Source organism: Streptococcus oralis, from assembly GCF_019929345.1.
Taxonomy (GTDB): Bacteria; Bacillota; Bacilli; order Lactobacillales; family Streptococcaceae; genus Streptococcus.
Genome location: NZ_JAHZPJ010000005.1, coordinates 1 through 113,277, shown reverse-complemented (window position 1 = coordinate 113,277; position 113,277 = coordinate 1). Strand labels below are relative to the sequence as shown.

The window sequence follows — 113,277 nt, the reverse complement described above, 5'->3', positions numbered from 1 at the left end:
TCAACAAGTGCTTCAGTTTCAGCAAGTACATCGGCAAGTGCATCCGCTTCAACGAGTGCTTCAGTAAGTGCAAGTACATCGGCAAGTGCATCCGCTTCAACAAGTGCCTCAGTAAGTGCAAGTACATCGGCAAGTGAGTCCGCTTCAACAAGTGCCTCAGTAAGTGCAAGTACATCGGCAAGTGAGTCTGCTTCAACGAGTGCTTCAGTTTCAGCAAGTACATCGGCAAGTGAGTCCGCTTCAACAAGTGCTTCAGTAAGCGCAAGTACATCGGCAAGTGAGTCTGCTTCAACGAGTGCTTCAGTTTCAGCAAGTACATCGGCGAGCGTATCTGCCTCAACGAGCGCTTCAGTAAGTGCAAGTACATCGGCAAGTGCATCCGCTTCAACAAGTGCCTCAGTAAGTGCAAGTACATCGGCAGGTGAGTCTGCTTCAACGAGTGCTTCAGTTTCAGCAAGTACATCGGCAAGTGAGTCCGCTTCAACAAGTGCTTCAGTAAGCGCAAGTACGTCAGCGAGCGTATCCGCTTCAACAAGTGCCTCAGTAAGTGCAAGTACATCGGCAAGTGAGTCCGCTTCAACAAGTGCTTCAGTAAGCGCAAGTACATCGGCGAGCGTATCTGCCTCAACGAGCGCTTCAGTAAGTGCAAGTACATCGGCAAGTGAGTCCGCTTCAACAAGTGCATCAGAGTCAGCAGGTAAGACTAGACAGCAATTGCCGAATACAGGTACAGAAGCTTCCAAATCATCCGTGCTTTTAGGAGCTTTAGCAGCAGTTACAGGTATTGGATTGGTTGCGAAACGCCGTAAACGTGATGAAGAAGAGTAAGATGACCTATAAATTTAGGCTAAACTAACTCGTGCACGTAAATCATAGAAACCCCTTGAAAAATTAGAATTTTCAAGGGGTTTTTACTATTATATAGCTGAAATTTTGACTAAAAAATTGTATAATAAATATAAGGAGAAAATCGCTAGTGGATGATAAAATAACGGTCATTGTACCGGTTTACAATGTGGAAAGCTATCTAAGAAAATGCCTAGATAGTATTATTGCTCAAACATATAAAAATATTGAGATTGTTGTCGTTAATGATGGTTCTACGGATGCTTCAGGTGAGATTTGTAAAGAATTTTCAGAAATGGATCACCGAATTATCTATATAGAACAAGAAAATGCTGGTATTTCTGCCGCACGAAACACCGGTCTGAATAATATGTCCGGAAATTACGTAACTTTTGTTGACTCGGATGATTGGATTGAGTCAGATTATGTAGAAACCCTATACAAAAAAATAACAGAGTATCAGGCTGATATTGCAGTTGGGAATTACTATTCTTTCAACGAAAGTGAAGGAATGTTCTACTTTCATATATCAGGAGACTCCTATTACGAGAGGGTATATGATAATGTTTCCATATTTGAGAACTTATATGAATCCCAAGAAATGAAGAGTTTTGCTTTGATATCTGCTTGGGGTAAACTCTATAAGGCAGGATTATTCGAGCGGTTGCGCTTCGACATAGGTAAATTTCGAGAGGATGGTTACCTCAATCAAAAGATTTATCTGTTGGCAGAAAAGATTGTTTATATCCATAATGGAATCTATTCTTATCGCATCAGAAATAATAGTTTATCCAGATCTTGGACAGAAAAGTGGATGCATGCCTTGGTTGATGCTATGTCTGAACGTATCACTTTATTAGCTAGTCTAGGATATCCTTTAGAAAAACATTTAGCTATTTATCGTCAGATGTTAGAAGGGAGTCTTTCTAATGGGAAGGTCAGTGGCTTAGCAGAAACTCCCACCTATAAAGAGTTTGAGGCAAAAAAATATCTACTAGACAAGCTTGAAAAAACTAAGAAAATACAAAAGAAAGCCATTGTCCTAGCAGCAAACTATTCCTATGTAGACCAAGTAATGACTACTATCAAGTCTATCTGTTACCACAATCGCTCGATTCGTTTTTATCTGATTAATAGCGATTTTCCTAATGAATGGATTAAGCAATTAAATAAGCGCATAGAGAAGTTTGATTCAGAAATTATCAATTGTAGGGTGACATCCGAGCAGATTTCAAGGTATAAGACAGATATTAGTTACACTGTTTTTTTACGCTATTTTATAGCTGATTTCGTGCAAGAAGACAAGGCCCTCTACTTGGACTGTGATTTAGTTGTAACGAGAAATCTTGATGAATTGTTTGCAACAGACTTACAAGATTATCCTTTGGCTGCTGTTAGAGATTTTGGAGGTAGAGCCTATTTCGGTCGGGAAATCTTTAACGCAGGTGTTCTCTTAATTAATAATGATTTGTGGAAGCAAGAAAGTATGACTCAAAGGTTGATTGATTTGACCAATGAATGGCATGATAAGGTTGATCAGGCGGATCAGAGTATCTTAAATATGCTTTTTGAACATAAATGGTTGGAATTGGATTTTGATTATAATCATATTGTCATTCATAAGCAGTTCACTGATTATCAGTTGCCTGTAGGTCAGGATTATCCTGCTATTATTCATTATCTTTCCCATAGGAAACCGTGGAAAGATTTGGCGGCACAAACCTATCGAGATGTTTGGTGGTACTACCATGGGCTTGAATGGACAGAATTGGGACAAAATCATCATTTACATCTATTACAAAAATCTCACCTTTATCCGATAAAGGAACCGTTCACTTGTCTCACCTATACAGCCTCAGACCATATTGAACAAATTGAAACATTGGTTCAATCCTTACCAGAGATTCAATTTAAAATTGCAGCACGAGTATTGGTCAGTGACTCCCTAGCACAAATAGTTCGGTATCCGAATGTCACCCTCTATTCAGGAATCCACTATTTAGTTGATTTGGATAGAGAGCTAAAAGAGGACTGTCAAGTTCTTTTGGATATCAATCACGGGGAAAAGACGGAAGAATTTTTAGAATATTTTACAGAAAATGGAAAACCAGTCTTCGCTTTTGAAAATACTAAAACGATAGACATGGGGCAGCTAACGTATCAGACAGATCAAGTCGGAGATATGATTGAAAAACTGAGAGAATGTGCAAGGGGATGGAGCTGAAGATGATTGGTGATGCTTTAATTTTAACTGTTAGTGACCAGATTGAACACTTGCTGTATCTCTTGGACCAGCTCCCACAAGTTTGCTTTCATATTGCAGCTCCCGTTGTGTTTTCAGATAGAATATTAGAATTACAATCAAAGGGAAATGTACGCTTACATACAGTAACTGATGAAGCTAGTATTTCTTTTTTGATGAGAGTTTGTGATGTGTTACTGGATATCAACCATTATGAAGAAGTAGATCAGGTGGTAGCACGATTTTCTCAGGCTGGCAAGAGAGTTCTTGCTTTTGATAATACTATGCATGGTCAACAAGGACAAGAATGCTATTCTTCCTCTACTCCTCAAGCAATGGTTGAGGCGATTTTAGATTGTTTGAATCAGCCTCATATCACCGTAAATGACTTGGACCGTATTTATCAGGAAGGCGTATGGAATTCCTTTGAGATAGGCTCCTCTGCTAGTCTATGTGTCGCTCAGAAGGTTACTTGCCGTAATTTTGAGAGCTTTCAACTACCTGCTGGAAAGCTTATTCTTTATGAAGGAGTCTTTTTGAATAACTACTGTAGTATAAACTGCATTGACCGCATCGAAATCGGATCTGGAACCATGATTGGAGAAGGTGTCCGTTTTTATGACCATGATCACACTTATACAGCAGAGAGGATTGAAAAGTGGGAGTGGAAGATGGCTCCTATAATGGTGGGGAAGGATTGCTGGATTGGTAGCAATGTAACCATTTTGAAAGGTGTTCGAATTGGTGATAACACTGTAATTGGAGCCGGTTGTCTGATACGCCAAGACATTCCTGCAAACAGTATTGTCTACAATAACGGAGATATTCTAATCAAGCCAAGAAAATAGTTAAAGACTAGAAAGGTCAATATGAAACTACATCTAACGAATCTATATGGGATGGCGGGAGACAGCACAGTCATTTTAGCCCAGAATGCGGTCCAAAATATTGCCTCAACTTTAGGTTTTCGTGAATTAGGAGTTTATTTTTATCCTATCACATCAGATAGCAAGTCTGAAATGAACAAACGCATAGATGGCATTATGTCGAGTGTTTCTATCGGGGATATTGTTGTTTTTCAGTCACCTACGTGGAATGGTGTTGAGTTTGATCGCCTATTTATTGATAAACTCAAAGACATGCAAGTTAAGCTGGTTCTTTTTATTCATGATGTTGTTCCCCTAATGTTTGATAGTAACTACTACCTTATGAAGGATTATCTTTATTTGTATCAGCAGGCAGATGTATTGATAGTGCCTTCGGAAAAAATGAAGAAACGATTGCTTGAGGAAGGACTAGAAAATCCCAAAATACTGATTCAAGGGATGTGGGACCACCCTCATTCTTTAGCCCTCTATAAGCCAATCTTCAAAAGAGAAATTTTCTTTGCAGGTAGTTTGGAACGCTTTCCAGGATTGCTAAATTGGTCTCATCCAATCCCCTTGAGAGTCTTTTCAAATCAACCAATCGGAAAAAATCAAGCACCAACTTTTATAATAGAAGGCTGGAAGCGAGATGAGGAACTCCTTTTAGAACTTTCAAAGGGAGGATTTGGTTTGGTATGGGGGACTACTGAAAATCCAGGAGAAAATAGAGACTATTATGGAATGAATCTTTCTCATAAAGTTAGTACTTATTTAGCTGCTGGAATTCCTGTTATTGTTCCCAAAAATCTTTCAACGATGCAGTTTATTGTTGAACAGGGCTTGGGCTTTGCGGTTGAAACTCTAGAAGAAGCGAGCCAGCTTGTCTCATCTATAACTGAAGAAAAATACTGTGATATGACAAGGCGTATCGAAATGTTTAGTTATCTATTAAAAGAGGGATATTTTACGAAAAAAATCTTGGTTGAGGCTATTTTTCAACTGGGAGTAAGGTAGGAAAAACAGATGAAGAAAACAATCGTAATGGCAGGAGACTGTCACTATCTATCTCAATTAGAGACGACATTAAAATCAATTTTCTATCATAATAAAAATATAAATGTCTATGTTCTAAATCAAGATATCATGCCAGACTGGTTTCGAAAACCAAGAAAAATAGCGCGTCTTTTAGGGGGCGATGTGATTGATGTAAAGTTACCTCAGGGCAATATTTTCCAAAATTGGGGGACTCAAAATCATATTAGTCAGATAGCCTATGCTCGTTATTTTATCCCTAGCCTCATTAGAGAAGACAAGGTGTTATACTTGGATAGTGACTTAATTGTCAATGCTCCTTTGGATGACTTGTGGGAAATAAATCTAGGAGATCAGTTATTGGCAGCTGTCATGGATACAGATGGTGTCACCTTTAATACGGGTGTTATGCTGATCAATAATGCCAAGTGGAGAGAGGAAAATCTAGAGGACAAACTGGTTCACCAAAGTCAGTTTATGCAAAAAGAGATAGAAGAGGGACGCTTTTTAGATTTTAATGGGGATCAAACGATTATTAACCAGGTGTGTAAAGAAAAATGGCTAGAGTTGGATCGTTCCTTTAATCTTCAAGTGGGACATGATATTGTTGCCTTCTATAACAACTGGAAGGGGCATTTAGAGGAAGTTCAGTCTCCGGTGATTATCCATTATACGACCTATCGAAAACCATGGACAACTTTAATTGCAAATCGATATAGAGAGTTGTGGTGGCAGGTGCATGACATGGAATGGACTCAAATGTTGCAACACCACTGGGGAGAATTTCAACTATCATCCAAGAGAGAGACTTTTAGTTGTTTGATTGTGACAAATTCACAAGAATTAGAAGCCATTCACCAATTAGTTGTCAGTCTTCCAGAAATCACTTTTAATATTGCGGCTTGGACGGACATGGGAGAAAAATTACTAGCCTTATCCGTTCATGAAAACGTCCGCCTATATCCTCAAGTAGTTCCGCCTGTTTTACATCAATTAGAAGAAAAAGCTAATCTATATTTAGATATTAATCATGGGCAAGAGGTTCAGTCAGTTTTAGAAAAAATGCAAAAAAATGATGTGCCTATTCTTTCTTTTTTGTCAACCAAACATGGAGAATACGGCCAAAGAGTAGTGGATTCTCTAGCTGGGATGATAGAATCGATTCAAGATTATCAGCAAAATGGTAGATTTACGAAAAATCTAGAACCTCAATTTCACGCTTTGACCTTTACAGCCTCTCAAGAACTGGAAGGTCTAGGAAATTTGGCAACCGACTGTCCTGAAATCGCTTTTCACATTGCGGCTTGGACGGATATGGGCTCAAAACTATATGCATTATCTCAGAAACATGAGAATATTTATCTGTATCCTGCCATCTCTAGAGATGAGTTTGAGAGACTTAAAAACCAGATGGATGTCTACCTCGATATTAACTTGGAGAATTCGACAAGTGATATTGTGGCAGAAATTGTAAGTCTTTCCAAACCAATGTTAGCTTTTTATAAATCTCAAAACGGCTGTCATGGCCAACGATTGTATTCTGGCGAACATCCAGAACAGATGCTGACAGATCTTCGATCGATGCTGGCAGGAAATGCTTTAAAAGAACAGAGTAAGTTTCCCGAAGTTAAAGGAATTGATGAAACCCTTGACTATGTTATTAAAAATAATTCTTCTTTGATTCGTTTTGGGGATGGGGAGATCAATCTCCTTGCGGGGGATTCAATCCCTTATCAGGATTATGATGAAGAGTTGGTAAGTACAATGAGAGAGATTATTTCTCTTCCCTCAAACGAGCACACAGTGATATGTCTGCCAGATATTTTCCAGAATCGCTTTATTTTCACTTGGTGGGCTATTGATTTTTGGAAAGCTCATTTGGATCACTATGCGGATTTTTATCAATCTTTGTTTAGCGATTCATGGTATGGATCGACTTTTGTTTCACGCCCATATATTGATTTTGAAGATAAAACGCAAGCAAATGAGCAATTTGCTAAGCTGAAGTCTATATGGAAGGGACGTGATCTTCTCTTGATAGAAGGAGCAACTTCACGTTCGGGTGTGGGAAATGACCTCTTTGATGATGCTAAGTCAATTCAGCGAATCATTTGTCCATCACACAGTGCTTATTCACGTGTTGATGAAATCGAAAAGGAGATTTATAAACACGCAAATGGACGCTTGATTCTCTGCATGCTAGGTCCTACTGCTAAAGTACTGACCTATCGCCTAACGAAAAAAGGCTATCAGGTACTTGATATTGGTCATATAGATTCTGAGTATGAATGGATGAAGATGGGAGCAAAAACTAAAATCAAGTTCAACCATAAGCATACTGCAGAGTACAATTTTGACCAAGATATTGAATTTATCGAAGATGAAACCTATACAAGCCAAATCGTGGCTGATTTATCAAAATAATGTTACATAAAGGAGTAAGAATGAAAAATCATTCTGTTGTTCTTGCGGGAGATTATGCCTATATTCGCCAGATTGAAACAGCACTCAAGTCTCTCTGCTACCATAACAGTCATGTCAAGGTCTATATCTTCAACCAAGATATTCCCCAGGAGTGGTTCCGTGCTCTTAGACCTAAATTACAGCAAATAGGTGGTGATTTGATAGATGTCAAGATGATTGGCCCCCAGTTTCAGATGAACTGGAACAACAAGTTGCCCCATATCAATCACATGACCTATGCTCGTTATTTTATTCCTGATTTTGTCGAGGAGGAAAAGGTTCTTTACTTGGACAGTGATTTGGTAGTGACGGCTGATTTGACATCTCTCTTTGAAATGGACTTGGGAGAAAACTATCTGGCTGCAGCACCGTCTTGTTTTGGAGCTGGTATCGGCTTTAATGCAGGTGTTCTCTTAATAAACAACAAGAAATGGCAAGCAGAAGCCGTGCGACAACAGCTGGTTGAGTTGACGGAGCGTGAGCACCAACACGTGGGTGAGGGAGACCAGTCCATTCTTAATATGCTCTTTCATGATAGCTATACTCCTCTAGACCATCGTTATAATTTCCAGATTGGTTTTGACAGTGGGGCTGCTTTACATGGGCATGAATTTATCTTTGATATTCCCCTAGAGCCTCTGCCAGCAATCTTGCATTACCTATCTCCAGATAAGCCTTGGAACACTTATTCGGTTGGGCGCTTGCGTGAGATTTGGTGGCACTATCATCTGATGGAGTGGTCTACTATCACTGAAAAATGGCGTCAAGCTGGTCTTGTCTGTCCAGTCGCAATCTACCAGCCAGCTATGACTTGTGTCACTCTAACTAATTCTTGGTGTCTAGAGAAAATCGATTATCTCGTTCAAGCCCTACCGAAAGTGCATTTCTATATTGCAGCTTATACGACGATGGCATCTGAGCTCAAACTCTTGTCACGTTTTGAAAATGTTACCCTCTATCCCAACACCTTCCCCCTTTTAGTTGAAAGGCTGATCCAGCAGACAGATGTCTATCTCGATATTAACCATGATAATAAACTGAGTGTCGTTTATGACTATGTCTCACGCTTTGATAAACCAATCTTGACATTTGGCAATACCAAGGCTCAAGAACTGCCTGAAAGTGCCTATGCAGGTATTTTCCCAGCAGACAGACCAGAGGAAATGGTGGCTGCCTTGAAGGCTTATCTGGACGATAAACTTCACGAAAATTGAGACAAAGCTTTAAAAAGGATAAGAGGGGAGTGCTGGATTGATCCTATATAACATGACGATAGATAGAAAGATGAAAAAATAAAAAGGAGGAGCTAGTGAGAGAGTTTATTTCATCAATTGCAGTAAAAAAAGGGATGCGTACCCTGTTTTTGCTCTTTATTTATGTGCTCGGAAGTCGCATCGCTCTTCCCTTTGTTGACCTCAATAGTCGGAATTTTCTCGGAGGAAGTACAGCCTATCTGGACTTTTCAGTAGCCCTGACTGGCGGAAATCTTCGGAGCCTCTCCATTTTTTCCATTGGGCTTTCACCTTGGATGTCAGCTATGATCTTGTGGCAGATGTTTTCTTTTTCAAAGAAATTAGGCCTAAACTCTGTTCCTTCAGAGGTTCAAGATAGACGGAAAATGTATGTAACGCTAGGGATTGCTTTGATTCAGGCTTTGGCCTTGACTACAAACCTTCCTGTTCAACCCCCTTACAACCCCTTCCTGGTCTTTCTTCTCAATACCAGCCTCTTGGTAGCGGGGACCTTCTTCTTAGTTTGGCTATCGGACATCAATGCGATTATGGGAGTTGGAGGCCCTGTCGTTATTCTCCTTGCGAGTATGGTGGCTTCTCTCCCACAGGACATCATCCAGTCGATCCAAGTTTATAAAGTCTCCCCTTGGATACTTTTCCTTTTAGTAGTGCTTGGGCTGATTTTTACTTACCTAGTCGTTTTGTTTTATCGTGCAAGATACCGTGTCCCTATTAACAAAATTGGGCTCCATTCTCGCTTTAAACGCTATTCATATCTAGAAATCATGCTCAATCCTGCGGGGGGCATGCCTTATATGTATGTGATGAGTCTCATGGGCTTGCCTTCTTATCTCTTGATTTTGCTTCAATATCTGGATAAGGACAATCCCCTCTATCCTGCTATTTTAGAGCAATATTCTATGGGGAAACCCTTATGGATCTATGCCTATATTCTTATTCTTTTTGTATTTAGCATTGCCTTTGCCTTTGTTAATGTGAGTGGCGAACAAATCGCAGATCGGATGAAACAATCAGGTGATTATATCTACGGAGTCTATCCCGGTGAGGATACGAGTCGCTTTATTAATCGTTTGGTTTTGCGATTTGCTCTGATAGGTGGAGTTTTTAACGTCACCTTGGCTGGACTTCCGATGCTATTTGTCTTAAAAGATGAAGGATTGTTAAAAGTCAGCATGATTCCCGGACTCTTTTTAATTTTAAGTGGCATGCTGTTTACGATTCATGACGAATTGCAGGCACTCAGACTAAATGAAACGTATAGACCACTATTCTAGGAGGTTTTGATGTATTACTTTATCCCAGCTTGGTATGGCAAGGAGCGTCCTTGGCATGTCGATCTGACACCATGGTATTTTTCTCATTTTAAGCTAGAATTTGATGACACCTTCAATCAGATTCGCTTGATGCAGCGTCAAGGGATTCCTGCTCAAGTTCTTCTCTTGTCTTATCAGCCTCATTTGCGCTATTTTCTCCATCGCCATGGCATTTTAGAAGCGCAGGTCTATTCCCTTTTTGATGACCTACAGGATTTTCACGAGATTCGACCACAGGTTTTGCAAATCAGAGATATTGAGTGGGAAGAGGGCTGTGAGTTTGTTTACAGTCCCTTTACCATTTTGATTTTGAGGAATGGAAAGCGCTATGCTCAGGTGGAGCATGGGATAGAAGGTTTTATCAGTACGATTCAGTATTTCGAAGAAAATGGACTCCTGTCTGCCAACTACCTAATGGATGATCGGGGGCTGGTTTCCAGTGTGATTTACTACGAAGACGGTCAGGCTATCTATCAGGACTATCTCAATCCCAAGGGACTGTGGCAGTTCAGAGAACACTTGCAGGACGGGGGCCGTATCGAGGTCAATCCTATCTTTGCTTTTCGCTTCCAAAAAGAAGCTTATCGAGATATGGGAGAATTGATTGCTGAGTTTTTTGAGAAGAAAATAGCTCAACTCCCTGAGAAGGAAGCAACCTATTTTCTGCCTGCTTGTGACCAGCACAATGCTTTTCTTTTAGAACGATTGCCTCACCAAACCACCAAGGTTCTCAGTCTTTTTATCGGACGAAATCCTCAAGAACAATTACTGCAACTGGCGGATTTGTTGCCTAAAGTGGATCTTGTTCTGGTCGACAGAGAGGACACCTTGCGCTTGGCTCAGTCTGCCTTTTCAGAACAAGCAACGAAGTTTCGCCATTTATCGCCTTTTGATACCCGCTTGGAGCTGGGAAAGAGCCAGACTCGGAAAGAGTCGCTCCTCTACTATCAACTTGATTTTGAACAAGGGATAGAGGATCAAGCTCTCTACCAGGTCCTGCATTTCCTTTCTGAAAATAAGGATACGGAGCTAGTTTTTGGAGCTTTTTCTGCCGATCAAGAAGAAGTGAAGCAGTTGGAAATACGTGTTGCAGAGATGATTGCAGAGCGATTTCCAGACCAGAAACTGGAGAAGGAAGTTGATTACCAAGGAGCCGAAAATCCGCTTGAGGACAATCGCCATCAGGCCATGCGCTATTCGTTTGTCAATATGAAGGATGAGTCGGAATTAATCAAGCAGTTGGAATTTGTTCGTTTGATTGTCGATCTGAACAGTCAGCCTCTCCTTTATACCCAGATAGCGGGGATTAGTGCTGGTATCCCTCAGATCAACAAGGTCGAAACTGAGTATGTTAGTCATAAAAAAAATGGCTATCTGTTGGAAAACATGGCTGATTTTGCCCGAGCGGCCCATTACTATCTCGATAGCCTGCAGGTGTGGAATGATGCTCTGATTCATTCGATTGAAAAGATAAAGGAACACACTGGGGAGCAATTCCTAATCAAACTAGAAAAGTGGCTGGAGGAGGTGACTCATGGAAAAGAAGTATAAGATCTTGCAAATTGGTTCAGAGGATTGGCGAGATACACTTGCCCTACCAGCCCAACTAGACTGGTACCATGTCCTTCCCAATACACCGTCTGCCATTCAGGAAATCATGGATGAGAATGACTTAGAACACTTTCATGCTGTCATCCTTACGGATGGAATCTACCTAGTAGATTTGTTGCCTTTTACATCTAGCTTAGAACCCTATACGGTTTTCTATCCAGAACAGTTTGCAAGTCAGGATGAAGGTATTCAAAATCTTATCAAACAGCACTGTATGCAAGCGATGGACCTGTCAGACCGACAGGGCTTTGTTCGAGACCTTTCCACCTCCCTCTTTGAAGGTGGCTACGGGGATAAGCTGAGTCCAGCTACGATACGGATTCACCCGAGTTTTCAAGGATCTGTCTCCTATCAAGGATTTGAGCATCTGGAGTTAGAAGGTGATTTTGGTAAGAACTATACTCAGCTAGCCTATTGGGCCTATAATCAGTCTGCCCAAGCCCACTCGCCAATCGAACTTTGGCTCGAATATGAAAAGACTGGGACGGTAGACTTGCGCCTGCGTTTGCGAAAGTTCCCAGCAGGATCTATCTCAGAGATTAGTCAGGAAATTCTCCTTGAGGAGGAAGACTTTGCCCCAGCAATCGTCGTGGAACAAGACTACGATGCTTATCTGAGCATTTCTCTTGAAGCGTGTGGCCAGGGAAAAGTCAAAATTGGCAATCTCCACCAACGTTGGAGCCGGAAACAGTTTGGAAAGTTTGTTCTCGGAGGCAATATCCTACATGACAAAAAACGTGAAGAAATCAACTACTTCTTTCACCCGGGAGATTTCAAACCACCACTTGCTGTTTATTTCTCAGGTTACCGTCCTGCAGAAGGCTTTGAGGGTTACTGGATGATGAAGAATCTCAGATGCCCCTTTCTCCTCTTTTCGGACCCCCGATTAGAGGGTGGGGCCTTTTACCTAGGAACTGAAGAATTGGAAGAAAAAATACAAACAACAATCCAACACTACCTAGACTATCTAGGTCTGGATAGAAGTGACTTGATTTTATCTGGGCTGTCAATGGGAACCTTCCCGGCCCTCTACTATGGGGCCCACTTTGAACCCAAAGGAATCGTAGTCGGAAAACCCTTGACCAATCTAGGAACCATCGCACAGCGGGGCCGACTAGAGGCTCCAGGAGTCTTTCCGACCAGCTTTGATGTTTTGCACCTTCAGACAGGAGGAGTGAGCCAAAAGAACATGAAGGAGTTGGACCAACGTTTTTGGACCCAATTTAAAAAAGCTGATTTTTCACAGACAACCTTCGGCCTTTCTTACATGAAGGACGAGGATATGGATAGTGGAGCCTATGACCAGCTAGTAGAGACACTTTGCCAGACAGGCGCTAAGATCTTGTCAAAAGGGACAGCAGGTCGACACAATGATGATACAGGAACAAACGTTGCCTGGTTTATTCATTTTTACAAGATGATACTAGAAGAATACGGAAGAGGTGAAACATGATTATCATAAAGAGAGAGGATATTAGGTGGGGCGAGATGGGAGCTACTTATCTTTATGGTAGCCAGATCACCTATCATGCAGATGGGCGTGTCACCCTGAAAAACCCTTTGCTGGCTTCAGGTGAAACCCTTAAAACTTGGTTTTCCAGTGTCAATTACCAGGCTACCAGAAGTCAAACAAGCCTCCCTCTTCTCAAGAAAAAGCATACCTACCGTCTATCTATGAAGATGCGGGTTCAACCGGTCAATGGCCTCTATCTCAAACTGGTCTTTTTAAACCGTTATGAGGAAATCATAGAGGATAAGATTGAAAGGCAATTTTCCTTTACCTTCACCTACCCTGAAACGGCCTACACTTATCGACTTTCCTTGATTAGTGCAGGCTTTGAGGCTCTTGATTTTGCTTCATTTACTATTGAGGAGGATGATGGTGTTTAATCGTTTGTATCAGAAAAGACAACTGAGAAAGGTCAAGAGACTTTTAAGCCAAATCAATGCCCTCAAAGAAGAGATGGCTACCCTCAGTGATGGGGAAATGGCTGCAAAAACAGAAGAGTTTCGCCAGCGCCTTGCCCAGGGAGAAACCTTGGATAATCTATTGGTAGAAGCCTATGCCCTTGTCCGTGAGGCAGATAAACGTGTTCTGGGTCTCTTTCCTTATGATGTGCAGGTCATGGGTGCCATTGTGATCCACCAAGGAAATGTGGCTGAGATGAATACGGGTGAAGGCAAGACCTTGACTGCAACCATGCCCCTCTACCTCAATGCCCTAACGGGTAAAGGCAGTATGCTCATCACGACCAATGACTATCTAGCTAAACGAGACGCAGAAGAAATGGGACCGGTCTACCAATTTTTAGGTCTAACTGTCGGTCTACCTTTTTCAGAGGATCCAAAAGAGGACTTGACTGCCGAAGAGAAAAGAAGAATCTACACCTCGGACATCATCTACACGACCAATAGTGTCCTGGGCTTTGACTATCTTAATGACAATCTTGCTTCTACTAGTGAGGAGAAGTTTCTGCGTCCCTTTAACTATGTCATCATCGATGAGATTGATGACATTTTACTCGACAGTGCTCAAACTCCCTTGATCATCGCAGGTTCTCCTCGCGTTCAGTCTAACTATTATGGGATGATTGATACTCTGGTGACGACCTTGGTTGAGGGAGAGGACTACATCTACAAGGAAGAAAAAGACCAAGTTTGGTTGACCCGTAAGGGTGCTCATACGGTCGAAGCTTTCTTAGGAATCGATCATCTCTATAAGGAAGAGTACGCCAGTTATGTTCGACATCTAGTCTATGCTCTTAGAGCTCATACGCTCTTTACTAAGGACAAAGACTATCTGATTCGAGGTCAGGAGATGATCTTGTTAGACAAGGGAACAGGGCGCTTGATGGAAATGACCAAGCTTCAAGGTGGTCTCCATCAAGCTATCGAAGCCAAGGAACATGTGAAGCTCTCTCCTGAAACCAGAGCCATGGCTTCAATCACCTACCAGAGTCTCTTTAAGATGTTTCGTAAAATATCAGGCATGACAGGAACGGGTAAGGTGGCAGAAAAAGAGTTTTTCGAAACCTACAACATGTCTGTCATTCGCATTCCGACCAACCGCCCGATAAGGCGGATTGATTATCCAGATAATCTCTATGTGACCCTACCTGAGAAGGTGTATGCTTCTCTCGAAGCTATCAAGACCTATCACTCCAAAGGCAATCCACTCCTGATCTTTGTCGGATCTGTAGAAATGTCTCAGCTATACTCGTCCTTGCTCTTGCGAGAAGGGATTTCCCACAATGTTCTCAATGCTAATCATGCGGCGCGTGAAGCTCAAATCATCGCAGAGTCCGGACAGATGGGTGCAGTGACTGTTGCGACTTCTATGGCAGGTCGAGGCACAGATATCAAACTCGGTCCAGGAGTTGCAGACTTGGGTGGTTTGATTGTGATTGGAACCGAGCGGATGGAGAGTCAACGGATTGATCTGCAAATCAGAGGACGATCTGGTCGCCAAGGGGATCAAGGTATGTCTAAATTTTTTGTGTCGCTTGAAGATGATGTGATCAAAAAGTTCGGGCCATCTTGGGTTCATGACCTGTATCAAGACTACCAAGTGGAAGACATTAGTCAACCCAACCTACTCAGAGGTAGCAAGTACCGCAATCTAGTCAGAAAAGCCCAAGAGGCTAGTGATAGTGCCAGTCGCTCAGCACGCAGACAAACCTTAGAGTACGCAGAAAGCGTCAATATCCAGCGTCAGATGGTCTACAAAGAAAGAGATCGCTTGTTGGATGGGAGCCGTGATCTAGAGCATATCCTTGAGAGCATGCTGGCAGAATATACTCAGCAAATTTCAGAAAAAATCTATAGTAGTCCCCAAGAGCTTTTTCATTTTATCGTGACCAATATTAGTTTTAAAATGAGAGAATTACCAGCGGATTTGGATTTAGCTGATTCAGATCAGATTCGGGAGTTGCTGGAGGAAATAATAGCCAAGGAAATCGCAGCTAAAAAGGAACTCCTCCAACCTCACAAACTCTATGATTCTTTTCTGAGGATATCCATGCTAAAGGCTATTGATGACAACTGGGTTGAGCAAGTCGACTACCTGCAACAGCTCAGTCTAGCAATTGGGAGTCAGTCAGCTTCTCAAAAGAACCCTATCGTGGAGTACTATCAGGAGGCCTATGCAGGCTTTGAAACCATGAAGCAACAAATCCGTGCAGATATGGTGCGCAATCTTCTCATGGGAATTGTGGAAGTAACGCCCAAAGGGAAGATTCTCACCCATTTTCCATAAAAAGAGAACCATATGATAATTACAATATAAATCTAGGGCTGGATTAGACTGCTTATGTGAAAACCGACAATAGTTATGAAATCCTCTCTGGTTTCAGCACTTGTCGAGCTGTTTGGTTGAAGCTGAGGGAAAGTACTTGATTCAGGTTTTTCCTTTCTTGATTTAGATATATTGAGTAGTAAGTTTGTTATTAGGAGGAAGTATGACTAAAAAGGATTTATTTTACAAGGATGTCGAAGGACGGATGGAGGAGTTGAAGCAAGGTGCTCTCAAGAAGGAAAAGTCTACCCGAGGAGAAAAAATCAATAAAGCCTTTTCCATTCTACTTGGTTTTTTGATTATCCTTGGATTACTCTTTACCTTGTTAGGAATCTTGAGGTGAGACATGATGGAAGTTTTGATGATTGTAGGAATTGTCCTTGCTATCGCCTTGATTGTCTTGGTCTTCATCCAACCTCGCCAAAGCCAACTCTTTTCCATGGATGCGACTAGCAATATCGGAAAACCAGGATACTGGCAGAGCAATCGCTTGGTAAAAATTTTAACTCTCTTGATTAGCATAACCTTGTTTGTATTGCTCCTCATTTTTATGATAGTAACCTATCAGTAAGGACGTGATTCCATTCACAGATAAGGAATACTAGATGCTGAAAAAAGATACATCCAAACCGGAGGATAAAATGGAAGAACAAATGAATGAGAAAATACTTGAAATTGTGCATCAAGCCAATGATATGATTCCAGTTGAGTGGGATGATTTGTATATTGTAATCGAGATGGACAAGACCTATAGCGGGGAAGTTTATTTTTATTTCAAATATAAGAATGCGTATCACTACTATTTATATATTCCTCGAGATTTTGGTGTAGATAAATTCGAACTTTATAGCCAATCAGTTCGATTATTTGAGAAGTCACAAGAATTGAAAAAAGTCTTTGTTGAAAATGACTTGGCAGATTGGTATATTTGTATCATCCATTTGGATGAAAATAACAAGCTTTCAGTAGAATATGACTATGCTCCATGGTTGAAAAGCGGTTATGGTCCAAGTGCTCGAATGGACTTATTTGAATACAAATACCTCGGCAAACAACCAGCTAATGAAAAAGAACTAGAACAGTTCAAAGCTATGGAAGCCTTCCAACAGGAACATAATGTAAAATAGTTTGCTTGGATAAGAGTAATTAGACCAGATTAGTGAGGAAATTCAATGGTTAAATTTTCAAAAATAGATAAACAACTAAATAAAGAATTGAAAAAAGTTCAGCGCAATGCAGCAAAAAAAGTACAATTAAAGTCTCGAGATTGGGCCTATTTCAACAAAGTAGGAGACTATCTGGTCTCGTATAGGATTAATATTAATTTCCCAGATAATAAGTTTCGTGTTATCGTTAGTCCTTACATCAAACCCTATATCATTGATGATATTTTTTGGGAAGTTTTTGATATGGCGAGTAATTCGCAGGAACCAATGAGTCTTCGGGCAGTTGGAGCTTTTACAGTCGATAAATTTTCTCTACCGGATAAGATAGCTACTGAAGGCTGGACAATCGAGGATCTCAACTTAGAAAAGGTTGAAACCAAGGTTTTCGAAGTGCTCTCAGAGACCCATGAAGAAGTCTTAAAGCTTATAGATGGTTTCCTAACTTTTGAAGATTTTTACGCTTATGCAGTCGAAAATTCGCCAAATCCAGCCGGTTATGACTTGATGGGAATGCTGTTAATGATCCACCGTGAGCAGTATGCAGAGGCGCTCCAAATGGCAGAAGATTTGATCACAAAGCGTCAACTTGGAAAATTCCAAAATAAGAGTAAATGGATAAATGAATACATTGTGGATTATTGTAAAGAAAAACTCAAGGCAGATTAGGAAGTCTAGATCCCATGCTTGTCCTGAAATGTATAAACCAAACCGGAGGAACATATGGAAAAACAGATTAATGAGAAGATGACAGAGATTGTATATAAAGTGAATGATATGATTCCAGTTGAGTGGGATGATCTTTATATTAATTTTGAAGTGGATAAGACGCTTAGTGGTGGCGTGATATTTTTCTTTAAATATAATGGGGAATATCATTATTACATGGATATTCCATCTTTATTTAACATTTCTGAAGACGAATTTGATAATGACTTTATGGAATTGTTTGATTTAGGTGGTGAGATGAAGAAGATTTTTATCGAGCAGGGTCTGGCTGAGTGGTCTGCCTTTACAATCAAAGTGGATAAACAGAATAAAACCTCTCTGGACTTTGACTATGCGCCATGGAATGAAAGTGAATTTGGACCAACGGATAGAATAGAATTTTTTGAATACAAGTACCTCGGCAAGCAACCGGCTAATGAAAAAGAACTTGAGCTATTCAAGGCCATGGAAGCCTTTCAGAAGGAATATAACGAGAACTAGTTTCATGGATAAAAGACCGCCTCAATGGTGGTCTTTTATGATTTTCCAAACGCTGAACTATAGGGGTTGTGGTATACTGGGATTGTAGAGTTGCTAAGACAGAAGATCCATTTGAACCTAAATTGGAGGATGGCTTGGAAAGACAGATTAATGAGAAAGTGATGGAAATCATATTTTTAAAGATAATAAATCTTACCATAAAGTTATTGCCAGTTATCAAAAGAGCATTTGTAGAACAATGAAAATAAAGGATAGTAAGGAAGTTTTGTGGCAATTGTAGGAAAGGACATATATAATTAGCGAGGTAAATAAATGTGGTTTGAACTTTTAGAAAAAATAGAAAAAATTGAATCTGGTTATGGGGAGAAGCTAAATTCTCCAATTGATTTAGAGAAAATTAAATCTCTTAGCCAAAATGAAACAAACGAAGTTAAGACATTCATTGCGCAAGAATATTCACGATTTTTAACGAAAGTAAATGGTCTTGATTTTAATGGGTGTGTTCTTTATGGTTTAAAAGCAGATGATAGTTGTTCTTCTGAAGTTTATGATTTCTTTGAGTATAATAAAATTTGGCATGAAGTCGAAGAAAATAAACAGTTTGTTTTTATTGGAGAGAACAATATTAGTTGTTTTGTATATAATCCTAGTAACTGTGAATATTTAGAATTAGATATGCCATCTGCGGATGTAGTAGAGAAATTTAATTCTTTAGATGATTTGCTTGAAAGTTTTCTTTCAGATGCTATTGAATATGCCTCTTAAAAAGATAGGTAAAATATGATAAATAATTTTCCAACAGTAGATGTGGAAGCCTTCCAGAAGGAACATAATGGAAAATAGTTTGAATGGATAAATGAACCATAGGGTTTGTGGTATACTGGGATTGTAGAGCCAGTAAATTTGGTGATAACTTAGCATCGGTCAGAAAGCAAGTAACGAATTTCCAAAAAAGTATTGAAATAAAAGGAGAATGGGGATGGGAAACAAACTGTTAATGTCAGGAATGTCGTTCGGTCAAGTTAGTTCAGTAACGCTTGAAGACTTAAAAAATAACTTACTTTCAGTGAGTGATGAGAGAGATTGTATTTTACTGATTGCTGAAATCTTTAAAAAAGGGGATTTTACTGTAAAAAATTTGCTGATTGACTTGATGAACCAGACAAAAGATGAAGCCGTGCTCAATCTTTGTATTCGATTGTTTTGTTCAGTTTGTACACATGATGATTTAAAAAAGGTTGAAAATTTTCATTTTTTAAGTTCCGCTTCAGAATTTGCGGTATTTACTTTTGTTGCTGGCGCTGTGGAAACAATGTCTTATGAAGTCGTTCCTTATCTTCTTACTCTGTGGGAGGAGTGGGAAGATACAGAAACCGAAGTGGAGTACGCTATTCAAGATGCATTGGATAGCTTTCTCAACTATCGTTCAATTATAGAGGAAAATGCAAGAGTAGAAGAAGTTGGAAGTTTATATTTTGATGTAATAAAGAACAAGAACTTAGATTGCTATTATTACAAAACTCTTCAGGTTTTTCCTGGTTTATTTGCTCAGGAAATTATGACAGACTTATATATTGCTGCTCAAAAGGAACAGAAATACCATCTTTATCTTCAGGCTTCCATTCTGTCTATTTATACAGGCAAGCAAGTCCCGGTGGACACCAATACTCTTATTTCAAAAAATGAAATTGATTTGATGGTTGGTTATATTGATGACTTATCAGACAAAGACTGGACGGAAGGTATGAAATATTTTTACGGCCATCCAGTTGAAGGACTTGCAAAATAATAAAATGGACTATTGATAATAAAGGACCACCTTTATGGTGGTCTTTTATTGTTTTTCAAACGCTAGTCCATAGGGTTTATGGTATACTAGTATTGTAGAGCTAGTAAATTTGGTGATAATCTGGCAGAGGTATCACCAAGCTATAACGCCTTTTGTGAGAATTTCTAGAAGAGTGTAGTGAATCTGAAAGATAACATAGCTCGTGCTGGACCAAACTTTAAGAGGAGAATCAAATGAAATACGATAAAATTAAAATTGCACAGGAAATAGCCAGAGCTGTAGGGGGAGTTCCTCAAGCCTATACATTTAGAAATCACGATAACAAATTAGATTTATTTATTGGAGAGAATCGTCCGGACGATTATTTAACAACTGCAGCAACAATCGGTTTATCAGAATATACCATTTATCGTCGAATAAATGATAAGCCTTTAAGAGTTGAAATTATTGGGGCAGCTGATGCAGAGCTGGAATATTTTCCAAATATTATAGCAGACTGTGGCTTTAATATTGTGAGGGGAGAGTACAGCATCTCTCCAGGTGCAGTCTATCCAAATATAATTAGAAATTACTATCCTAATGCGAAAGTAAATCATATTTTTTTCACTCAGCCTTTCTTGTGGGAACTGGAGTCTTTTGATTTTGATGAAGAGTATGTTACGTGGCTACAAGCTATCCCTATTACAGAAGCTGAGCTCCAATTTATAGAAAAGCATGGAGCTGAAGTAGGAGCGCAGAAGTTAGAAGCATTGTTTGAAGAGCATCAGATAGATGTTTATGATTTTATGAGGCCTTCTGTAGTGTAATAAATTTTTTATCTTTTTTCAGGAGCAGGAGTAGAGACCTGCATTTTTTAAAACTTATCAATATCCGTTGTAAGTTCGACCTTGCTCCCGTTTAACGTGCGAATTCTGTAATTGATGGAATCCGCTACATATCTGATGGGAAATGAGGCACGAAATTTGATAGAGTAGCTCTCAGTGAGATACGTGGTATATACTATGAACGATTCAAGGTTTAAAAAAATTTTTTGCTCTAACCACCCTTGAGGTGGTTTTCTTGTGGTTTGATAAAAGCCTGTACATATGGTTTATGGTATACTAGGTTTATATTGAAAACAATGTGAGAAAACCAAACCGGAGGATAATATGGAAAAACAAATTAATGAAAAAATTATCGAAATCGTGCATCAAGCCAACGATATGATCCCAGTTGAGTGGGATGATTTGTATATTGTAATCGAGATGGACAAGACCTATAGTGGAAGTGCATATTTTTATTTTAAGTATGAAGGTGAATATCATTATAATTTATACCTTCCCAGAGATTTTGGGTTATCACAGGATGAAGTATTTAATCAAAGTGATATATTATTTGATAAATCAGAAGATCTGAAAAGAGTGTTTATTGAAAATGACTTGGCAGATTGGTATATTTGTATTATTCATTTGGATGAAAATAATAAGCTATCAGTAGCCTATGACTATGCGCCATGGCTGAAAAGTAATTTTGGACCAACTGCTCGTATGAACTTTTTCAGATATAAGTTTCTTGGTTTTGAGCCAAGAAACGAGAAAGAACTAGAACAGTTTAAGGCCATGGAAGCCTTCCAGCAGGAACATAATGGAAAATAGTTTGCTTGGATAAGAGGAATAAGACCAGATTAGTGAGGAAATTCAATGGTTAAATTTTCAAAAATAGATAAACAACTAAATAAAGAATTGAAAAAAGTTCAGCGCAATGCAGCAAAAAAATTACAATTAAAGTCTCGAGATTGGGCCTATTTCAACAAAGTTGGAGACTATTTGGTTTCGTATATGATTGATATTGATTTTCCAGATAATGAGTTTCGTTTGACAATTGACCCTTATATCAAACCATATATTTTTGATGATATCTTTTGGGAAGTTTTTGATATGGCGAGTAATTCGCAGGAGCCCATGAGTCTTCGAGCAGTTGGAGCTTTTACAGTTGATAGTTTATCATTACCATATAGGATGGTCAAAGAAGACTGGACAATGGAGGGTCTTGATTTAGAAAAAGTCGAATCCAAGGTTTTTGAGGTGCTCTCAGAAGTGCATGAAGAAGTTGTAAAACTTATAAATAGCTTCTCAACTTTTGAAGACTTCTATGCCTATACGGTCAAGAACGGACCTAGTCTTGTAGGTTATGATTTAATAGGAATGCTATTAATGATCCACCGGGAGCAGTATGCAGAGGCACTCCAAATGGCAGAAGATTTGATCGCAAAGCATAAATTCGGAGGATTTAATAATAAGAGTAAATGGATCAATGAATACATTGTGGATTATTGTAAAGAAAAACTCAAAGCAGATTAGGAAGTCTAGGCCTCATGCTTGTCCTTAAATGTATAAACTAAACCGGAGGATAAAATGGAAAAACAGATTAATGAGAAAATGACAGAGATTGTATATAAAGTAAATGATATGATCCCAGTTGAGTGGAATGATCTTTATATTAATTTTGAAGTGGATAAGACGCTTAGTGGTGGCGTGATATTTTTCTTTAAATATAATGGGGAATATCATTATTACATGGATATTCCGTCTTTATTTGGTATTCCTAAGACAGAATTCAGAATAGACTACGTAAATCTTTTTGCTTTAGGTGAAGATATGAAGAAGATATTCATTGAGCAGGGTCTGGCGGAGTGGTCTGCTTTTACAATTAAGGTGGATGAAAATAATAAGGCCTCTTTGGACTTTGACTATGCGCCATGGAATGAAAGTGAATTTGGACCAAGTTCTCGAGTAGATTTCTTTGAATACAAATATCTCGGCAAGCAACCAGCTAACGAAAAAGAACTTGAGCAGTTCAAGGCTATGGAAGCCTTTCAGCAGGAATATAATCAAAAGTAGTATAAGCTTGATCACATTTTGAAGAATGTGATTTTTGGAGCCTTGCTGTTATCGCGAACCGGAGGATAATATGGAACAACAAATTAATGAGAAAATTATCGAAATCGTGCATCAAGCCAACGATATGATTCCAGTTGAGTGGGATGATTTGTATATTGTAATCGAGATGGACAAGACCTACAGTGGAGGGGCTTATTTCTTTTTCAAATATAAAAATCAATATCATTACCATCTTGAAATGCCAGAGGATTTTGGTCAATCTATGATGGAAGTTTTAAATGAAAATAAGGTTTTATTTAAAAAATCAGAAGATCTGAAAAGAGTGTTTATTGAAAATGACTTGGCAGATTGGTATATTTGTATCATCCATTTGGATGAAAATAACAAGCTTTCGGTCGACTATGATTACACTCCATGGTTAGAAAGCGGTTATGGTCCAAGTGCTCGAATGGACTTATTTGAATACAAATATCTCGGCAAGCAACCAGCTAACGAAAAAGAACTAGAACAGTTCAAGGCCATGGAAGCCTTTCAGAAGGAACATAACGAGAACTAGTTTCATGGATAAAAGACCGCCTTGAGTTAGTTTTCTTACAGTTTGGTAAGGAGTGGGAGATAGGGTTTATGGTATCCTAGTAGGACAGTTTATCTATGGGATGAGAGACTGATTTCATGCAAGTCAAAAGGGGGAAATCAGAAATGTGCGCCTTTTCCTGAAAGAAACTAGAAAGAGAAAGAGATGTTTTTAGGAAGACGTCGGATATTTTTTAACCAATACTATGATAAAGCGATTTATTATGATCGCAAAACCCACGAACTTTTGGAGGCACCAAAGAGCAAGCTCTTGGATACAGAAAAGTCTAGCCGGATGAATCGCCATATACCCCTATTGGTAGTCCTTTTGTTATCAAGTGGTAGTGGGTTGATTTCCTTCTTTCGCTTGTTTTTACATAGCACCTATACCATGTCTACCTTCTGAAGTGTTCTTCTCATTTGGCTAGGGCAGTTTGCTTTCATCACTATCCTTGTTGAACGCGCCTTGTATCGAAATGTCAACAGCGCTCAGGTGACTACTCAAACTATCTGTCTGGCGCTTATGGAAAAGTCAGAGGAAACAAAGGAAGCTGAGGCGGAGATGAGTGAAAAAGATAGTCGCAATGCTACTCGCTGGATAAGAGCATTGCTTTCTCTGGTTCCCTTGGTTGGATTTTTCTACGCCTATAATTTTATTTGGAATTACCAAGAGAGGTTGGGCACTCCCATTGGAGGAGAGATTGTCAAGATTGTCCTAACAGGACTTTTACTAGGCTTGACATTTGTTCTTTATAACCAAAACAATTTACCCAGAATATTTGATATGCTGGATCGCTTTTATGCTAGAGAACTGAGCCTCATCTGTCGAGCAGACGACAATCCAGATGTCTATCTAGAAGTAAGTATGGGGACGGATGAAGAATTTGTCATTAAGGAAGTACAGAAGGACTAAGAGCCGTTTTTGAAAGAGTAAGATAGAAAGAGGTAGAGTATGTTTTTTCTTAGACGTCGTCGAGTGTTTATTGGCGAGTGCGATGGTCAGGCGGTCTACTATGACCAGCAGACTGGGGAGGCTTTAGCAGCTCCCAAAAGTTTTCTGCTCAATACGGAAGGTGCTTATAAGACCAATGCTTACATTCCTGAAATGGTTATTTTTCTGATGGCAGGTGGGCCAGGGGTTTTTGGATTCTTTTCAGCTATGTCCATTGGTGTCTATAACTGGACCAGTTTGACCTATATCCTACTATTTTGGTTGGCTGAATTTTTGCTTTTGGTTGCTATTTGTGAGCGAGGATTTTATAAAAATGTTCGCAAGGCTGTTCCGACAACAGAGAAGGTGTTTTATTATGCAGTGTCACATAATTTGATGGTAAGGGATGAACATTTTGACCCAGCTAAGGCATCTGCCACAGTCTACCGAATTGTTCGATGGATTCTTGTGCTTTTTAATTTTCATTCTATATATGTTATTTATAGTTGTATTAAATCATTTGGTCAGCCCATTGAGACTAATTATGAGTTCTGGGGGATAGGGATAATCTGGTATACAATGATATTGCTTTATAACCAAAACAACCCGGTTCGTTTTGTGAAGATTATGAAGCTATACAGTCAAGGGAAAGTACGTTTTAAGGAAGAAACAGATAGCGAAACGTGTAACTAGGTGTTAGGGAACAGTAAAATCCCAGAAAGTGAGTGCTGTATCTTTAACAAAGTGAGGTGTAGCTGCTACGATAGTTGCTATGTGATGATCTCCTCAAATGGAAGATTATCAAGGATATACGGCGTTCTGCCAGATGAAATTTGGAGATAAAAAATAAAAGACATCCGTATTTTCGGTGTCGACTTTGTAAAGAAGTAAGAAAATTGTAATCCAAGAGAATTTTACCTTAACTGGTGATTTACACTATATTTCTTATGATTCAACTGTTTTAGTTCGATCCATGGGAGCATTTTTGAAACCTATTAGTCTCCTATTATACGTAACCTATCTTCTTGCTTCTATTCTTGTTTTTTGGTCGAAAAAGCACTTGAGTAGTCAGGTCTTTACCTATTTTTCATGGGGGTCAACTTTATTTATATCAGGTCTCTATTTTGCTAGTGCTGTAACCTATGATGCATACACTATGGTGGGAGTCTAGCTTCGGATTGTAGTAGGAATAGTTCTATTTATATGGATAATTGTCAATAAAATTCAGAATTTGAAACGATACTTGAATGATGAGGATAAAAAACCACTTCTTATGTACTGCATCCCAAAGATTAGATTTTGTAGTCTAACTTTTGGGGTGCAGATTATTTATATCTACCACCTTTTTCTTTCGAGTTGAGATGTGCTAATAAGGAATTCTAAGAGTCCTGAAACTACTTTCAGGATAGTCTGTTATATAAAATAGTTTTGAAACTGAAATCTATTCCATTACAAACTATTGAAAGCGCTTAACAAATGATATATAATAAGCCCATAAGAACAAGAAAGGGAGGAAAGAGGATGCCACAGATTAGCAAAGAAGCCCTGATTGAACAAATCAAAGATGGAATCATTGTCTCTTGTCAGGCACTTCCTCACGAACCGCTTTATACAGAAGCGGGAGGAGTCATTCCCTTGCTAGTCAAAGCGGCTGAGCAAGGAGGAGCAGTTGGTATCCGAGCAAACAGTGTTCGCGATATCAAGGAGATCAAGGAGGTTACGAAACTCCCGATTATCGGGATTATCAAACGTGACTATCCGCCACAGGAGCCATTCATTACAGCTACTATGAAAGAAGTGGATGAACTGGCTGAACTAGACATTGAGGTTATTGCTCTGGATTGTACCAAACGTGAACGTTACGATGGTTTGGAAATCCAAGACTTTATCCGACAAGTCAAAGAAAAATATCCGCATCAACTCTTGATGGCTGATACCAGTACCTTTGAAGAGGGAATAGCAGCAGTTGAAGCAGGTGTTGATTTTGTTGGAACAACCCTATCAGGCTATACCTCTTATAGTCCGAAAGTAGATGGTCCAGACTTTGAACTGATCAAAAAACTTTGTGAAGCAGGTGTGGATGTCATTGCTGAAGGAAAAATTCATACACCAGAACAAGCCAAGCAGATCCTTGAATATGGGGTGCGAGGCATTGTTGTTGGTGGTGCTATCACTAGACCAAAAGAGATTACGGAACGCTTTGTTGCCGGTCTTAAATAATACAATCTCAAAACAGAGGAGAGTGATCGATGCGTCGGATGGAATGAAAACGTATACAAACAGAAGCTTACTCACTATCCAATATGGACACGCTTATCAATTAGGAGAATACAAATGAAATTTAGAAAACTAGCTTGTACAGTACTTGCAAGTGCTGCGATTCTTGGCCTTGCTGCTTGTGGTAACTCTGGTGGAAGTAAAGATGCTGGAAAATCAGGAAGCGATAGCGGAAAAACAGAAATCACATGGTGGGCATTCCCAGTCTTCACACAAGAAAAAACTGGTGATGGTGTTGGAACATATGAAAAGTCAATCATCGAAGCTTTTGAAAAAGCAAATCCAGATGTAAAAGTGAAATTGGAAACCATCGACTTCAAGTCAGGTCCTGAAAAGATCACAACAGCCATCGAAGCAGGAACAGCGCCAGACGTACTCTTTGACGCACCAGGGCGTATCATCCAATACGGTAAAAATGGTAAATTGGCTGAGTTGAACGACCTCTTCACAGACGAATTCGTCAAGGATGTCAACAATGAAAACATCGTACAAGCAAGTAAGGCTGGAGATAAAGCTTACATGTATCCAATCAGTTCAGCTCCATTCTACATGGCTATGAACAAGAAAATGTTGGAAGATGCTGGAGTTGCAAACCTTGTAAAAGAAGGTTGGACAACTGATGACTTTGAAAAAGTTTTGAAAGCGCTTAAAGATAAAGGGTATACACCAGGTTCATTGTTCAGTTCTGGTCAAGGGGGAGACCAAGGAACACGTGCCTTCATTGCAAACCTTTATGGCGGTTCTGTAACAGACAAAGATGTAACAAAATATACAACCGACGATCCTAAATTCGTCAAAGGTCTTGAAAAAGCTGCTAGTTGGATCAAGGACGGTCTATTGAACAATGGTTCACAGTTTGACGGTGGAGCAGATATCCAAAACTTTGCGAACGGTCAAACTTCATACACAATCCTTTGGGCACCAGCTCAAAACGGTATCCAAGCGAAACTCTTGGAAGCAAGTAAGGTAGACGTGGTAGAAGTACCATTCCCATCAGACTCTGGTAAACCATCTCTTGAATACCTTGTAAACGGATTTGCAGTATTTAATAACAAAGACGACAAAAAAGTCGCAGCTGCTAAGAAATTCGTAAAATTCATCGCAGATGACAAAGAATGGGGTCCTAAAGACGTAGTTCGTACAGGTGCCTTCCCAGTTCGTACTTCATTTGGCAAACTTTATGATGACAAACGTATGGAAACAATCAGTAGCTGGACTAAATACTACTCACCATACTACAACACTATCGATGGATTTGCTGAAATGAGAACACTTTGGTTCCCAATGTTGCAATCTGTATCAAATGGTGACGAAAAACCAGCGGATGCTTTGAAAGCCTTCACTGAAAAAGCTAACGAAACTATCAAAAAAGCTACAAAACAATAAGCACTAAGTCAGATTGATTCCCCCTTTTCCCTGAGCACTACGGTGTAAGAAAAGGGGGACTTTTGTTTGAAATGGTAGGAACTGTCACGAAATTAAAATGAAGTTCTTACATAAGCGAATCTTAAAAAATTTCATTTTGGTTTTAAAACAGTTTAAGAAAATCAAAAACTATTCTATTTGAAAGAGAGGTGCCGACTGTGAAAGTCAATAAAATTCGCATGCGGGAAACAGTGATTTCCTACGCTTTCCTAGCACCAGTATTATTCTTCTTTGTGATCTTTGTCTTGGCTCCTATGATTATGGGATTCATTACAAGTTTCTTTAACTACTCCATGACTAAATTTGAGTTTGTGGGCTTGGACAACTACATTCGCATGTTTAAAGACCCTGTCTTTATGAAGTCTTTAATCAATACCGTTATCCTGGTTATTGGATCTGTTCCGATTGTGGTTCTCTTCTCTCTCTTTGTAGCATCTCAAACCTATCATCAAAACGCGATTGCCCGTTCTTTCTATCGTTTCGTCTTCTTCCTTCCTGTAGTTACAGGTAGTGTTGCCGTAACGGTTGTATGGAAATGGATCTATGACCCCCTATCAGGGATTCTAAACTTTGTCCTTAAGTCAAGCCACATCATCAGCCAAAATATTTCTTGGTTGGGTGACAAAAACTGGGCCTTGCTAGCGATTATGATTATCCTTTTGACAACATCTGTTGGTCAACCGATTATCCTTTATATCGCTGCCATGGGAAATATTGACAACTCACTTGTTGAAGCAGCGCGTGTTGACGGTGCGACTGAATTTCAAGTCTTCTGGAAGATCAAATGGCCTAGCCTTCTTCCAACAACTCTTTACATCGCGATCATCACAACCATCAACTCATTCCAGTGTTTCGCCTTGATTCAGCTCTTGACATCTGGTGGTCCAAACTACTCAACAAGTACCTTGATGTACTACCTTTATGAAAAAGCCTTCCAATTGACAGAATACGGCTATGCAAATACCATCGGTGTCTTCTTGGCAGTGATGATTGCCATTGTCAGCTTTGCTCAATTCAAGATCCTCGGAAACGACGTAGAATACTAAAGAAAGGAGACAGTTATGCAACCTACACAAAAGAAACCTTTAACAGCTTTTACTGTTATTTCAACGATTATCTTGCTCTTGTTGACCGTACTGTTCATCTTTCCATTCTACTGGATTTTGACAGGGGCCTTCAAATCACAGCCTGATACCATTATGATTCCGCCACAATGGTTCCCTAAAATGCCAACTATGGAAAACTTCCAACAACTCATGGTGCAAAACCCTGCTATGCAGTGGATGTGGAACTCTGTATTTATCTCACTGGTAACCATGTTCTTAGTCTGTGCAACCTCTTCTCTAGCAGGTTATGTCTTGGCTAAAAAACGTTTCTATGGTCAACGCATCCTCTTTGCAGTCTTTATCGCTGCCATGGCACTTCCAAAACAAGTTGTCCTTGTACCACTCGTACGTATCGTCAACTTCATGGGAATTCACGATACTCTCTGGGCAGTTATCTTGCCTTTGATCGGATGGCCATTCGGGGTCTTCCTCATGAAACAGTTCAGCGAAAACATCCCGACAGAATTGCTTGAATCAGCTAAAATCGACGGTTGTGGTGAGATTCGTACCTTCTGGAGCGTAGCCTTCCCTATCGTGAAACCAGGATTTGCAGCCCTTGCGATCTTTACCTTCATCAATACTTGGAACGACTACTTCATGCAGTTGGTTATGTTGACTTCACGTCAAAACTTGACCATCTCACTCGGGGTTGCGACCATGCAGGCCGAAATGGCAACCAACTATGGTTTGATCATGGCGGGTGCAGCTCTTGCAGCCGTGCCAATCGTAACCGTCTTCCTTGTCTTCCAAAAATCCTTCACTCAAGGGATTACTATGGGAGCTGTTAAAGGATAATACTCTGCGAAAATCGAATTCAAACTACGTCAGCATCGCCTTGCCATACTTAAGTATTGCCTGCGGTTAGCTTCCTAGTTTGTTCTTCGATTTTCATTGAGTATGGGAAAAACTGTCTATCAAAATTCAGAAGAATATGCTATAGACTAAGAGAAATATAGTTTCATAAGTGTCTACAAAATGGAGAGTATGCAGTTACTTCGTGAAGTTTTGTCAGACACTTATCAACTTAATTTATGATTTTAGTTAACTATCAGAAACGAAGGAAACAGTATGATTTTTGATGATTTGAAAAACATCGCCTTTTACAAGGGAATCCATCCCAATCTAGACAAGGCTATCGACTATCTCTATCAGCACCGTAAGGATTCTTTCGAACTCGGTAAGTATGAGATTGACGGGGACAAGGTCTTTCTAGTTGTTCAGGAAAATGTCCTCAATCAAGCTGAAAATGATCAATTTGAACATCATAAGAACTATGCAGACTTGCATTTGCTGGTAGAAGGGCACGAATATTCGAGCTACGGTTCACGTATCAAAGACGAAGCGGTAGCATTTGACGAAGCGAGCGACATTGGTTTTGTCCATTGTCATGAAAAACACCCACTCTTGTTGGGTTATCACAATTTTGCAATTTTCTTCCCAGGAGAACCACACCAGCCAAATGGCTACGCAGGTATGGAAGAAAAGGTTCGCAAATATCTCTTTAAAATTTTGATTGATTAAAAGAATCAGGAGGAGCAAACATGGCACAAAAAGGAGTAAGCCTTATCAAGGCAGCATTTGATACAGATAATTTTCTCATGCGTTTCAGTGAGAAGGTCTTGGATATCGTGACAGTCAATCTTCTTTTTGTCGTCTCTTGTTTGCCCATCGTGACGATTGGAGTGGCGAAAATCAGCCTCTATGAGACTATGTTTGAGATTAAGAGAAGCAGACGGGTACCAGTCTTTAGAACTTATCTAAGAGCTTTCAAGCAAAATCTGAAACTGGGGCTTCAGTTAGGTCTGTTAGAGTTGGGCATTGTGTCATTAAGCCTTCTAGACCTCTATCTCTTCTGGGGACAGACTGCTTTGCCTTTCCAGATTGTGAAAGCTATATGTTTGGGGATTCTCATCTTCCTCACTCTGGTGATGTTGGCTAGTTATCCCATCGCTGCACGCTATGATTTGTCTTGGAAAGAAGTGCTGCAAAAAGGGCTTATCTTGGCAAGTTTTAACTTTCCTTGGTTCTTCCTCATGTTAGCCATTCTCTTTCTCATAGTGATGGTTCTTTATCTATCCGCCTTCACTCTCCTTTTGGGTGGGTCAGCTTTTATCCTCTTTGGTTTTGGTTTGCTAGTCTTTCTCCAAACAGGATTGATGGAGAAAATCTTCGCCAAATACCAGTAGGATGAGGTGTTTCTGAAACTACTTTCAATCGTTACAGTTTCTAAAATACAGGTAGAAACTAAAATCTAAGTGTATACAAGATATTGAAAGCGATTTTCACAAGGTGTATACTAAACTTGTAAAAAAATAGAACTGCTCTCAGCAGAAAAAAGAAATCTTAGGAGAAAATCTATGTCAGATTTGAAAAAATACGAAGGTGTCATTCCAGCCTTCTACGCATGTTATGATGATCAAGGAGAAGTCAGTCCAGAGCGTACGCGTGCCTTGGTCCAATACTTCATTGATAAAGGTGTTCAAGGTCTCTATGTCAATGGTTCTTCTGGTGAGTGTATCTACCAAAGTGTGGCAGACCGCAAGTTGATTTTGGAAGAAGTTATGGCCGTTGCCAAAGGAAAATTGACTATCATTGCTCACGTTGCTTGCAATAATACAAAGGATAGTATGGAACTTGCTCGCCACGCAGAAAGCTTGGGTGTAGATGCCATTGCAACCATTCCACCGATTTACTTCCGTTTGCCAGAATACTCAGTTGCCAAATACTGGAATGACATTAGTGCTGCAGCTCCAAACACGGACTACGTGATTTACAACATTCCTCAATTGGCAGGTGTTGCTTTGACTCCAAGTCTCTACACTGAAATGTTGAAGAATCCTCGTGTTATCGGTGTTAAGAACTCTTCTATGCCAGTTCAAGATATTCAAACTTTTGTGAGCCTCGGTGGAGAAGACCATATCGTCTTTAACGGTCCAGATGAACAATTCCTAGGTGGCCGTCTCATGGGGGCCAAGGCTGGTATCGGTGGTACTTATGGTGCTATGCCAGAACTCTTCTTGAAACTCAATGAGTTGATTGCTGAGAAAGACTTGGAAACAGCGCGTGAATTGCAATATGCTATCAACGCAATTATTGGCAAACTCACTTCTGCACATGGAAATATGTACGGTGTCATCAAAGAAGTCTTGAAAATCAATGAAGGCGTGAACATTGGATCAGTTCGTTCACCATTGACACCAGTGACTGAAGAAGATCGACCAGTTGTAGAAGCAGCAGCGCAATTGATTCGTGAAACCAAGGAGCGCTTCCTCTAATCCATAAGGAGGTATTTATGACACATTACGTTGCAATTGATATCGGTGGAACCAACATCAAATATGGCTTGATTGACCAAGAAGGCCAGCTTGTTGAATCGTATGAAATGCCAACAGAGGCGCATAAGGGCGGCCCTCATATCTTACAGAAGACCAAAGATATCGTAGCCAGCTATTTAGAAAAAGGCCCAGTAGCAGGTGTTGCCATTTCTTCGGCAGGGATGGTGGATCCAGATAAGGGTGAGATTTTCTATGCTGGTCCTCAGATTCCCAACTATGCAGGAACCCAGTTCAAGAAGGAAATCGAGACGAGTTTTACTATTCCTTGTGAGATTGAAAATGATGTCAACTGTGCAGGTCTGGCTGAGGCAGTATCTGGTTCAGGTATGGGAGCGAGTGTCACTCTTTGCTTGACCATTGGAACCGGTATCGGTGGTTGCTTGATTATAGATGGCAAGGTTTTCCATGGATTTAGCAATTCGGCCTGCGAAGTCGGTTATATGCATATGCAGGATGGAGCTTTCCAAGACTTGGCTTCTACGACAGCTTTGGTAGAATATGTGGCAGCAGCTCATGGTGATCCAGTTGATCAGTGGAATGGCCGACGCATTTTCAAGGAAGCTACTGAAGGAAACAAGATTTGTATGGCTGGTATTGACCGCATGGTAGACTACCTTGGGAAAGGTCTGGCAAATATTTGCTACGTTGCCAATCCAGAAGTGGTCATTCTCGGTGGCGGGATCATGGGGCAAGAGGCTATCCTCAAACCGAAGATCCGCACAGCCTTGAAGGCGGCCTTGGTGCCAAGCCTAGCTGAAAAAACACGATTAGAATTTGCCCATCACCAAAACACAGCAGGGATGCTCGGTGCATATTACCATTTCAAGACAAAACAATCCTAGTTTGGAACTATAAAATTAAGCAGAACACTTAATCACTACTCGAGTGAAAACTGTTTTGCTTAATTCTTTTTTTATTGAAAAATTTGAGCCAAAGGATGTAATCGTGAGAAACTAGGAGAAAATAACCGCCTTGTATGAAAGGTTAAGGCGAGATGATGAACTACAAGGCGAGAGCAATTCTATCATCCATTTAATTGATATTTAGCTTGAGTAAATGGGAAAATGTGGAAAAATGATATAATGAGATGGACGAAAAATTGACAAATTAGAATTTGTAGAGGTGAGAAAATGTATTGGCAACCTATTCACCTGAAATCGAAATCATATAAAATTACGAGGAGATTGTAAGATGAATAATTATATAAAATTAAATGAAGATAGATGGAATAATGTAAAAAATGACTACACTGAGCCATTGACACATGAAGAACTAGAAGAAACTAGAAAACATCCAATTTCTGTTGCCTTAACTGTTGGGAAAAAAGTTCCGATAGAATGGTTTGAAAAAGCAAACGGGAAAAAGATATTAGGGTTAGCTTGTGGTGGTGGTCAGCAGGGTCCCGTTTTTGCTGCAAAAGGTTATGATGTCACCATCATGGATTTTTCTAAATCACAATTAGAAAGAGATGAGATGGTCGCTAAAAGAGAAGGCTTAAAAATCGATACCGTTCAAGGTGATATGACAAAACCATTTCCATTTGAAGATGAAACTTTTGATATTGTTTTTAATCCGGTTTCAAATGTATACATAGAGGATTTAGAAAACATGTATAAAGAAGCTTCTCGAGTATTGAAAAAGGGTGGACTCTTAATGGTCGGATTTATGAATCCCTGGATCTACATGTATGATGCGGACGTTGTATGGGACCAACCCGATGAGGAATTACTTTTAAAGTTTTCACTACCTTTTAATTCAAGAGAGCTTGAAGAGGAAGGCAAAATCACCATCAATCCAGAATATGGATATGAATTTAGCCATACCTTAGAAAGTCAGATTAGAGGACAACTTAAAAATGGTCTCGCTATGATTGATTTTTATGAATCGTGTGACAAAAGACATCGATTATCACGTTATGGAAATGACTACATCGCTACACTCTGCATTAAACTATGATATTATAGAACGTGCTTCTGAAGAATAGCTCATTTTATTTTCTGTAAGGGTTAAAATCTAAATCTCACTTTGTCGAAGTAAAACTATTAAATAAAAATAAAAAAAGGAAGTAAAAGCAGCAAATAGTCGATACTTCCTTTTTTCTTGTCAAAAATTCAAAAATGGAAAGGAGAATTTAAGGAAGAATTGAAAAGCCCAGATAAAAAAGGCATTAGCGCAAAGAGAAAGATTGGCGAGCCCACCTATGAGTCTATTACCATTTCAAAACAAAATAATCCTAGTTTGGTTCAACCAAACTAGGATTTTCTAACGCGTTTTTGTCTACGATAGCCATTGAGCTTTTTATTTTCCCAATAGCTGTTAAAGATTTTTTCCTTGCTCTCACGATTGATTTCCAAAAAGTAGGCATAAATCAAATCTGTTAAAATGAGCATAGGAAGTTGAGCGGAAATACGCTGGATATAGGATGTTTGACTATGGCTTGCCACAAGGACTGTTTCGGTATAGGCCTGACCATTTTTGTTTGGAGCGCTGGTAAAGAGGATGGTCTTGGCACCCATTTCCTTGGCATCCAACAAACTATCTAGGACGGATTCGGTGGTGCCAGACAGGGAAAAACCAAGCACCAAGCAATCTTCATCCATGATACTGGTTGTCCATGCAAAGCCATCCCGATCGGTCAAAGCTTCACAGACAACACCCAGACGCATAAAACGTAGCTTCATCTCACGGGCAATCAGACCAGAACTTCCTGTTCCAAAGAAGTAAACTCGTTCAGCGTCATCGATTAATTGGGCGACTCGTTCCAGTTGTTCTTCGTCGATCAAATCCTGAGTTTGTTCTCGCATGATACTGTAGCTTCGTAAAACACGTTTGGTCAAAGGACTGTGTTTGTGCGAATGCGTGTCTTGTTTATCGGCCTGGTGCTGGTATTGAAAGACGAACTCTCGGTAGCCTGTAAAACCACACTTTTTGGCAAAGCGGGTCAAGGCTGCTTGGGAGATATGTAATTTCTGGGTAACTTGCTGAGAAGAAAGATCATCTTGGATCGTTTCAGCTTGTAAAAAATAGCGAGCGATTTCTTGCTCCAGCTCGGTTAATTCTTCAAAATGGAGATCGATTATGGTTGCGATGTCTGGCTTATTCATGAGGCTCCTTTTTATGAGTCAAAATCTTAAAAGTTAACGCTTCCCTAACTATTAGTAACATTATATCATAGAAGTTAGGATAACCAAATAAAAAGGCATTTTCAGTTGAAAGTCAAAAAATGCTTCGACTTTTCCAAGAGTTTCTCCGCAAAATATGGTAAAATGAAATGTACTGCTCTTCACCTGTTTGCTTTATTATTTTAGGGGAAATAGAGGTGAAAATCGGGAATTTTTCTAGAAAAGAGTCTTAGTTGTATGAGAAAATTCAATAGCCATTCGATTCCGATTCGGCTTAATTTATTATTTGCGATTGTTATCCTGCTCTTTATGGCCATTATTGGTCGTTTGTTATACATGCAGGTGCTCAATAAAGATTTCTATGAAACAAAATTGGCCTCAGCCAGCCAAACAAGGGTAACAACCAGTTCAGCTCGTGGACAGATCTATGATGCGGCAGGGAAACCCTTGGTAGAAAACACTGTCAAGCAGGTTGTTTCTTTCACACGAAACAATAAAATGACGGCAGCTGAATTGAAGGAGACAGCCAAGAAACTTCTCACATATGTAAATGTAACCTCTCCTGATCTGATAGATCGACAGATTGCAGACTACTACTTGGCGGACCAGGACGTTTACAAAAAAATAGTCGAATCCTTGCCAAGCGATAAACGCCTGGATTCTGATGGGAACCGCTTATCGGAAGCGACACTTTACAATAATGCGGTTGAAAGCATTGACGTGAGTCAACTTAATTATACAGATGATCAGAAAAAGGAAATATATCTCTTTAGTCAGCTCAATGCCGTTGAAAATTTTGCAACGGGCACTATTTCTACGGATGCCTTAGACGATACCCAAGTTGCTCTCGTTGCATCAGCGTCCAAGGAATTACCAGGTATCAGCATTTCAACCTCATGGGACCGTAAAGTCTTGGACACTTCTTTATCAACAATCGTTGGTAGCGTTTCAAGTGAAAAGTCAGGTCTTCCGGCTGAGGAAGTTGATGCTTATCTCAAAAAAGGCTATTCTCTCAATGACCGAGTGGGAACTTCTTATCTTGAAAAGCAATATGAAGATGTCCTCCAAGGCAAACGCTCTGTCAAAGAAGTACATCTCGACAAACACGGAAATATGGAGAGTGTGGAAAATGTCGAGGAAGGAAGCAAAGGAAACAATATCAAACTAACGATTGACCTAACTTTCCAGAATGGTGTGGATGACCTACTCAAGAGCTACTTCAACTCAGAGTTGGGTAACGGTGGAGCCAAATACTCTGAAGGAGTCTACGCTGTAGCCCTCAATCCTAAAACCGGTGCAGTTTTGGCCATGTCAGGTGTCAAGCATGATGTCGAATCCGGAAAATTAAGTTCAGATTCGCTTGGAACGATAACCAATGTCTTTGTGCCAGGATCTGTCGTTAAGGCAGCGACCATCAGCTCTGGTTGGGAAAATGGAGTCTTGTCAGGCAATCAAACCTTGACAGACCAGCCGATTGTTTTCCAAGGTTCGGCCCCAATCAATTCATGGTACACCTTGTCATACGGTTCTTTCCCTATCACAGCAGTTGAGGCTCTAGAGTACTCTTCTAATACCTACATGGTTCAAACCGCGCTAGGAATCATGGGACAGACCTACACACCAAACATGGTGGCCGCAACGGGACAGTTAGAGACTGCAATGGGCAAATTGCGATCAACCTTTGGGGAATATGGACTCGGAGCTTCAACGGGGATTGATCTTCCAGATGAATCAACAGGATTTATACCAAAAGAATTTGATTTGGCCAACTATCTAAATAATGCTTTTGGTCAGTTTGATAACTATACTCCGATGCAGTTAGCCCAGTATGTCGCAACCATTGCAAACAATGGCGTACGATTGGCTCCTCACATCGTTGAAGGCGTTTATGGAAACAATGATCAAGGTGGACTAGGAAGTCTGGTTCAAGAAACAGCTACCAAGGAACTGAACAAGGTCAATATTTCAGAAGCAGATATGGCTATCTTGCAGCAAGGTTTCTATCAAGTTTCTCATGGAACGAGCGCTCTGACAACTGGTCGTGCCTTCTCAAATGGCGCAGCCGTATCCATCAGTGGAAAGACAGGTACTGCCGAAAGTTACGTTAATGGCGGTCAAAAAGCCAATAATACCAACGCAGTCGCCTATGCACCGACCGAAAATCCTCAAATTGCGGTCGCAGTCGTCTTTCCTCATAACACCAACCTTACAAACGGTGTCGGACCTTCGATTGCACGAGATATTATCAACCTCTATAACCAACACCATCCAATGAATTAGAAAGGAACTTATGCTGTATCCAACACCTATTGCCAAGCTGATTGATAGCTATTCAAAGCTTCCGGGTATCGGGATTAAAACGGCTACCCGCCTAGCCTTCTATACAATTGGAATGTCTGATGACGATGTCAATGAATTTGCCAAAAATCTCTTATCTGCTAAACGGGAATTGACCTATTGTTCCATCTGTGGTCGCTTGACCGATGATGATCCATGCTCTATCTGTACAGATCCGACTCGTGACCAGACAACGATCTTGGTGCTAGAAGATAGTCGCGATGTGGCTGCTATGGAAAACATCCAAGAATACCACGGACTCTATCATGTCTTGCATGGCCTCATTTCTCCGATGAATGGTATCAGCCCAGACGATATCAATCTCAAGAGTCTCATGACCCGTCTCATGGATAGTGAGGTTTCAGAGGTGATCGTGGCAACCAATGCGACGGCTGATGGGGAAGCAACATCTATGTATCTCTCTCGTTTGCTCAAGCCAGCTGGTATCAAGGTCACTCGCCTAGCACGAGGCCTAGCCGTGGGAGCAGATATCGAGTATGCGGATGAGGTCACACTCTTACGAGCCATTGAAAATCGGACAGAGTTGTAGGAGTCAGTAACATTAAAACTTGTTCTTATGTGTAAGGCAAAGTCCTAGAAGTGTTCTCTTACTTTTTATCAGCCATAGTAGGTTGATGGTCGTTAGTATCTGTAGAGGACAATCTGTTTCTTAAAGTTGTCAAAGTTCCGAAAGCCAAAGACATTGAGGATGAAACTGCCAGATATTATCTTCAATGAATCCGAAAAATTTTTTAGAATTCTTGTTCTAAAAGTGAAAATAGTCATGTTAGTCGTTTCAGGGTAGGGAATTTTAGACGGTTTTTTTAGAATTATATTTCTTAATTGACATGGATTATTGATAACTTTTCTCTATAATTCAGGGTGAATACAATGTGATAAACTATGAAACTTTTGTGCATGGTCTTCTCCTTTCGATTAGCAATTGATCTGAATACCTTGATTGTAGCGAGCGGTCCGGAGGTTTTTTGACATAACTCCGCATAGCGGATGGTTGATTTGTCTCGTCTTTCACGGAGCAAAAAGGACTAATAGTCACATGATAAAAAATTATCCCTTGGCAAAAGCCAAGGGATAATTGTATTTTTTAACCAAGAGCTTCTCTCTTCTTATCTGGATTCCAGATGAAGCTTGCAATAAAGGTAAAGATAATTGTTAGGATACCAACAATCACAGCAAGAATGAGGGCAGGGATGCGGACAAACCACCAGAGTGGGTTTGGTTTTTTATCATTGTGCCATTGCTTGGTTTCCTCGTCCAAACGTTGGAATTCTGCTTGGATACGATCTGCAACCATTTCAATCCCTTCATCATTCATTTTCTTGATGTCTGAGATATCGATAGGGTTTCCAAAGTTCATATCCACACGTTCACGGCTTATCAAGCCTTTCAAGGTCATGGGACCGGTGTAGGTAACAGGCATGATACGAACCTTAGCCATTTTAGCAATCAAGGCAACTCCACCCTTGACATCGTTTGAGTGACGGCTCCCACTTGGAAACATGATGAGAGAGCGGTCGCTTTTTTTGAGGACGTTGATAGGGTACTTGATGGCAGAGGCACTAGGTTTTTCCCGGTCGATAGGAAAGGCGCCACACATACGGATCCACCAGCCAAAGATACGGTTGTTAAACAGCTCTTTTTTGGCCATAAAGATGAACTGTTTTGGCTTGGTCGCAAAGGCCATGTAAACAGGATCCCACCAGGTACGGTGAGGTGCGACGAGGATATAGTTTTCGTCTCGGCTAGGGATTTTATTAGTATTGTGATAGTGGGCATTGCCATTGATGGACCACAAGATCAGCATGACTAGTCCACGTAAATAAGTATAAAACATGAGATCTCCTTCGATTGTATTGCTTTTATTATTATACCTTATCAAAAGACTGCTGGCAAACTTTTTCAGTTATCAGCCAACAGTTTTAGATGGGATTAGAATTCTTTTAAAAAAAATGATATGATAGAATTTATGGATAAAAATAAGATTATGGGATTAACCCAAAGAGAAGTCAAGGAAAGACAGGCTCAAGGTTTGGTCAATGACTTTACCGCTTCAGCCAGTACCAGTACTTGGCAAATCATCAAACGAAATGTTTTTACACTTTTTAACGCATTAAACTTTGTTATCGCTCTAGCGCTGGCCTTTGTGCAGGCTTGGAGCAATCTGGTCTTCTTTGCTGTTATCTGCTTTAACGCTTTTTCTGGGATTGTGACCGAGCTACGGGCCAAACACATGGTGGACAAGCTCAATCTCATGACCAAGGAAAAGGTCAAAACCATCCGTGATGGTCAAGAAGTCGCTCTCAATCCAGAAGAATTGGTCCTAGGAGATGTCATTCGTTTGTCTGCGGGAGAGCAAATCCCTAGTGATGCTCTGGTTCTGGAAGGTTTCGCAGAAGTCAATGAAGCCATGTTGACTGGTGAGAGTGATTTGGTGCAAAAAGAAGTGGATGCCTTGCTTTTATCAGGGAGTTTCCTAGCCAGTGGCGCAGTTTTGGCTCAAGTTCACCATGTCGGGGCAGACAACTATGCTTCCGAACTCATGCTGGAAGCTAAGACAGTGAAACCCATCAACTCCCGTATCATGAAATCGCTAGACAAGCTAGCTGGTTTTACTGGGAAGATTATCATTCCCTTTGGTCTAGCTCTCTTGTTAGAAGCCTTGATGTTAAAAGGTTTGCCCCTCAAGTCATCCGTTGTAAATTCGTCAACAGCCCTTTTGGGTATGTTGCCCAAGGGAATTGCCCTTTTGACCATTACTTCGCTCTTGACTGCGGTGATTAAGCTGGGCTTGAAAAAGGTTTTAGTGCAGGAGATGTACTCTGTCGAGACCTTGGCGCGCGTGGATATGCTCTGTCTGGACAAGACGGGCACTATCACCCAAGGAAAGATGCAGGTGGAGGCTGTTCTTCCTCTGACGGAAACTTATGGTGATGAGGCTATTGCCAGCATTTTGACTAGCTATATCGCTCATAGTGAGGATAAAAATCCAACAGCTCAAGCCATTCGTCAGCGTTTCCAAGGTCAGGTAGCCTATCCTATGCTTTCGAATCTTCCTTTCTCTAGCGACCGCAAGTGGGGAGCTATGGAGTTAGAAGGGCTAGGAACGGTTTTCTTAGGTGCGCCTGAGATGTTGTTGGACTCTGAAGTACCAGAAGCCAGAGAGGCCTTGGAGAGAGGGTCTCGTGTCTTGGTCTTAGCCCTCAGTCAGGAAAAACTAGATTATCACAAACCACAGAAACCATCTGATATTCAGGCTCTAGCCTTGCTGGAAATCTTGGACCCTATTCGAGAAGGAGCAGCTGAGACGCTGGACTATCTCCGTTCTCAGGAAGTGGGCCTCAAGATTATCTCTGGTGACAATCCAGTCACGGTTTCCAGCATTGCCCAGAAGGCTGGTTTTGCAGACTATCACAGCTATGTAGATTGCTCAAAAATCACGGATGAGGAATTGATTGCCATGGCTGAAGAGACAGCTATTTTCGGACGTGTTTCCCCTCATCAAAAGAAACTCATCATCCAAACGCTGAAAAAAGCAGGACATACAACGGCTATGACAGGTGACGGAGTCAATGACATCCTAGCTCTTCGTGAGGCGGATTGTTCTATTGTAATGGCTGAGGGAGATCCTGCGACTCGTCAGATTGCCAATCTAGTTCTCTTGAACTCAGACTTTAATGATGTTCCTGAGATTCTCTTTGAAGGTCGTCGCGTGGTTAATAACATCGCCCATATCGCACCGATTTTCTTGATTAAGACCATCTATTCATTCCTGTTAGCAGTTATCTGTATCGCCAGTGTTCTTTTGGGACGGTCTGAGTGGATCTTGATTTTCCCTTTCATTCCGATTCAAATTACCATGATCGACCAATTCGTGGAAGGTTTTCCACCATTCGTTCTGACTTTTGAGCGAAATATCAAACCTGTTGAACCAAACTTCCTCAGAAGATCCATGCTTCGTGCTCTACCAAGTGCACTCATGGTCGTGTTCAGCGTTCTCTTTGTGAAACTATTTGGAGCGAGTCAAGGTTGGTCTGAGATAGAAATCTCAACCCTCCTCTATTATCTCCTTGGGTCTATCGGTTTCTTATCCGTATTTAGAGCCTGCATGCCATTTACCCTCTGGCGTGTCCTCTTGATTGTCTGGTCAGTAGGAGGCTTCCTAGCCACAGCTCTTTTCCCAACGATTCAAAAACTGCTTGAAATTTCGACCTTAACAGGACAAACATTACCTGTTTATGGGGCCATGATGCTGGTCTTCACCGTAATTTTCATTCTGACCAGTCGTTACCAAGCCAGAAAATAAAGAAAGGCTGCAATCTGTGGATTGCGGTCTTTTTAGGTGCAAGATTGCTAGCTGAAGTATGGTATAATAAAAGGTAATAGAGTTTTGGAAAGTGAGAGAAGATGATTTCAAAGAGATTAGAAATGGTAGCTTCCTTTGTGCCACAAGGTGCTATTTTACTAGATGTGGGGAGTGACCATGCTTATCTGCCAATTGAGTTAGTCGAGAGAGGACAAATCAAAAGTGCTATTGCAGGTGAGGTGGTGGAAGGCCCCTACCAATCAGCGGTGAAAAATGTTGAGAATCACGGTCTAAAGGAGAAAATCCAAGTTCGTTTAGCCAATGGCTTAGGGGCATTTGAAGAGGTAGACCAAGTCTCTGTTATCACCATTGCTGGTATGGGAGGCCGTTTGATTGCGACCATATTGCAAGAAGGCTTGGACAAGCTGGCTAATGTAGAGCGTTTAATCCTCCAACCCAATAATCGTGAAGACGACTTACGTATCTGGCTACAAGATCACGGTTTTCAGATTGTGGCAGAAAGCATCATAGAAGAAGCTGGCAAGTTCTACGAGATTTTGGTGGTGGAAGCGGGACAAATGAAGTTATCAGCCAGTGATGTCCGCTTTGGACCTTTCTTGTCCAAAGAAGTTAGTCCAGTATTTGTTCAAAAGTGGCAAAAAGAAGCAGCTAAGTTAAAGTTTGCTCTTGACCAAATCCCAGAGAAAAATCGAGAAGAACGTCAAGTTCTTGTAGATAAAATTCAAGCCATCAAGGAGGTGCTCCATGCTAGCAAGTGAAGTAATTAGAGCTTATGAAGCCTTTTGCCCTCAGGAATTCTCAATGGAGGGTGACAGTCGTGGCCTGCAAATCGGTACTTTAGACAAGGATATCCAAAGAGTTATGGTCGCCCTCGATATTCGTGAAGAGACGGTAGCAGAGGCCATTGAAAAGGGTGTGGACTTGATTATCGTCAAGCACGCGCCGATCTTTCGTCCGATTAAGGATCTGGTAGCTAGCCGTCCGCAAAATCAGATTTATATCGACCTGATCAAGCATGACATTGCCGTTTATGTCAGTCATACTAATATCGACATTGTAGAGAATGGTCTCAATGACTGGTTCTGCCAGATGCTAGGCATTGAGGAGACGACTTATCTACAGGAGACAGGCCCAGAACGTGGGATTGGTCGTATTGGGAATATTCAGCCTCAGACATTTGGGGAATTTGCCCAGCATGTCAAGCAAGTCTTTGGTCTTGATAGTCTTCGAATGGTGCATTATCAAGAGAGTGATTTGCAGAAGCTCATTTCAAGAGTGGCTATCTGTGGCGGTAGTGGCCAATCTTTCTATAAGGATGCTTTGGCAAAGGGAGCAGATGTCTACATCACTGGTGATATCTATTACCACACAGCTCAGGATATGTTGTCTGATGGCTTGCTAGCATTGGATCCAGGACATTATATCGAAGTGTTTTTTGTGGAAAAAATCGCTGCACTCCTCACTCAATGGAAGGCAGAGAAGGGCTGGTCTATTGATATTTTACCTAGTCAAGCATCGACCAATCCTTTCCACCATATCTAGTTAGAAGGTGAAGACAATGAAAAAAGTTGCCATTATTGGAGCAGGGATTGTGGGGGCGACAGCTGCCTACTACCTCTCTAAAGAAAGTGATCTAGAGGTAACCGTTTTTGACCATGGACAAGGTCAGGCTACCAAGGCAGCAGCGGGAATTATCAGTCCTTGGTTTTCAAAACGCCGTAATAAAGCTTGGTACAAGATGGCACGCTTGGGGGCTGACTTTTATGTGGATTTGTTGGCTGATATAGAAAAGTCTGGTCAGGAAATTGATTTTTATCAGCGTTCGGGAGTTTTTCTCTTGAAAAAGGACGAATCCAAGCTAGAAGAACTCTATGAACTAGCCCTCCAGCGCAGAGAAGATTCTCCCTTGATAGGCCAGTTAGCCATTCTAGATCAAGCCTCAGCTGATGAATTATTCCCTGGCTTGCAGGGATTTGATCGCCTGCTCTATGCTTCTGGTGGAGCGAGAGTAGATGGTCAACTCTTAGTGACTCGTTTGCTGGAAGCTAGTCAGGTCAAGCTGGTCAAAGAAAAAGTGAGTCTGACACCTTTATCATCAGGCTACCAGATTGGCGAAGAGGTGTTTGAGCAGGTTATTTTGGCAACAGGAGCTTGGTTGAGGGACATTTTGGAGCCTTTAGGATATGAGGTAGATGTTCGTCCCCAAAAGGGGCAACTACGAGATTATCAACTTGCCCAAGATATGGAATCTTACCCTGTTGTCATGCCAGAAGGGGAGTGGGATTTGATCCCTTTTGCAGGTGGGAAATTGTCCTTAGGAGCTACTCATGAAAATGATATGGGATTTGATTTGACGGTAGATGAAACCTTGCTTCAACAAATGGAGGAGGCAGCCTTACCTCACTATCCAGCCTTGGCAGAAGCGAAATCATCAGGTGAGCGTGTGGGAATTCGTGCCTACACCAGTGATTTTTCACCTTTCTTTGGGCAAGTACCTGGCTTAGCAGGTGTCTATGCGGCTAGTGGTCTAGGTTCATCAGGCCTCACAACGGGTCCTATCATTGGTTACCATTTAGCTCAACTGATCCAAGACAAGGAATTGACCTTGGATCCAGTAAACTATCCAATTGCAAACTATGTCAAACGAGTAAAAAGTGAATAAGATTTTACTGAAATTTTAGCAGGTAGTTTAGGATGTCAAATGACATTCCCTATCAAAAATGATAAAATAAGAAAAAATAATCCGAGAATCGAGGAAAAAAGATGCAAGAAAAGATTTTGGTAACTGGTGGTGCCGGTTTTATCGGAACCCACACTGTTATTGAGTTGATCCAAGCAGGTCATCAAGTTGTTGTGGTGGATAATCTTGTCAACAGCAATCGTAAAAGTATAGAAGTTGTTGAAAGAATCACAGGAGTTGAGGTGCCTTTCTATGAGGCAGATATCCGTGATACAGATACCCTCAGAGATATTTTCAAGCAGGAAGAACCGACTGGTGTGATTCACTTTGCTGGTCTGAAGGCTGTTGGCGAATCAACCCGTATCCCTCTTGCCTACTATGACAACAATATCGCAGGAACTGTCAGCCTTCTAAAAGCCATGGAAGAAAATAACTGTAAGAACATCATCTTCAGTTCTTCTGCGACGGTTTACGGAGACCCTCATACAGTTCCAATCTTAGAAGATTTCCCACTTTCAGTGACCAACCCGTATGGCCGTACTAAGCTCATGCTAGAGGAAATTTTGACGGATATCTACAAGGCAGACTCAGAATGGAACGTGGTATTACTTCGTTACTTTAACCCAATCGGAGCGCATGAAAGTGGAGACCTAGGAGAAAATCCAAATGGAATTCCAAACAATCTCTTACCTTATGTTTCACAAGTAGCAGTGGGCAAACTAGAGCAAGTGCAAGTTTTTGGAGATGATTACGATACGGAAGATGGAACTGGTGTTCGTGACTATATCCATGTCGTAGACCTAGCTAAAGGTCACGTTGCAGCTTTGAAAAAACTCCAAAAAGGTTCAGGTCTAAACATTTATAACCTTGGAACTGGTAAAGGCTACTCCGTTCTTGAAATTATCCAAAACATGGAAAAAGCGGTGGGACGTCCCATTCCTTACCGCATCGTAGAACGCCGACCAGGTGATATCGCTGCCTGCTACTCAGACCCTGCAAAAGCCAAAGCTGAACTGGGTTGGGAAGCAGAACTTAGCATCACCCAAATGTGTGAAGACGCATGGCGTTGGCAAAGCAAGCATCCAAATGGATTTGAAGACTAAGATGATGATCTCAATCATTGTCCCATGTTTAAACGAAGAGGAAGTACTTCCTCTTTTTTATCAGTCTGTTGAAGTACTGCTTCCAGAATTGGGAGCAGAGATCGAGTATGTCTTTGTGGATGATGGTTCAAGCGATGGCACTTTGGAGCTTTTGAAGGCCTATCGGGAGCAAAATCCTGCGGTACGTTATGTCTCATTCTCACGAAATTTTGGGAAAGAGGCAGCCTTATACGCAGGCTTACAGCATGCAACTGGAGACTTGGTGGTCGTGATGGATGCAGACCTTCAGGATCCTCCCAGTATGCTACTTGAGATGAAAGCCTTACTAGACCAGAATGCAGATTTAGACTGTATTGGGACACGGAGAACTAGTCGGGAGGGAGAACCCTTCTTTCGCAGTTTCTGCGCTGACCTCTTTTATCGCCTCATGCAAAAAATCAGCCCAGTAGCTCTGCCCTCAGGTGTCCGCGATTTTCGCATGATGAGGAGGTCTGTGGTAGATGCTATTTTATCCTTGACCGAGTCCAATCGTTTTTCTAAGGGACTCTTTGCTTGGGTTGGCTTTAAAACGCACTATCTTGATTATCCAAACGTTGAACGGCAGGCTGGCAAGACCAGTTGGAGTTTTAGACAGCTCTTTTTCTACTCGATTGAAGGGATTCTTAACTTTTCAGATTTCCCCTTGAGTATAGCCTTTGTAGCTGGACTCCTATCTTGTTTTATTTCTTTTATGATGACTGTTTTTGTAGTGTTTCGGACTCTTATTTTGGGAAATCCGACATCTGGCTGGACATCTCTGATGGCTGTCATTCTTTTTCTTGGAGGGATTCAACTCCTGACCATTGGGATTTTGGGAAAATATATCAGTAAGATCTATATGGAAACCAAAAAAAGACCACTCTATCTCGTCAAAGAAAAAAGTGACCTTTCTATTATTGAAGGAAAAAATAACCAAAAAAGACTATAATTTTACCTAGAAATATGCTAAACTAGTAGGTGTGGGAATAAAGAGAAAAATCATCAACATTCATTCCCTGTACACTACGATGGATCTTTTAGAAGTGCTCGCGTAGGACAGTGTTTGATGGCCTCCAGGACATCGCTGGTCTCAGCGATTTCTCTTTGCAATTCAACTGGATCATCGTAAAATCGAACGATTCCGTTATCATGGTAATCAAAGAGTTCAGAATAGGTTTGGCAAAGCCCGCAGGCGATGCACCGTTCGGGTATAAGTGTGACTTTCATATTTATATTGTAATAAGAAAATGTAAAAAAAACAAGGAGTAAGGTATGGAAAAAGAACCGTGGCAAGAAGATATTTATGAAAACAATGAGGAAGAATCAAGAACAGATCGTCGTCGTAAACAAAAAGGGAAAGGCGTTGTTGCGAATCGTGTCTTGACGGTTCTAGCTAGCCTCTTCTTTGTAATCGTTGTAGCGATGGTAGTTGTATTGATTTACCTATCAACTGGAGGAAGCAATCGTACTTCATCTTTGAAGGACTTCTATGATGCATCGTCTCCTTCTACAAGTTCAAGTTCTAAAGTGGAAGAATCATCATCTTCAAGTAGCAAGGTAGAGGAAACATCTTCTTCTGAATCAACACCTTCAGAGAGCAGTTCGGAAGAGCATACAGAGGGTGAAGGAACACTTACAGTACATCCTGGAGAGGGAGAAGCAGCTCTTGCTCAACGTGCAGGGATTTCCATTGCCCAGCTAGAAGCCCTAAATCCTTCTCATATGTCATCTGGATCTTGGTTTGCCAACCCAGGTGATGTGATTAAGACAAGATAGGAGTCGGTCATGAAGACAATTCAAATTGCTATCGATGGTCCAGCTTCGAGTGGCAAGAGTACGGTCGCAAAGATTGTCGCTAAGGATTTTGGTTACACTTATCTCGATACGGGTGCTATGTACCGTGCTGCGACTTATATAGCGCTCAAGCACCAGTTGAATGCAGGAAATGTAGACCAACTTCTCGAGCTTCTTAACCAACACCCCATTAGTTTTGGACGTTCAGAAACTGGAGAACAGCTTGTTTTTGTAGGTGATGTTGATATTACTCATCCGATTCGTGAAAATGAAGTGACCAACAAGGTTTCAAGTATCGCTGCCATTCCTGAAGTGCGTGAAAAACTGGTTTCGCTCCAGCAAGAGATTGCTCAGCAAGGTGGTATCGTCATGGATGGGCGTGATATCGGGACAGTTGTTTTACCAAAAGCTGAACTCAAGATTTTCCTAGTGGCTTCTGTTGAAGAAAGAGCAGAGCGTCGTTACAAGGAAAATATTGCCAAAGGGATTGAAACAGACCTTGAAACGTTGAAAGAAGAAATTGCTGCGCGTGACTACAAGGATAGTCACCGTGAAACCTCACCTCTCAAACAGGCTGAGGATGCAGTTTACCTTGACACAACTGGACTAAGTATTCAAGAAGTGGTTGAAAAAATCGAATCAGAAGCAAAAAAATATATGTCCTAGGGACGAGAGGAGCAGGCTAAATGAAGCCTGCTCCTTTTCTCTCTTTTGCGCGCGTTTCAAAACAGCCTTTTTGGGAGAATTTTGATAAAATAGTAGTATCAATAAAAAGGACGGAAGCATGACAAAGAAAATCATAGCCATTTGGGCCCAAGATGAAAAAGGGGTGATTGGAAAGGAAAATCGTCTCCCATGGCATTTGCCAGCAGAGTTGCAACATTTTAAGGAAACAACTTTAAATCATGCTATATTGATGGGACGAGTGACCTTTGATGGCATGGGACGTCGTCTGCTTCCGAAACGACAAACCCTGATTTTAACGCACAATAGCGAAGAAGTCATAGATGGGGCGCTCGTATTTCAAGATGTGGAATCTGTTTTAGCGTGGTATCAGAGTCAGGAAAAAAATCTCTATATCATTGGCGGGAAACAGATTTTTCAGGCTTTTGAGCCTTATTTAGATGAAATCATCGTGACGCAGATTCATGCTCAGGTAGAGGGAGATACCTATTTCCCTGAGGAGTTTGACTTGTCTCGTTTTGAGACAGTCGCAAGCAAATCTTACACCCGAGATGAGAAAAACGACTATGATTTTACCACCGAATACCGAGATAGAAAGGAAGTCTAATGGAGCGCAGTATATTTGGATTTTTTACAGCTTTTTTGTGTGTGATCTGTATTTTGACTGGGGCACAGGCTTTTCGTAAGAAGCGCTATGGACTGTCTGCCTTACTCTGGTTGAATGCTTTTACCAATCTGGTCAACAGTGTCCACGCTTTTTATATGACCTTATTTTAGATAGAATGATAAATTAGAATGGAAGGAAATCATGCCTACAAATAGGAAAAATGATATGATGGTTTATTGCTCATTTTGTGGCAAAAGCCAAGAAGAAGTAAAGAAAATAATCGCTGGCAACAACGCCTTTATCTGTAATGAATGTGTGGAATTAGCCCAGGAAATCATTCGTGAGGAGTTGGCCGAGGAAGTTTTGGCAGATTTGTCTGAAGTACCAAAACCAATCGAACTCCTCAATATTTTAAATCACTATGTGATTGGTCAGGACCGTGCCAAACGTGCCTTGGCAGTGGCTGTATACAATCACTACAAACGCATCAATTTCCACGATACGCGGGAAGAGTCAGAAGATGTGGATTTGCAGAAGTCAAATATCCTGATGATTGGCCCAACTGGTTCTGGGAAAACTTTCTTGGCTCAGACTTTGGCTAAGAGCTTGAATGTGCCTTTTGCTATTGCAGATGCGACAGCTCTGACTGAGGCTGGGTATGTGGGTGAGGACGTTGAAAACATCCTCCTCAAACTCTTGCAGGCTGCTGACTTTAACATTGAGCGTGCAGAACGTGGGATTATCTACGTAGATGAAATTGACAAAATTGCCAAGAAGAGCGAGAATGTGTCTATCACACGTGACGTTTCGGGTGAAGGTGTGCAACAAGCCCTTCTCAAGATTATCGAGGGAACTGTCGCTAGCGTACCGCCTCAAGGTGGACGCAAACATCCACAACAAGAGATGATTCAGGTGGATACCAAGAACATTCTCTTTATCGTGGGTGGTGCTTTTGATGGCATCGAAGAAATCGTTAAACAACGTTTGGGAGAAAAAGTCATCGGTTTTGGCCAAAATAACAAGGCGATTGACGAAAACAGCTCCTACATGCAAGAAATCATCGCAGAAGACATTCAAAAATTCGGTATTATCCCTGAGTTGATTGGACGCTTGCCTGTCTTTGCTGCTCTTGAGCAATTGACGGTTGATGACTTGGTTCGCATCTTGAAAGAACCAAGAAATGCCTTGGTCAAACAATACCAAACCTTGCTTTCTTATGATGACGTTGAGTTGGAATTTGACGATGAAGCCCTTCAGGAAATCGCCAATAAGGCTATCGAACGCAAAACTGGTGCGCGTGGTCTTCGGTCAATCATCGAAGAAACCATGTTAGATGTTATGTTTGAAGTGCCAAGTCAAGAAAATGTGAAATTGGTCCGCATCACGAAAGAAGCTGTCGATGGAACGGAAAAACCAATCCTAGAAACAGCCTAGAGGTGACTATGGAAATCAATACACACAATGCTGAAATCCTGCTCAGTGCTGCCAATAAATCCCACTATCCGCAGGATGAACTGCCAGAGATTGCCCTTGCAGGGCGTTCAAATGTTGGCAAATCTAGCTTTATCAACACCATGTTGAACCGCAAAAATCTGGCTCGTACATCGGGGAAACCTGGTAAAACTCAGTTGCTCAACTTTTTCAACATTGATGACAAGATGCGCTTTGTGGATGTACCAGGTTATGGCTATGCCCGCGTTTCCAAAAAGGAGCGTGAAAAGTGGGGGCGCATGATTGAGGAGTACCTAACGACTCGGGAAAATCTCCGTGCGGTTGTCAGTTTGGTGGATCTCCGCCACGACCCGTCAGCAGATGATGTGCAGATGTACGAATTTCTCAAGTATTATGAGATTCCGGTTATCATCGTTGCGACCAAGGCGGACAAGATTCCTCGTGGTAAGTGGAACAAGCACGAATCAGCAATCAAAAAGAAATTAAACTTTGACCCAAGTGACGACTTCATCCTCTTTTCATCTGTCAGCAAGGCAGGGATGGATCAGGCTTGGGATGCAATATTAGAAAAATTGTGAGGGAAAGAAATGGCAAAAACAATTCATACAGATAAAGCTCCAAAGGCTATCGGACCTTATGTTCAAGGAAAAATCGTTGGCAATCTTTTATTTGCAAGCGGTCAAGTTCCTCTATCTCCTGAAACTGGTGAAATTGTAGGAGAGACTATCCAAGAACAGACAGAACAAGTCTTGAAAAATATCGGTGCTATTTTGGCTGAAGCAGGAACAGACTTTGACCATGTTGTCAAAACAACTTGCTTCTTGAGCGATATGAATGACTTTGTTCCTTTTAATGAGGTTTACCAAACGGCCTTTAAAGAGGAATTTCCAGCTCGTTCAGCTGTAGAGGTTGCACGTCTTCCTCGTGATGTAAAAGTCGAAATTGAAGTGATCGCAGAGATTGGATAAGCTAGTTGAAGTTTGGCTCTGCCAAACTTTTTTTGATATAAGGAGAGATAGATGACAAAGAAACAACTTCACCTGGTAATTGTGACAGGGATGAGTGGCGCAGGGAAAACGGTAGCCATTCAGTCCTTCGAGGATTTGGGATATTTCACTATTGACAATATGCCACCAGCCCTCTTGCCAAAGTTCTTGCAGTTGGTAGAGACCAAGGATGATGACCATAAGTTAGCCCTGGTGGTGGATATGCGGAGCCGTTCCTTCTTTTCGGAGATTCAGGCCGTTTTGGATGAATTGGAAAACCAAGATGATTTGGACTTCAAAATCCTCTTTTTAGACGCAGCAGATAAGGAATTGGTGGCACGCTATAAGGAAACTAGACGAAGTCACCCTCTAGCAGCGGATGGTCGGATTTTAGACGGCATCAAGCTGGAGCGTGAACTTTTGGCTCCTTTGAAAAACATGAGCCAAAATGTGGTGGATACGACAGAACTCACCCCGCGTGAACTTCGTAAAACCATTGCTGAGCAATTTTCGGACCAAGAACAAGCCCAGTCTTTCCGTATCGAAGTCATGTCTTTTGGATTCAAGTATGGTATTCCTATCGATGCAGACTTGGTCTTTGATGTCCGTTTCTTACCAAACCCATACTACCTCCCTGAACTCCGTAATCAGACAGGTGAGGATCAAGCAGTTTATGACTATGTGATGAATCATGAAGAGTCTGAAAGTTTCTATCAGCACTTACTCGCCTTGATTGAACCCATTTTGCCAAGTTACAAAAAAGAAGGCAAGTCTGTTTTAACCATTGCAGTAGGATGTACAGGTGGACAACACCGTAGTGTTGCCTTTGCAAAACGAATTGCTGAGGACCTTGCTAAAAACTGGCCTGTCAATGAAAGCCATCGTGACAAAGACCGAAGAAAGGAGACGGTAAACCGTTCATGAGAAAACCCAAAATAACGGTGATTGGTGGGGGAACTGGTATCCCCGTCATTTTGAAAAGCTTGCGAGAAAAGGATGTTGATATCGCAGCCATCGTAACGGTAGCTGATGATGGTGGATCTTCTGGTGAGCTAAGAAAGAATATCCAACAGCTGACACCGCCAGGTGATCTTCGCAATGTTCTGGTAGCCATGTCGGATATGCCTAAGTTTTATGAGAAGGTTTTTCAGTACCGTTTCTCAGAAGAGGCTGGTGCTTTTGCGGGTCATCCTCTAGGGAATATCATCATAGCAGGGCTTTCTGAAATGCAAGGATCTACCTACAATGCTATGCAATTACTCAGTAAGTTCTTTCATACAACAGGAAAGATTTACCCCTCGAGTGATCACCCTCTGACACTGCATGCAGTCTTTAAAGACGGTTCTGAGGTGGCAGGTGAGAGCCACATTGCAGATCATCCAGGCATGATCGACCATGTCTATGTGACCAATACCTTGGATGATGAAACACCCCAAGCCAGCCGTCGAGTAGTCAATACCATTCTCGAGAGTGATATGATTGTCTTGGGGCCTGGTTCCCTCTTTACATCGATATTGCCCAATATTGTCATTGAGGAGATTGGGCAAGCACTCTTGGAGACCAAGGCGGAGATAGCTTACGTTTGCAATATCATGACCCAGCGTGGGGAAACAGAGCACTTTTCAGACAGTGACCATGTGGAAGTTCTTCATCGCCATTTAGGTCGGTCTTTTATTGATACGGTCTTGGTCAATATCGAAAAGGTTCCTAGAGAATACATGAATACCAACCGTTTCGATGAATATTTGGTTCAGGTGGAACATGATTTTGCTGGTCTCTGCAAGCAGGTGCCTCGTGTAATTTCTTCCAATTTCCTTCGTTTGGAAAATGGAGGAGCCTTCCACGATGGGGATTTGATTGTGGATGAATTGATGCGCATCATACAGGTGAGAAAATGAGTTTCACAGTTGCAGTAAAAGAGGAAATTCTTGGTCAACACCATCTCAGCCGTTATGAACTATCGGCCATTATCAAGATGTCTGGCAGTATCGGGCTATCTAGTTCGGGCTTGACCTTGTCCGTCGTGACCGAAAATGCCAAGTTAGCTCGTCACCTTTATGAGTCCTTTCTCCATTTTTATGATATCAAGTCAGAGATTCGTCACCATCAGAGAAGCAATCTTCGTAAGAATCGTGTTTATACGGTCTATACCGATGAGAGGGTGCAGGAGCTTTTAGCTGATTTGCGGCTTGCGGATTCCTTCTTTGGTTTGGAGACAGGTATTGATCCCGATATTTTAGCAGATGAAGAAGCTGGTCGTGCTTACTTATGTGGGGCCTTTCTTGCAAATGGTAGCATAAGAGATCCTGAGTCTGGCAAGTACCAGTTGGAGATTAGTTCCGTTTATCTGGACCATGCCCAAGGATTGGCCTCTCTCCTCCAGCAATTTTTGCTGGACGCTAAGGTCATTGAGCGCAAGAAAGGTGTAGTTACCTATCTCCAGCGTGCAGAAGACATCATGGATTTCTTGATCGTGATTGGGGCCATGCAGGCGCGTGATAATTTTGAGCGCGTCAAGATTTTGCGTGAAACTCGTAATGATCTCAATCGAGCCAATAACGCTGAAACAGCCAATATCGCTCGAACGGTTTCTGCTAGTATGAAGACTATCAACAATATCAGTAAAATCAAAGATAGAATGGGTTTGGAAAATTTACCAGTGGATTTGCAGGAGGTAGCTCAGTTGCGAATCCAGCACCCAGACTATTCTATCCAGCAGTTGGCAGATAGCTTGAGCAATCCCTTGACCAAAAGTGGCGTCAACCACAGACTCAGAAAAATAAACAAGATTGCAGATGAATTATAAAACCACGAATCGGTTGATCCGTGGTTCTTTTCTTGAGGTTATTAAATTGAGAAGAATTTTAAAGGAAGCCAACTCCATAATCTATGGTATACTATAGATGAGTTATACTGTAGCACAAAGGAGGAAACATGAAAATATCTAAAAAAAGTATGATTATTTTATTCAGCATTTTAGCAGTGATTGGAATAGCAGTAGGAGGTTGTAGCATGCACCAATACCAAAAGAAACAAGAAATGATTGCCATTGCGACAAGCGACGAGGCAAAGAAGGTTTATGAAAATCATATGAGGGTAAATGATCCTAAAGCATTAACAGAAGATGGAATCATTAAATCATATGATATTGATACAGAAACTTTAGAGTATAATCCAATGGGAGGACTAATGGTAAGGATATATTTTAATAATGATAAGGAATTAGATTTTCACTTTGGATTAATAAAAGATAATTCAGGGAATTATGAATCTTATGGATATACTGTATCACCTAAATTATCATCTATGTTAAAGGAATCTAAAAAATGAGAAAATATGTCGATGATTCACATCTTCAGATAGCAATGACTGAATATAACGATAACTCAATTAATCATGAGGTTAAGGACCAATATGAAAGAGAACTTGGCACGGTCACCCAAGTCTACAACAATACCACAGGAGCTGGTGAGCAGGTTTATGCAGTTGTAAAAAATTCTGACGAAGAAGCTGAGGATGTAGAGGAAAATTATGCTATACTATGAGTAAGTTAGTCCCTAATTTATTGATAGGATAGCATAAAGGAGGCGCCATGAAAAAACCTAAAAAAAGTATGATTATTTTATTCAGCATTTTAGCAGTAATTGGAATCACAATAGGAGGTTGTAGCATGCACCAATACCAAAAGAAACAAGAAATGCTTGCCATCGCGACCAGCGATGAGGCGAAGAAGGTTTATGAACATTTTATGAAATCGAAAGATCCTAATGCATTTACTAATGCAGGTGTCATCCAGGATTATGTTGTTGATGAAAGTAGCTTAGATTATAATCCAATGGGAGGATTGATGGTTTCGGTGGTTATCAACAAAGATAATGAATTAAATATAAATTATAATTTGATTGAAAACAAAGATGGCTCATACCATTCAGCATATTATTCTACTTCACCAAAATTATCCAAACTTTTGAAAGGAAATAATGAATGACACAAAATTATATTAAAGAAAATAACCTTCAAACTGCAATGGCAGAGTATCAGGATAATATGGGCGAGGAAAGAACTTTATATGACCAATATGAAAGAGAACTTGGCACTGTCACCCAAGTCTACAACAATACTACAGGAGCTGGCGAACAGGTTTATGCAGTTGTAAAAAATCCCAATGAAAAAGCTGATAAGGTACAGGAAGTAACGGTCCTTTTTCGTGGTTCTACGGGTCCAGATCATTTTTGGGAAGAAACAGCGGATTTCTGGAATGACTGGGCAGAAAACGATGCAGTTATAGCCAAGAGAATTATGTTGCAAAAAGACCCTAGCTATCAAGACAAGTCTACCGAACAGCTAAAGGCTTCTGCAAGAGCATTAAAAGACATCATGGAAAAATATCCCAATGCCAAAATTAATGTCTATGGGCATTCACTCGGTTCTATGGATGCTCAGTATTCTATGGCTGCCCTACAGGCAGATCAAGTCAAACGTATCCAACAGGCTTATATCTATAACGGCCCAGATATCTATAGGATACTAAGCCCTGAACAAAGGAAAGTTGTAGACTCTATTAAGACGAGGATCCATAACTATGCTGACCCAGATGATCCTATCAGTATGGTTGGTAGGGATATGGTCAAGGGAAGTATCGGATCGGTTGGCTTAGTTTATTACGTGGATAGTACAAAAGAAGACTTTGTGAACCAACACATGACTTATGGCTACCAGCTGGATAAAAATGGGAAGATCAAAATACTGTCAAATACCAGTACGGTCATTTATAATGACTATTTACTCCAGATGGATAACTATACACTACTCAAAGAGAAACTATCAGAAGGTGGTTATACAAAGGAAGAGCAATTGTTCCTGGATTCGGAGCAAGCAGGTATTGCAGCAGCAAGCATCAGTCTAATGTCTACAGAGGGAAAAAGTATCATCAAAAGTATAAGAGATGAAGCGGTAGAAGATGCAAGAAAAGTATTTGCTTCCCGTAGACAAGTTCCTTGGGGCTTTATCCTTAGTCCGTCAGAAATGGAAAATGCATATATAGAAGGAGGAGCTACCTATGAAACGACTATCGGGGTTATTGAGAAACTATTAGATCCAGTTGTTGATAAGATATCGCAATTGGAAAAAGACTGTATAGATTTAGAAACTCAGACCAAGAAAGGTATTCAAAAGAAATTAGAAACAGATAAGGAGTTGGCTGAAAAATTTAGACAATGGAAAAAATTGACATGATAGACCAAGAGATTTGGAAAAAGAGACGGCAATTAGAAAAATTGGAGGAAGACTATTATCACTCACGCAAAAAAATAGAGAATGAAAAAGAAGAGTGTGATTATAGATTAAATGATTTGCGTCGGATGCTTGAGGAAAAGCATACAGTAGCAAGTCATATGCTGAGTCAGATAGAAGGAGACACTTCTATGCTACACTATCAGCTGAATCAACTAGCTACAGATTATAGTCAGCAAATGGATTTAGCATATAGAAAAAGACTTGATCAGCTAGAAATAGAAGAAATAAAAGCAAAACAAAAATATAGTCGAGAATACCGTGAGCTTGATGAAGAACTAACTCGAATTCTGGCTAAACAAAGACATATACAAGATAAAAGAGAGTAACGCAGATGGATTTATTTAATTATATATTTGATTTTGTCTCTGGTGTGGATGATGGTTTTCGTGAAATAGAAAAAGAAATTGAGCGTTTATTTGTTAGGCAGATATTGGCTCCTGCTAAAAAGTATGAAATTAATCAAATCGAGCAAGAATCTAAGAAAAATACTCGTTTGACCATTAATAGTATCCAAGAAAGTCTAAGCGCGGTAAATAATAAAATAGATGTATCTATGAAGGGCGAGTTTGCCTCAAAAGTTATTGAGACCATAGATAGCAAAAAGAAAGAATACGAGAAAGTGTTGGAGGAGTAAAGATAGAAGACTTAAAAATCAGGGAGTATAGATGAATTATAAAACCACGGATTGTTGATCCGTGGTTGTTTTCTTATAGACTTGTCGAGTGTTTTGGTTGTACTTTTTGCTCAGGGTCGATGTAGCTGATAGCATTATTGACGGCAGTAGGTGCTTCACCCAGTCCTGTAGCGATCAAATCAATCTTACCTTCATAGTAGCAACAGTCCCCAATGGCATAGATACCTGCTTGGCTGGATTCTTGCTTGCTGTTGACGATAATCTTGTGACGGTTGAGGTTCAGACCCCAATTTTTAAGATTGCCGACAGATGATTTGAAACCGTAGTTGACAAAGAGGTGGTCTACTTCGATAGTTTCGGTTTCATCTGATTTGACTTTGGTGATTTCCAGTTTATCGAGTGTTTTTCCATCTCCAAGAAGTTGGCTAGGGACGAACGGTGTCTTGATAGTTACAGATGATTCTTGCAGGGCTTGCACACTGTGTTCCAAGGCGCGGAAGTTATCTCGACGGTGAACAAGTGTAGTTGGCGCAATTTTTTCAAAAGCTAGAGCCCAGTCCACTGCTGAGTCCCCACCACCGAGAATGGTTACTTTCTTACCTGCGTATTGTTGAATGTTGGACACGTGGTAGTGGATATTTTCATAGTCCTCAACACCCTCTAATTCAAGCGGTCGTGGTTTAAAGGCGCCACCCCCCATGGCAATGATAACTGTTTTAGTCAGGTGACTACCTTTAGAGGTTGTAATGGCAAAGCCTTGATCTTGTTTTTCAATCTCAAGAACAGTTTCATTGAGATGAACAGGTGTTTCAAAGCCGTTTAGCTGTTCAATCAAGCGATTGGTCAACTCTTCTCCAGTTAAGTTTGGAAAACCTGGCACATCAAGGATTTGCTTCTCAGGGTAGAGGATGGCTGGTTGACCACCGAGCTGGGGAAGAGAGTCGATGATTTGGACTTTGGCTTGGCGTAGGTGGGCGTAAAAGGCAGCAAAGAGGCCGACGGGACCGCCACCTACAATGGTAATATCATAGAGTTGAGACATGATTTCTCCTTCGTTTTTTCTAGTCAGTTTATTTTATCATATTTTTAATCAAATTAAAATGAAGTGGGATAGGGAAAAAATTGTTAGAAAATGGTATAATAGGACGGAACGTGTTTTGATAGGGAGGGAACCAGGGATGAATTTTCAGCAATTTTCCAACTTACAGTACTGGACGAGTTTGTTTTCAAGCCCTTGGACTATAGTCATCAATCTGATTGATATTTTGATTGTGACTTATATTTTGTATCATTTTACAAAGGCCATTGCAGGTACTAAAATCATGATCTTGGTGCGGGGAGTTTTGGTCTTCATTCTAGCTCAAATTCTGTCCAATATGATTGGTTTAACGACTATTTCTTGGTTGATCAATCAAATCATCACCTATGGGGTTATTGCAGCAGTAGTCATCTTTTCACCAGAGATTCGGACAGGTTTGGAACGGTTGGGGCGGGCAACGGATTTCTTTTCCAATGCTCCGATTAGCGCAGAAGAGCAGATGATTCGTGCCTTTGTCAAATCAGTCGAGTACATGAGCCCGCGTAAGATTGGTGCGCTGGTAGCAGTTCAGCGAGTGAGAACCTTGCAGGAATACATCTCGACGGGGATTCCCCTAGATGCAAAGATTTCAGCTGAATTGCTCATCAATATCTTTATTCCCAACACTCCCTTACACGACGGAGCGGTCATTATCCGAGAAGATCGGATTGCCGTCACCTCAGCCTATCTGCCACTAACTGAAAATACAGAGATTTCCAAAGAGTTTGGGACACGCCACAGGGCGGCGATTGGTTTGTCGGAAGTATCAGATGCTCTTACCTTTGTGGTTTCGGAGGAAACAGGTGGAATCTCAATCACCTATAATGGAGTCTTTAAGCACGATTTGACCTTGGAAGAGTTTGAATCTGAATTGAGAAGAATCCTGCTTCCAACATCAGAGGAAAAACATGGTTTGAAAGAGCGCTTGCTAGGAGGATTGAAACATGAGAAAAAATAGTCTTTATATCATTTCTTCCTTCTTTTTCGCCTGCATCCTTTTTATCTATGCAACTTCTACAAACTACCAGAATAGCAATAGTGCCAGACAGGTGCGGACGGAAACCTATACCAATACAGTACTCAATGTCCCAATTGATATCCGCTATGACAGTGAACAGTACTTTATTAGTGGCTTTACGTCAGAAGTAACGGTTTTTTTGACAGGTTCCAATCGAGTTGCTTTGGCAAGCGAAATGCAGGAAAGTACGCGTAAATTCAAGGTGACAGCTGACTTAACCGATGCTAGTGTTGGGACCATCGAAGTTCCCTTAACAATTGAAAATTTACCGAGTGGTTTGACGGCTGTTGCGACACCGCAAAAGATAACAGTCAAGGTCGGTAAAAAAGCAAAACGAGATAATGTAATCGTTGTGCCAGAGATTGACCCTAGCCAGGTTGATTCTCGTGTGAAAATCGATACAGTCACTGTGTCAGATGAAAAAGTAACGGTTATTAGTGACGAGGAGACTCTCTCTAGAGTAGATCGTGTCATTGCCATCTTACCGACGAGTGAACGGATAACAGGCAACTACTCGGCTTCTGTTCCTCTTCAAGCAGTTGATAAAAATGGAAATGTCTTACCAAGCGTTATTATGCCATTTGACACGACTATGAAAATTACAACAAAAACAGCAGCGTCTAGTTCGAGTAACTCGTCAACAAGTTCCTCAGAGAGCAGTTCGTCTTCAACGAGTTCAGAAACGAAATCAGATTCGTCTAAACAATAATAAATAATAGAAAAGGATGATAAATAAAATGGGTAAATATTTTGGGACCGATGGAGTCCGTGGAGAAGCAAACGTAGAACTGACACCAGAATTGGCCTTTAAACTGGGACGTTTTGGTGGTTATGTCCTTAGCCAACACGAAACGGAAGCCCCTAAAGTTTTTGTAGGACGTGATACACGTATCTCAGGAGAAATGCTAGAATCTGCCTTGGTGGCAGGTCTTCTCTCTGTAGGAATTCACGTCTACAAACTCGGTGTCCTTGCGACACCAGCAGTAGCTTATTTGGTCAAAACTGAGGGAGCCAGTGCAGGTGTCATGATTTCCGCTAGCCACAACCCAGCCCTTGATAATGGAATTAAATTCTTTGGTGGGGATGGCTTCAAACTTGATGACGACAAAGAAGCAGAAATCGAAGCCTTGCTAGATGCTGCTGAAGATACTCTTCCTCGTCCAAGTGCAGAAGGTTTAGGAACCTTAGTGGACTATCCAGAAGGTTTACGCAAGTATGAAGGCTACCTTGTTTCAACCGGAACTCCTCTTGAGGGAATGAAAGTGGCCTTGGACACTGCAAACGGTGCAGCATCTACAAGTGCTCGTCAAATCTTTGCAGACCTTGGGGCTCAAATAACTGTTATCGGTGAGACACCAGATGGTCTTAATATCAACTTGAATGTGGGTTCAACACACCCAGAAGCTCTTCAAGAAGTGGTCAAAGAAAGCCAGTCAGCTATTGGTTTGGCCTTTGACGGAGACAGTGACCGTTTAATTGCTGTTGATGAAAATGGCGACATCGTCGATGGTGATAAGATCATGTATATCATCGGGAAATACCTTTCTGAAAAAGGCCAGTTGGCCCAAAACACCATCGTGACAACGGTTATGTCTAACCTTGGTTTCCATAAGGCCTTGGAGAGTGCTGGCATTAACAAGGCAGTGACTGCAGTTGGTGACCGCTATGTCGTTGAAGAAATGAGAAAATCAGGCTACAACCTTGGTGGTGAACAGTCTGGTCACGTTATCTTGATGGATTACAATACAACTGGTGATGGTCAATTATCAGCTGTCCAATTGACTAAAATCATGAAAGAAACAGGCAAGAGCTTGTCTCAACTAGCATCAGAAGTGGCGATTTACCCACAAAAACTGGTGAATATCCGAGTGGAAAATGCCATGAAAGAAAAGGCTATGGAAGTACCAGCCATCAAGGCAATCATCGAAAAGATGGAAGAAGAGATGGCAGGTAACGGTCGTATCCTTGTCCGCCCAAGTGGAACAGAACCCCTCTTGCGCGTCATGGCGGAAGCCCCTACAACAGAAGAAGTTAACTACTATGTAGATACGATTGCTGCTGTTGTTAAAGATGAAATCGGAATTGACTAAAACCTAGAAAACTAGATGAAATGATAAAAATGTGGTACAATTGCATAGTAAATTGTAGCAATGGGAGAGAAAAATGAATCTTAAACGAGAACAAGAATTTGTTAGCCAGTATCACTTTGATGCTCGTAACTTTGAATGGGAAAATGAAAATGGAGCTCCTGAAACCAAGGTAGACGTGAACTTTCAGTTACTCCAACATGACCAAGAAAACCAAGTGACTTCGCTTGTCGTTATCTTGAGTTTCATGATTGTCTTTGACAAATTTGTCATCAGTGGAACGATTTCCCAAGTTAACCATGTGGAAGGTCGAATTGTCAACGAACCAAGCGAATTTAACCAAGAAGAAGTTGAAAACTTGGCACGTCCATGCTTGAACATGCTCAACCGTTTGACGTATGAAGTAACAGAAATCGCCTTGGATCTTCCAGGGATCAATTTGGAGTTTTAGTCATGAAATTAGCTGTCATTACAGATTCTTCAGCCTATTTAGAGGAGAAGACGCTGCAAAGAGAGAATCTATTTGTCTTGGATATTCCTGTCAATATTGATGGGGAGGAGTATATCGAAGGTATCAATCTGACTGCTGAGGAATTTTATCAAAAAATGGCTCAGTCTGCAGAATTGCCTAAAACTAGTCAACCAAGTATTGCCAAATTGGATGAGATTCTAAGTTCCTTGAAAGATGAGGGGTATACTCATGTCTTGGGACTCTTTCTTTCGTCAGGAATTTCAGGCTTTTATCAGAATATCCAATACATGTTGGATGAGTATGATGGCTTGACCATTGCCTTTCCAGATACCCATATCACAAGCTCCCCTCTAGGATTTATGGTAGAGAGTGCTTTTGAATGGGCAGAACAAGGTGATGATTTTGCCCAGATTCAGGAGAAGTTGGCTATCCAAATTGCTGATAATTCAGCCTTTATCATAGTAGATGACCTCGACCACTTGGTTAAGGGAGGACGTTTGTCAAATGGGGCAGCCATCTTAGGAAATCTCCTCAGTATCAAGCCTATCCTTTACTTTAATGACCAAGGTGTGATTGAAGTTTACGAAAAAGTTCGTACAGAAAAGAAAGCAATCAAACGTCTGGTAGAAATCATCAAGGAGTTGACAAAAGATGGGGACTACCGTATAACAGTCATCCATGGCAATGCTCCTCAAAAGGCAGCGGATTTACGTCAGCTTTTGATAGAGAGTGGTGTGACTACTGAAATTCCAATTGAAACCTTTGGTAGTGTCATTGGGACCCACCTTGGAGAAGGTAGTATCGCCTTGAGCTATACACCAATCGTCTAAATTGTTCTTACAAGTTTTGTATCTTAGCAATTGAACACGGCCTACCTGCCTCTTGAAAAAAGATGCCTGTCTTGCCTTTCATGGAAAGTCAGCGCCATTCCCTATTTTTCATGGGCAGCTAACGTCCTTTGTATTTTGATAATTGAACACGCCTGGAACCCTGTGTGAAAAAGATAGTTCTTCCAAGGAGTAGGCACTCCTTGATCAGAACTCCTATTTTCACTTTGTGTTCTTACAGGCTTTGTATCTTAGTCAGGAGTAGAGATGAGTATTCGAGTAATTATTGCCGGTTTTAAGGGAAAAATGGGCCAAGCTGCCTGCCAGATGGTCTTGGCTGATCCAGACTTGGACTTGGTTGCAGTTTTGGATCCTTTTGAGTCTGAGTCAGAATGGCAGGGAATTCCTGTCTTCAATGATAAGGCTGACTTGGTTGGTTTTGAAGCGGATGTTTGGGTAGATTTTACCACACCAGCCGTTGCCTACGAAAATACACGCTTTGCTCTCGAAAATAGCTTTGCTCCAGTAGTTGGAACAACAGGCTTTACTAGTGAAGAAATTACAGAGCTAAAAGCATTTTCCCGTGAACAAGATTTGGGTGGCTTGATTGCTCCTAACTTTGCCTTGGGAGCTGTCTTGCTCATGCAATTTGCGGCGCAGGCTGCCAAATATTTCCCAAATGTGGAGATTATCGAGCTCCATCATGACAAGAAAAAAGATGCTCCGAGCGGAACAGCCATTAAAACAGCTGAGTTGATGGCAGAAGTTCGAGAGTCTATTCAGCAAGGTGCGCCTGATGAGGAAGAGTTGATTGCTGGTGCCCGTGGTGCTGACTTTGATGGCATGCGCATCCACTCAGTCCGTCTACCAGGTTTGGTAGCCCATCAGGAAGTCATCTTTGGCAATCAGGGAGAAGGATTGACTCTCCGTCATGACTCCTATGATCGCAGCTCCTTCATGACAGGGGTGAATTTGGGAATCAAAGAAGTTGTCAAGCGTCATGAGCTTGTCTATGGATTAGAACACTTATTATGAGATTAACACAAATGCCTTCTGAATTTCAGAAGGCTTTACCAGTATTAGAAAAAATTAAAGAAGCAGGTTTTGAAGCCTATTTTGTTGGGGGCTCCGTCCGAGATGCTATCCTCAATCGTCCCATCCATGATGTGGATATTGCGACTTCTTCTTATCCAGAGGAGACCAAGCAGATATTTTCCCGCACTGCCGATATCGGAATTGAGCATGGAACCGTCTTGGTTTTAGATGGGGACGAGGAATATGAAGTGACCACCTTTCGGACTGAGGATGTCTATGTGGACTATCGCAGGCCCAGTGCGGTTTCCTTTGTACGTTCGCTAGAAGAAGATCTCAAGCGCCGTGATTTCACAGTCAACGCCTTTGCCTTGGATGAGACAGGAGAAATCATCGATTTGTTCGATGGTCTCAAAGATCTGGAAAACCAGGTCTTGCGAGCAGTAGGTGTTGCTAGTGAGCGTTTCAACGAAGACGCTCTACGTATTATGCGCGGTTTTCGTTTTCAGGCCAGTCTTGGTTTTGAACTTGAGCGAGAAACATTCGAAGCGATGAAATCCTTGACTCCGCTCTTGGAGAAGATTTCTGTGGAACGTACCTTTGTTGAATTTGACAAGCTCTTGCTAGCACCTTTTTGGAGAGTTGGCTTGTCTTCCATGATTGAGAGTCAAGCTTATGACTATCTCCCTGATATGGCAGGAAGTCAGGACAAGCTTAACAGACTGTTTGATTTGGAGACTGATTTCACCTTTGAGTCTTCTGAGCAAGCCTGGGCGGCCCTCTTGTGGGTACTAGAAATTGAGGATGCTCAACCATTTTTGAAGCATTGGAAAACCTCACGTCAATTTGCCAAGCAGGTTCAGGATTTGCTGACTATTTTAGCTTTGCGTGAAAAGGGAGAATTGAGCAAGCGTGATTGTTACCGCTTTGACTTGGATTCCCTTCTACAAGCTGAAAGGCTTCGTCAGGCCCAAGGAAAAGCAGTCAATCCACAAGCCATTACAGAAACTTACCAGAGTTTGACCATTCATGATAAGAAAGAAATCCAAATCAATGGAGGTATTCTCATCAAAGAGTACGGCTACCAGCCTGGTCCAGATTTGGGAGAGATTTTAACAGAGATTGAGTTTGCCATTGTTGATGGAGAATTGGACAATGACCGCGAAGCCATCCATGATTACCTGAGGGAGAGAAAATGAGTGATTTTATTGTTGAAAAACTAAGTAAATCCGTCGGTGACAAGACTGTTTTTAAGGATATTTCCTTTATTATCCATGATTTGGATAGAATCGGTCTGATTGGTGTCAATGGAACGGGTAAGACCACCCTTTTAGATGTCCTTTCTGGTGTTTCTGGCTTTGATGGGGATGTCAGTCCCTTTTCAGCTAAGAGTGATTACAAGATTGGCTACCTGACTCAGGATCCAGAGTTTGATGATAGCAAGACGGTCTTGGATACGGTTCTATCCAGCGACCTCAAGGAAATCCAGCTCATTCGTGAATATGAACTCCTCATGCTCAACTATAGTGAGGACAAGCAGGCGCGTTTGGAACGGGTCATGGCTGAGATGGATTCCCTTCAAGCCTGGGAAATCGAAAGTCAGGTCAAGACCGTTCTCAGCAAGTTGGGTATTCAGGATTTGTCGACCCTAGTTGGTGAATTGTCAGGTGGTCTGAGAAGACGAGTCCAGTTGGCACAAGTTCTCCTAGGAAACCACGATCTCTTGTTACTGGATGAGCCGACCAACCATTTGGACATTGCGACCATCGAGTGGCTGACCCTCTTTTTGAAAAATTCCAAGAAGACGGTTCTCTTTATCACCCATGATCGCTATTTCCTAGACGCACTATCAACACGAATTTTCGAGTTAGACCAAGCTAGTTTGACGGAATATCAGGGAAATTATCAGGACTATGTTCGCCTCAAAGCAGAGCAGGATGAGCGTGACGCAGCTACGCTCCACAAAAAAGAACAACTCTATAAGCAAGAATTAGCCTGGATGCGCAGACAACCGCAAGCGCGTGCGACCAAGCAGCAGGCTCGTATCAATCGTTTCCATGACTTGAAAAAGGAAGTTTCAGATAATCCTACTGAGACAGACTTAACCATGAACTTTGAGACCAGTCGGATTGGTAAGAAGGTCATCGAGTTTCAGAATGTTTCCTTTGCTTATGAGAACAAGCCCATTTTGCAAGATTTTAATCTCTTAGTGCAAGCTAAAGACCGTATCGGAATCGTTGGGGATAATGGTGTCGGGAAGTCAACTCTTCTCAACCTCATCGCAGGAAGTCTTGAGCCGACTAAAGGTCAAGTTATCATCGGTGAGACGGTTCGCATCGCCTATTTCTCTCAACAAATCGAAGGATTGGATGAAAGCAAGCGCGTTATCAATTACCTGCAGGAAGTAGCAGAAGAGGTTAAGACCAGTGGTGGTTCTACGACTTCCATTGCAGAGTTGCTAGAGCAGTTCCTCTTCCCACGTTCGACGCATGGAACCTTGATTGAGAAATTGTCTGGTGGAGAGAAAAAGCGTCTTTATCTCCTCAAACTGCTCTTGGAAAAACCCAATGTTCTTCTTTTGGACGAGCCGACCAATGACCTAGATATTGCGACTTTGACAGTCTTGGAAAATTTCTTGCGGGGCTTTGCAGGTCCTGTCTTGACAGTTAGCCACGATCGTTATTTCTTGGATAAGGTAGCGACCAAGATTCTCGCTTTTGAGGATGGCAAGATTCTTCCCTTCTTTGGCCATTACACCGACTATCTTGATGAAAAAGCCTTTGAAACAGAGATGGCCAATCAAGTGCAAAAGGCCGAAAAGGAGAAAGTGGTCAAGGTCCGTGAAGACAAGAAACGCATGACCTACCAAGAAAAGCAGGAGTGGGCAAGCATTGAAGCAGATATTGAAGCCTTGGAAAATCGTATCGCTGCTATTGAAGAAGAAATGCAGGCAAATGGCTCTGACTTTGGCAAATTGGCGACGCTTCAGAAAGAGCTAGACGAGAAAAACGAAGCACTTCTTGAAAAATACGAACGTTATGAATACCTAAGTGAGTTGGCATGATGGAAGAAAAAATCATTAAACGTAGTCCCAAGAAAATCATTTGGAATACCTTGTTCGGTCTTTTCGTCTTGTTACCTCTATCTTATCTCTATTCGTATTCGGAAAAGGGGAGCAAACTTCATGCGATAAGTCTTTTGTTTATGCTAGTTGTCCTCTTTTGTGCTGGAGTAGTCATTTATCAGACATACAGACTGTTAAGCTTGGATAAGGAGTATTTGAGATGCACAGTTGAGGGGTTTTACTACAAACCGAATCCAAAGAAACCTAGTCATTTCTACGCTTGGGCAGATGTAGAGGACTTTTCCTTTTCTCGGATTCGAGGAAAGTATAGGAATTCCTATCGGATTGAAGTTTATTTTAAAAACAAGGAAAATGTGAAATCCCAATCACTTCTAGCTCTACTGAAGAGAAGGTGTTTCCCTTTTCATCCGTCAGCAGATTTGATCATCCCTATCATTCTACTAGATGTAGATTTTCCTGAAAGGGTCTATGAGATCATGAAGTACTATGAAAGAGAATGGCGTATCGAACAAAATCGTCAAGCAAGAAAAGAGGCAAAACAAGCTTCGAAAAGCAAATCTTCCAAACCGTCATAGTCTGTCTTTGCTTAAAGTAGAATAATCAAAAAGGCCCTATCCACTGGATAGGGTCACTGTTTGTCTTCTTTTTTAGTTTCCTGGTGGAAAATATTTTGCCAAGTCTCATGGCGACGCCAGATACTGGTATGGACGATGCCATCTAGCTCATAGCAAATGAGCTTGGTTTTCTGACTAATGGAAGTGATTTGAATATCCTTAATAGCAGCTTTAAGTTCTTTTTCGGCTTGATAAGCGACTTTATCCATCTGCTCTCCATCTTGACGGATATAGAGAAAGTCCTCAGCAAGGAGTTCTTCTAGCTGATTTCCTTGGTCAATCAATTGCTCACGCATGAGCAGTTTTTTATAGACATTGTCTAAAATCTCGTCCTCTGGTATGGGAGCTGGCTCGATATGGACATCGGTATCAAAGACTCCAAAACGCTCTTCCAGCATGGACTCGACCTGGTCCGCAATTTCGTGACTCTCATAGACTGATAAGTCGGGATTCATTTCTAAGGTGATATCAAGGTAGATATTGCTACCGTAGGTACGCCCTCTTTGGGACTTGACCTTACTAATCTTTGGAATCTCCATGATGGCCTTTTGGTAGTCCTCTAGCAGACGGTCATCAAAACCATCTGAAAGACTGAAGGAAGACTCGATAAAGATATCATAGGCTGTTTTTAAGATAAAGAAGGTGATGATGATAGCGACCAATTTATCCACGATAGGGTAATTGAAACTGCTGGCTAGGATAGCAATGGTCGTCCCAAGCGAGGTGACAGCATCGGAAAGATTGTCCTTAGCAGCTGCCTTGAGAGCCTTGGATTTGGATTTCTTACTGAGGCGTGTGTTATAGAGATAAACAGCAAACATGACCGCTGCTGAAATGATTCCTAGAATCGCTCCCAAAGGATCAATAGGTGTTTGTTCCCGACTAAGGATTTTCTGAATGGTGTCCCGAAGCACATCAAAACCAACATAGAACATGATGATGGAAGTAATCAAGCTAGCCAAATCTTCAATCTTCCAGTGACCAAAGCGATGGTCACGGTCTGCAGGTTGGCGGGCCATCCGAATCCCAATCAAGAGAGCAACGTTTCCAATGATGTCCGATACGTTGTTGAAACCATCTGCCACCAAACTGGAAGAATGCAGGAGGTGGCCAGTTGCCAATTTTGCAGCAGACAAGAGGAGGTAGGTCGAAATGCTGATAATGGCTCCGCGCTCTGCCAATTTGAGATTTGACATGGATTGGTTCATCGGGCTTCCTTTCTAGTCATATAGTATTCTACCATTATACTGGTTTTCAAGGGAAAATTCAAATTTAGTCTTGTTTCATCTGATTTTAACCCTTGAAAAATGTTCAAATTTTGATATAATAGTACTACTCAAGGGAGTAGCTGGCAGAAACCTGTGATAGTGTCGTCATTCCGAATTGTATACTGAAAAGTATGTTTTCCGGCACTATCTTAAACAGCGAGACTTGTTATGATTAACAGGTCTCTTTTTGTTTGTCATAAAACTAAAAGAGAACTTGTTTTGCACACAATGTCAAGGAGGAGACACATGTCAAAAGAACAAAAACGCCAAGCGTTTTATACTCAAAGTCCTGAAGAGGTCTTGAAGTCAGTAGAAGCAACTGAGCAAGGTCTCTCGTCTAGCGAAGCGCAGAAACGCCTAGCTGAATATGGGCGCAATGAACTGGAAGAGGGTGAGAAAAAATCTCTCCTAGTCAAGTTTATTGAGCAATTTAAGGATTTGATGATTATCATCCTAATTGCTGCGGCTATCTTGTCAGTCGTAACTTCTGGTGGGGAAGATATTGCAGATGCCATCATTATTCTGGCCGTTGTTATCATCAACGCAGCCTTTGGTGTTTACCAAGAAGGAAAAGCAGAAGAAGCCATCGAAGCCCTCAAGTCTATGTCTAGTCCAGCTGCGCGCGTTCTTCGTGATGGGCATATGGCTGAGATTGACTCAAAAGAATTGGTACCAGGTGATATCGTTGCTCTTGAAGCTGGTGATGTAGTTCCAGCAGACCTACGATTGCTAGAAGCTAATTCTCTTAAAATCGAAGAAGCAGCATTGACAGGTGAGTCTGTTCCAGTTGAAAAAGATTTGACCGTCGAGCTCGCTGCAGATGCTGGTATTGGTGACCGTGTCAATATGGCCTTCCAAAACTCAAACGTGACCTATGGTCGTGGTCTTGGTGTTGTTGTCAATACAGGTATGTACACTGAAGTGGGTCATATCGCTGGCATGCTCCAAGATGCTGACGAGACAGACACGCCACTCAAACAAAACTTGAACAACCTTTCTAAGGTTTTGACCTATGCAATTTTGGTTATTGCCCTTGTTACTTTTGTAGTTGGAGTCTTCATTCAAGGTAAAAATCCACTTGGTGAGTTGATGACCTCTGTTGCGCTTGCTGTTGCAGCCATTCCAGAAGGACTTCCTGCTATCGTGACGATCGTTCTTGCCCTTGGTACTCAAGTTTTGGCCAAACGAAACTCTATCGTTCGTAAGTTGCCAGCAGTCGAAACACTTGGTTCAACAGAAATCATCGCTTCTGATAAGACTGGTACGCTTACCATGAACAAGATGACAGTCGAGAAAGTCTTCTATGACGCAGTTCTACATGATTCTGCTGATGACATTGAACTAGGTCTTGAAATGCCTCTTCTTCGTTCTGTTGTCTTGGCCAACGATACTAAGATTGATGCTGAAGGAAACCTGATTGGGGATCCAACGGAAACAGCCTTCATCCAGTATGCCTTGGACAAAGGCTATGATGTTAAAGGGTTCTTAGAGAAATATCCGCGTGTTGCTGAGTTGCCATTTGACTCAGATCGTAAACTCATGTCAACGGTTCATCCATTGCCAGATGGCAAATTCCTCGTGGCAGTCAAGGGGGCTCCAGATCAACTTTTGAAACGCTGTGTTGCTCGTGATAAAGCTGGAGATGTTGCTCCGATTGATGAGAAAGTCACTGAATTAATCCATACAAACAACTCGGAAATGGCTCACCAAGCCTTGCGTGTCCTTGCAGGTGCTTATAAGATTATCGATAGTATTCCAGAAAACTTGACTTCTGAAGAACTGGAAAACAACTTAATCTTTACTGGTTTGATTGGGATGATTGACCCTGAGCGTGCCGAAGCAGCAGAAGCGGTTCGTGTTGCTAAGGAAGCAGGAATCCGTCCAATCATGATCACTGGTGACCACCAAGACACAGCAGAAGCTATTGCTAAACGTTTGGGAATTATCGACGAAAATGACTCGGAAGACCATGTTTTGACTGGTGCTGAGCTTAACGAACTTTCTGATGAAGAATTTGAAAAAGTCGTTGGTCAATACTCTGTTTATGCGCGTGTATCTCCGGAACACAAGGTTCGTATTGTCAAGGCTTGGCAAAACCAAGGTAAGGTCGTTGCCATGACAGGTGACGGTGTCAACGATGCGCCAGCTCTGAAAACAGCCGATATCGGTATCGGTATGGGAATCACTGGTACAGAGGTTTCTAAAGGTGCCTCTGACATGATCCTTGCAGATGATAACTTTGCGACTATCATCGTCGCAGTTGAAGAAGGACGTAAGGTCTTCTCAAACATTCAAAAGACAATTCAGTACTTGCTTTCTGCCAATACGGCTGAAGTATTAACCATCTTCTTATCAACCTTGTTTGGTTGGGATGTCCTACAGCCAGTTCATCTCTTGTGGATCAACTTGGTAACCGATACCTTCCCAGCTATCGCTCTTGGTGTTGAACCAGCTGAGCCAGGTGTTATGACCCACAAACCACGTGGACGCAAATCAAGTTTCTTCTCAGGTGGGGTCATGAGTTCCATCATCTATCAAGGTGTACTTCAAGGGGCACTCGTCTTGACTGTTTATGGTCTTGCTCTTGCTTATCCGGTCCATGTAGGAGACAACCAAGCCATTCACGCGGATGCCCTCACCATGGCCTTTGCAACACTTGGTTTGATCCAGCTCTTCCATGCTTACAACGTCAAGTCTGTTTACCAATCCATCTTGACAGTCGGACCATTCAAGTCTAAGACCTTCAACTGGTCTATCTTGGTATCCTTCATTCTCTTGATGGCAACAATCGTTGTAGAACCGCTTGAAGGTATCTTCCACGTAACCAAACTAGACTTGTCACAATGGGCTATTGTTCTAGCTGGAAGCTTCTCAATGATACTTATCGTCGAAATCGTCAAGTTTGTTCAACGTAAACTTGGTCTTGATAAGAACGCGATTTAAAAAGAAAGTCATCTTCGGATGGCTTTTTTTGCATTTGAGGGAAAGGACTAGAAGTCGCTCCCTTTTGTGCTATAATAAAGTAAAGTAGCAAGGAGTGAAAGAGAATGGAAAAGAAGATTGTCCGAGATGCCTTATTTTTGTCGCAGGTCTCGAAACCTGCAAGTCAGGAAGACCTTTATCTGGCTAGAGATTTACAGGATAGCCTGCTGGCTAATCGCGAGACCTGTGTCGGTCTAGCGGCTAATATGATTGGGGTGCAGAAGCGTGTCATTATCTTTAATCTTGGTTTGGTTCCCATGGTCATGTTTAATCCCATTCTCCTTTCCTACAAAGGATCTTACGAGACTGAGGAAGGTTGTTTGTCCTTGACTGGGGTGCGACTAACAACTCGTTATGAAACGATTACGGTTTCCTATCGTGATAGCAAGTGGCAGGAACAGACCATTACGTTAACAGGTTTTCCAGCTCAGATCTGCCAACATGAACTGGATCATTTGGAAGGACGGATTATTTAGGAGGAATTCAGATGAAACGCATACTATTTGAACTTGTTTTTATCGCAACGACTTGGTATATATTTTTACCACCCTTCAATCTGACTAGTTGGGAATTCATCTTCTTTCTCTGTGGGCATCTGGTGGTGATGGGGATTTTGTTTAGTTTCCGCAAGGATACCAATCTCCTCAAAACTGTTCATGTACGTCATGGCAAGGCTGCCAAAGATCTCAATCTAGAAGGATTCCTTTTTACCAAACTTAGTAGAGGATTGTTTCTGGCTGCAGGACTTATCTTTGCCCTTGCTGGTCTGGTAAGTCTAGTGACCTCTAGCTTTTTCCAAGCAAAAAATTATGCTAATGTGGTGTCTATCACAGAAAAAGACTTTAAAGATTTTCCTAAGAGTGATACCAGTAAGGTTCCAATCCTAGATCGGAGCACTGCAGAAAAGATTGGGGACCGTTATCTAGGCTCTCTGACGGATAAGGTCTCCCAGTACGTAGCAGCAGATACTTATACCCAGCTGACAGTTGATGGCAAACCCTATCGGGTGACTCCTTTGGAGTATGCTGATCCCATCAAATGGTTCAACAATCAATCCAAGGGAATCGGCGAGTATATCAAGGTTAATATGGTGACAGGAAATGCGGAATTGGTGGATTTAAAAACGCCAATGAAGTATTCAGACTCTGAGTATTTTAACCGTGACGTTAAACGCCATCTTCGGTTCAAGTACCCAACCAAGATTTTTAAAACGCCATCCTTTGAGGTGGATGATGAAGGCAATCCCTTCTATGTAGCAACCGTTTATCAAAAGCAGTTTGGTCTAGGAGTCCCGCGTCCTTCATCTGTTATTATCTTAGACGCCACCAATGGAGAAACCAAGGAATACAGCTTGGATGAAGTCCCAGAATGGGTGGATCGTGTCTATCCAGCAGAAGAAACCATCGAACAAATCAACTACAACGGTAAGTATAAAGACGGTTTCTGGAATGCCTTGATTTCTAAGAAAAATGTTACTCAAACGACTGAGGGCTATAACTATCTTTCTATCGGAAATGACATCTATCTCTACACGGGGGTGACTTCAGCAAACGCTGACGAAAGTAATCTAGGATTTATCCTTGAAAATATGCGCACTGGTGAAATCACCAAGTACAATCTAGCTTCAGCAACCGAAGAATCAGCCCGTGCTTCCGCAGAAGGAGCAGTGCAAGAGAAGGCCTATAAGGCTACCTTCCCTATTCTTGTCAATCTCAATGACAAGCCTCTCTATATCATGGGCTTGAAGGACAATGCAGGCTTGGTCAAGGAGTATGCATTGGTCGATGCCGTGGAGTACCAAAACGTTATCGTAGCAACTACGGTAGATGAACTCCTTAGCAAATATGCCAATAAAAACGACCTCGAGCTGGATAATGAAACGGTAGAAAACATCAAGGGAGTGGTTTCAGATCTTAAATCAGCTGTCATCAAGGGGGATACCGTCTACTTCTTTAAAGTTGATGGCAAGATTTATAAGGTCAAGGCTTCAGTGTCAGACGACCTTCCTTACCTCGAAAATGGCCAAACCTTCGAAGGTCAAGTTGGAAAAGATAATTATCTCAAGACCTTTAAAGTACAATAATACTCTTCGAAAATCAAATTCAAACTACGTCAGCGTCGCCTTGCTGTACTCAAGTACAGCCTGCGGCTAGCTTCCTAGTTTGCTCTTTGATTTTCATTGAGTATAAAAATAGGTTTTTTCAGTTCAAGGAGAAAAAAGATAAATTCTTATCTATCTATCTATCTATCTATCTATCTATCTTAACAAGCTTAGCTGGCACAGCCCTTGTTCTCGTGGCTATCTGGTTAGGATGGCCAAAATAAACAGAGAAACCTCGGTATAAACCGAGGTTTTTCAGATGAAATTCTTGGTCGTGATTGAAAAATATGCTACACTAACAATATGAAAATTTTAATCCCAACAGCCAAAGAAATGAACACAAACCTCCCTCTTGTCGAAGCGCTCCCCTTGAGTGAAGAAAGTCAGGCAGTCCTTGACTCACTGGCGCACTACTCAGCTAGTGAATTAGAAAGTTTTTATAAGGTATCTGCCGAGAAAGCAGAAGAAGAGTACGCTCATATTCAAGCTCTAAAAGATCACAGGGCTAAGAACTATCCAGCCTTGAAACTCTTCGATGGTCTCATGTATCGCCACATCAAACGAGATGGGTTAACCGAGGCTGAACAAACCTATCTTGAAAATCATGTCCTGATTACCTCGGCTTTATACGGTGTTGTCCCAGCCTTGTCGCCTATGGCTCCACACCGTTTGGACTTTCTGATGAAGTTAAAAGTAGCTGGTAAGACTTTAAAGAGTCATTGGAAGTCAGCCTACGATGAGGCCCTACAAGATGAGAACTTGATATTCTCACTCCTATCATCAGAGTTTGAAACCGTATTTTCTAAGGAAATTAGAGAAAAGATGGTGACCTTCAAATTTATGGAGGACAAGGCAGGCCAGTTGAAAATCCACTCAACCATTTCAAAAAAAGCACGTGGTGCTTTTTTGACCGCCTTGATAGAGGGGCAAGTCCATACAGTCGAACAAGCTCGCAAGCTCAGTTTTGCAGGTTTTGACTACCGACCTGATTTATCAAGTGACTTAGAGCTCGTCTTTGTAAAACAAGTGCAAAGTAGCTTTAATTCAAAATAATAGGAGATGTCCCTAAGAAGTCAACCCCTTAGTTTGACCTTTTGAGGGCATATTCAGATAATCAGTTTGAAATTTCCAGACAAAATTTTTGAAAATGACATGAAAAAGAGTTAAGATGTTCCTGTAAATCAAAAAAGTAAACGTTTACTTTTATCAAGGAGAACATTTTATGTCATACAAAACAAGCAATGCCGAAGGCCCTGTGGATTTTATCAACACCTATGATCTGGAGCCAATGGCGCAACAAGTCATTCCTAAAGCTGCCTTTGGTTATATCGCTAGTGGAGCAGAGGATACTTTCACTTTACGCGAGAACATCCGTGCCTTTAACCACAAACTCATCGTTCCACATACGCTTTGCAATGTTGAAAATCCAAGTACAGAGATTGAATTTGCAGGTGAAAAATTATCTTCACCAATCATCATGGCGCCTGTTGCGGCTCATAAATTGGCAAATGAACAGGGGGAAGTAGCTACTGCGCGTGGTGTGCATGAATTTGGTTCTCTCTACACAACTAGTTCCTACTCTACGGTTGACCTTCCAGAAATTACAGAAGCTCTTCAAGGAACACCTCATTGGTTCCAATTTTACTTTAGTAAGGATGACGGGATTAACCGCCATATCATGGACCGTGTCAAGGCTGAAGGCTACAAAGCGATTGTCTTGACGGCGGATGCAACTGTAGGGGGCAATCGTGAGGTCGACAAGCGCAATGGTTTTGTCTTCCCCGTTGGCATGCCGATTGTTGAGGAATACCTGCCAGAAGGTGCTGGAAAATCAATGGACTTTGTTTACAAATCAGCCAAACAACGCTTGTCTCCACGTGATGTCGAATTTATCGCTGAATACTCAGGTCTTCCTGTGTATGTCAAGGGGCCACAATGCCGTGAAGATGTTGAACGTTCGCTTGCCGCAGGTGCTTCTGGTATCTGGGTAACCAACCACGGTGGTCGCCAAATCGACGGTGGGCCAGCTGCCTTTGACTCACTTCAAGAAGTAGCAGAAGCAGTTGATAAACGTGTGCCAATTGTCTTTGACTCTGGTGTTCGTCGCGGTCAACACGTCTTTAAAGCCTTGGCTTCAGGAGCAGACCTGGTAGCTATTGGCCGCCCTGTGATCTATGGTTTGGCCCTTGGTGGTAGTGTTGGTGTGCGTCAAGTCTTTGAGCACTTGAATGCAGAATTGAAGACAGTCATGCAGTTATCTGGAACTCAGACTATTGAGGATGTCAAACACTTCAAACTCCGTCATAACCCATACAACCCAACCTTCCCAGTCGATCCTCGTGATTTGAAATTGTATTGATAAAGTAGAAGGCCTCCACCTGATGTGGAGGTTTTTCTTCGTGTATAGAAAGATTAAATCGTTATCAGAAGCTATATAAATATATTTTTCAGTCAAATATCTTGCTAGGGCTTTTAAATTCTGTTATACTGATCCAGTAATTAAATAATAAAGACATTTGGGGTGCTTTAGGCTGAGATGATACCCATTGAACCTGATACAGTTAATACTGGCGAAGGGAAATGTGAAAAGGTTTTTTTCGTATGTCGAAAAGAACTGTCTAATCTTGTAAGGTAAACTCTAATTCTCGTTTGTAATTGGAGTTTTTTTGTTTATCAAAAGGGAATAGGCTTGACCGCAAGCCTTTCGGTAGCTCTCCTTGAATGCCCCACTTTTCTTTAAAAAAGGAGTTTTTTATGTTGAAAAAATGGCAGTTAAAAGATGTTATCTTACTTGCTTTCTTGTCTATCTTTTTTGGTGGCGTTTTTGTGGGTTCAGGCTATCTATTTGATATCCTCACCCTGATCTTGGCCCCTCTTGGTTTGCAGGCCTTTGCCAATGAAATCCTCTTTGGTCTCTGGTGTATGGCTGCGCCCATTGCAGCTATCTTTGTTCCAAGAATCGGAAGCGCAACGATTGGAGAAGTGCTTGCTGCACTTGCAGAAGTTCTTTATGGTAGCCAATTCGGCCTAGGCGCTCTTTTGTCCGGCTTGGTTCAAGGTTTGGGAAGTGAATTTGGTTTTCTCGTAACCAAGAATCGTTATGAAAGTTGCCTCTCTCTAACTGCTAATAGTATTGGGATTACCCTTTTTAGCTTTGTCTATGAATACATTAAGTTAGGTTACTACGCCTTCTCCCTTCCTTTTGTCCTTTCCTTGCTGGTGGTGCGTTTTATTTCCGTCTTTTTCTTCTGTACCATCTTGGTTCGTGCCATTGTCAAACTCTATTATCAGTTTGCATCTGGAGGCAAGGCATAGATGGGGCTGGAACTACGGGGGATTCAGTCACCAATCTTTTCGGAACCGATTGATTTTACTTTTCATGCGCAAGCTTTTACCTTGTTAGTTGGGAGCAGTGGTTCAGGAAAATCCAGCCTTTTTCAAATCATTGCCCAGGTCACTTCCTTACCTTATAGTGGTCAAGTACTGATAGATGGGAGCCAGGTCAGTCAGCTTTCTATCGTTGAACGTGTCCAGACGGTTGGTATTCTCTTTCAAAATCCCAATCACCAATTTACCATGGAGAACTTGTTTGAGGAGCTGATTTTTACCTTGGAAAATATTGGGCATCCCGTTCAGGAAATTGATTCTAAAATAGCAGAGGTAGTCCAGGAATGTCGCTGTATGGCAATCTTGCACCGTCCCATCCATCACTTATCAGGTGGGGAAAAGCAGAAAGCTGCTTTGGCTGTTCTCTTTGCCATGAATCCTAGAGTCTATCTCTTGGATGAGCCCTTCGCTTCCATTGATCGAAAGAGTAGGCTGGAGATATTGGAGATTCTAAAAGAGTTGGCTCTTGATGGGAAGACAGTCATCCTGTGTGACCATGATTTATCAGACTATGAAGTCTATATTGACCATATGGTGGAGCTAAGAGACGGCCAGTTAAGGGAGGTGTTTCAAATCCCTTGCTCTGAGATGACACAGGTTGCTTCAAAGGAAGTTGCTTCTAGTCCAGAACTATTCCATATGGATCGTGTGGCTTGTGAGCTGGATAATCGCTCCCTATTTTCGATTGCTGATTTTACTTTTTACCAAGGAATTTCCTGTATTTTGGGTGACAATGGTGTCGGGAAATCAACCCTCTTTCGCTCTATTCTTCAATTTCAAAAGTATAAAGGGAAAATTACACGGAATGGTTGGGTTCTCAAAAAGAAAAAGAGTCTGTACCTTGACCTAACGGGTGTTGTTCAGGAAGCTGAGAAGCAGTTTATCCGAGTCAGTCTGAGAGACGAACTGCAATTAGATAGCTCAGACTCTGAAAGAAATCAGCGAATTCTCCAAGCTCTACGATATTTTGATCTGGAGCAGGCACTCAATAAGAGTCCTTATCAATTAAGTGGTGGCCAGCAAAAGATTCTTCAGCTATTGACCATCTTGACTAGCAAGGCTTCTGTGATCTTGCTAGATGAGCCATTTGCTGGTTTGGATGATAGAGCTTGCCATTATTTTTACAAGTGGATTCTGGAGGACAGAGATCAAGGAAGAAGTTTTTTGATCATTAGCCATCGTTTAGATCCCTTGATTTCTGTGGTTGATTATTGGATTGAGATGACTAGTGAGGGTCTCCGTCATATTAAAGACGTGACCATCAGCAAACCACTCGGTTCTCTGAGTAGGAATATTACAGGGGAGGTGAGGTAGTATGATCAAAGTAGCAACCAAGACACCAGTTATCAGCCTCTTCTTTCTCATTTTATCCTTGGAAACATCTTTCATTCCTTTGATTGCTCTTAATCTTTCTGTAGTCGCATTTTGCATCCTCTTTATGCTCTATTATCGTCGATTTAAAATGTTGGCTTGGATGATTGTACTCGCCATTTTGCCATCTTTGGCTAATTACTGGGCAATTCAGTTACATGGGGATGCTTCGCAGGCAGTGATACTTGGGACGAGGGCTTTTGTGACGGTTTGTATCGGCCTTGTCTTTGTTTCCAGTATTTCCTTAAAAGAGCTTCTCTTGTACTTGGCTCAAAAGGGGTTATCACGGTCTTGGGCCTATGCCTTAATTGTGGTATTCAATGCCTATCCCCTCATTCAACAAGAAATCAAGTCCCTCAAGGAAGCTTGCTTATTGCGTGGTCAAAAATTGCATGTTTGGTCGCCCTTGATTTACAGCAAGGTTCTGATGACGGTCTTTAGATGGCGCCATCTCTACTTGAGAGCTCTGTCTGCACATGGATATGACGAACATGCACAGTTGGAGAATAGTTATCGGACTTTTTATATTTCTCAGAGGACAAAATTGATCTACCTACTTTTCTTTTTATTGCTTCAAACCAGTTTGTTTCTATAAAGGAGTTATTATGGAATTTACAGATATTGCGATGGAATTATCCAAGGAAGCTTGGCAGGCTTCCTTTCATCACCCATTTGTTTTACAGTTACAAGAGGGAACGTTAGAACCTTCTATTTTCCGCTATTACCTGATTCAGGATGCCTACTATCTGAAGTCTTTTTCAGAAGCCTATCACCTCTTGGCTGATAAGACTTCAAACGAGGAGATGAAAAGACTCTTGAAACAAAATGCTCAGAGTCTAGTGGAGGGTGAGTTGTTTATCCGCCAACAATTTTTCAAGGAATTAGGAATCAGCGACCAGGAAATGGAGCAACATCCAATCGCTCCAACTTGTTATCATTATATTTCTCATATTTATCGGCAATTTGCAGAGTCAAACTTGGGCATTGCTTTTGCGAGCTTGCTGCCTTGTCCTTGGCTATATCATGATATAGGCAAATCGCTTAATCTTAAACCATCCCCAAATCCTCTCTACCAACAATGGATTGAAACTTATATTACGGATGAGTTAGAGCAGCAGATTAAAGAGGAAGAAGCCCTGGTCAATCAGCTCTATCGAGAAAGCGACGAGACGGACAAACAAAAAATGCTAGAGGCCTTCCACCGAAGTGTCCACATGGAAGCTAAGTTTTGGGAGATGGCTTACCAACATCAAACCTGGATGAGTGATTTGCAGTCCTTAGAAAAAGAGAAGAAATAGAAAATGAGAAACCACCAACTACAAGTTCACAAATTAACTATTTTATCCATGATGATTGCCCTTGATGTAGTCCTTACGCCTATCTTTCGGATTGAGGGAATGGCACCGATGTCCAGTGTAGTCAATATTCTAGCAGGAATCATGATGGGACCTGTTTATGCCTTGGTAATGGCTACAGTGACAGCCTTTATCCGTATGTCTACTCAAGGCATTCCCCCTTTAGCCCTAACAGGAGCTACCTTTGGAGCCCTCCTTGCAGGTCTCTTTTATAAGTATGGTCGAAAATTTTACTTTTCTGCCCTAGGAGAAATCTTGGGAACAGGGGTTATCGGTTCCATTGTTTCCTATCCTGTTATGGTTCTCTTTACAGGATCTGCGGCGAAGCTCAGTTGGTTTATTTATACTCCGCGATTTTTCGGAGCGACCTTGATTGGTACAGCCATAGCTTTCCTCGCCTTTCGATTTTTAATCAAGCAGGAATTCTTTAAAAAAGTGCAGGGATATTTCTTTGGAGAAAGGATAGAATGATGCAGAAATTGACAAATCCTTTCCCTCTAGCAACCAGTTCCTTAATTCACTGCATCACCAATGAGATTTCCTGCGAGATGCTAGCCAATGGTATTTTGGCTCTGGGATGCAAACCAGTCATGGCAGATGACCCTCGTGAGGTTCTTGATTTTACTAAGCAAAGCCAGGCTCTCTTCATCAATTTGGGGCATTTGTCAGCAGAGAAGGAGAAAGCAATCCGTATGGCAGCTACTTATGCAAACCAAGCTTCTCTCCCAATGGTAGTAGATGCGGTTGGTGTATCAGCGTCACCCATTCGTAAGGGACTAGTCAGAGATCTTTTAGAATACAAGCCCACAGTCCTTAAAGGAAATATGTCGGAAATCCGAAGTCTTGTTGGTTTAAAACACCACGGAGTCGGGGTCGATGCGAGTGCTAAAGATCAAGAAACTGAAGATTTGCTTCAAGTCTTGAAAGACTGGTGTCAGACCTATCCTGGTATGTCGTTCCTAGTCACTGGACCCAAGGATCTCATCGTTTCGAAGAACCAGGTTGCTGTATTGGGAAATGGCTGTGCAGAATTAGATTGGATAACAGGGACAGGAGATCTGGTTGGAGCCTTGACAGCCGTTTTTCTAAGCCAAGGAAAGACAACCTTTGAAGCTTCTTGTCTAGCGGTTTCTTATCTTAATATTTCTGCTGAGAGAATTCTTGTTCAAGGAATGGGATTGGAAGATTTCCGCTTTCAAACTCTCAATCAGCTCTCTCTCCTAAAAAGAGACGAAAATTGGCTAGATGAAATCAAAGGAGATATTTATGAATAGAGAAGCACTCAGACTATATCTGGTAACCAATCGCTACCAAGATTCCTTGGAAAGCTTTCTTGAAAAAGTGGAGACGGCCTGCCGTTCAGGCGTTACCATCATCCAACTACGAGAAAAAAAACTCACAACCAATCAATACTATCAACTGGCAAAACAAGTCAAGGAAATAACAGATGCCTATCAGGTACCCTTGATTATCGATGATTGTTTAGATGTTTGTCTTGCAGTAGATGCTGCAGGTTTGCATATTGGCGACGATGAACTACCAGTTTCGGTTGCCCGCCAAGTCTTGGGTCCTGACAAAATCCTCGGTGTCACTGCTAAAACGGTTAAAAGAGCCCTCGAAGCAGAAGAAGGAGGTGCGGATTACTTGGGAACAGGAGCCATTTTCCCGACTATGACCAAAGAAAATGCACCTATCACCCTGATTTCAACCTTGAAAACCATTTGCCAAACGGTAGCCATTCCAGTAGTTGCTATTGGAGGCTTGACGTCAGAGAACATTGACCAACTTGCTGCAACTGGTATAGCTGGGGTCGCTGTCGTCAGGGATCTGATGCAGGCAGAAGATATTGAGGCAAAAGCGCACGCCTTTTTAACAAAGCTGGATGACATTATTTCCTCATCAACAACTCTCTAATTCCCTTAAAGTGGGAACTAGAGAGTTTTTTTCTTAATCTTTAAAAGTTGTATGGTTGACTGGACCAGAACCATGACCGAGTTGAGGGGCGTCTTGGATGGCTTTTGTAATAAAGGCCTTGGCCTTATCGACTGCCTGATAAAGGGTCTTCCCCTTGGCTAGTTCAGCCGTGATCACTGCTGCAAAGGTACATCCAGTACCATGGGTATGACAGGTTTGAATTCGTGGACTTTCCCAGACAAATTGCTCCTCCTTGGTAAAGAGGAAATCCTTGGCACCGCCTTCGAGATGACCACCTTTGATTACCACAGACTGAGGACCAAATTCTTTTAAAATCAGGCGACCAGCACGTTGCATGTCTTCTGGATTATGAATTGAGAAACCAACAATTTCTTCTGCCTCAGGAAGATTGGGTGTAATAATAGTCGCAAGTGGAAGCAGGTTTGTTTTTAGGTAGGTTCTCGCACTAGTATCTATCAGGGTATCACCGCTTGTTGCGACCATAACAGGGTCAAGCACGTAGGGGCAGTCCAGCTTTTTAAGATAGGGTTGGATAATCTCCATGATTTCAGTAGTTGCCAGCATACCAGTTTTTACAGCCTGAGGCTTGATATCCGAAAAGACACTTTCTAATTGAGCTTTCAGCATTTGGTTGGAGACGTGCTCGATTAATTGAACGCCTCTGGTATTTTGAGCGACAAGACTGGTCACAACTGCCATTCCATAGACATCTCTAGCTTGGAACGACTTCAAATCAGCCATAATGCCAGCACCGCCACTAGGGTCTGTCCCAGCAATGGTCAGAGCAACGGGTAAATAAGTCATCTAAAACCTCCCAACCAACTGAAGTTTGTATTTTTAAGAACAAGCAAGTCTGTTTTAGGAAGGAAATAGAAGACTGGTAGTCGACATTATCATTTCCACTTCCATCAGCTAGCATTACCTAGATTGAGTCAAAGGGTATAACAGTCATTAATCTCAGCTTTACGCACCCCTAGTGGTTGTTTTCTTTTTTCTACAGTATAGCATATTTTTATAGTTTATATAGTAAAATTTGACTGTAAATCTCTCCTTATATGATTAAAATTCTATTTTTCGAAGAAATAAGGAGATTTATAATTGACAAATGTAGATTTTGAGAGTATACTTAGAGCTATGATTGACAAATGTAGATTTTGGAGGGGTGTTGATGCAGATTTCAGATGCAGAATGGCAGGTTATGAAGATTGTTTGGATGCAGGGCGAGCAGACCAGTACGGATTTGATCAAGGTTCTTGCGGAGCGGTTTGACTGGTCCAAGTCCACAGTTCAGACCCTTTTGGCTCGTTTGGTTGAGAAAGAGTGCCTGACTAGGAAAAAAGAGGGCAAGTCCTTTATCTATTCAGCCCTTTTGACTCTGGATCAAAGTCGAGACTTGCTTGTCCAAGATATCAAAGACAAGGTTTGTTCTCGTAGGATTAAGAACTTGTTGGCTGACTTGATTGTCGAATGTGATTTCACTCAGGCTGACTTGGAAGACTTGGAAGCTGTGATTTCTGAGAAAAAAGCTAGCGCTGTAACAGAAGTAAAATGTAATTGTATGTAAAGGAGCCGTCATGTTAAATAGTATTGTAACCCTTATTTGTATTTCCCTTATCGCGTTTATCTTGTTTTGGTTTTTCAAAAAGCCTGAAAAATCTGGACAGAAGGCCCAGCAAAAAAATGGCTACCAAGAGATCCGAGTGGAAGTCATGGGAGGCTATACGCCTGAGTTGATTATCTTCAAGAAATCGGTTCCAGCCCGCATTATCTTTGACCGTAAGGATCCTTCACCCTGTCTGGATCAGATTGTCTTTCCAGATTTTGGTGTACATGCGGACCTGCCAATGGGTGAAGAGTATGTAGTGGAAATCACGCCTGTGCAGGCTGGAGAGTATGGTTTCTCTTGTGGCATGAATATGATGCACGGCAAGATGATTGTAGAATAGGAGAATGATATGACTGAAATTGTGAAAGCAAGCCTAGAAAATGGCATTCAAAAAATCCGTATCCGAGCTGAAACAGGCTATCATCCGGCCCATATCCAACTTCAAAAAGGGATTCCAGCTGAGATCACCTTTCATCGTGCCACACCTTCAAACTGTTACAAGGAAATTCTTTTTGAAGAAGAAGGTATCTTGGAACCAATCGGCGTGGATGAAGAGAAGACAATTCGTTTTACACCTCAAGAATTAGGTCAACATGAATTTTCTTGTGGTATGAAGATGCAAAAGGGGAGTTATACCGTAGTTGAGAAGACTCGAAAATCTCTATCACTTTTACAGCGCTTTTGGATTACTAGTATCTTTACTGTGCCTCTTGTGATTCTCATGATTGGTATGTCGACAGGAGGAATTAGTCACCAAGTCATGCGTTGGGGAACCTTTTTAGCCACAACACCGATTATGCTAGTAGCAGGTGGTCCTTATATCCAAAGTGCTTGGGCTAGTTTTAAAAAGCACAATGCCAACATGGATACCTTGGTTGCTCTGGGAACCCTAGTGGCCTATTTCTATAGCTTAGTTGCCCTCTTCGCTGGTCTCCCCGTTTACTTTGAAAGTGCTGCATTTATCTTCTTCTTCGTTCTTATGGGAGCCGTTTTTGAGGAGAAAATGCGGAAAAATACTTCCCAAGCTGTGGAGAAATTACTTGACTTGCAGGCTAAAATTGCAGAAGTCTTGCGTGAGGATAACTATGTTCAAGTCCCCTTGGAGCAAGTCAAGGTAGGTGACCTGATTCGAGTGCGTCCCGGTGAAAAGATTGCGGTTGATGGTGTTGTTGTCGAAGGCGTCTCCAGTATTGACGAATCCATGGTGACAGGTGAGAGCCTGCCAGTAGACAAAACGGTTGGAGATACGGTCATTGGTTCCACCATCAATAATAGCGGGACTCTTATTTTTAAAGCAGAAAAAGTTGGTTCAGAGACTGTTTTGGCTCAGATTGTGGATTTTGTGAAGAAAGCTCAGACCAGTCGTGCGCCGATTCAGGACTTGACAGATAAAATTTCAGGGATTTTTGTCCCAGCAGTTGTCATTTTAGCGATTTTGACTTTTTGGATTTGGTTTGTCTTGCTTGGAGCTAGCTTTGTGACCTCTCTCCTTTATGGGGTGGCAGTTTTAATTATCGCTTGCCCTTGTGCCCTAGGTCTTGCAACACCAACAGCTCTCATGGTAGGGACAGGACGTAGTGCCAAGATGGGAGTTCTCCTCAAAAATGGAACCGTCTTACAGGAAATCCAGAAAGTCCAAACTCTCGTCTTTGATAAAACAGGAACTTTGACGGAAGGAAAACCAGTGGTCACCGATATCATTGGCGACGAGACAGAAGTACTTGGCTTAGCTGCCTCTTTGGAAGAATCTTCTCAACACCCACTGGCTGAGGCTATTGTTAAGCGAGCGACTGAAGCAGGACTTGAGCTTCATACTGTAGAAAATTTTCAAGCCTTGCACGGAAAAGGTGTTTCAGGGCAAATCAATGGGAAACAAGTCTTGCTCGGAAATGCTAAAATGCTAGATGGCATGGATATTTCGACCGCTTATCAGGAAAAACTTGAAAAACTGGAAAAAGAAGCTAAAACAGTTGTGTTCTTGGCTGTTGACAATGAAATTAAAGGCTTGCTTGCCTTGCAAGATATTCCCAAAGAAAATGCCAAGCTTGCCATCAGTCAGCTGAAAAAACGTGGTCTCCGAACAGTTATGCTGACAGGAGATAATGCTGGCGTCGCGCGTGCCATTGCAGATCAGATCGGAATCGAAGAGGTTATTGCTGGTGTCTTGCCAGAAGAAAAAGCCCATGAAATCCATCAACTACAACAGACTGGTAAAGTAGCCTTTATCGGAGATGGTATTAATGATGCGCCAGCCCTCAGTGTGGCAGATGTCGGGATTGCCATGGGCGCAGGAACTGATATTGCTATTGAGTCGGCAGGGATTGTTCTTACTCACAATGATTTGACAGGAGTGGTTCGAGCCTTTGATATGAGTAAGAGAACCTTCAATCGTATTCTTCTCAACCTCTTCTGGGCCTTTATCTATAATGTTATCGGAATTCCGGTTGCAGCAGGGGTCTTTTCAGGAATTGGATTGGCCCTCAATCCAGAACTGGCTGGTCTAGCCATGGCCTTTAGTTCTGTATCTGTTTTAACCAGTTCACTCATGCTAAACTTTAGCAAAATAGACTAAAAGCGAGCTTGCTCGCTTTTTTATTATAAAACAGTTCTGCGAAGCATTTTCAACCTGTGCTGTAATAGAGAATGCAAACTTCTGAGCACATTCTTAGGATACTCAAAGTAAATGTGGTAAATTAGGATTGTAAATTTACTGAATCGCTTTCAAACAACATATAAAAGCGCTTTTTGTAAATGTATGAAATTATTTTGAAGGAGAGTTATCATTATGACTCAAGGGAAAATTACTGCATCTGCAGCAATGCTCAACGTATTGAAGACATGGGGCGTAGACACCATCTACGGTATCCCATCAGGAACACTCAGCTCATTGATGGATGCTTTGGCTGAAGACAAAGATATCCGCTTCTTGCAAGTTCGCCACGAAGAAACAGGTGCTCTTGCAGCGGTTATGCAAGCTAAATTCGGCGGCTCAATCGGGGTTGCAGTTGGTTCAGGTGGTCCAGGTGCGACTCACTTGATTAACGGTGTTTACGATGCAGCTATGGATAACACTCCATTCCTTGCTATCCTTGGATCACGTCCTGTTAACGAACTCAACATGGATGCCTTCCAAGAATTGAACCAAAACCCAATGTACAACGGTATCGCTGTCTACAACAAACGTGTAGCATACGCTGAGCAATTACCAAAAGTAATTGACGAAGCTTGCCGTGCTGCAGTTTCTAAAAAAGGTCCAGCTGTTGTTGAAATTCCAGTAAACTTCGGTTTCCAAGAAATCGATGAAAACTCATACTACGGTTCAGGTTCGTACGAACGTTCATTCATCGCTCCTGCCTTGAACGAAGTTGAAGTCGACAAAGCTGTTGAAATCTTGAACAATGCTGAACGCCCAGTTATCTATGCTGGTTACGGTGGTGTTAAAGCAGGTGAAGTGATTACTGAATTGTCACGTAAAATCAAAGCACCAATCATCACAACTGGTAAAAACTTTGAAGCTTTTGAATGGAACTACGAAGGTTTGACAGGTTCTGCTTACCGTGTTGGTTGGAAACCAGCCAACGAAGTGGTCTTTGAAGCAGACACAGTTCTTTTCCTTGGTTCAAACTTCCCATTTGCTGAAGTTTACGAAGCCTTCAAGAACACTGAAAAATTCATCCAAGTCGATATCGACCCTTACAAACTTGGTAAACGTCATGCCCTTGACGCTTCTATCCTTGGTGATGCAGGTCAAGCAGCGAAAGCTATCCTTGATAAAGTAAACCCAGTTGAGTCTACTCCATGGTGGCGTGCAAACGTGAAGAACAACCAAAACTGGCGTAATTACATGAACAAACTCGAAGGTAAAACTGAGGGTGAGTTGCAATTGTACCAAGTTTACAATGCAATCAACAAACATGCTGACCAAGACGCTATCTACTCAATCGACGTAGGTGACACTACTCAAACATCTACTCGTCACCTTCACATGACACCTAAGAACATGTGGCGTACATCTCCACTCTTTGCGACAATGGGTATTGCCCTTCCTGGTGGTATCGCTGCTAAGAAAGACAATCCAGATCGCCAAGTATGGAACATCATGGGTGACGGTGCATTCAACATGTGCTACCCAGACGTTATCACAAACGTTCAATACGACCTTCCAGTTATCAACGTTGTCTTCTCAAATGGTAAATATGCCTTCATCAAGGACAAATACGAAGACACAAACAAACACTTGTTTGGTTGTGACTTCCCTAATGCTGACTATGCGAAAATCGCTGAAGCGCAAGGTGCTGTAGGATTTACAGTTGACCGTATCGAAGATATCGATGCAGTTGTTGCAGAAGCTGTTAAATTGAACAAAGAAGGTAAAACTGTTGTTATCGATGCTCGCATCTCTCAACATCGTCCACTTCCAGTAGAAGTACTTGAATTGGATCCAAAACTTCACTCAGAAGAAGCAATCAAAGCCTTCAAGGAAAAATACGAAGCAGAAGAACTCGTACCATTCCGCCTCTTCTTGGAAGAAGAAGGATTGCAATCACGCGCAATCAAATAATTCCTTCGTGGAACTTAAAAAGATCGGAGTAATCCGGTCTTTTTATGGAGGATAGTAAATGAATTTAAATCAATTAGATCTTATCGTTTCAGATGTTCCTCAAGTCTGTGCTGACTTGGAGCGTATTTTGGATAAAAAAGCCGATTATGTTGATGACAGTTTTGCTCAGTTCACGATTGGCAGTCATTGTCTCATGTTGTCAGAGAAACATTTGATTTCTTTGGAAAACTTTCAGTCAGGAATCATTCTTCATATCAAGGTTGAGGATGTAGATCAGAACTACCAACGGTTGAAAGAGATTGGTGTCGAGATTTTACACGGTCCTTGTGAAACAGATTGGGGAACAGAGTCCTTATTAGTTAAAGGCCCTGCTGGTTTAGTGATTGATTTTTATCGTATGAAATAGGGCGCGTAGTCATTTGAAGCTAACCATAATTATTCTTAATACAGAACGTGAGAATATGAACTATTGAAAGATCGGAGCAATCCGGTCTTTTTCTTATCACAAGATTGTGATAGTTTACATCTTCATAACAAAAGCTACAAAGTCTTGATTGTTTCGAAAAAAGATTATAAAATATGATTCATAAAAATGAAAGAGGTAATAAAAATGTCTGAAAAACAGATGAAAATTTTGGGTTGGGTAGCGACCTTCATGTCCGTTATGATGTATGTCTCTTACTTCCCACAAATCATGAACAACTTGGCTGGTCAAAAAGGAAACTTCATCCAACCCTTGGTCGCAGCCATCAACTGTAGTCTTTGGGTTTACTACGGTCTTTTCAAGAAAGAAAGAGATATTCCACTTGCAGCTGCTAATGCGCCAGGTATCGTTTTTGGACTGGTGACGGCTATCACGGCTTTGGTTTAAAAGAAGACTGATTTCAGTCTTTTTTCGTTTATGAAAATAGATGCTCAAGTAAAGAAAGTCTAATGAGAGTTGAGGAAAACAGCCCATTGACAGCTAGCTTTCTGAGTGCTGCTCTATGGTTTCCTCCATCAAGCAAAAGGGTATTTCGTTACTATTTTTATAAAATCTTCTCCCTACTTTATAAGATGTGAAAAAGAGTTCAATTAGATCAGGCTTTTTGCTATAATTAAGTGAGAAAAACAGACAGGAGAAGAAGATGTCAGAACCATTATTTTTACAATCAGTTATGCAAGAAAAAATCTGGGGTGGAACCAAGCTACGTGATGAGTTTGGCTACGACATCCCAAGTGAAAAAATCGGAGAATACTGGGCCATCTCAGCCCATCCAAATGGAGTTTCAAAAGTTGCCAATGGTCGTTTTGAAGGAACAGACCTAGCCACATTGTATGCAGAACACCGTGAATTGTTTGGCAATCGTCCAGAACCTGTATTTCCACTCTTGACCAAAATTCTCGATGCCAACGATTGGCTCAGTGTCCAAGTTCATCCAGACGATGCCTATGGTCTAGAACATGAAGGCGAACTCGGAAAAACAGAGTGCTGGTACATCATCGCTGCGGATGAAGGTTCAGAGATTATCTATGGTCACAATGCCAAATCAAAAGAAGAACTCTGTCAGCAAATCGAGGACAAAAACTGGGATGCCTTGCTGACAAAAGTGCCAGTTAAGGCAGGAGATTTCTTCTATGTACCAAGTGGTACCATGCACGCTATCGGAGCAGGTATCTTGATCCTTGAAACGCAACAGTCTAGCGATACCACCTACCGTGTCTATGACTTTGACCGTAAGGACGACAAGGGCAATTTGCGTGAACTTCACCTTGAAAAATCCATCGATGTCTTGAATATTGGCGAGCCTGCTAATAGCCGTCCTGTAACTATCAAAGCTGATGATTTACGTTCCACTCTACTTGTTTCTAATGATTTCTTTGCAGTTTATAAGTGGGAAATCACTGGAAAAGTTGACTTTGAAAAGACAGCTGACTACAGCTTGTTTAGTGTCTTGACTGGTCAAGGTCAGCTTACTGTTGACGGGGGAAATTATCCAATCCAAAAAGGTAGCCACTTTATCCTACCAAGTGATGTTGAAGCTTGGACCTTGGAAGGGCAAGGCTTGGAATTGATTGTTAGCCATCCATAAAAAGAAAGGGCCTGGGTTCATTACTCAAGTCCTTTTTGATTACATAAATTGGGCGATAAAGACCACAATGATGATGATAGGAATGATAAAACGAAGAAGGAAGAGCCATACTTGGAAAAGTCCCTGTTTCCATGCTCTTCCATCAAGATGGAGTTCCTCCATAGCAAGAGCCTTTTTAAAGATATAGCCTGTAAAAAGTGACAGGCAGAGGGCTCCAAATGGCATGAGGAGATTGGAAACCAAGAAGTCCATAGCATCAAAGAAGGTCTTCCCAAATATGTGAACATCCGCCATAACACCGTAAGAAAGGGCTGAAGGAATTCCAAAAACAAAGGTCAAGATTCCTAAAATGGCACTCCATTTAGCACGCTTGCTGTTGTCCTGGTTGGTGATATTGCCCACATTGATTTCCAGCATCACGACAGAGGAAGTGACCGTCGCAAAGAGGAAGAGCAAGAGGAAAAGGATGTAGAAAATAGTTCCAAAAGGCATCTTGTCAAAGAGTTGAGGCAAGACGATAAAGAGCAGGCTTGGTCCCCCTTCAGACTGGATATTGAAGGCTGACATGGCTGGGAAAATGGCTAGACCTGCCATGATGGATACCGAGATGTTCATGGCTACGATGGAAATCCCTGATTGGACCAGATTGGTTTTCTTGTCCAAGTAGGAAGCATAGGTCAGCATGGCTGTCACCCCTAGTGAGAGGGCAAAGAAAGATTGACCTAGAGCGTAGAGTAGTCCAGCGCTAGTCAGTTTTGAAAAGTCTGGTTTGAGGAAGTAGAGAGCGCCTTCCATGGCATTTGGCAAGCTAAGAGAGCGCCCAATGATTACGACAAAGATGATAAAGAGCAGGGGCATCATGACTTTCGAGGCTCTTTCAATCCCTTTTTGAACTCCACGTGATACAATAAAGATATTCAATAAGATAAATGTAGCTTGAGCGCCTAGGGCAATGGCTGGATTTGAAATGATTGAAGTAAATAACTGAGCATAATCACCCGTTCCACCAAGCTGGAACAATTTTCCAAACTCAATGCCCAAATAGACTAGAATCCATCCACCGATAACACTGTAAAAGGAGAGTAGGATAAAGAGGGCAAAGGCACCAATCCAACCGATAAAGTTGTACTTGTTATTCTTGCCAAGTTTTCCAAAGGTTTTGATAGCGGAAACACCAGCACTACGGCCAAGGGCAAATTCAGCCAGCAGGAGCGGGAAACCAATTAAAATAGTGGAAATGAGAAAGACCAGTAAAAAGCCTCCACCGCCATTAGCAGCAGTCATGTAGGGGAACTTCCAAACGGCTCCAAGTCCAATGGCTGAGCCAGCAGATGCTAGAATAAAGCCTAGTTTCGAGCCCCATTGCGATTTTTCTGACATAGTTGAAACTCCAATCTCGTTTTTTAAAATAAGAAAAGGCTACTTGAGTTGTCAAATAGCCTTCTCTCAATGGCTCTTTATGAACCTTCTGTTTGATTGATAGACTTGACTATCCTATCATGTTTTCTAAGGTCTGTCAAGAAAACCATTTTCAAGTTTTCACACCTTTCTCAAAAAGTTAAAAATTTTTCGTAAAAACACTTGACTCTGACCTAAGGGGAGGGGATATACTATGATTGTAAGGAGGAAGTCATGTACCATATAAAAGAAGCTGCGCAGCTTTCAGGTGTCTCTGTCAAGACCCTGCACCACTACGATAAGATAGGACTCTTGGTTCCGTTAAAGTCGGAAAACGGCTATCGAACCTATAGTCAAGAGGATTTGGAACGCCTTCAGGTCATTCTGTATTATAAATATCTAGGTTTTTCTTTAGAAAAAATAGCAGAGCTATTAAAGGAAGAAAGGACTGATTTATTGCCCCATTTGACCAGGCAGTTGGACTATTTGACTCGAGAAAGGCAACATCTGGATACTTTGATTTCCACCTTGCAAAAAACCATTCAAGAACAAAAAGGAGAAATAGAAATGTCTATTGAGGAAAAATTTACTGGATTTAACTACCGAGACCATCAAAAATACCACCAAGAGGCGGTAGAGAAATATGGTCAAGAAGTCATGGGCCAAGCGCTTGAACGCCAAAGTGGTAGAGAAGACGAGGCTACGGCCGCCTTTAACCAAGTTTTTCAAGCTTTAGCTCATAACCTTAAAAATGGGTTAGCTGCAACAGCAGCCGAAAACCAGGAAGAGGCAGCTAAACTCTTGCAAGCTATCCGTACTTATGGATTTGACTGCTCTATTGAGGTATTCGGTCATATCGGCAAAGGCTACGTCTACAACCCAGAGTTTAAGGAAAACATTGACAAGTTTGGACCTGGTACAGCTCAATACACATCAGATGTTATTGCTGCTTACGTTCAGACAAATGCAGAATAAATAGGCTAGGAATTTCCTAGCCTATTTTTTACTTCAAGTCATAAAGCCAGTCGTCACCGTCTTTGTAGTAAAAGAATTCACTGAGATTTTCTTCTAAAAAAACACGAAGCATATCAGACATATCATCAGTAGCAAGTTTTAGATGAGACAGATTGTCAAAATCCTCCCACCAAACCTTCCCTTCGTCTGAGGACTGGAGTTCACCAGTAAAGTGTTTTGTCTTGTAAAAAAGGACGACATAACGATAATCCTTGTCATCGTACCAGTTTTTGATACCACAGAGTTGGGGTTTGGAAATGGTCAGACCAGTTTCTTCTTTCACTTCACGAATGACAGCATCGACAAAGGATTCGCCACGTTCAACATGACCACCAGGAAAAGTAATGCCAGGCCAGTCGGGGTTAACACGATCTTGAACCAGAACCTTGTCTCCGTTTTGAATCATACACATATTGACAAATTCGACTGTTTCTCTTCTGTTCATATTGTTTTTCCTATTTTGTTAGTAACTTTTCCACGACGTTTAACTTTCGCATGGTCAGAACCACGCCAAACAATTTTTCAAGATAGTTGGTATTGAGCTTTTTTTGTTTTGCAGTTCTAGGAAGATAGAGGTAGAGACAGTAATCGCCTACACAGATTTCTTCCTCGCCGTAGTCAGTTTTCAATTTTTCTAGTGGCAGACTTTGGATAAGTCCTTGATAAAGAATTACATGCACACGATCATGAAGATAGTCTTCTTTAAATGGATTCTCATGAACAATCTTTTCAAAATCGTTCTTATTCTTGATAACCATTTTTAAGTCGGCCCCAATTTTTTCCTTTATCAAAGTATGAACGCGTTCTCGTATTTCTTCTAAATCTGAGTCACTCTCAAGAATGATATTCCCACTTTGAATATAGGTTCGAACGTGTTGAAAACCAGCTTCTGTCAAAATATCTACCAAATATGACATTTTCGGGATAGCATTTTTTCCATTAGGAGTAACGCCTCTTAGTAAAATAATATGTTCCAAAGGACTTCCTTTCTTATTTGGTATTTATTGGATTGGAGCCTGCCACCCAGCCGGTGCAGAGGGCAGAAGTGATGTTGAAGCCACCCGTGTGGGCATTGATATCTATGACTTCGCCAGCAAAGTGGAGACCAGGAACGAGCTTACTTTCCAGAGTTTTGGGATTGATTTCCTTGAGACTGACACCGCCTTTGGTGACAAATGACTTGGCAAGAGACATTTTGCCAGTCACAGGGATTCTGAGGGCCTTGATGGACTGGAGAAGTTGTTTGAGTTCCTTTTCAGTCAGTTGTTTGACTTTTTCAGGATAGCCTTGCACCAAAAATTCTGCCAAGCGTTCTGGCAATAAGGTTCTTAAAGCATTTTTTAAGGATTTTTCCCGATTTTCTTCTAGAAATGCCACCAAGTTGCTCTCAGAAAGTTGAGGCAAAACATCCAGTGAAAGAACTTCCCCACCCTTGACAAAACTAGACATACGCAGAGCAGCAGGACCGGATAGACCAAAGTGGGTAAAGAGCAGATCGTGGGTGATGACATGCTTACCATAACTTAAAGTCACATCGTCCAGCGAAATCCCCTGAAGCGCTTTGTGAGGGAAGCCTGTCAACAATGGGCTCTCAGCGGCTTCAAGCTCGGTCACAGTGTGCTTAAAATGGCGGGCAATCTCGTGGCCAAATCCAGTCGAACCAGTAGAAGGATAAGATTTACCACCAGTTGTGACAATCAGTTTATCGCAAGTCCAAGTCTGGTTGCTAGATCTGACAGTGAAAAGATCATCAGTTTTTTTGACGGAGACGACTTCGGTGTTGGTGATGACAGTGCCGCCCAGCTCTGCAATTTTCTTTTCCAAAGCTTCGATAATAGTCCGAGACTTGTCACTAGCAGGAAAGACGCGTCCGTGGTCCTCGACCTTGAGTTTAACACCATTTTCCGTAAAAAAGTTGATGATATCATGGTTATCAAACTGGGAGAAGACACTGTAAAGAAACCGCCCGTTACCAGGGATGCCAGCTAATAGGTCATCTAAAGTTCCATTGTTGGTCACATTACAACGACCACCGCCCGTTCCAGCTAATTTTTTCCCAAGTTTTCGATTTTTTTCGATGAGTAGAGTTTTCTGACCATAAAAGCTACTGGAAATGGTAGCCATCATACCTGCAGGTCCTCCACCAATGACAATAGTATCAAAATGTTTCATAGCTCTATTGTACCACAAAAAACAAGAGATGCTTGACATCTCTTGTTGCTCATAATCTTAGTTGATTTCATATCCCATCAACAAACCGCCATCTTCTGCATAGAAACTGCAGAGACCAGATGTCGGGATGATTTTGATATCCGCTTGTGGGAAGGTTTCCAGCAAGCGTTCTGACAATTGCTGACAGAATTTTTCATTGCTGCGATGAGCCATGACGATACGGCCACCAGCGTAGCCAGCCTTGATGAGTTCTTCATAGGCTGCTTGAAGGGATTTTTTTGGTCCACGCGCTTTTTGGAGTAGTTCTAGGGTTCCAGTTTCACTTGCTTCCCCAACCATACGGATGTTGAGAAGACCGACAACTGTACCGATCAGCTTGCTTAAACGACCATTTTTTACCAAGTTATCAACCTTAGCGAGTACAAAAAGCAACTTCGTTTTTTCTTGGTAGGCTGTAATAGCTTCAACAATTTCCTCATAAGAAAGTCCTTGATCAATCAAGCTATTGATTTTCTCGACAATCAAGTCAACCTCACCACCTGCAGACAATGTATCGATCACATGAATCTGAGTGTCAGGATGTTCTTCAAGATAGATATTCTTAGCGAGCTGTGCACTATTATGGCTACCTGAAAGAGTACCAGTGATAGTAACGACAAAGATATGCTTAGCACCTTCAAATGCTCGCAAGTAATCATCAGGGCTAGGACAAGCTGATTTTGAAGCCTCAGAAGTCGCATACATGGTTTCCATCATGTGGTCAATGTCAAGATTGGCATCATCGATAAAGACCTGATCAGCTACTTGAATGGTTAAAGGAACACTAACAAATTCCGTATCAATAGCAGGAGTTGCCAGTTGACGATAATCACAACCAGAGTCAGCTACAATCTTCCAAGTCATAGAAATTCTCCATCTTTGTCACTTATACATTGACAAAGGTTCTGTCTTTTTTTACAATTATATCATGAAAGCCCTTGAAACAAAAGTACCACCTCTCTGTTGTCACAAGTAGAAAGAAATTGTTATGTCTGAACGTAAAATATCTGAAAAATCTCTTGAAAATCTCAGAAAATCAAATCAAGAATCCAATTTTTTAACCAGAGAAGCAATCGAGACGGCTCTTTTGCAACTTCTAGAGAAAAAAGACTTGGCCAAGATCAGTATTTCGGAGCTGGTCAAACGTGCGGGCGTCTCTCGTGCCGCCTTCTATCGTAACTATGACTCCAAAGAAGAGATTTTGGAAAGTGTCTTTAAACGCAGTGTCCATAACATTATGGAACAGCTGAGCCACTACGATGTCAAAACCGACCTTTATCTAGTATGGGTTCACCTTTTTCGAGCAGCCAAGAAAGAAGCCAAGGTTATCCAACTTGCTCTGGACTATCATTTGGAAAAGATTTTTGTCCAAGCCATGCAGGAATTTCTAGAAAAATACCACGGGAAATCAAAAGGTGTCAGTAGCTACCTTCATTCCTTTTGGAGCTCTGCCATCGTATCGGTTCTGCTCAAATGGATCAAGGATGGCATGAAGGTTCCAGCTGAAAAGATTGCAGATTTACGCTTGCCATTTTTCAAAAAATAGGGGATAAGGAGAAGACTTATGACAGAAAAAAGACTGGCTTGGGATGAGTACTTTGCAGCCCAGGCTTTACTGATTGCCAATCGTTCGACCTGCAAACGTGCCAAGGTGGGAGCTGTCCTCGTTAAGGACAATAAAGTCATTTCAACAGGCTACAATGGTTCCGTATCAGGAACGGAGCACTGTATTGACCACGAATGTCTGGTCATTGAAGGTCACTGTGTTCGAACCCTTCACGCCGAGGTCAATGCTATTCTCCAAGGGGCTGAGCGAGGGGTTCCCAGAGGATTTACAGCCTATGTGACCCATTTCCCTTGTCTGAACTGCACCAAACAACTGCTACAAGTTGGTTGCAAGCGCGTGGTTTATATCAACCAGTACCGAATGGATGACTATGCCCAGTACCTTTATCAAGAAAAAGGCACCGAGTTAACCCATTTACCATTAGAGACTGTTCAGACGGCTCTTCAAGAGGCAGATTTGATTTAAAAATTAATAAAAATAAATGGTTTAGAAAGCTTTTTAAACCGTTTTTTGATATAATAAGAAGAATAAATTGAAAGAAGGAATTCAGAAAATGGGAAAAATTGAAGTCATTAATCATCCACTCATTCAACACAAGTTGTCAATCTTGCGTCGTACAGACACTTCCACAAAAGCTTTTCGTGAGCTAGTAGATGAGATTGCAATGTTGATGGGATATGAAGTACTTCGTGATCTTCCACTTGAAGATGTGGAAATCGAAACACCTATCACAAAGACCGTTCAAAAACAATTGGCTGGTAAAAAATTGGCGATTGTCCCAATCTTGCGTGCAGGTATCGGGATGGTAGATGGCCTCTTGAGCTTGGTTCCGGCAGCCAAAGTTGGTCATATCGGTATGTACCGTGATGAAGAAACCCTTCAACCAGTTGAATACTTGGTGAAATTACCTGAGGATATTGACCAACGTCAAATTTTTGTCGTTGATCCAATGTTGGCAACAGGTGGCTCAGCAATCTTGGCAGTAGATTCCCTTAAAAAACGTGGTGCTTCAAATATCAAGTTTGTCTGCCTAGTATCTGCTCCAGAAGGAGTGAAAGCTCTTCAAGAAGCACACCCAGATGTAGAAATTTTTACTGCGGCCTTGGATGAACGCTTGAACGAACACGGTTATATCGTTCCAGGTCTTGGAGATGCTGGAGACCGCTTGTTTGGTACGAAATAACCTAGAGAAGAGAGAAATTTAATATGGGATTTGATTGGGAGGAAATTTTAGGTGAGGAAGAAAATATTGCCGAAGCCTATGATGAACTAGTAAATAAAGCTATGGAAGATAATGATGACCTGTATGTATCTGGTGATTGGAATGGGGAGAATGTTCGTTTTAAACGTAAATGGTGTAATCATGAATTTTCTGAACAAGAAATAAATGATTTGTTAAGTGGTAAAGAGATTCGTTTTCGATGTACTGTGACTAAAAATGAGCAGGATGTTATTGGGAAATTAGAGCATTTAGAATACAAGGGAACTAAGTACGTAGGTTTTTCTCCTTCTAATTGGAAAAAGTGATTTTTGATACTAAATTTAATGTTTGTTATAAATTAAATTTGACCTTTTTTGACCAAAAAGATATAATAGTTCTGTATTGAGTCGTAAGACTAAGAAAATTCAACATTAAAAGGAGAAATGAATGATTCCTGTAGTTATTGAACAAACAAGCCGTGGAGAACGTTCCTATGATATTTACTCTCGTCTTCTGAAAGACCGCATTATCATGCTAACAGGTCCAGTTGAAGACAACATGGCCAACTCCGTTATTGCCCAATTACTTTTCTTGGATGCCCAAGATAGCACAAAAGATATTTATCTTTATGTCAACACACCTGGAGGATCTGTTTCAGCTGGTTTGGCAATCGTTGATACCATGAACTTTATCAAGGCGGATGTCCAAACTATCGTTATGGGGATGGCTGCATCTATGGGGACTGTTATTGCATCAAGTGGCGCAAAAGGCAAACGTTTCATGCTTCCAAATGCGGAGTACATGATTCACCAACCAATGGGTGGAACAGGTGGTGGTACCCAACAAACCGATATGGCAATCGCTGCAGAGCACTTGCTCAAAACTCGTAAGACTTTGGAGCAAATCCTTGCAGATAACTCTGGTAAATCAGTCAAGCAAATTCATGCAGATGCAGAACGTGATTACTGGATGAGTGCCCAAGAAACACTTGAATATGGCTTTATCGATGAAATCATGGCCAATAACTCTTTAAGCTAAGCAACCTAGAAAGCAAACTCGACGGAGTTTGCTTTTTTTGATATAATAGGAGAAGATTTCTTAGAAAGAGGATCCCTCATGTTTGAAAAAACAAATCGATCAGGAGTAATCATCTATCTCTACTATAATCGAGACGCAAAAAAACTTTTGGAATACGGTGATATCTGTTACCATTCCAAAAAACATCGTTACTTGCAGCTCTATGTTCCAACTGAGGAACTAGATGACTTAGTTGAGAGATTAGGTAAGGAAAGATATATCAAGAAAATTAGACGTTGCCATATTCAAGAGCTAGAAACTCCCTTCGTTGGGAATCTCTATCGGACTGAAGAAAACGTTATCATTTAAAAAAGTTAAACAAATACATTGACAATTTTCTGATAATTCGGTATATTCTTAACATACAATTTTTGAAACAACTATAAGGAGATTAAAAATGAAGAAAAAATTTGCCCTATCTTTTGTGGCTCTTGCTAGTGTGGCTCTTCTTGCTGCCTGTGGAGAGGTCAAGTCAGGAGCGTCAAACACAACTGGAAATCCAGTAGACGAAAAAACAATTAAAATCGGTTTTAACTTTGAAGAGACAGGTGCTGTGGCGGCTTACGGTACAGCTGAACAAAAAGGTGCCCAACTTGCTGTAGACGAAATCAACGCTGCAGGTGGAATTGATGGAAAACAAATCGAAGTTGTAGACAAAGACAACAAATCTGAAACAGCTGAAGCAGCTTCTGTTACAACGAACCTTGTAACTCAATCAAAAGTTGCAGCTATCGTAGGACCTGCGACATCTGGTGCAACTGCCGCAGCTGTAGCTAATGCTACTAAAGCTGGAGTGCCATTGATTTCACCAAGTGCTACTCAAGACGGTTTGACTAAAGGTCAAGATTACCTATTTATCGGAACATTCCAAGATAGCTTCCAAGGGAAGATTATTTCTAACTATGTAACAAACAAATTGAATGCTAAGAAGGTTGTTCTTTATACTGACAACGCTAGTGACTATGCAAAAGGTATTGCTAAATCTTTCCGTGAAGCCTATAAGGGTGAGATTGTAGCAGATGAAACTTTTGTAGCAGGTGATACTGACTTCCAAGCAGCCCTTACTAAAATGAAAGACAAAGAGTTTGACGCTATCGTTGTTCCAGGTTACTACACAGAAGCAGGTAAGATTGTAAACCAAGCGCGTGGTATGGGAATTGATAAACCAATCGTTGGTGGTGACGGCTTTAACGGTGAAGAGTTTGTTCAACAAGCAACTGCTGAAAGAGCATCAAACATTTACTTCATTTCAGGATTCTCAACTACAGTTGATGTTTCTGCAAAAGCTAAAGCTTTCCTTGAAGCATACCGTGCTAAATACAATGAAGAACCTTCAACGTTCTCAGCTTTGGCCTATGACTCAGTTTACCTAGTAGCAAATGCTGCAAAAGGTGCTAAAAACTCAGGTGAAATCAAGGACAACCTTGCTAAAACCAAAGATTTTGAAGGTGTAACTGGTCAAACAAGCTTTGATGCTGACCACAATACAGTGAAAACTGCTTACATGATGACCATGAATAATGGTAAAGTGGAAGCAGCAGAAGTTGTAAAACCATAACATTAGAATAGTAGTTGAAATAGGGAATGAGCCTTTGACTCACTCCCTGTTTCGGTGTTTATGAACTTGTGAAAATTGAGAAATTTTCTAAAAAATAACGATAGAAAAGAGTGAATGCTATGCTCCAACAACTTGTGAATGGTTTAATTCTGGGTAGTGTTTATGCACTTTTGGCCCTGGGTTATACCATGGTTTATGGAATTATCAAACTCATCAACTTCGCCCACGGTGATATTTTTATGATGGGTGCCTTTATTGGTTACTTTTTGATTAATTCTTTCCAAATGGATTTCTTTTTAGCTTTAATTATTTCAATGGCAGGAACCGCACTACTTGGTGTCGTGATTGAGTTTCTTGCCTACCGTCCTTTGCGACACTCTACACGTATTGCTGTTTTGATTACAGCCATCGGAGTGTCTTTCCTACTGGAATACGGGATGGTTTACTTAGTCGGTGCCAATACTCGTGCCTTTCCTCAAGCTATTCAAACAGTTCGCTATGATTTGGGGCCAATCAGCTTGACAAATGTTCAGTTGATGATTCTAGCAGTTTCCTTACTCCTGATGATTTTATTGCAAGTGATTGTTCAAAAAACAAAAATGGGGAAAGCCATGCGTGCGGTATCAGTTGATAGCGATGCAGCTCAATTGATGGGAATTAACGTAAATCGTACAATCAGTTTTACCTTTGCTTTGGGTTCAGCCCTTGCTGGAGCAGCAGGTGTCCTCATTGCCCTTTACTACAACTCTCTTGAACCATTGATGGGTGTGACTCCAGGTCTGAAATCATTCGTCGCGGCCGTTCTTGGTGGTATCGGGATTATTCCTGGTGCAGCTCTAGGGGGATTTGTGATTGGCTTGTTGGAAACTTTTGCAACTGCCTTTGGTATGTCTGATTTCCGTGATGCTATCGTATATGGAATCTTGCTTTTGATTCTGATTGTTCGACCTGCAGGTATCCTTGGTAAGAATGTGAAAGAGAAGGTGTAAACAATGAAGACAAATCTTAAAGTAAATATTCTATGGTTATTCCTTCTGTTAGCAGGTTATGGATTGATTAGTGTACTGGTTTCTGCTGGTGTTCTCAATCTGTTCCATGTCCAAATTTTAGAACAAATTGGGATTAATATCATCCTTGCAGTAGGTCTGAACTTAATCGTTGGTTTTTCAGGACAATTCTCACTCGGCCATGCAGGTTTTATGGCGATTGGGGCTTATGCAGCAGCGATTATTGGTTCAAAATCACCAACCTATGGTGCCTTCTTTGGAGCGATGGTTTTGGGTGCCTTGATTTCTGGTGCAGTCGCTTTGCTCGTTGGGATCCCAACACTCCGTTTGAAGGGTGACTACCTGGCTGTTGCGACACTAGGTGTTTCAGAAATCATTCGTATCTTTATCATTAATGGTGGTAGTTTGACAAACGGTGCTGCTGGTATCTTGGGTATTCCAAACTTTACCAACTGGCAGATGGTTTATCTTTTTGTAATTATCACAACTATTGCAACCCTCAACTTCTTACGTAGTCCAATTGGACGCTCTACTCTATCTGTTCGTGAGGATGAGATTGCTGCAGAATCCGTTGGGGTAAACACTACAAAGATCAAGATTATGGCTTTTGTCTTTGGTGCTATTACAGCAAGTATTGCTGGTTCACTTCAGGCCGGCTTTATCGGATCTGTTGTACCAAAAGATTACACCTTTATTAATTCCATCAACGTGTTGATTGTCGTTGTATTTGGTGGACTTGGATCGATTACTGGTACCATCGTTTCAGCGATTGTTTTAGGAATTTTAAATATGCTCCTTCAAGATGTGGCTAGCGTACGTATGATTATCTACGCTTTGGCTCTTGTATTGGTGATGATTTTCAGACCAGGTGGACTTCTTGGAACATGGGAATTAAGTCTATCACGTTTCTTTAAAAAATCGAAGAAGGAGGGACAAAACTAATGGCATTACTTGAAGTTAAACAGTTAACCAAACATTTTGGCGGTCTAACAGCTGTTGGAGATGTCACTCTTGAATTGAACGAGGGAGAGTTGGTTGGTCTGATTGGACCAAACGGGGCTGGTAAAACAACTCTTTTCAATCTCTTGACGGGTGTTTATGAACCAAGTGAAGGTACGGTGACACTAGATGGTCACCTCCTAAATGGGAAAACTCCTTATAAGATTGCTTCACTTGGACTCAGTCGTACTTTCCAAAATATTCGTTTGTTCAAGGACTTGACAGTTTTGGAAAATGTTTTGATTGCATTTAGCAATCATCATAAACAACATGTCCTTGCGAGCTTCCTACGCCTACCAGCTTTTTATAAGAATGAGGAAGAATTAAAAAGCAAAGCTTTGGACTTGCTTAAGATTTTTGATTTGGATGGTGATGCAGATACACTTGCTAAAAATCTGGCCTATGGTCAACAACGTCGATTAGAAATCGTTCGTGCTCTGGCAACTGAACCTAAGATTCTCTTTTTGGACGAACCTGCAGCTGGTATGAATCCACAAGAAACAGCTGAATTGACAGAATTGATCCGTCGTATTAAAGATGAATTTAAAATTACCATCATGCTTATCGAACATGACATGAATTTGGTTATGGAAGTCACTGAGCGTATCTATGTTCTTGAATATGGTCGGTTGATTGCTCATGGGACTCCGGATGAGATCAAGAACAACAAACGCGTTATCGAAGCTTATCTAGGAGGTGAAGCCTAATGTCTATGTTAAAAGTTGAAAACCTCTCTGTGCATTACGGTATGATCCAAGCAGTTCGTGATGTAAGTTTCGAGGTTAATGAAGGTGAAGTTGTTTCTCTTATCGGTGCCAATGGTGCTGGTAAAACAACCATTCTTCGTACTCTTTCAGGTTTGGTTCGTCCAAGTGCTGGTAAAATTCAGTTTTTGGGAAAAGAAATTCAAAAGATGCCAGCGCAAAAAATTGTGGCAGGTGGTCTTTCACAAGTCCCTGAGGGACGCCATGTTTTTCCGGGTTTGACTGTTATGGAAAACTTAGAAATGGGAGCTTTCTTGAAGAAAAATCGTGAAGAAAACCAAGCCAACTTGAAAAAAGTCTTTTCACGTTTCCCTCGTCTGGAAGAGCGTAAAAACCAAGATGCGGCGACTCTTTCAGGTGGTGAACAGCAGATGCTAGCTATGGGACGCGCTCTCATGTCTACACCTAAGCTCCTTCTCTTGGATGAACCGTCAATGGGACTTGCCCCAATCTTTATCCAAGAAATTTTTGATATCATTCAAGATATTCAGAAGCAAGGAACAACGGTTCTCCTAATTGAACAGAACGCGAACAAGGCCCTTGCTATCTCTGACCGTGGTTATGTACTTGAAACAGGAAAGATTGTCCTATCAGGAACAGGAAAAGAACTCGCAGCATCAGATGAAGTCAGAAAAGCATATCTAGGTGGCTAAAACAATCCAGTGGATTGTTTTAGTCGGCGGATAAGAATTGCCCAAGCAATTCTCCTCTAGTCTGGGAGACTAGTTTAGGTTGCAGATGGAGATTGCGTAAGCAATTATCTAATTTAGTGGATTATTTTGTAGATGAATTTGAAGAGCTCCAAATTTGGGGCTCTTTTTTCGTTTGGTCCCTATTTTGATGGACCTGATTTGAGCACTCGTTTTCTTGATATAGAATCTAACTTGACAAAAGTATGCGTTCATCATATAATTAAATAAACAAAAACATTGAACAAAGAGGCTGAGGATATGCTATCAGAAAAACAATTTAAACTTTTACGTTTTTTGTTGACTCACAAAGACGAAAACTTTACGCAGAGACAATTGGCTGAACAGCTAGACATCGCTTTGGGGACGGTAAATAATCTTCTCAAGGAATGTAAAGAAGAGAAGTGGATCAGTGAGGAAAATCACTTAACTGACTTAGGTGAGGAGGCTTTGGCTCCGTATCAGGTGAAGAATGCCATTATCATGGCTGCAGGTATGAGTAGCCGCTTTGCTCCTTTGTCTTATGAGATACCTAAAGGATTGCTTCAAGTTAAAGGTGAGCGTTTGATTGAGAGAGAAATCAAGCAATTGCAAGAAGCAGGAATAGAAGATATTACAGTTATCGTAGGCTATCTACAAGAAAAAATGTTTTATCTGGCAGAAAAGTTTGGCGTTAAAATCGTTGTGAATAATGATTACTACAAGTACAACAACTGTTCTTCTCTCATGCTAGTCAGAGATCAACTTTCTAACACTTATATTTGCTCTTCGGATAATTATTTTGTAGAAAATCCGTTTGAACGATACATTTACAGAGGTTATTATTCGACTATATTTGCAGAAGGGGACACAGACGAATACTGCTCTAAGGAAGATTCCAATCACACGATTATCGATATTCAAATCGGTGGGACAAATACTTGGGCTATGGTGGGGCATGTTTATTTTGATCATGCATTTAGTGAAAAATTCGTAGATATTTTAGAAACTGAATTTAAACATGAGCCATATCGCGAACAGCTATGGGAAGATTATTATAGTCGTCACGTCAAAGAACTTCCTTTAGAAGCTCGACATTATTCAGCAGATATTGTTAAGGAGTTTGATTCACTAGATGAGTTGCGTCAGTTTGATGAACACTATTTGGTGAATACTAATTCAGAAATCATTGATAACATCTGTAAGACATTAGGATGTATAGCTTCAGATATTGTCAATATTAAACCCCTAAAAGACGGTTTAACCAACACTTCGTTTTCATTTGACTGCCTAGGGAAGAAATATGTTTACCGTCATCCAGGTAGAGGAACGGAGAATTATATCGATCGTGCTAGTGAAGCGGCTTCCATGGAAATTGCTGCAAAATTGAAGATTGACCGTACCTTTGTTGCCATGAACAAGGATGAGGGCTGGAAAATTTCAGAATTTATCCCTAATGCCAAGCAACTAGATTATGATAATTGGGATGATGTAGCAAAAGCAATGGATCTCTTGAGACGTTTGCACCAATCTGGAGAAAAAACAAATCATTCCTTTAATCAATTTGAGGGGATTGATGATTTTAGACAAAAACTAAAAGCCAGCAATCGTTTTGAATTTGATGGACTTGAGGAGTTGGATAAGAATGTCTCGGTCCTCGAAAAGTTTCTACAAGAAGAGCAGACGAAAAAGGTTCTCTGCCACGGAGATTCTTATAGTCCAAATTTCTTGTTGAACGAAGCTGGCGAAATGAGCTTGATTGATTGGGAATATTCTGGTATGGGAGATCCAGCAGGAGATTTAGGAACCTTTATCGGGTGTTCAAATTATACAGTGGAAGAAGCTGAAAAGGTACTTGAAATCTATTTACAAGAAGTTCCAGATAAGAACACCAAACGTCACTATTTTGCCTATGTATCAGTAACTTCATATTATTGGTTTTTGTGGGCCCTGTTCCAAGAAAGCGTTGGGAAACCCGTGGGTGAATTTCTTTATATCTGGTATCGTTATACCAAGCAGTATGGGCAAATTGCACTAGATTTGTATTTGGAGGAGAATTGAGATGAAACCGACATCTGAAATTGAAGAATTAGTAGCAAATGAAACGAAAAGAAGGTTAGAAGAAATGGAATCTCCAAACTATGTGTTTGCTCAGCCATTTCTAAAAAGTGATTTTATTATAGTCATTGGCTTAGTTCTAATTAACCTTATTCTGATTATCCTAGCCATGACAGGAGGTATTCAATAAAATGTCTAAGATGAATGACTTTATTCAACAGGAGACGATAACGGGTATTGTTCCCATGACCAACAAGGATCGTCAGTATTCTTTCTGGGATCTCTTCCTATCAACAAGTGGTTTTGCCATCGCAACTTGGTGTTATACCCAAGGAGCCTATGTGGCTCAATATTTGACCTTTAATCAAATGTTGATTAATATTTTTAGTTTTAACATTATCTGGGTCTTTATTGAATGTCTCCCAATTTTGTTTGCCGTTAAGTATGGAATTGATTTATGGATTTGGTTGAGAGCTGTCCTCGGAAAAAAAGGCGTAGCCTTGCTATCAACCATTATTAGTTTAGCTAACTTTGGCTGGTATGCCGTTGCGGCCAATCTTTTTGCTAGTTCTATGATCCACTTGGCAAATAATTTTGGTCTTGGTTTAGACAAGGGAGTATGGGCGCCTATTCTTGGTACCCTCTGTGTTCTTCTTGGAACGCTGATTGCTCTAGGAGGTCCAGAAGTGATTAAATGGACCAATCGATTCTTGGTAATCGCCTTGTTGATTGTCGGTCTCATTATCGTTGGAATCTGCTTTGTAGCCGTGCCTATCACTGACATTATGAACATTCAACCGGCTACCCAAGGAGATTTGATGCCATTAGAACGCTTCATGCTTTCTGGAGAAGGAAATGTTGCCTTTGCCTTTTCTTGGTCTACACAGGCATTAGTTTTACCGCGTTTAGCAAAATCAGAACGTAGTGGCTATTGGGCTACAACTTTATCATACGGGGTTGTTGCGCCATTCTTTGTTGCGACAGGTGGAGTCATGGCTCTAGCCATGTTTGTCAAAACAGGTGTTTATGAAAGTGATCCAACAACCATGCTATCAACTCTAAGCACACCAGCCTTTGCCCTCTTAAGTCTACTACTAGTAGCCTTTGCCAATATTGGAACCCAGGGTACAGGATCGTACGTGAACTGTATGATTGTAAAAAGCGGGATGCCAAAAGTAAGCTATAAACTAATGGTTTGGATTGCTATGGTTTACGTGAGTCTACTCACTATCTGGGGAGGGGTAGAAGAGTACTTCGGTTCCTTCATCTCACTAGCCGCTTATATTCAGGGACCAATTATTGGTATGATCGTTGTTGACTACTTTATCTTAAGAAAACGAAAACTTGATTTGCGTTCAGCTTATTTCCTTGAAGGACACGATGCTTACGAGTTTACCAAAGGATTTAACTTGGTTGGCTTGTCTTGCGTATTTATCTCCTTGTTGGTTGCAGTACTATTTGTTTATAATCCTGTAACAGCACAGATTCAAAGTTCAATCTTTTTAATCACAACTGGTAGTGGCTTTACTGCAATTTTTGGTGGTTTATTGTACTGGTTAGCTAGCTTAACTCCGTTAAAACGCTATATGATCAAGGATCGGGACTCTGTTACGATTTAAGGATAAATGAAAACCTTCATCTATATCTATTTGCTTCCTCTTTTTTGAAAGTTAATTTTACACTAGTAATTGATATGATTCTAGTCAATCATGTTCTGATTATTTTAGCCATGACAGGAGATATTTGATAAAATGTCCAAGATGAATGACTTTATTCAACAGGAGACGATAACGGGAATCGTTCCTATGACCAACAAGGATCGTCAGTATTCTTTCTGGGATCTCTTCCTATCAACAAGTGGTTTTGCCATCGCAACTTGGTGTTATACCCAAGGAGCCTATGTGGCTCAGTATTTGAGTTTTAATCAAATGTTGATAAATATTTTTAGCTTTAACATTATCTGGGTCTTTATTGAATGTCTTCCAATTTTGTTTGCTGTTAAATATGGAATTGATTTGTGGATCTGGTTGAGAGCCGTTCTAGGTAGAAAAGGGGTGGCCGTTCTATCAACCGTGATTAGTCTGGCAAATTTTGGTTGGTACGCCGTTACCGCCAATCTTTTTGCCAGCTCCATGATTCATTTGGCAAATAATTTTGGACTTGGTTTGGACAAGGGAGTATGGGCACCGATTCTTGGTACACTCTGTGTTCTCCTTGGAACGCTGATTGCACTTGGGGGCCCAGAGGTGATTAAAGGCACTAATCGCTTTCTAGTGGTAGCCTTGTTATTTGTCGGGCTAATCATCGTTGGGATCTGTTTTGTTGCGGTTCCGATTAGGGATATTATGAATGTCCAACCTGCCATCCAAGAAAATTTGACACCGATTGAACGTTTTATGATGTCAGGGGAAGGAAATGTGGCCGTAGCCTTTTCATGGTCTACACAAGCATTTGTCTTACCACGTTTGGCAAAATCAGAACGCAGTGGCTATTGGGCTACAGCATTATCGTATGGGGTTGTTGCGCCATTCTTCGCTGCGACAGGTGGAGTCATGGCTCTAGCCATGTTTGTCAAAACAGGTGTCTATGAAAGTGACCCAACGACGATGCTTTCAACGTTGAGCACTCCTGCCTTTGCCCTTTTAAGTTTACTACTGGTAGCTTTTGCTAATATTGGAACCCAGGGTACAGGATCGTACGTGAACTGTATGATTGTAAAAAGCGGGATGCCAAAAGTAAGCTATAAACTAATGGTTTGGGTTGCCATGGTTTATGTGAGCCTACTTACGATTTGGGGAGGAGTGGATGAATACTTTGGTTCTTTCATCTCGCTGGCTGCCTATATTCAAGGCCCCATTATCGGAATGATCGTTGTTGATTACTTTATCTTAAGAAAACGAAAACTTGATTTGCATTCAGCCTATTTCCTTGAAGGACATGACGCCTATGAGTTTACAAATGGCTTTAACCTGGTGGGATTATCTTGTGTACTCATTTCCTTGTTAGTTGCAGTACTATTTGTTTACAATCCTATAACAAAGCATATCCAGAGTCCTGTGTTCCTGCTTACAACTGGTAGTGGCTTTACGGCGATTTTTGGAGGCCTGTTGTACTGGCTAGCTAGCTTAACTCCATTAAAACGCTATATGCTTAAGGATCGAGACTCCGTTACGATTTAAGTTTAAGAGAGAAGGCTGTTTCTCTCTTTTTTTTGTGATTGAATGTTACAAAATCTTGAAAAAGAGATGAAAGCGTTTGATAGTTTTTGTAAGAAAGTGTATAATTATAGTAGCAATAAAGAAGGAGAAGTCTCATGGCAGTTAAAGATTTTATGACCCGCAAGGTAGTTTATATCAGTCCAGATACGACTGTAGCACATGCAGCAGATTTGATGCGCGAGCAAGGCTTGCACCGTTTACCTGTTATCGAAAATGACCAATTAGTTGGTCTGGTAACAGAAGGCACTATAGCGGAAGCCAGCCCATCTAAAGCAACCAGCCTCTCTATCTATGAGATGAATTATCTTCTCAATAAGACTAAAGTTAAAGATGTTATGATTCGGGATGTCATCACAGTATCAGGTTATGCTAGTCTAGAAGATGCGACCTATCTCATGTTGAAGAATAAGATCGGTATTCTTCCAGTTGTGGATAACCAACAGGTTTATGGTGTGATTACAGATCGTGATGTTTTTCAGGCTTTTCTAGAAATTGCTGGCTACGGCGAGGAAGGGATTCGCGTTCGGTTTATTACGGAAAATGAAGTTGGTGTTTTAGGCAAGATTGTAACCTCAATCGTTGAGGAAAATCTAAATATTTCTCACACGGTTAATATTCCGCGCAAGGACGGCAAGGTCGTGATTGAGGTTCAAATTGATGGAACAAGTGATTTGACTTCTCTGAAGGAGAAATTTGAAGCGCAAGGTATCCAAGTAGAGGAAATTGCTCGAACCTCTGCTAAAAAGTTATAAATATGGAGGGTGAAAGCCCTCTTTTTGTATACAATTTGAAATAACAAGCAAAATATGGAAAGAAATGAGAGAATGTGGTATAATGAAACGATGTGAATAAAGGAGTATTTATGGACATTTCAGAAATTCGTCAAAAAATTGACGCAAATCGTGAAAAATTAGCTTCTTTCAGGGGGTCTCTTTGACCTCGAAGGACTAGAGGAAGAAATTGCCATCTTGGAAAACAAGATGACAGAACCTGATTTTTGGAACGATAATATCGCGGCCCAAAAAACGTCGCAAGAATTAAATGAATTAAAAAATACCTACAACACCTTTTGCAAGATGGAGGAGTTGCAGGATGAAGTTGAAATTTTATTGGACTTTTTAGCAGAAGACGAGTCAGTCCATGATGAACTGGTCGAACAGTTGACAGAACTGGATAAGATGATGACCAGCTACGAGATGACCCTTCTCTTGTCAGAACCTTATGACCATAATAATGCCATCTTGGAAATCCATCCAGGATCTGGTGGTACTGAGGCACAGGACTGGGGCGATATGTTGCTTCGTATGTATACTCGTTATGGAAATGCAAAAGGCTTTAAAGTTGAAGTCTTGGATTACCAAGCTGGTGATGAAGCGGGCATCAAATCTGTAACCTTGTCTTTTGAAGGTCCAAATGCTTATGGCCTTCTCAAATCAGAAATGGGTGTTCACCGTTTAGTCCGTATTTCGCCATTTGACTCTGCCAAACGTCGCCATACTTCATTTACATCCGTAGAGGTTATGCCTGAGTTGGATGATACTATCGAAGTGGAGATTCGTGAAGATGATATCAAAATGGATACCTTCCGTTCAGGTGGCGCTGGTGGACAAAACGTCAATAAGGTTTCAACAGGTGTGCGTTTGACACACATTCCTACGGGAACTGTCGTTCAATCAACGGTCGATCGTACCCAGTATGGAAATAGAGATCGTGCTATGAAGATGTTGCAAGCTAAGCTCTATCAAATGGAGCAAGAAAAGAAAGCTGCGGAAGTCGATTCCCTCAAAGGTGAGAAAAAAGAAATCACTTGGGGAAGTCAGATTCGTTCTTATGTCTTCACACCTTATACCATGGTAAAAGATCACCGTACGAGCTTTGAAGTTGCCCAGGTAGATAAGGTCATGGATGGAGATCTTGATGGTTTCATCGACGCCTATCTCAAGTGGCGGATCAGCTAAGAATAGAAAGGAACTCACATGTCAATCATTGAAATGCGAGATGTTGTCAAAAAATATGATAACGGAACGACTGCCCTCCGTGGAGTCTCTCTTAGTATTGAACCAGGAGAATTTGCCTACATCGTAGGACCTTCAGGAGCAGGGAAGTCAACCTTTATTCGAGCTTTATATCGAGAAGTAAAGATTGAAAAAGGGAGCCTAACAGTTGCAGGCTTTAATTTGGTTAAAATCAAGAAGAAAGATATCCCACTGCTCCGTCGCAGTGTTGGGGTAGTCTTTCAAGATTACAAACTCTTGCCAAAGAAAACCGTTTATGAAAATATTGCTTACGCAATGGAAGTTATCGGAGAGAACCGCCGCAATATTAAGAAACGGGTTATGGAAGTCTTGGACTTGGTCGGTTTGAAACACAAGGTTCGCTCTTTCCCTAATGAACTCTCAGGTGGAGAGCAGCAACGGATTGCGATTGCTCGCGCGATTGTGAACAATCCCAAAGTCTTGATTGCCGATGAACCGACAGGAAACTTGGACCCAGATAATTCATGGGAAATTATGAATCTGTTGGAACGCATCAATCTCCAAGGTACTACTGTCTTGATGGCGACCCACAATAGCCAGATTGTAAATACCTTGCGCCACCGTGTCATTGCCATTGAAAATGGTCGTGTCGTTCGTGACGAAGCTAAAGGAGAATATGGATACGATGATTAGTAGATTTTTTCGCCATTTATTTGAATCATTAAAAAGTTTAAAACGAAATGGCTGGATGACAGTAGCAGCAGTGAGTTCGGTTATGATTACCTTGACACTTGTTGCTCTGTTTGCATCTGTAATTTTTAATACAGCAAAACTGGCTACCGACATTGAAAACAACGTTCGGGTCATGGTTTACATTCGTAAGGATGTAGCTGATAACAGTGAAACGATTGAAAAAGAAGGTCAGACAGTTACCAATAATGACTACCACAAGGTCTATGATGCTTTGAAAGCTATGCCTGCTGTTAAGAGTGTTACCTTCTCAAGTAAAGAAGAACAGTACGAAAAACTAACGGAAACAATGGGTGACGATTGGAAGGTCTTTGAAGGGGATGCAAATCCTCTCTATGATGCTTATATCGTCGATACAAATTCTCCGAGTGATGTTAAAACGGTAGCTGAAGAAGCTAAGAAGATCGAAGGAGTGTCAGAAGTTCAAGATGGTGGAGCCAACACTCAACGACTTTTCGAACTGGCTTCCTTTATCCGTGTTTGGGGATTGGTTATTGCAGGGCTCTTGATTTTTATTGCAGTCTTCTTGATTTCCAATACCATCCGTATCACTATTATTTCACGTAGTCGTGAAATTCAGATCATGCGTCTAGTAGGAGCGAGAAATGGCTACATCCGTGGCCCATTCTTGCTGGAAGGTGCTTTTATCGGCTTACTAGGTGCAGCGATTCCTTCAGTCCTTGTATTCTTTATCTACAATATGGTTTATCAATCTGTCAATAAATCCTTGGTAGGTCAAAACTTGTCAATGATTACACCAGATGTGTTTATTCCTCTGATGACAGTCCTATTATTTGTAATCGGAATTTTTATTGGTTCAATTGGTTCAGGAATTTCGATGCGTCGATTCTTAAAGATTTAAGAAAATAGGAGTGCCTATATTTTATAAAAGAGAAGTTTTAGGAACTTCTCTTTTTAGTTTGCAAAGCCACTGATCTTGTATTTGATTGACATCAACTGAGAAAAGCAGTAGTCCTCTATCCCGTACCAACACAGAAAATGCCTCCTTATCGCTAAGGAAGCATTTTCTCATAGTGAGGTAGATAGTCTTGTTTAGTCTCTTCTTAAGAATTGATCTAAATAATAATTAAAGTAGGTTTTCTGGCCGGTAATCATGACGACCCGCCCCTCAATGCCATAACGCAATTTCTCAGCCTGCTCATCTGTTAAACTCGTTTCAGCCTCTACTTTAAAGAAGTTGCCTTTTTCGGTCTTTGTTGCATTGCTGTCAATATTGGAAATGGTAGATGTGAGAACAAATTCCTTATTGTTCTCATCCAAGGCAGTGAAACGGAT

At 41.3% G+C, this 113,277-nt stretch carries 117 protein-coding genes, 3 pseudogenes and 2 riboswitches; of the genes and pseudogenes, 107 read left to right on the top strand and 13 right to left on the bottom strand.

Features of this window, described 5'->3' with window-relative positions; all coding sequences use genetic code 11:
- Positions 1–743 (bottom strand): hypothetical protein (locus K1I97_RS10200; protein ID WP_440219219.1); only part of this gene is annotated, 743 nt, incomplete at its 3' end.
- Between the two features lie 7 nt (positions 744–750).
- Here K1I97_RS10200 and K1I97_RS10195 point away from each other — a divergent pair.
- The 34 genes and pseudogenes from K1I97_RS10195 to K1I97_RS05070 all read left to right on the top strand — a co-directional run bounded on the left by K1I97_RS10195 (position 751) and on the right by K1I97_RS05070 (position 34,563).
- Positions 751–828 carry an LPXTG cell wall anchor domain-containing protein gene (locus tag K1I97_RS10195; RefSeq protein ID WP_265471112.1) on the top strand — a complete coding sequence of 26 codons (78 nt, stop codon included), beginning with the start codon at positions 751–753 and terminating at the stop codon, positions 826–828.
- 148 nt (positions 829–976) lie between these two features.
- The gene (locus K1I97_RS05230; RefSeq protein WP_223331699.1) at positions 977–3,070 is read left to right on the top strand and encodes a glycosyltransferase; all 2,094 of its coding nucleotides are present in this window, start codon (positions 977–979) and stop codon (positions 3,068–3,070) included.
- A gap of 2 nt (positions 3,071–3,072) precedes the next feature.
- Positions 3,073–3,936 (top strand): acyltransferase, encoded by an 864-nt coding sequence (locus K1I97_RS05225; protein ID WP_223351604.1) that lies wholly within the window; start codon positions 3,073–3,075, stop codon positions 3,934–3,936.
- A gap of 21 nt (positions 3,937–3,957) precedes the next feature.
- Positions 3,958–4,968, top strand: a complete 1,011-nt coding sequence (locus tag K1I97_RS05220) for a sugar transferase (protein ID WP_223331697.1) — start codon at positions 3,958–3,960, stop codon at positions 4,966–4,968.
- A 9-nt stretch (positions 4,969–4,977) separates the two neighbouring features.
- Positions 4,978–7,410, top strand: a complete 2,433-nt coding sequence (locus K1I97_RS05215; protein WP_223331696.1) for an SP_1767 family glycosyltransferase — start codon at positions 4,978–4,980, stop codon at positions 7,408–7,410.
- A gap of 20 nt (positions 7,411–7,430) precedes the next feature.
- On the top strand, positions 7,431–8,663 hold the full coding sequence (locus K1I97_RS05210; RefSeq protein ID WP_223331695.1) for a glycosyltransferase: 1,233 nt from the start codon (positions 7,431–7,433) through the stop codon (positions 8,661–8,663).
- 95 nt (positions 8,664–8,758) lie between these two features.
- Positions 8,759–9,976, top strand: coding sequence for an accessory Sec system protein translocase subunit SecY2 (gene secY2 / locus K1I97_RS05205; RefSeq protein ID WP_223331694.1), 1,218 nt, complete (start codon positions 8,759–8,761; stop codon positions 9,974–9,976).
- A gap of 9 nt (positions 9,977–9,985) precedes the next feature.
- On the top strand, positions 9,986–11,566 hold the full coding sequence (gene asp1, locus K1I97_RS05200) for an accessory Sec system protein Asp1 (protein ID WP_223331693.1): 1,581 nt from the start codon (positions 9,986–9,988) through the stop codon (positions 11,564–11,566).
- The gene (gene asp2, locus K1I97_RS05195; RefSeq protein ID WP_223331692.1) at positions 11,550–13,079 is read left to right on the top strand and encodes an accessory Sec system protein Asp2; all 1,530 of its coding nucleotides are present in this window, start codon (positions 11,550–11,552) and stop codon (positions 13,077–13,079) included. The genes asp1 and asp2 overlap by 17 nt, the downstream gene beginning before the upstream one ends.
- Positions 13,076–13,516, top strand: a complete 441-nt coding sequence (asp3, locus tag K1I97_RS05190; RefSeq protein ID WP_223331691.1) for an accessory Sec system protein Asp3 — start codon at positions 13,076–13,078, stop codon at positions 13,514–13,516. The genes asp2 and asp3 overlap by 4 nt, the downstream gene beginning before the upstream one ends.
- Complete coding sequence (gene secA2 / locus K1I97_RS05185) at positions 13,509–15,881, top strand: accessory Sec system translocase SecA2 (protein ID WP_223331705.1); 2,373 nt, start codon at positions 13,509–13,511, stop codon at positions 15,879–15,881. The genes asp3 and secA2 overlap by 8 nt, the downstream gene beginning before the upstream one ends.
- A gap of 202 nt (positions 15,882–16,083) precedes the next feature.
- A complete protein-coding gene (gene asp4 / locus K1I97_RS05180) occupies positions 16,084–16,263 on the top strand; it encodes an accessory Sec system protein Asp4 (RefSeq protein WP_223331690.1) in 180 nt (59 codons plus the stop codon).
- 3 nt (positions 16,264–16,266) lie between these two features.
- The gene (gene asp5 / locus K1I97_RS05175) at positions 16,267–16,491 is read left to right on the top strand and encodes an accessory Sec system protein Asp5 (RefSeq protein WP_223331689.1); all 225 of its coding nucleotides are present in this window, start codon (positions 16,267–16,269) and stop codon (positions 16,489–16,491) included.
- Between the two features lie 70 nt (positions 16,492–16,561).
- A complete protein-coding gene (locus K1I97_RS05170) occupies positions 16,562–17,047 on the top strand; it encodes an immunity protein YezG family protein (protein WP_223331704.1) in 486 nt (161 codons plus the stop codon).
- Positions 17,048–17,092: 45 nt separating this feature from the next.
- A complete protein-coding gene (locus K1I97_RS05165) occupies positions 17,093–17,752 on the top strand; it encodes a hypothetical protein (RefSeq protein ID WP_223331688.1) in 660 nt (219 codons plus the stop codon).
- Between the two features lie 54 nt (positions 17,753–17,806).
- A complete protein-coding gene (locus tag K1I97_RS05160; protein ID WP_223331687.1) occupies positions 17,807–18,292 on the top strand; it encodes an immunity protein YezG family protein in 486 nt (161 codons plus the stop codon).
- A 312-nt stretch (positions 18,293–18,604) separates the two neighbouring features.
- The gene (locus K1I97_RS05155; protein ID WP_223331686.1) at positions 18,605–19,057 is read left to right on the top strand and encodes a YrhA family protein; all 453 of its coding nucleotides are present in this window, start codon (positions 18,605–18,607) and stop codon (positions 19,055–19,057) included.
- 214 nt (positions 19,058–19,271) lie between these two features.
- The gene (gene imm47 / locus K1I97_RS05150; RefSeq protein ID WP_223331685.1) at positions 19,272–20,081 is read left to right on the top strand and encodes an Imm47 family immunity protein; all 810 of its coding nucleotides are present in this window, start codon (positions 19,272–19,274) and stop codon (positions 20,079–20,081) included.
- 233 nt (positions 20,082–20,314) lie between these two features.
- Positions 20,315–20,887, top strand: a complete 573-nt coding sequence (locus K1I97_RS05145; RefSeq protein ID WP_000872726.1) for a suppressor of fused domain protein — start codon at positions 20,315–20,317, stop codon at positions 20,885–20,887.
- Between the two features lie 342 nt (positions 20,888–21,229).
- Entirely contained in the window at positions 21,230–21,715 is a 486-nt protein-coding gene (locus K1I97_RS05140) for an immunity protein YezG family protein (RefSeq protein WP_223331684.1), read from the top strand.
- Positions 21,716–21,760: 45 nt separating this feature from the next.
- Positions 21,761–22,420, top strand: a complete 660-nt coding sequence (locus K1I97_RS05135; protein ID WP_223331683.1) for a hypothetical protein — start codon at positions 21,761–21,763, stop codon at positions 22,418–22,420.
- Between the two features lie 54 nt (positions 22,421–22,474).
- The gene (locus K1I97_RS05130; protein ID WP_223331682.1) at positions 22,475–22,960 is read left to right on the top strand and encodes an immunity protein YezG family protein; all 486 of its coding nucleotides are present in this window, start codon (positions 22,475–22,477) and stop codon (positions 22,958–22,960) included.
- Positions 22,961–23,030: 70 nt separating this feature from the next.
- Entirely contained in the window at positions 23,031–23,516 is a 486-nt protein-coding gene (locus tag K1I97_RS05125) for an immunity protein YezG family protein (RefSeq protein WP_223331681.1), read from the top strand.
- A 183-nt stretch (positions 23,517–23,699) separates the two neighbouring features.
- Positions 23,700–24,446: pseudogene (locus tag K1I97_RS05120) on the top strand (hypothetical protein).
- 39 nt (positions 24,447–24,485) lie between these two features.
- Positions 24,486–25,157: a hypothetical protein gene (locus K1I97_RS05115; RefSeq protein ID WP_223331680.1), complete on the top strand. Its 672-nt coding sequence runs from the start codon at positions 24,486–24,488 to the stop codon at positions 25,155–25,157.
- 828 nt (positions 25,158–25,985) lie between these two features.
- Positions 25,986–26,684 carry an N-acetylmannosamine-6-phosphate 2-epimerase gene (locus K1I97_RS05110; protein ID WP_061417201.1) on the top strand — a complete coding sequence of 233 codons (699 nt, stop codon included), beginning with the start codon at positions 25,986–25,988 and terminating at the stop codon, positions 26,682–26,684.
- A gap of 114 nt (positions 26,685–26,798) precedes the next feature.
- The gene (locus K1I97_RS05105; RefSeq protein ID WP_223331679.1) at positions 26,799–28,127 is read left to right on the top strand and encodes an ABC transporter substrate-binding protein; all 1,329 of its coding nucleotides are present in this window, start codon (positions 26,799–26,801) and stop codon (positions 28,125–28,127) included.
- Positions 28,128–28,345: 218 nt separating this feature from the next.
- Positions 28,346–29,212, top strand: a complete 867-nt coding sequence (locus K1I97_RS05100) for a carbohydrate ABC transporter permease (RefSeq protein ID WP_161800156.1) — start codon at positions 28,346–28,348, stop codon at positions 29,210–29,212.
- Positions 29,213–29,227: 15 nt separating this feature from the next.
- Positions 29,228–30,067: a carbohydrate ABC transporter permease gene (locus tag K1I97_RS05095; RefSeq protein WP_001183243.1), complete on the top strand. Its 840-nt coding sequence runs from the start codon at positions 29,228–29,230 to the stop codon at positions 30,065–30,067.
- A 273-nt stretch (positions 30,068–30,340) separates the two neighbouring features.
- Entirely contained in the window at positions 30,341–30,793 is a 453-nt protein-coding gene (locus tag K1I97_RS05090) for a YhcH/YjgK/YiaL family protein (protein ID WP_223331678.1), read from the top strand.
- A 20-nt stretch (positions 30,794–30,813) separates the two neighbouring features.
- The gene (locus K1I97_RS05085) at positions 30,814–31,458 is read left to right on the top strand and encodes a YesL family protein (RefSeq protein WP_223331677.1); all 645 of its coding nucleotides are present in this window, start codon (positions 30,814–30,816) and stop codon (positions 31,456–31,458) included.
- A gap of 171 nt (positions 31,459–31,629) precedes the next feature.
- The gene (locus K1I97_RS05080; RefSeq protein WP_223331676.1) at positions 31,630–32,547 is read left to right on the top strand and encodes a dihydrodipicolinate synthase family protein; all 918 of its coding nucleotides are present in this window, start codon (positions 31,630–31,632) and stop codon (positions 32,545–32,547) included.
- A 17-nt stretch (positions 32,548–32,564) separates the two neighbouring features.
- Positions 32,565–33,449, top strand: coding sequence for an ROK family protein (locus tag K1I97_RS05075; protein WP_223331675.1), 885 nt, complete (start codon positions 32,565–32,567; stop codon positions 33,447–33,449).
- A 349-nt stretch (positions 33,450–33,798) separates the two neighbouring features.
- Positions 33,799–34,563: a class I SAM-dependent methyltransferase gene (locus tag K1I97_RS05070; RefSeq protein ID WP_223331674.1), complete on the top strand. Its 765-nt coding sequence runs from the start codon at positions 33,799–33,801 to the stop codon at positions 34,561–34,563.
- Positions 34,564–34,859: 296 nt separating this feature from the next.
- On the opposite strand, the gene K1I97_RS05065 is transcribed toward K1I97_RS05070, so the two are convergent.
- Positions 34,860–35,711, bottom strand: a complete 852-nt coding sequence (locus tag K1I97_RS05065; protein WP_223331673.1) for a MurR/RpiR family transcriptional regulator — start codon at positions 35,709–35,711, stop codon at positions 34,860–34,862.
- A gap of 255 nt (positions 35,712–35,966) precedes the next feature.
- Here K1I97_RS05065 and pbp2b point away from each other — a divergent pair, with 255 nt between their 5' ends.
- The gene (gene pbp2b, locus K1I97_RS05060; RefSeq protein ID WP_223331672.1) at positions 35,967–38,009 is read left to right on the top strand and encodes a penicillin-binding protein PBP2B; all 2,043 of its coding nucleotides are present in this window, start codon (positions 35,967–35,969) and stop codon (positions 38,007–38,009) included.
- Between the two features lie 10 nt (positions 38,010–38,019).
- The gene (gene recR, locus K1I97_RS05055) at positions 38,020–38,616 is read left to right on the top strand and encodes a recombination mediator RecR (RefSeq protein ID WP_000966754.1); all 597 of its coding nucleotides are present in this window, start codon (positions 38,020–38,022) and stop codon (positions 38,614–38,616) included.
- A 555-nt stretch (positions 38,617–39,171) separates the two neighbouring features.
- Here recR and K1I97_RS05050 read toward each other — a convergent pair.
- Positions 39,172–39,921: a lysophospholipid acyltransferase family protein gene (locus K1I97_RS05050; protein WP_223331671.1), complete on the bottom strand. Its 750-nt coding sequence runs from the start codon at positions 39,919–39,921 to the stop codon at positions 39,172–39,174.
- Between the two features lie 132 nt (positions 39,922–40,053).
- Here K1I97_RS05050 and K1I97_RS05045 point away from each other — a divergent pair, with 132 nt between their 5' ends.
- The 6 genes from K1I97_RS05045 to K1I97_RS05020 all read left to right on the top strand — a co-directional run bounded on the left by K1I97_RS05045 (position 40,054) and on the right by K1I97_RS05020 (position 47,161).
- A complete protein-coding gene (locus K1I97_RS05045) occupies positions 40,054–42,390 on the top strand; it encodes a cation-translocating P-type ATPase (protein ID WP_223331703.1) in 2,337 nt (778 codons plus the stop codon).
- Between the two features lie 101 nt (positions 42,391–42,491).
- Entirely contained in the window at positions 42,492–43,169 is a 678-nt protein-coding gene (locus K1I97_RS05040) for a tRNA (adenine(22)-N(1))-methyltransferase (protein WP_223331670.1), read from the top strand.
- On the top strand, positions 43,156–43,953 hold the full coding sequence (locus tag K1I97_RS05035; protein ID WP_223331669.1) for a Nif3-like dinuclear metal center hexameric protein: 798 nt from the start codon (positions 43,156–43,158) through the stop codon (positions 43,951–43,953). Before K1I97_RS05040 ends, K1I97_RS05035 begins: the two co-directional genes overlap by 14 nt.
- A gap of 16 nt (positions 43,954–43,969) precedes the next feature.
- Positions 43,970–45,073, top strand: a complete 1,104-nt coding sequence (locus K1I97_RS05030; protein ID WP_223331668.1) for an NAD(P)/FAD-dependent oxidoreductase — start codon at positions 43,970–43,972, stop codon at positions 45,071–45,073.
- A gap of 101 nt (positions 45,074–45,174) precedes the next feature.
- Positions 45,175–46,194 (top strand): UDP-glucose 4-epimerase GalE, encoded by a 1,020-nt coding sequence (gene galE, locus K1I97_RS05025; protein WP_223331667.1) that lies wholly within the window; start codon positions 45,175–45,177, stop codon positions 46,192–46,194.
- A 1-nt stretch (position 46,195) separates the two neighbouring features.
- A complete protein-coding gene (locus K1I97_RS05020) occupies positions 46,196–47,161 on the top strand; it encodes a glycosyltransferase family 2 protein (RefSeq protein ID WP_223331666.1) in 966 nt (321 codons plus the stop codon).
- A gap of 74 nt (positions 47,162–47,235) precedes the next feature.
- On the opposite strand, the gene K1I97_RS05015 is transcribed toward K1I97_RS05020, so the two are convergent.
- Complete coding sequence (locus K1I97_RS05015) at positions 47,236–47,439, bottom strand: ferredoxin (RefSeq protein WP_084926091.1); 204 nt, start codon at positions 47,437–47,439, stop codon at positions 47,236–47,238.
- Positions 47,440–47,484: 45 nt separating this feature from the next.
- On the opposite strand from K1I97_RS05015, the gene K1I97_RS05010 reads away from it, so the two are divergent.
- The 16 genes from K1I97_RS05010 (at position 47,485) to K1I97_RS04935 (ending at position 57,664) form a co-directional block, all read left to right on the top strand.
- Entirely contained in the window at positions 47,485–47,988 is a 504-nt protein-coding gene (locus K1I97_RS05010) for an SAG1386/EF1546 family surface-associated protein (protein ID WP_223331665.1), read from the top strand.
- 9 nt (positions 47,989–47,997) lie between these two features.
- Positions 47,998–48,672: a (d)CMP kinase gene (gene cmk, locus K1I97_RS05005; protein ID WP_223331664.1), complete on the top strand. Its 675-nt coding sequence runs from the start codon at positions 47,998–48,000 to the stop codon at positions 48,670–48,672.
- A 118-nt stretch (positions 48,673–48,790) separates the two neighbouring features.
- Complete coding sequence (locus K1I97_RS05000) at positions 48,791–49,297, top strand: dihydrofolate reductase (RefSeq protein WP_223331663.1); 507 nt, start codon at positions 48,791–48,793, stop codon at positions 49,295–49,297.
- A complete protein-coding gene (locus K1I97_RS04995) occupies positions 49,297–49,467 on the top strand; it encodes a hypothetical protein (RefSeq protein ID WP_000442252.1) in 171 nt (56 codons plus the stop codon). Before K1I97_RS05000 ends, K1I97_RS04995 begins: the two co-directional genes overlap by 1 nt.
- 31 nt (positions 49,468–49,498) lie before the next feature.
- Positions 49,499–50,731, top strand: a complete 1,233-nt coding sequence (gene clpX / locus K1I97_RS04990) for an ATP-dependent Clp protease ATP-binding subunit ClpX (protein ID WP_002874765.1) — start codon at positions 49,499–49,501, stop codon at positions 50,729–50,731.
- Positions 50,732–50,739: 8 nt separating this feature from the next.
- Positions 50,740–51,327 carry a ribosome biogenesis GTP-binding protein YihA/YsxC gene (gene yihA, locus K1I97_RS04985; protein WP_000405203.1) on the top strand — a complete coding sequence of 196 codons (588 nt, stop codon included), beginning with the start codon at positions 50,740–50,742 and terminating at the stop codon, positions 51,325–51,327.
- Between the two features lie 9 nt (positions 51,328–51,336).
- Entirely contained in the window at positions 51,337–51,717 is a 381-nt protein-coding gene (locus tag K1I97_RS04980) for a RidA family protein (protein WP_001140420.1), read from the top strand.
- Positions 51,718–51,768: 51 nt separating this feature from the next.
- Positions 51,769–52,659, top strand: a complete 891-nt coding sequence (gene rapZ, locus K1I97_RS04975) for an RNase adapter RapZ (protein WP_000163039.1) — start codon at positions 51,769–51,771, stop codon at positions 52,657–52,659.
- On the top strand, positions 52,656–53,633 hold the full coding sequence (locus K1I97_RS04970; protein WP_223331662.1) for a YvcK family protein: 978 nt from the start codon (positions 52,656–52,658) through the stop codon (positions 53,631–53,633). The genes rapZ and K1I97_RS04970 overlap by 4 nt, the downstream gene beginning before the upstream one ends.
- A complete protein-coding gene (whiA, locus tag K1I97_RS04965; protein ID WP_223331661.1) occupies positions 53,630–54,541 on the top strand; it encodes a DNA-binding protein WhiA in 912 nt (303 codons plus the stop codon). The genes K1I97_RS04970 and whiA overlap by 4 nt, the downstream gene beginning before the upstream one ends.
- Before the next feature lie 128 nt (positions 54,542–54,669).
- The gene (locus K1I97_RS04960; protein ID WP_185774561.1) at positions 54,670–55,065 is read left to right on the top strand and encodes a DUF1310 family protein; all 396 of its coding nucleotides are present in this window, start codon (positions 54,670–54,672) and stop codon (positions 55,063–55,065) included.
- A complete protein-coding gene (locus K1I97_RS04955; protein ID WP_061417159.1) occupies positions 55,062–55,280 on the top strand; it encodes a hypothetical protein in 219 nt (72 codons plus the stop codon). Before K1I97_RS04960 ends, K1I97_RS04955 begins: the two co-directional genes overlap by 4 nt.
- Positions 55,281–55,327: 47 nt before the next feature.
- Positions 55,328–55,723 (top strand): DUF1310 family protein, encoded by a 396-nt coding sequence (locus K1I97_RS04950; protein ID WP_185774560.1) that lies wholly within the window; start codon positions 55,328–55,330, stop codon positions 55,721–55,723.
- Entirely contained in the window at positions 55,720–56,970 is a 1,251-nt protein-coding gene (locus tag K1I97_RS04945) for an Mbeg1-like protein (protein WP_125415330.1), read from the top strand. The genes K1I97_RS04950 and K1I97_RS04945 overlap by 4 nt, the downstream gene beginning before the upstream one ends.
- The gene (locus tag K1I97_RS04940; RefSeq protein WP_223331660.1) at positions 56,952–57,356 is read left to right on the top strand and encodes a hypothetical protein; all 405 of its coding nucleotides are present in this window, start codon (positions 56,952–56,954) and stop codon (positions 57,354–57,356) included. The genes K1I97_RS04945 and K1I97_RS04940 overlap by 19 nt, the downstream gene beginning before the upstream one ends.
- A 5-nt stretch (positions 57,357–57,361) precedes the next feature.
- Positions 57,362–57,664 (top strand): hypothetical protein, encoded by a 303-nt coding sequence (locus tag K1I97_RS04935; RefSeq protein WP_125415328.1) that lies wholly within the window; start codon positions 57,362–57,364, stop codon positions 57,662–57,664.
- 73 nt (positions 57,665–57,737) lie between these two features.
- On the opposite strand, the gene K1I97_RS04930 is transcribed toward K1I97_RS04935, so the two are convergent.
- The gene (locus K1I97_RS04930) at positions 57,738–58,706 is read right to left on the bottom strand and encodes an NAD(P)/FAD-dependent oxidoreductase (protein WP_223326290.1); all 969 of its coding nucleotides are present in this window, start codon (positions 58,704–58,706) and stop codon (positions 57,738–57,740) included.
- Between the two features lie 136 nt (positions 58,707–58,842).
- Here K1I97_RS04930 and cdaA point away from each other — a divergent pair, with 136 nt between their 5' ends.
- The 9 genes from cdaA to K1I97_RS04885 all read left to right on the top strand — a co-directional run bounded on the left by cdaA (position 58,843) and on the right by K1I97_RS04885 (position 67,838).
- Positions 58,843–59,700: a diadenylate cyclase CdaA gene (gene cdaA, locus K1I97_RS04925; protein ID WP_084974910.1), complete on the top strand. Its 858-nt coding sequence runs from the start codon at positions 58,843–58,845 to the stop codon at positions 59,698–59,700.
- A complete protein-coding gene (locus tag K1I97_RS04920) occupies positions 59,687–60,469 on the top strand; it encodes a CdaR family protein (RefSeq protein WP_223331659.1) in 783 nt (260 codons plus the stop codon). The genes cdaA and K1I97_RS04920 overlap by 14 nt, the downstream gene beginning before the upstream one ends.
- A gap of 28 nt (positions 60,470–60,497) precedes the next feature.
- Positions 60,498–61,850: a phosphoglucosamine mutase gene (gene glmM, locus K1I97_RS04915; protein WP_223331658.1), complete on the top strand. Its 1,353-nt coding sequence runs from the start codon at positions 60,498–60,500 to the stop codon at positions 61,848–61,850.
- Positions 61,851–61,923: 73 nt separating this feature from the next.
- Positions 61,924–62,298: a DUF1149 family protein gene (locus K1I97_RS04910; RefSeq protein ID WP_001050090.1), complete on the top strand. Its 375-nt coding sequence runs from the start codon at positions 61,924–61,926 to the stop codon at positions 62,296–62,298.
- A gap of 2 nt (positions 62,299–62,300) precedes the next feature.
- Positions 62,301–63,149, top strand: a complete 849-nt coding sequence (locus tag K1I97_RS04905; protein ID WP_223331657.1) for a DegV family protein — start codon at positions 62,301–62,303, stop codon at positions 63,147–63,149.
- A 264-nt stretch (positions 63,150–63,413) separates the two neighbouring features.
- Complete coding sequence (gene dapB, locus K1I97_RS04900; RefSeq protein ID WP_223331656.1) at positions 63,414–64,181, top strand: 4-hydroxy-tetrahydrodipicolinate reductase; 768 nt, start codon at positions 63,414–63,416, stop codon at positions 64,179–64,181.
- Positions 64,178–65,377 carry a CCA tRNA nucleotidyltransferase gene (locus tag K1I97_RS04895; RefSeq protein ID WP_223331655.1) on the top strand — a complete coding sequence of 400 codons (1,200 nt, stop codon included), beginning with the start codon at positions 64,178–64,180 and terminating at the stop codon, positions 65,375–65,377. The genes dapB and K1I97_RS04895 overlap by 4 nt, the downstream gene beginning before the upstream one ends.
- Positions 65,374–67,242: an ABC-F family ATP-binding cassette domain-containing protein gene (locus K1I97_RS04890; RefSeq protein WP_223331654.1), complete on the top strand. Its 1,869-nt coding sequence runs from the start codon at positions 65,374–65,376 to the stop codon at positions 67,240–67,242. Before K1I97_RS04895 ends, K1I97_RS04890 begins: the two co-directional genes overlap by 4 nt.
- Positions 67,239–67,838, top strand: coding sequence for a hypothetical protein (locus tag K1I97_RS04885; RefSeq protein WP_223331653.1), 600 nt, complete (start codon positions 67,239–67,241; stop codon positions 67,836–67,838). Before K1I97_RS04890 ends, K1I97_RS04885 begins: the two co-directional genes overlap by 4 nt.
- A 53-nt stretch (positions 67,839–67,891) precedes the next feature.
- On the opposite strand, the gene mntE is transcribed toward K1I97_RS04885, so the two are convergent.
- Complete coding sequence (gene mntE, locus K1I97_RS04880) at positions 67,892–69,085, bottom strand: CDF family manganese efflux transporter MntE (protein ID WP_223331652.1); 1,194 nt, start codon at positions 69,083–69,085, stop codon at positions 67,892–67,894.
- A 306-nt stretch (positions 69,086–69,391) separates the two neighbouring features.
- On the opposite strand from mntE, the gene K1I97_RS04875 reads away from it, so the two are divergent.
- The 13 genes and pseudogenes from K1I97_RS04875 to thiE all read left to right on the top strand — a co-directional run bounded on the left by K1I97_RS04875 (position 69,392) and on the right by thiE (position 82,255).
- Positions 69,392–72,088: a cation-translocating P-type ATPase gene (locus K1I97_RS04875; RefSeq protein WP_223331651.1), complete on the top strand. Its 2,697-nt coding sequence runs from the start codon at positions 69,392–69,394 to the stop codon at positions 72,086–72,088.
- A 104-nt stretch (positions 72,089–72,192) separates the two neighbouring features.
- A complete protein-coding gene (locus K1I97_RS04870) occupies positions 72,193–72,603 on the top strand; it encodes a peptide deformylase (RefSeq protein WP_223331650.1) in 411 nt (136 codons plus the stop codon).
- Positions 72,604–72,614: 11 nt separating this feature from the next.
- Positions 72,615–74,210, top strand: coding sequence for a hypothetical protein (locus tag K1I97_RS04865; protein ID WP_223331649.1), 1,596 nt, complete (start codon positions 72,615–72,617; stop codon positions 74,208–74,210).
- Positions 74,211–74,306: 96 nt separating this feature from the next.
- A pseudogene (locus K1I97_RS10290) lies at positions 74,307–74,452 on the top strand (DUF3953 domain-containing protein).
- A 79-nt stretch (positions 74,453–74,531) separates the two neighbouring features.
- Positions 74,532–75,281, top strand: coding sequence for a peroxide stress protein YaaA (gene yaaA / locus K1I97_RS04860; RefSeq protein WP_223331648.1), 750 nt, complete (start codon positions 74,532–74,534; stop codon positions 75,279–75,281).
- A 169-nt stretch (positions 75,282–75,450) separates the two neighbouring features.
- Positions 75,451–76,587 carry an L-lactate oxidase gene (lctO, locus tag K1I97_RS04855; protein WP_038804426.1) on the top strand — a complete coding sequence of 379 codons (1,137 nt, stop codon included), beginning with the start codon at positions 75,451–75,453 and terminating at the stop codon, positions 76,585–76,587.
- A gap of 148 nt (positions 76,588–76,735) precedes the next feature.
- Positions 76,736–76,824, top strand: a riboswitch (TPP riboswitch).
- Positions 76,825–76,982: 158 nt separating this feature from the next.
- On the top strand, positions 76,983–77,543 hold the full coding sequence (locus K1I97_RS04850; RefSeq protein ID WP_223331647.1) for an ECF transporter S component: 561 nt from the start codon (positions 76,983–76,985) through the stop codon (positions 77,541–77,543).
- Positions 77,544–78,929: an ATP-binding cassette domain-containing protein gene (locus K1I97_RS04845; protein ID WP_223331646.1), complete on the top strand. Its 1,386-nt coding sequence runs from the start codon at positions 77,544–77,546 to the stop codon at positions 78,927–78,929.
- Position 78,930: 1 nt separating this feature from the next.
- Positions 78,931–79,581, top strand: a complete 651-nt coding sequence (locus K1I97_RS04840) for an energy-coupling factor transporter transmembrane protein EcfT (protein ID WP_223331645.1) — start codon at positions 78,931–78,933, stop codon at positions 79,579–79,581.
- Between the two features lie 10 nt (positions 79,582–79,591).
- A complete protein-coding gene (gene tenA, locus K1I97_RS04835; protein ID WP_223331644.1) occupies positions 79,592–80,284 on the top strand; it encodes a thiaminase II in 693 nt (230 codons plus the stop codon).
- A 3-nt stretch (positions 80,285–80,287) separates the two neighbouring features.
- The gene (gene thiW / locus K1I97_RS04830; protein WP_129326447.1) at positions 80,288–80,812 is read left to right on the top strand and encodes an energy coupling factor transporter S component ThiW; all 525 of its coding nucleotides are present in this window, start codon (positions 80,288–80,290) and stop codon (positions 80,810–80,812) included.
- A complete protein-coding gene (locus tag K1I97_RS04825; protein ID WP_223331702.1) occupies positions 80,812–81,615 on the top strand; it encodes a hydroxyethylthiazole kinase in 804 nt (267 codons plus the stop codon). Before thiW ends, K1I97_RS04825 begins: the two co-directional genes overlap by 1 nt.
- A complete protein-coding gene (gene thiE, locus K1I97_RS04820) occupies positions 81,608–82,255 on the top strand; it encodes a thiamine phosphate synthase (RefSeq protein ID WP_223331643.1) in 648 nt (215 codons plus the stop codon). The genes K1I97_RS04825 and thiE overlap by 8 nt, the downstream gene beginning before the upstream one ends.
- Positions 82,256–82,288: 33 nt before the next feature.
- On the opposite strand, the gene thiD is transcribed toward thiE, so the two are convergent.
- Positions 82,289–83,080, bottom strand: coding sequence for a bifunctional hydroxymethylpyrimidine kinase/phosphomethylpyrimidine kinase (thiD, locus tag K1I97_RS04815; protein WP_223331642.1), 792 nt, complete (start codon positions 83,078–83,080; stop codon positions 82,289–82,291).
- An 83-nt stretch (positions 83,081–83,163) separates the two neighbouring features.
- A riboswitch (TPP riboswitch) is annotated at positions 83,164–83,261 on the bottom strand.
- A gap of 183 nt (positions 83,262–83,444) precedes the next feature.
- Here thiD and K1I97_RS04810 point away from each other — a divergent pair.
- The 7 genes from K1I97_RS04810 (at position 83,445) to manA (ending at position 90,515) form a co-directional block, all read left to right on the top strand.
- Positions 83,445–83,840, top strand: coding sequence for a CopY/TcrY family copper transport repressor (locus K1I97_RS04810; protein WP_223331641.1), 396 nt, complete (start codon positions 83,445–83,447; stop codon positions 83,838–83,840).
- A 10-nt stretch (positions 83,841–83,850) separates the two neighbouring features.
- Complete coding sequence (locus tag K1I97_RS04805; RefSeq protein WP_223331640.1) at positions 83,851–84,222, top strand: cupredoxin domain-containing protein; 372 nt, start codon at positions 83,851–83,853, stop codon at positions 84,220–84,222.
- A gap of 9 nt (positions 84,223–84,231) precedes the next feature.
- Positions 84,232–86,454: a heavy metal translocating P-type ATPase gene (locus K1I97_RS04800; RefSeq protein WP_223331639.1), complete on the top strand. Its 2,223-nt coding sequence runs from the start codon at positions 84,232–84,234 to the stop codon at positions 86,452–86,454.
- A gap of 213 nt (positions 86,455–86,667) precedes the next feature.
- Positions 86,668–88,443: a pyruvate oxidase gene (spxB, locus tag K1I97_RS04795; RefSeq protein WP_223331638.1), complete on the top strand. Its 1,776-nt coding sequence runs from the start codon at positions 86,668–86,670 to the stop codon at positions 88,441–88,443.
- Positions 88,444–88,501: 58 nt separating this feature from the next.
- Positions 88,502–88,849: a VOC family protein gene (locus K1I97_RS04790; protein ID WP_223331637.1), complete on the top strand. Its 348-nt coding sequence runs from the start codon at positions 88,502–88,504 to the stop codon at positions 88,847–88,849.
- 204 nt (positions 88,850–89,053) lie between these two features.
- Positions 89,054–89,314: a SemiSWEET family transporter gene (locus K1I97_RS04785; RefSeq protein ID WP_001291474.1), complete on the top strand. Its 261-nt coding sequence runs from the start codon at positions 89,054–89,056 to the stop codon at positions 89,312–89,314.
- A 256-nt stretch (positions 89,315–89,570) separates the two neighbouring features.
- Positions 89,571–90,515, top strand: a complete 945-nt coding sequence (gene manA, locus K1I97_RS04780; RefSeq protein WP_223331636.1) for a mannose-6-phosphate isomerase, class I — start codon at positions 89,571–89,573, stop codon at positions 90,513–90,515.
- A gap of 39 nt (positions 90,516–90,554) precedes the next feature.
- On the opposite strand, the gene K1I97_RS04775 is transcribed toward manA, so the two are convergent.
- Entirely contained in the window at positions 90,555–91,895 is a 1,341-nt protein-coding gene (locus K1I97_RS04775; RefSeq protein WP_223331635.1) for a sodium-dependent transporter, read from the bottom strand.
- A 252-nt stretch (positions 91,896–92,147) separates the two neighbouring features.
- Here K1I97_RS04775 and K1I97_RS04770 point away from each other — a divergent pair, with 252 nt between their 5' ends.
- Positions 92,148–92,888 carry a MerR family transcriptional regulator gene (locus tag K1I97_RS04770; protein ID WP_223331634.1) on the top strand — a complete coding sequence of 247 codons (741 nt, stop codon included), beginning with the start codon at positions 92,148–92,150 and terminating at the stop codon, positions 92,886–92,888.
- 28 nt (positions 92,889–92,916) lie between these two features.
- On the opposite strand, the gene K1I97_RS04765 is transcribed toward K1I97_RS04770, so the two are convergent.
- From K1I97_RS04765 to K1I97_RS04750, 4 genes are read right to left on the bottom strand one after another with little or no spacing between them, the layout of a single operon-like run.
- Positions 92,917–93,372 (bottom strand): 8-oxo-dGTP diphosphatase, encoded by a 456-nt coding sequence (locus K1I97_RS04765; RefSeq protein ID WP_223331633.1) that lies wholly within the window; start codon positions 93,370–93,372, stop codon positions 92,917–92,919.
- A gap of 10 nt (positions 93,373–93,382) precedes the next feature.
- Positions 93,383–93,904 carry a DUF1697 domain-containing protein gene (locus tag K1I97_RS04760; RefSeq protein WP_042767777.1) on the bottom strand — a complete coding sequence of 174 codons (522 nt, stop codon included), beginning with the start codon at positions 93,902–93,904 and terminating at the stop codon, positions 93,383–93,385.
- 13 nt (positions 93,905–93,917) lie between these two features.
- Positions 93,918–95,099, bottom strand: a complete 1,182-nt coding sequence (locus K1I97_RS04755) for an NAD(P)/FAD-dependent oxidoreductase (RefSeq protein WP_317628035.1) — start codon at positions 95,097–95,099, stop codon at positions 93,918–93,920.
- 57 nt (positions 95,100–95,156) lie between these two features.
- Positions 95,157–96,002 carry a DegV family protein gene (locus K1I97_RS04750; RefSeq protein WP_000219947.1) on the bottom strand — a complete coding sequence of 282 codons (846 nt, stop codon included), beginning with the start codon at positions 96,000–96,002 and terminating at the stop codon, positions 95,157–95,159.
- Between the two features lie 124 nt (positions 96,003–96,126).
- On the opposite strand from K1I97_RS04750, the gene K1I97_RS04745 reads away from it, so the two are divergent.
- From K1I97_RS04745 to ftsX, 19 genes are all read left to right on the top strand, one after another.
- Positions 96,127–96,684 (top strand): TetR/AcrR family transcriptional regulator, encoded by a 558-nt coding sequence (locus K1I97_RS04745; protein ID WP_000003897.1) that lies wholly within the window; start codon positions 96,127–96,129, stop codon positions 96,682–96,684.
- Positions 96,685–96,702: 18 nt separating this feature from the next.
- Entirely contained in the window at positions 96,703–97,170 is a 468-nt protein-coding gene (locus K1I97_RS04740) for a deoxycytidylate deaminase (protein WP_000136994.1), read from the top strand.
- Positions 97,171–97,258: 88 nt separating this feature from the next.
- The gene (upp, locus tag K1I97_RS04735) at positions 97,259–97,888 is read left to right on the top strand and encodes a uracil phosphoribosyltransferase (protein ID WP_000515974.1); all 630 of its coding nucleotides are present in this window, start codon (positions 97,259–97,261) and stop codon (positions 97,886–97,888) included.
- 23 nt (positions 97,889–97,911) lie between these two features.
- Entirely contained in the window at positions 97,912–98,232 is a 321-nt protein-coding gene (locus K1I97_RS04730; RefSeq protein ID WP_049518960.1) for a hypothetical protein, read from the top strand.
- 121 nt (positions 98,233–98,353) lie between these two features.
- Positions 98,354–98,944, top strand: a complete 591-nt coding sequence (gene clpP / locus K1I97_RS04725; protein WP_049518961.1) for an ATP-dependent Clp protease proteolytic subunit ClpP — start codon at positions 98,354–98,356, stop codon at positions 98,942–98,944.
- Positions 98,945–99,022: 78 nt separating this feature from the next.
- Positions 99,023–99,292 carry a YlbG family protein gene (locus tag K1I97_RS04720; RefSeq protein WP_049518962.1) on the top strand — a complete coding sequence of 90 codons (270 nt, stop codon included), beginning with the start codon at positions 99,023–99,025 and terminating at the stop codon, positions 99,290–99,292.
- Between the two features lie 88 nt (positions 99,293–99,380).
- Positions 99,381–100,541 (top strand): ABC transporter substrate-binding protein, encoded by a 1,161-nt coding sequence (locus K1I97_RS04715; RefSeq protein ID WP_223331631.1) that lies wholly within the window; start codon positions 99,381–99,383, stop codon positions 100,539–100,541.
- A 119-nt stretch (positions 100,542–100,660) separates the two neighbouring features.
- Positions 100,661–101,530, top strand: a complete 870-nt coding sequence (locus K1I97_RS04710) for a branched-chain amino acid ABC transporter permease (protein ID WP_223331630.1) — start codon at positions 100,661–100,663, stop codon at positions 101,528–101,530.
- A gap of 3 nt (positions 101,531–101,533) precedes the next feature.
- Positions 101,534–102,490: a branched-chain amino acid ABC transporter permease gene (locus K1I97_RS04705; RefSeq protein ID WP_223331629.1), complete on the top strand. Its 957-nt coding sequence runs from the start codon at positions 101,534–101,536 to the stop codon at positions 102,488–102,490.
- A complete protein-coding gene (locus K1I97_RS04700) occupies positions 102,490–103,254 on the top strand; it encodes an ABC transporter ATP-binding protein (RefSeq protein ID WP_001186014.1) in 765 nt (254 codons plus the stop codon). Before K1I97_RS04705 ends, K1I97_RS04700 begins: the two co-directional genes overlap by 1 nt.
- Complete coding sequence (locus K1I97_RS04695) at positions 103,254–103,964, top strand: ABC transporter ATP-binding protein (protein ID WP_000062210.1); 711 nt, start codon at positions 103,254–103,256, stop codon at positions 103,962–103,964. Before K1I97_RS04700 ends, K1I97_RS04695 begins: the two co-directional genes overlap by 1 nt.
- 297 nt (positions 103,965–104,261) lie before the next feature.
- A complete protein-coding gene (locus K1I97_RS04690; protein ID WP_223331628.1) occupies positions 104,262–106,040 on the top strand; it encodes a phosphotransferase in 1,779 nt (592 codons plus the stop codon).
- Between the two features lies 1 nt (position 106,041).
- Positions 106,042–106,227: a hypothetical protein gene (locus K1I97_RS04685; RefSeq protein ID WP_000805405.1), complete on the top strand. Its 186-nt coding sequence runs from the start codon at positions 106,042–106,044 to the stop codon at positions 106,225–106,227.
- A 1-nt stretch (position 106,228) separates the two neighbouring features.
- Positions 106,229–107,656, top strand: coding sequence for a cytosine permease (locus tag K1I97_RS04680; RefSeq protein ID WP_223331627.1), 1,428 nt, complete (start codon positions 106,229–106,231; stop codon positions 107,654–107,656).
- A gap of 132 nt (positions 107,657–107,788) precedes the next feature.
- A complete protein-coding gene (locus tag K1I97_RS04675; protein ID WP_223331626.1) occupies positions 107,789–109,216 on the top strand; it encodes a cytosine permease in 1,428 nt (475 codons plus the stop codon).
- A gap of 134 nt (positions 109,217–109,350) precedes the next feature.
- A complete protein-coding gene (locus K1I97_RS04670) occupies positions 109,351–110,007 on the top strand; it encodes a CBS domain-containing protein (RefSeq protein WP_223331625.1) in 657 nt (218 codons plus the stop codon).
- Positions 110,008–110,117: 110 nt separating this feature from the next.
- Positions 110,118–111,213, top strand: a protein-coding gene (gene prfB / locus K1I97_RS04665) for a peptide chain release factor 2 (RefSeq protein ID WP_141553699.1) whose coding sequence is annotated in 2 segments (ribosomal slippage) — positions 110,118–110,189 and positions 110,191–111,213 — 1,095 coding nt in all. Because the reading frame shifts where the segments join, the coding sequence is not laid out codon by codon here.
- Positions 111,214–111,231: 18 nt separating this feature from the next.
- Entirely contained in the window at positions 111,232–111,924 is a 693-nt protein-coding gene (gene ftsE, locus K1I97_RS04660) for a cell division ATP-binding protein FtsE (RefSeq protein WP_000022257.1), read from the top strand.
- Positions 111,917–112,843: a permease-like cell division protein FtsX gene (gene ftsX, locus K1I97_RS04655; protein WP_223331624.1), complete on the top strand. Its 927-nt coding sequence runs from the start codon at positions 111,917–111,919 to the stop codon at positions 112,841–112,843. The genes ftsE and ftsX overlap by 8 nt, the downstream gene beginning before the upstream one ends.
- Positions 112,844–113,034: 191 nt before the next feature.
- On the opposite strand, the pseudogene K1I97_RS04650 reads toward ftsX, so the two are convergent.
- Positions 113,035–113,277: pseudogene (locus tag K1I97_RS04650) on the bottom strand (competence protein ComB); the annotation flags it as partial.

Excerpts from the sequence above, each read along its gene's own strand:
- K1I97_RS05225 (WP_223351604.1), top strand. The coding sequence starts at position 3,073 with ATGATTGGTGATGCTTTAATTTTAACTGTTAGTGACCAGATTGAACAC.
- K1I97_RS05220 (WP_223331697.1), top strand. The coding sequence starts at position 3,958 with ATGAAACTACATCTAACGAATCTATATGGGATGGCGGGAGACAGCACA.
- K1I97_RS05215 (WP_223331696.1), top strand. The coding sequence starts at position 4,978 with ATGAAGAAAACAATCGTAATGGCAGGAGACTGTCACTATCTATCTCAA.
- K1I97_RS05210 (WP_223331695.1), top strand. The coding sequence starts at position 7,431 with ATGAAAAATCATTCTGTTGTTCTTGCGGGAGATTATGCCTATATTCGC.
- asp1 (WP_223331693.1), top strand. The coding sequence starts at position 9,986 with ATGTATTACTTTATCCCAGCTTGGTATGGCAAGGAGCGTCCTTGGCAT.
- asp2 (WP_223331692.1), top strand. The coding sequence starts at position 11,550 with ATGGAAAAGAAGTATAAGATCTTGCAAATTGGTTCAGAGGATTGGCGA.
- asp3 (WP_223331691.1), top strand. The coding sequence starts at position 13,076 with ATGATTATCATAAAGAGAGAGGATATTAGGTGGGGCGAGATGGGAGCT.
- asp4 (WP_223331690.1), top strand. The coding sequence starts at position 16,084 with ATGACTAAAAAGGATTTATTTTACAAGGATGTCGAAGGACGGATGGAG.
- asp5 (WP_223331689.1), top strand. The coding sequence starts at position 16,267 with ATGATGGAAGTTTTGATGATTGTAGGAATTGTCCTTGCTATCGCCTTG.
- K1I97_RS05170 (WP_223331704.1), top strand. The coding sequence starts at position 16,562 with ATGGAAGAACAAATGAATGAGAAAATACTTGAAATTGTGCATCAAGCC.
- K1I97_RS05165 (WP_223331688.1), top strand. The coding sequence starts at position 17,093 with ATGGTTAAATTTTCAAAAATAGATAAACAACTAAATAAAGAATTGAAA.
- K1I97_RS05160 (WP_223331687.1), top strand. The coding sequence starts at position 17,807 with ATGGAAAAACAGATTAATGAGAAGATGACAGAGATTGTATATAAAGTG.
- K1I97_RS05155 (WP_223331686.1), top strand. The coding sequence starts at position 18,605 with ATGTGGTTTGAACTTTTAGAAAAAATAGAAAAAATTGAATCTGGTTAT.
- imm47 (WP_223331685.1), top strand. The coding sequence starts at position 19,272 with ATGGGAAACAAACTGTTAATGTCAGGAATGTCGTTCGGTCAAGTTAGT.
- K1I97_RS05145 (WP_000872726.1), top strand. The coding sequence starts at position 20,315 with ATGAAATACGATAAAATTAAAATTGCACAGGAAATAGCCAGAGCTGTA.
- K1I97_RS05140 (WP_223331684.1), top strand. The coding sequence starts at position 21,230 with ATGGAAAAACAAATTAATGAAAAAATTATCGAAATCGTGCATCAAGCC.
- K1I97_RS05135 (WP_223331683.1), top strand. The coding sequence starts at position 21,761 with ATGGTTAAATTTTCAAAAATAGATAAACAACTAAATAAAGAATTGAAA.
- K1I97_RS05130 (WP_223331682.1), top strand. The coding sequence starts at position 22,475 with ATGGAAAAACAGATTAATGAGAAAATGACAGAGATTGTATATAAAGTA.
- K1I97_RS05125 (WP_223331681.1), top strand. The coding sequence starts at position 23,031 with ATGGAACAACAAATTAATGAGAAAATTATCGAAATCGTGCATCAAGCC.
- K1I97_RS05115 (WP_223331680.1), top strand. The coding sequence starts at position 24,486 with ATGTTTTTTCTTAGACGTCGTCGAGTGTTTATTGGCGAGTGCGATGGT.
- K1I97_RS05110 (WP_061417201.1), top strand. The coding sequence starts at position 25,986 with ATGCCACAGATTAGCAAAGAAGCCCTGATTGAACAAATCAAAGATGGA.
- K1I97_RS05105 (WP_223331679.1), top strand. The coding sequence starts at position 26,799 with ATGAAATTTAGAAAACTAGCTTGTACAGTACTTGCAAGTGCTGCGATT.
- K1I97_RS05100 (WP_161800156.1), top strand. The coding sequence starts at position 28,346 with ATGCGGGAAACAGTGATTTCCTACGCTTTCCTAGCACCAGTATTATTC.
- K1I97_RS05095 (WP_001183243.1), top strand. The coding sequence starts at position 29,228 with ATGCAACCTACACAAAAGAAACCTTTAACAGCTTTTACTGTTATTTCA.
- K1I97_RS05090 (WP_223331678.1), top strand. The coding sequence starts at position 30,341 with ATGATTTTTGATGATTTGAAAAACATCGCCTTTTACAAGGGAATCCAT.
- K1I97_RS05085 (WP_223331677.1), top strand. The coding sequence starts at position 30,814 with ATGGCACAAAAAGGAGTAAGCCTTATCAAGGCAGCATTTGATACAGAT.
- K1I97_RS05080 (WP_223331676.1), top strand. The coding sequence starts at position 31,630 with ATGTCAGATTTGAAAAAATACGAAGGTGTCATTCCAGCCTTCTACGCA.
- K1I97_RS05075 (WP_223331675.1), top strand. The coding sequence starts at position 32,565 with ATGACACATTACGTTGCAATTGATATCGGTGGAACCAACATCAAATAT.
- K1I97_RS05070 (WP_223331674.1), top strand. The coding sequence starts at position 33,799 with ATGAATAATTATATAAAATTAAATGAAGATAGATGGAATAATGTAAAA.
- K1I97_RS05065 (WP_223331673.1), bottom strand. The coding sequence starts at position 35,711 with ATGAATAAGCCAGACATCGCAACCATAATCGATCTCCATTTTGAAGAA.
- pbp2b (WP_223331672.1), top strand. The coding sequence starts at position 35,967 with ATGAGAAAATTCAATAGCCATTCGATTCCGATTCGGCTTAATTTATTA.
- recR (WP_000966754.1), top strand. The coding sequence starts at position 38,020 with ATGCTGTATCCAACACCTATTGCCAAGCTGATTGATAGCTATTCAAAG.
- K1I97_RS05050 (WP_223331671.1), bottom strand. The coding sequence starts at position 39,921 with ATGTTTTATACTTATTTACGTGGACTAGTCATGCTGATCTTGTGGTCC.
- K1I97_RS05045 (WP_223331703.1), top strand. The coding sequence starts at position 40,054 with ATGGATAAAAATAAGATTATGGGATTAACCCAAAGAGAAGTCAAGGAA.
- K1I97_RS05040 (WP_223331670.1), top strand. The coding sequence starts at position 42,492 with ATGATTTCAAAGAGATTAGAAATGGTAGCTTCCTTTGTGCCACAAGGT.
- K1I97_RS05035 (WP_223331669.1), top strand. The coding sequence starts at position 43,156 with ATGCTAGCAAGTGAAGTAATTAGAGCTTATGAAGCCTTTTGCCCTCAG.
- K1I97_RS05030 (WP_223331668.1), top strand. The coding sequence starts at position 43,970 with ATGAAAAAAGTTGCCATTATTGGAGCAGGGATTGTGGGGGCGACAGCT.
- galE (WP_223331667.1), top strand. The coding sequence starts at position 45,175 with ATGCAAGAAAAGATTTTGGTAACTGGTGGTGCCGGTTTTATCGGAACC.
- K1I97_RS05020 (WP_223331666.1), top strand. The coding sequence starts at position 46,196 with ATGATGATCTCAATCATTGTCCCATGTTTAAACGAAGAGGAAGTACTT.
- K1I97_RS05015 (WP_084926091.1), bottom strand. The coding sequence starts at position 47,439 with ATGAAAGTCACACTTATACCCGAACGGTGCATCGCCTGCGGGCTTTGC.
- K1I97_RS05010 (WP_223331665.1), top strand. The coding sequence starts at position 47,485 with ATGGAAAAAGAACCGTGGCAAGAAGATATTTATGAAAACAATGAGGAA.
- cmk (WP_223331664.1), top strand. The coding sequence starts at position 47,998 with ATGAAGACAATTCAAATTGCTATCGATGGTCCAGCTTCGAGTGGCAAG.
- K1I97_RS05000 (WP_223331663.1), top strand. The coding sequence starts at position 48,791 with ATGACAAAGAAAATCATAGCCATTTGGGCCCAAGATGAAAAAGGGGTG.
- K1I97_RS04995 (WP_000442252.1), top strand. The coding sequence starts at position 49,297 with ATGGAGCGCAGTATATTTGGATTTTTTACAGCTTTTTTGTGTGTGATC.
- clpX (WP_002874765.1), top strand. The coding sequence starts at position 49,499 with ATGCCTACAAATAGGAAAAATGATATGATGGTTTATTGCTCATTTTGT.
- yihA (WP_000405203.1), top strand. The coding sequence starts at position 50,740 with ATGGAAATCAATACACACAATGCTGAAATCCTGCTCAGTGCTGCCAAT.
- K1I97_RS04980 (WP_001140420.1), top strand. The coding sequence starts at position 51,337 with ATGGCAAAAACAATTCATACAGATAAAGCTCCAAAGGCTATCGGACCT.
- rapZ (WP_000163039.1), top strand. The coding sequence starts at position 51,769 with ATGACAAAGAAACAACTTCACCTGGTAATTGTGACAGGGATGAGTGGC.
- K1I97_RS04970 (WP_223331662.1), top strand. The coding sequence starts at position 52,656 with ATGAGAAAACCCAAAATAACGGTGATTGGTGGGGGAACTGGTATCCCC.
- whiA (WP_223331661.1), top strand. The coding sequence starts at position 53,630 with ATGAGTTTCACAGTTGCAGTAAAAGAGGAAATTCTTGGTCAACACCAT.
- K1I97_RS04960 (WP_185774561.1), top strand. The coding sequence starts at position 54,670 with ATGAAAATATCTAAAAAAAGTATGATTATTTTATTCAGCATTTTAGCA.
- K1I97_RS04955 (WP_061417159.1), top strand. The coding sequence starts at position 55,062 with ATGAGAAAATATGTCGATGATTCACATCTTCAGATAGCAATGACTGAA.
- K1I97_RS04950 (WP_185774560.1), top strand. The coding sequence starts at position 55,328 with ATGAAAAAACCTAAAAAAAGTATGATTATTTTATTCAGCATTTTAGCA.
- K1I97_RS04945 (WP_125415330.1), top strand. The coding sequence starts at position 55,720 with ATGACACAAAATTATATTAAAGAAAATAACCTTCAAACTGCAATGGCA.
- K1I97_RS04940 (WP_223331660.1), top strand. The coding sequence starts at position 56,952 with ATGGAAAAAATTGACATGATAGACCAAGAGATTTGGAAAAAGAGACGG.
- K1I97_RS04935 (WP_125415328.1), top strand. The coding sequence starts at position 57,362 with ATGGATTTATTTAATTATATATTTGATTTTGTCTCTGGTGTGGATGAT.
- K1I97_RS04930 (WP_223326290.1), bottom strand. The coding sequence starts at position 58,706 with ATGTCTCAACTCTATGATATTACCATTGTAGGTGGCGGTCCCGTCGGC.
- cdaA (WP_084974910.1), top strand. The coding sequence starts at position 58,843 with ATGAATTTTCAGCAATTTTCCAACTTACAGTACTGGACGAGTTTGTTT.
- K1I97_RS04920 (WP_223331659.1), top strand. The coding sequence starts at position 59,687 with ATGAGAAAAAATAGTCTTTATATCATTTCTTCCTTCTTTTTCGCCTGC.
- glmM (WP_223331658.1), top strand. The coding sequence starts at position 60,498 with ATGGGTAAATATTTTGGGACCGATGGAGTCCGTGGAGAAGCAAACGTA.
- K1I97_RS04910 (WP_001050090.1), top strand. The coding sequence starts at position 61,924 with ATGAATCTTAAACGAGAACAAGAATTTGTTAGCCAGTATCACTTTGAT.
- K1I97_RS04905 (WP_223331657.1), top strand. The coding sequence starts at position 62,301 with ATGAAATTAGCTGTCATTACAGATTCTTCAGCCTATTTAGAGGAGAAG.
- dapB (WP_223331656.1), top strand. The coding sequence starts at position 63,414 with ATGAGTATTCGAGTAATTATTGCCGGTTTTAAGGGAAAAATGGGCCAA.
- K1I97_RS04895 (WP_223331655.1), top strand. The coding sequence starts at position 64,178 with ATGAGATTAACACAAATGCCTTCTGAATTTCAGAAGGCTTTACCAGTA.
- K1I97_RS04890 (WP_223331654.1), top strand. The coding sequence starts at position 65,374 with ATGAGTGATTTTATTGTTGAAAAACTAAGTAAATCCGTCGGTGACAAG.
- K1I97_RS04885 (WP_223331653.1), top strand. The coding sequence starts at position 67,239 with ATGATGGAAGAAAAAATCATTAAACGTAGTCCCAAGAAAATCATTTGG.
- mntE (WP_223331652.1), bottom strand. The coding sequence starts at position 69,085 with ATGAACCAATCCATGTCAAATCTCAAATTGGCAGAGCGCGGAGCCATT.
- K1I97_RS04875 (WP_223331651.1), top strand. The coding sequence starts at position 69,392 with ATGTCAAAAGAACAAAAACGCCAAGCGTTTTATACTCAAAGTCCTGAA.
- K1I97_RS04870 (WP_223331650.1), top strand. The coding sequence starts at position 72,193 with ATGGAAAAGAAGATTGTCCGAGATGCCTTATTTTTGTCGCAGGTCTCG.
- K1I97_RS04865 (WP_223331649.1), top strand. The coding sequence starts at position 72,615 with ATGAAACGCATACTATTTGAACTTGTTTTTATCGCAACGACTTGGTAT.
- yaaA (WP_223331648.1), top strand. The coding sequence starts at position 74,532 with ATGAAAATTTTAATCCCAACAGCCAAAGAAATGAACACAAACCTCCCT.
- lctO (WP_038804426.1), top strand. The coding sequence starts at position 75,451 with ATGTCATACAAAACAAGCAATGCCGAAGGCCCTGTGGATTTTATCAAC.
- K1I97_RS04850 (WP_223331647.1), top strand. The coding sequence starts at position 76,983 with ATGTTGAAAAAATGGCAGTTAAAAGATGTTATCTTACTTGCTTTCTTG.
- K1I97_RS04845 (WP_223331646.1), top strand. The coding sequence starts at position 77,544 with ATGGGGCTGGAACTACGGGGGATTCAGTCACCAATCTTTTCGGAACCG.
- K1I97_RS04840 (WP_223331645.1), top strand. The coding sequence starts at position 78,931 with ATGATCAAAGTAGCAACCAAGACACCAGTTATCAGCCTCTTCTTTCTC.
- tenA (WP_223331644.1), top strand. The coding sequence starts at position 79,592 with ATGGAATTTACAGATATTGCGATGGAATTATCCAAGGAAGCTTGGCAG.
- thiW (WP_129326447.1), top strand. The coding sequence starts at position 80,288 with ATGAGAAACCACCAACTACAAGTTCACAAATTAACTATTTTATCCATG.
- K1I97_RS04825 (WP_223331702.1), top strand. The coding sequence starts at position 80,812 with ATGCAGAAATTGACAAATCCTTTCCCTCTAGCAACCAGTTCCTTAATT.
- thiE (WP_223331643.1), top strand. The coding sequence starts at position 81,608 with ATGAATAGAGAAGCACTCAGACTATATCTGGTAACCAATCGCTACCAA.
- thiD (WP_223331642.1), bottom strand. The coding sequence starts at position 83,080 with ATGACTTATTTACCCGTTGCTCTGACCATTGCTGGGACAGACCCTAGT.
- K1I97_RS04810 (WP_223331641.1), top strand. The coding sequence starts at position 83,445 with ATGCAGATTTCAGATGCAGAATGGCAGGTTATGAAGATTGTTTGGATG.
- K1I97_RS04805 (WP_223331640.1), top strand. The coding sequence starts at position 83,851 with ATGTTAAATAGTATTGTAACCCTTATTTGTATTTCCCTTATCGCGTTT.
- K1I97_RS04800 (WP_223331639.1), top strand. The coding sequence starts at position 84,232 with ATGACTGAAATTGTGAAAGCAAGCCTAGAAAATGGCATTCAAAAAATC.
- spxB (WP_223331638.1), top strand. The coding sequence starts at position 86,668 with ATGACTCAAGGGAAAATTACTGCATCTGCAGCAATGCTCAACGTATTG.
- K1I97_RS04790 (WP_223331637.1), top strand. The coding sequence starts at position 88,502 with ATGAATTTAAATCAATTAGATCTTATCGTTTCAGATGTTCCTCAAGTC.
- K1I97_RS04785 (WP_001291474.1), top strand. The coding sequence starts at position 89,054 with ATGTCTGAAAAACAGATGAAAATTTTGGGTTGGGTAGCGACCTTCATG.
- manA (WP_223331636.1), top strand. The coding sequence starts at position 89,571 with ATGTCAGAACCATTATTTTTACAATCAGTTATGCAAGAAAAAATCTGG.
- K1I97_RS04775 (WP_223331635.1), bottom strand. The coding sequence starts at position 91,895 with ATGTCAGAAAAATCGCAATGGGGCTCGAAACTAGGCTTTATTCTAGCA.
- K1I97_RS04770 (WP_223331634.1), top strand. The coding sequence starts at position 92,148 with ATGTACCATATAAAAGAAGCTGCGCAGCTTTCAGGTGTCTCTGTCAAG.
- K1I97_RS04765 (WP_223331633.1), bottom strand. The coding sequence starts at position 93,372 with ATGAACAGAAGAGAAACAGTCGAATTTGTCAATATGTGTATGATTCAA.
- K1I97_RS04755 (WP_317628035.1), bottom strand. The coding sequence starts at position 95,099 with ATGAAACATTTTGATACTATTGTCATTGGTGGAGGACCTGCAGGTATG.
- K1I97_RS04750 (WP_000219947.1), bottom strand. The coding sequence starts at position 96,002 with ATGACTTGGAAGATTGTAGCTGACTCTGGTTGTGATTATCGTCAACTG.
- K1I97_RS04745 (WP_000003897.1), top strand. The coding sequence starts at position 96,127 with ATGTCTGAACGTAAAATATCTGAAAAATCTCTTGAAAATCTCAGAAAA.
- K1I97_RS04740 (WP_000136994.1), top strand. The coding sequence starts at position 96,703 with ATGACAGAAAAAAGACTGGCTTGGGATGAGTACTTTGCAGCCCAGGCT.
- upp (WP_000515974.1), top strand. The coding sequence starts at position 97,259 with ATGGGAAAAATTGAAGTCATTAATCATCCACTCATTCAACACAAGTTG.
- K1I97_RS04730 (WP_049518960.1), top strand. The coding sequence starts at position 97,912 with ATGGGATTTGATTGGGAGGAAATTTTAGGTGAGGAAGAAAATATTGCC.
- clpP (WP_049518961.1), top strand. The coding sequence starts at position 98,354 with ATGATTCCTGTAGTTATTGAACAAACAAGCCGTGGAGAACGTTCCTAT.
- K1I97_RS04720 (WP_049518962.1), top strand. The coding sequence starts at position 99,023 with ATGTTTGAAAAAACAAATCGATCAGGAGTAATCATCTATCTCTACTAT.
- K1I97_RS04715 (WP_223331631.1), top strand. The coding sequence starts at position 99,381 with ATGAAGAAAAAATTTGCCCTATCTTTTGTGGCTCTTGCTAGTGTGGCT.
- K1I97_RS04710 (WP_223331630.1), top strand. The coding sequence starts at position 100,661 with ATGCTCCAACAACTTGTGAATGGTTTAATTCTGGGTAGTGTTTATGCA.
- K1I97_RS04705 (WP_223331629.1), top strand. The coding sequence starts at position 101,534 with ATGAAGACAAATCTTAAAGTAAATATTCTATGGTTATTCCTTCTGTTA.
- K1I97_RS04700 (WP_001186014.1), top strand. The coding sequence starts at position 102,490 with ATGGCATTACTTGAAGTTAAACAGTTAACCAAACATTTTGGCGGTCTA.
- K1I97_RS04695 (WP_000062210.1), top strand. The coding sequence starts at position 103,254 with ATGTCTATGTTAAAAGTTGAAAACCTCTCTGTGCATTACGGTATGATC.
- K1I97_RS04690 (WP_223331628.1), top strand. The coding sequence starts at position 104,262 with ATGCTATCAGAAAAACAATTTAAACTTTTACGTTTTTTGTTGACTCAC.
- K1I97_RS04685 (WP_000805405.1), top strand. The coding sequence starts at position 106,042 with ATGAAACCGACATCTGAAATTGAAGAATTAGTAGCAAATGAAACGAAA.
- K1I97_RS04680 (WP_223331627.1), top strand. The coding sequence starts at position 106,229 with ATGTCTAAGATGAATGACTTTATTCAACAGGAGACGATAACGGGTATT.
- K1I97_RS04675 (WP_223331626.1), top strand. The coding sequence starts at position 107,789 with ATGTCCAAGATGAATGACTTTATTCAACAGGAGACGATAACGGGAATC.
- K1I97_RS04670 (WP_223331625.1), top strand. The coding sequence starts at position 109,351 with ATGGCAGTTAAAGATTTTATGACCCGCAAGGTAGTTTATATCAGTCCA.
- ftsE (WP_000022257.1), top strand. The coding sequence starts at position 111,232 with ATGTCAATCATTGAAATGCGAGATGTTGTCAAAAAATATGATAACGGA.
- ftsX (WP_223331624.1), top strand. The coding sequence starts at position 111,917 with ATGATTAGTAGATTTTTTCGCCATTTATTTGAATCATTAAAAAGTTTA.